Source organism: Leclercia sp. LSNIH8, assembly GCF_002920195.1.
Taxonomy (GTDB): Bacteria; Pseudomonadota; Gammaproteobacteria; order Enterobacterales; family Enterobacteriaceae; genus Enterobacter.
Map to the genome: position 1 here is coordinate 57,672 of NZ_PQJY01000008.1, position 115,343 is coordinate 173,014.

Consider the following 115,343-nt stretch of genomic DNA (forward strand, 5'->3'; position numbering starts at 1 on the left):
TCCGTCGGACCGAACAGATCCTGGCCCTCACCGGCTGCGACCGCCTGACCATCTCCCCTAACCTGCTGAAAGAGTTGCAGGAGAAAGATGAGCCGGTTATCCGCCGTCTGGTACCTTCCTCTACGGTGCTGCCAAAACCCAAACCCATGACCGAAGCCGAATTCCGCTGGGAGCATAATCAGGACGCCATGGCGGTCGAGAAGCTGTCAGAAGGGATCCGTCTTTTCGCGGTCGATCAGCGCAAACTCGAAGATCTGCTTGCCGCCAAACTGTAACCTTGCCATGGAGTGAACTATGTCCCGTAAAGAGTTAGCCAATGCCATTCGCGCCCTCAGCATGGATGCCGTGCAAAAAGCCAATTCCGGTCACCCAGGCGCGCCGATGGGCATGGCCGATATCGCCGAAGTGTTGTGGAACGATTTCCTGAAGCATAACCCTAACGATCCGACGTGGTATGACCGCGACCGCTTTATTCTCTCTAACGGTCACGCCTCGATGCTGCTTTATAGCCTGCTGCACCTCTCCGGCTATAACCTGCCGCTGGAGGAGTTGAAAAACTTCCGTCAGCTGCACTCAAAAACACCGGGGCACCCGGAGCTGGGTTATACGCCAGGGGTCGAAACCACCACCGGGCCGCTCGGTCAGGGGCTGGCGAATGCGGTCGGGCTGGCGATTGCCGAGCGCACGCTGGCGGCGCAGTTTAACCAGCCGGGACATGAAATTGTCGATCACCACACCTATGTCTTTATGGGCGATGGCTGCCTGATGGAGGGGATCTCGCACGAGGTCTGTTCCCTGGCGGGCACGCTGGGTCTGGGCAAGCTGATCGGCTTCTACGATCACAACGGCATCTCCATCGACGGCGAAACCGAGGGTTGGTTCACCGACGACACGGCCAAACGCTTTGAGGCCTATAACTGGCACGTGGTGCATGAGATTGACGGCCACGACCCAGAGGCGCTGAAAGCGGCCATTCAGGAAGCGCAAAGCGTAACTGATAAACCGTCGCTGATAATCTGTCGTACGGTTATCGGATTCGGTTCCCCGAACAAAGCCGGTAAGGAAGAGTCCCACGGCGCGGCGCTGGGCGAAGAGGAAGTGGCGCTGACCCGCCAGAAGCTGGGCTGGAAATACCCGGCCTTTGAGATCCCGAAAGAGATCTACAAAGCCTGGGATGCCCGTGAAGAGGGTGAAAAAGCGCAGGCGGCCTGGAACGACAAATTTGCTGCCTATCAGAAAGCCCATCCGGAGCTGGCAGCAGAGTTCAGCCGTCGCATGGGCGGTGGCCTGCCTGAAAACTGGGAAGAGACAACCCAGGCGCTGATTGAAAATTTACAGGCTAATCCGGCGAAAATCGCCACCCGTAAGGCCTCGCAAAACGTCCTTAACGCCATTGGCCCGATCCTGCCGGAACTGCTCGGCGGCTCGGCGGACCTGGCACCGAGTAACCTGACTATCTGGTCGGGCTCGACCTCGCTCAAGGAAGATATCGCCGGGAACTACATCCACTACGGGGTGCGCGAGTTCGGCATGACCGCTATTGCCAACGGTATCGCCCACCACGGCGGGTTCGTGCCTTATACCGCCACCTTCCTGATGTTTGTGGAGTATGCGCGTAACGCCGCGCGTATGGCGGCACTGATGAAGGCCCGGCAGATCATGGTTTATACCCACGACTCCATCGGTCTGGGGGAGGATGGCCCAACTCACCAGGCGGTGGAACAGCTGGCCAGCCTGCGTCTGACGCCGAACTTCAGCACCTGGCGACCGTGCGATCAGGTTGAAGCCGCTGTCGGCTGGAAACTGGCGATAGAGCGCCACAACGGCCCGACGGCGCTTATCCTCTCCCGCCAGAACCTGGCGCAGATCGAGCGTACCCCGGAGCAAGTGAAAAATATTGCCCGCGGGGGGTATATCCTGAAAGACAGCGGCGGCAAGCCGGATCTGATTCTGATTGCGACCGGTTCGGAGATGGAGATCACCGTCAAGGCGGCGGAGAAGCTCACCGCCGAAGGTCACGCCGTACGGGTGGTGTCGCTGCCTTCAACGGATATCTTTGATGCTCAGGATGAGGAGTACCGCGAGTCGGTGCTGCCATCAGACGTGACGGCCCGTGTAGCGGTCGAAGCGGGTATCGCGGACTACTGGTACAAATATGTCGGGCTGAAAGGGAAGATTGTCGGCATGACCGGCTACGGTGAATCCGCTCCGGCCGAGAAGCTGTTCCCGTTCTTCGGCTTTACGGTGGAGAATGTGGTCGAGAAGGCGCAGGCCTTGCTGTAAGTGGTTTGCCCGGCGGCGCTGCGCTTGCCGGGCCTGGAAGGTTAACGTCATTCGTAGGCCGGGTAAGCGCAGCGCCACCCGGCATTTTAACGCGTTATCCACAAGGTCGGCCATGCATCTGGCCCATGCCAGTTATCACAGCTTGGCTCTTCCGCATACCGCACCAGACGGAAACGCTGGCCGGTAAAACGCCAGCGCGTCTGGATACCGCAGTCGGCAATCCCGCGCCCCAGCGCCAGGGTCGTCAGCTCGCGGCTCTTCTCATCAAAACTGGCGTTCATTAACTCCATCTCGCTGCTGTCGCTGGCGGGAACAAACGGCAGGCGCAGACGTACCGCATGGGAAGCAAACGGCTTTTTGCGTGAGACCAGCCAGGCCAGATCGACGGTGTTGTATGCCCCCGCCTCGCAGCCAACCATCAGCAGCGCTTTGTCATCCGTTAGGGCGGTGACCCGCACTTCACGACGGGCCGGGTCGAGCGAACATTGGCTGTTGTTGATACGCCAGGTGCCATAGTCGAGCAGATCGCTACGCTCCTCCCGGGTGAGCGGCGTCGGCGTCGGGTTCACCACGGCTACCTCTTTCAACGCCGGTGCGGGCGGTACGCTCAGCGGGGGTTGCGCCCCTTTATTGATCCACGCGGTTTCGCTCCCGCCACGCTTTTGCTGGGCATCAATAAACTGTAGCGCCTCTTTCATCCCATCCAGGGAGATAACCTGCTTGCCACCGGCGAGCGTGATGACCCTTTTTTGCTGAAGTGTGGTCAGCAGGGCGGTAATGGTGGCGGCATGGTCGGTCGTCAGACGCCACGGGGTAATTTGCCAGTGCGGGGGGCTAAGCTGCAACGGCTCGCCGTCGAGCAGCAAGCGGGGGGCAATGGCGGGCTGTTTGGGATCGGGTGTTGCCAGCCCACCGAGATCGATGCGCAGCAACGCGTCAGTTTTTGCACCCGCGCTGCGGCTTAAGGTCATCACCAGCCCGTGATGCTCGCCAGCATTACGGGCGATGCAAAAGTTCTGGTTGTTGCAGGTCACCTGCCAGTCAATAAACGACCGCTGTGCAGGTGCCGCCCGGGCTAACACCGCGGGCAGCACGCTGAGCATGAAAACAAATAAAAGGCAGTGACGCATGAATAGCAGGATCCCGAAAGCAATAGCTGAACAGACAGAGCGTATCTTCCTGCTCAGAACGGGGTTGCTCAATCAGATTTATCGGATAGATTTATTTTGAATACATCTTATTAACGGCAATAAGATCAAGCCATTAACCCGGAACTTTGCAAATACTGTAATAATATCACCGTTTTGCCGTCCCGTATTTCACCCGATTGCATCATCGATAATGCCTGAGCAAAGGGCAGTTCCAGCACCTCGATCTCCTCATCTTCGATGCCACCACCCGCTCCGGCACGTCGGGTGTCGCTATATTCCGCCACGAAGAAATGGACGATTTCCGTTACGCCGCCCGGAGACATATAGAGCTCAAACACTTTGCGTGCCTCACCGACGACAAAGCCGGTCTCTTCAATCGCCTCTTTGCGAATGCACACTTCCGGCTCATCGTTATCCAGCAGCCCGGCACAGGTTTCAATCAGGCGCCCGTCGGGGTTGCCATTCACCCAGGTGGCAATGCGGAACTGGCGGATCAACACCACGCTCTGCTTCTCACGGTTGTAAAGCAGGACCGTGGCGCCGTTGCCCCGATCGTACACTTCGCGTTTGTGGCGCACCACCTCACCATTACGCCGCGTCAGATCGTAGGTCAGGTTGCGCAGGATGAAATAGTTATCCGAAAGGCACTTGTCTTTAATTAATTCAATTTTCACGGTAATACGGGCTCCGTTGCGCTCAATACCGGTCATACTACGCTGCGAAGCCCGTGTTGTCGCCCGTCGGGTTAATGTTCGGTAGGAGAAGCGACCCCAAGCCAGTCGGCGATCCCCTGGGCGGCGTGTCGCCCTTCCGCCATCGCCGTTACCACCAGATCGGCTCCCCGCACCGCGTCGCCACCGGCAAAGATCTGCGGGTTGCTGGTCTGGTAGCGATAGCGCGATTCCACGCTTGCCGCAATCCTGCCCCAGTCATCCACCTCAACCCCCTGCGCCTGTAGCCAGGGCATCGCATGCGGGTTAAAACCAAAGGCCATAATCACCGCCTCGGCAGGCATCACAAACTCGCTGCCCTCGATGGGCTCCGGACGACGGCGTCCCTGGGCATCCGGCTCACCCAGCCGGGTGCGCAGCAGGCGGATGCCATTGACCCGCCCGGTGTCATCGAGGGTGAGCTCCACCGGCTGGACGTTAAACTCAAAGGTCGCTCCCTCTTCTCTGGCGTTTTTAACCTCTTTTTTCGAGCCCGGCATATTGGCCTCATCCCGGCGATAGGCGCAGGTGACATTCGCCGCCCCGTGGCGCAGGGCAGTGCGCACACAGTCCATCGCCGTATCGCCACCGCCCAGCACCACGACGTTGAGTCCGGCGGTATCGACAAAGGGCTCTTCCACCGACGGCGGCAGCCCCATCAGCTGACGGGTATTGCCCACCAGGAACGGCAGGGCATCGTAAACGCCCGGCGCATCTTCATTGGGAATACCCGCTTTCATTGAACGATAGGTCCCCACCCCAACAAAGAGGGCATCGTACTCGCTGAGCAGCTGCGCCAGCGGGATATCTTTTCCCACCTCGCAGTTCAGTTCGAAGCGGATGCCCATGGCGGTGAAGATCTCCCGACGGCGGGCCAGCAGGGATTTATCCAGCTTAAAGGCCGGAATACCGAAGGTGAGCAGGCCGCCGATTTCCGGATGGCGGTCAAAGACCGTGACGCTGACGCCGCGACGGATCAACGCGTCAGCGCACGCCAGCCCGGCGGGCCCAGCGCCGATGATGGCCACCTGCTTATTGACCGGCGTAACGTGGCTCAGGTCCGGTCGCCAGCCTTTCGCCAGCGCCTGATCGGAGATATAGCGTTCGATGTTGCCAATGGTCACCGACCCGGCCACGTCGCGCACCGTGCAGGCGCCTTCGCACAGTTTGTCCTGCGGGCAGACCCGGCCTGTTATCTCCGGCAGGCAGTTGGTCTGGTGAGAGAGCTCGACCGCCCCAGCGATATCCCCCGCTTTCACCCGTTCGATCCACTGGGGGATGTGGTTATGCAGCGGACAGGTCCATTCGCACACCGAGTGCTCGCCACAGGTAAGGCAGCGGTCGGCCTCCCGCTTCGCCTGCGCCGGACGGAACGGCAGATAGATTTCGTTGAAATTACCCGCCCGCGCCTCAGGGGTGAGTTTATCCGGCTCGCCGCGCGCGGGCGTAGCTTCCAGCTGCTCGCGTTTGCTACCTGTTCTGGTCACGCTCGCCGCCCGGGTCTGCCACGGCTGGGCCTCATGGCGCGCCGTGCGCATTTGCCGGGCGCGGGCCAGCTGGTTCAGGTTATCGGGGGTCACCAGTGACAGGGCATCCGCCGGGCAGTTCGCCACACAGGCAGGCCCCTGCGGGCGCTCAAGGCAGAGATCGCACTTCTGGGCGGTAGCCGCCAGCGGTGTGGTGACAATCTCGATGGTGCCAAACGGGCAGGCAACCACACAGGCTTTACAGCCGATACATTTGCGCTGATCCACCTGTACACTGTCATGCATGCGGCTGATGGCCCCGTTCGGGCAGCTCTGGGCGCAGGGGGCGTTTTCACAGTGGTGGCAGGTTACGGCGCTCTGTTTAGTGCCCTCTTTGACCACGGTGATACGCGGGGTAAAATGGCGCTGGCTGAGGGCATGTTGCTCATTATTATGTGCCATGACGCAAGCGACCTCGCAGGCATAGCATCCAATACATTGCTGGCTATTTGCCATAATAAAACGGTTCATAACGGTTCCCTTGCTGGCCCTGATAACCTTATTCTTTTAACGGAATAGTGTATTTACCCACCGCAACGGTAACAGGCAATGTTCATTTGCCCAGGAACGGAAAATATTTCGCCTGAACCTGTATCAGATCAATTTATTTCAGCGCGGGTGAAATTACGTTTCATTCCCCAGCACAAACGCTTATCAGGACGCGAACGGTGAGAGTTAAACAACCTGTTTCACGCAGCCTTGCCCGGGCCTTTTTCTCCATCATTGCCCTGTCGCTGCTGACCAGCGCGATTGCGCTGTTTACTCTCGCCAGCGGCCAGCGTGATGCTGAAGCCATCAACCTGGCCGGATCGTTACGGATGCAGAGTTATCGCCTGGGTTACGACATCCAGCGGGGCAGCGTCGACCTGGTGCCCCATCGCCGGATCTGGCAACAAACCCTGGATGCCCCTGCCCTGCAAACCCTGAATAGCTGGTATGTCCCGAACGAGGTTAAGCAGCGCTATCGCCAGCTGCAGATCCGGTGGCAGGCGGTGGATCAGAAACTCGCTCAGGGTGATTACGCCTGGTATCAGGCGCAGATGGACGAGTATGTGGCCCGTATCGACGCCTTTGTCCTCTCCCTGCAGCACTATGCCGAACGTAAGATCACTCTGGTCTTCGCCATCTCTTTTGCCGGTGGGGCCAGTATTTTTCTGCTGGTGTTTGTCACCCTCCGCCGCATCCGCCAGCAGGTTGTCGCCCCGCTCAATCACCTGGTCACCTCCAGCCTGCGCATTGAATAAGGTCATTTTGATACCCCGGTGCCGAATACCGATCTCTCCAATGAGCTTGGCCTGCTCTCCCGTACCTTTAACCATATGTCGGCGGAGCTACACACACTGTACCGCTCGCTGGAGATTTCGGTTGAAGAGAAGACGCATCACCTGCACGAAGCCCACCAGCAGCTGGAGATGCTGTTTACCTGCTCCCAGGCGTTGAATACCGGCAAGATTGACAGTCACTGCTTCCGCCACATCCTGCACATTGTTTGCGAATACACCGGGATCACTTACTTGGCCCTGCACACCAGCGACGGCTGGCAGATGCAGGAGGGTGAAGCCGCACTGCATCTCGACACCCAGGTGCTGCCGGTAGTGATGATGGAGACCCGCTTCGGTGAGCTGCGCTGGCAAAGCGCGCAGCGCCCCGTCCCGATGCCGCTGATGAAAAGCGTGGCGACGATGCTTGGCCGCGGCCTCTTTTCCAACCAGGCGCAGAAGCACTATCACCAGCTGCTGTTGATGGAGGAGCGCGCCACCATCGCCCGCGAACTGCACGACTCGCTGGCGCAGGTGCTCTCTTATCTGCGCATCCAGTTAACGCTACTCAAACATGCGGTGCCGGAAGAAAACGAAACGGCGCAGAGGATCATTACCGATTTTTCCCAGGCGCTGAATGCCGCCTACCGCCAGCTGCGCGAGCTGCTTACCACCTTCCGCCTGACGCTGAACCAGGCCAATCTGCCGGCGGCGTTACAGGAGATGCTGGATGACTTACAAAAACAGACCGCTGCCCGGCTGACTCTCGACTGCCAGCTTTCGTCTCTGGCGCTGGATGCACAGATGCAGGTCCACCTGTTGCAGATTGTCCGGGAGGCGGTACTGAACGCTATCAAGCATGCGCAGGCCAGCGACATCACGGTCTGCTGCGTCACCGCCCCGGATGGCAGGCACACGGTGACAATTTGCGACAACGGCATCGGCATTGGTGATGCCAGCGAACCTCCGGGTCACTACGGTCTGAACATTATGCGTGAACGCGCCGACCGGCTGGGGGGAACCCTGAGCTTCTCACAGCCGCCAGAGGGCGGTACCCAGGTGAGCGTGCGCTTTTGCTCTTCGAGCGCAACCGAGGGTAAATAACGGTAAAAACAGGCGGGGGATCGCCTGGCAGCCACGCAGATGAACAATACTCACCGCTGCACCAGGGCGATGGCGCGGAAAAAGCGCATGATAATTTACATTATCTCCTTTATTTCTCCACGTTTGACATCTCCCTTGCCGCTAGAGTGAAGCGGGCTATCTACAATTACGACGCGCAGCAAAACGAGGTCCTATTTTAATGGCGAATTTTTTCATTGATCGCCCCATTTTTGCCTGGGTGCTGGCAATTTTATTGTGCCTGACCGGCACGCTGGCTATTTTTTCTCTCCCTGTTGAGCAGTACCCGGATCTGGCCCCGCCTAACGTGCGGATCACGGCTAACTATCCGGGGGCATCCGCACAAACCCTGGAGAACACCGTTACCCAGGTGATTGAACAGAACATGACGGGCCTCGACAACCTGATGTACATGTCGTCCCAGAGCAGCGCCACCGGCCAGGCATCGATAACGCTCAGCTTTACCGCGGGCGCCGACCCGGATGAAGCGGTGCAGCAGGTGCAGAACCAGCTCCAGTCAGCCTTACGTAAGCTGCCGCAGGCGGTGCAAAACCAGGGCGTGACGGTGCGCAAAACCGGCGATACCAACATCCTGACCATCGCCTTTGTCTCCACTGACGGTTCAATGGATAAGCAGGATATCGCCGACTATGTCGCCAGTAATATTCAGGATCCGCTGAGCCGTATCAACGGCGTGGGGGATATCGACGCCTACGGGTCGCAGTACTCCATGCGCATCTGGCTCGACCCGGCGAAGCTCAACAGCTTCCAGATGACCGCGAAAGATGTCACCGACGCCATTGAATCGCAGAACGCCCAGATTGCGGTGGGTCAGTTGGGGGGCACGCCATCTGTAGATAAGCAGGCCCTGAATGCCACCATTAACTCCCAGTCGCTGTTGCAGACCCCGCAGCAGTTCCGCGATATTACCCTGCGTGTCAATCAGGATGGCTCCGAGGTGCGCCTGGGGGATGTGGCTACCGTGGAGATGGGAGCCGAGAAGTATGATTACCTGAGCCGCTTTAACGGTAAGGCGGCCTCCGGGTTGGGGGTCAAGCTGGCTTCCGGCGCCAACGAGATGGCCACCGCAGAACGGGTTATCGACCGTCTCGACGAGCTGTCGCACTACTTCCCTCACGGGCTGGAGTACAAAATCGCCTACGAGACCACCTCGTTCGTGAAGGCTTCTATTGAGGATGTGGTGAAAACCCTGCTCGAAGCCATCGCGCTGGTGTTCCTGGTCATGTACCTGTTCCTGCAAAACTTCCGCGCAACATTAATCCCCACCATCGCCGTCCCGGTGGTGTTGATGGGCACCTTCACGGTGCTTTACGCCTTTGGCTACAGCATCAACACCCTCACCATGTTTGCGATGGTGCTGGCGATAGGCCTGCTGGTGGATGATGCCATCGTGGTGGTGGAGAACGTCGAACGTATCATGAGCGAAGAGGAGCTCTCGCCCCGGGAAGCGACGCGTAAATCGATGAAGCAGATCCAGGGCGCGCTGGTGGGTATTGCCATGGTGTTGTCGGCAGTATTTGTGCCGATGGCCTTCTTTGGCGGTACCACCGGGGCGATCTACCGTCAGTTCTCGATCACCATCGTGGCGGCGATGGTGCTGTCGGTGCTGGTGGCGATGATCCTCACTCCGGCGCTGTGCGCCACCCTGCTTAAACCCCTGCATAAAGGTGAACACCACGGTCAGAAAGGCTTCTTCGGCTGGTTCAACCGCATGTTTAACCGCAACGCAGCACGCTATGAGGCGGGCGTGGGGCGGGTTCTGCATCGCAGCCTGCGCTGGATGCTGATCTACCTTCTGCTGCTGGGGGGCATGGTTTTCATGTTCCTGCGCCTGCCCACCTCGTTCCTGCCGCTGGAAGACCGGGGTATGTTTATCACCTCCGTGCAGTTACCGAGCGGCTCGACCCAGCAGCAGACCCTGAAGGTGGTGCAGCAGGTGGAGTCGTACTTCTTTAACCAGGAGAAAGACAACGTGCTGTCGGTCTTTGCCACCGTCGGCTCCGGCCCGGGCGGGAACGGACAGAACGTGGCGCGTATGTTTGTCCGTCTGAAAGACTGGGATGAGCGCGATGCCACAACCGGCAGCTCGTTTGCCATTATCGAGCGCGCCACCAAAGCCTTCAGCCGCATTAAAGAGGCGCGGGTCTTTGCCAGCAGCCCACCGGCCATCAGCGGGCTCGGCAGTTCGGCGGGCTTTGATATGGAGCTGCAGGATCACGCCGGGGCCGGACATGATGCATTGATGGCTGCCCGCGACCGTCTGCTGGAGCTGGCCGGAGAAGAACCTTCCCTGACCCGCGTGCGTCACAACGGTCTGGACGACAGTCCGCAGCTGCAGATCGATATCGATCAGCGTAAAGCTCAGGCGCTGGGCGTCTCCATCGATGATATCAATGACACCCTGCAAACCGCGTGGGGTTCGAGCTACGTGAACGACTTTATGGATCGTGGCCGCGTGAAAAAGGTCTACGTGCAGGCGGCGGCCAAATACCGCATGCTGCCGGACGATATCAATCTGTGGTACGTGCGCAATAAAGAGGGCGGCATGGTCCCCTTCTCGGCCTTTGCCACCTCGCGCTGGGAGACAGGCTCACCGCGCCTGGAGCGCTACAACGGCTACGCCGCGGTGGAAATTGTCGGTGAAGCCGCACCGGGCGTCAGTACCGGTACCGCGATGGATGTGATGGAAAATCTGGTGCGGCAGCTGCCTGCCGGATTTGGTCTCGAGTGGACCGCCATGTCCTATCAGGAGCGCCTCTCGGGTGCTCAGGCTCCGGCACTGTATGCCCTGTCGCTGCTGGTGGTATTCCTCTGTCTGGCCGCGCTGTATGAGAGCTGGTCGGTGCCGTTCTCGGTGATGCTGGTAGTGCCGCTGGGGGTTATCGGCGCCCTGCTCGCCACCTGGATGCGCGGCCTGGAAAATGATGTCTATTTCCAGGTAGGGCTGTTAACGGTCATCGGTCTGTCGGCGAAGAACGCCATTTTGATTGTCGAGTTCGCCAACGAGATGAATGAAAAAGGTCAGGAGCTGATGGCCGCCACCCTGGAAGCCTGTCGCCAGCGCCTGCGCCCCATCCTAATGACCTCACTGGCGTTTGTGTTTGGCGTTCTGCCGATGGCAACCAGCTCTGGTGCGGGCTCAAGTAGCCAGCATGCGGTGGGTACCGGGGTAATGGGCGGGATGATTTCGGCCACTGTTCTTGCCATTTACTTTGTTCCGCTGTTCTTTGTTCTGGTACGGCGACGTTTCCCGTTAAAGGAAAAACAAAAATAAGATACTGAAAATAAAAAAGGCGTCCTTACCGGCCGCCTTTTTTGTGTGTTAATTTTCACACTTTTATTATTTAGAAAATTAAGTGCTCTTGCGTTTCTTGCTGAATGTCATTTACGAAGCATGCCTTCGATAAAATCTTTCCAGTTCCCCAGTTCACGTTCAATCATAACTACCTCTCTTATTATTATCGGCCATTCTACGAGAATATATCATCATTGTGAAGAGTTTTTAATCAGTGATACTGCTCTACCCCCGTTGGTACGACTGGCTTGTAGATACTATGGGCCCTTCGCATTAAATTTTATGTGACCAACTGCAATATTTTGAAATAACCTTAATCAGAGCCGGGAAAATAACTTTGTAGTTGTTCTTAAATGCATTTTTGGCCGTCAGCGCTCTATGCAATAAAGGTGAAATAATATTCACGACTTAAGTACAATTTGTCCCGCTGCTGAATATTCAATAAGGTAATAAAACAAATGTGTTATATTTCCACAAACGTCTAACCATCGAAATTACTGAGCAACTGACCATTTTTAAGACAAATGGATTCACCATGATCACCCTGTATGGCATTAAAAATTGCGACACTATCAAAAAAGCCCGCCGCTGGCTGGAGCAAAACAACCTTGAGTACCGTTTTCACGACTATCGCGCCGACGGTATTGATGCTGATTTGATGCAGAAATTTATTGCTGAGCTCGGCTGGGAAGCGCTGCTCAACACGCGCGGCACCACCTGGCGCAAACTGGATGAAAGCCTGCGGGCCAGCATCAACAGTGCCGATAGCGCAGCCGCATTAATGGTGGAAATGCCCGCAATCATCAAACGCCCATTGCTCTGGGCGCCCGGTAAGCCTATGCTGCTGGGTTTCAACGAAAATCAATACCAAACCTATTTTATTGAGGTGTAGTCTATGTCATGCCCGGTCATTGAGCTGACTCAGCAGCTTATTCGCCGCCCCTCCCTGAGCCCTGATGATGCGGGTTGTCAGGCTTTGATGATCGAACGCCTGCGGGCGATTGGTTTTACCGTCGAACCGATGGATTTTGGCGATACGCAAAATTTCTGGGCCTGGCGCGGCCAGGGTGAAACGCTGGCATTTGCCGGACATACCGATGTGGTGCCAGCCGGTGATGCCGATCGCTGGATTAATCCTCCTTTCGAACCGACCATCCGCGACGGCATGCTCTTTGGTCGTGGCGCGGCAGATATGAAAGGATCGCTGGCAGCGATGGTGGTTGCCGCCGAACGTTTCGTGGCGCAGTACCCGAACCATAAAGGCCGCCTGGCGTTTTTGATCACCTCTGATGAAGAGGCCAGCGCTAAAAACGGCACCGTGAAGGTGGTTGAAACGCTGATGGCCCGTAATGAACGTCTGGATTACTGCCTGGTGGGCGAGCCGTCCAGCACCGAAATGGTGGGCGACGTGGTGAAAAATGGCCGTCGTGGGTCTATCACCTGCAACCTGACCATTCACGGCGTCCAGGGTCACGTGGCTTATCCGCATCTGGCCGATAACCCGGTGCACCGCGCCGCGCCGATGCTCGACGAACTGGTTGGTATTGAGTGGGATAAAGGCAATGAATATTTCCCGCCGACCAGCATGCAGATCGCCAACATTCAGGCCGGTACCGGCAGCAACAACGTGATCCCTGGCGATCTCTTTGTGCAGTTCAACTTCCGCTTCAGCACCGAGCTGACGGACGAGATGATCAAAGCCCGCGTCGTGGCCCTGCTGGAGAAACACCAGCTGCGCTACAGCATCGACTGGTGGCTTTCCGGGCAGCCGTTCCTGACCGGGCGCGGCAAACTGGTGGATGCGGTGGTTAACGCCATCGCGCACTATAATGAAATTAAACCGCAACTGCTGACCACAGGCGGTACCTCTGATGGACGTTTTATTGCCCGCATGGGTGCACAGGTGGTCGAACTTGGGCCGGTGAATGCCACGATTCATAAAATCAATGAATGCGTGAATGCCGCTGATTTGCAACTGCTGGCCCGTATGTATCAACGTATCATGGAGCAACTCGTCGCCTGACGATTGCCCCAAAGAAGGATAAGCGAATGGACTGGCTGGCTAAATACTGGTGGATCCTGGTACTGGTTTTTCTGGTAGGCGTACTGCTGAATGTGATCAAGGATCTCAAGCGCGTTGACCACAAGAAATTCCTCGCCAACAAACCCGAACTCCCCCCACATCGTGACTTTAACGACAAGTGGGATGATGAAGACGACTGGCCGAAGAAAGACCAGAAGAAGTAATGCCTTTCCCTCTCCCCAGGCGGGGAGAGGGTTATCCGCTAAAAGAACTCCACGATGTCGTCATCATTGGGCTTGCCGCCGCTGAGCGCTTCATCGAAGTAACGTTTCGGCACGGTAAAACGCAGATGATCCAGCGCAAATTGCATGCTGCGATCGTCAATGGCGTGTCCCAGATCGTCAACAATATCCAGCGTCACATCGCCGCCCGCGCGGATCAGCGCCTCCTGAGCAGCAACCGCATGGGACAGCTCAATCACGCGATCTTCCCCGCCGTGGATCAGATGAATAGTGGTTCTGGTGGTCGCCTGTCCGGGCAAGGTCGCATAGCGGCCATTGAAAGCAATTACCCGCGAGACCAGGCCTGGCTCCGCTTTTATGCTCTCCAGCGCCATAATCGCCCCCTGAGAAAAACCGATCAACGCTGTGGCATCCGCCTTCACACCGCTTTGCTGCTGCCAGTAACGCACCGTTTCGACAAAGGTGGGCATGATGGCATCCACGCGCCCCTGACGGCTCTCTTCGGTCACATCCTGCACGGAAAACCACTGGCGGCCGTTCGGGCCGCAAGGCTCCGGAGCGCCCACGCTCACCACAAGCGCGTCAGGAAACAGTGGCGCAAACCAGCGGCCAATCTCCCCCATATTGACCGGGTTGTCGCCAACGCCATGAAACAGCAGCAGAAGCTGTTTGGCTGGCATAGCGGGGCTCTGGACAACAAAATGGTCATGTTTCATGGCAGTCTCCTTAATGGGTAAGCGGGATTCTACGCCTGACAGGCAGAATGAACATGCCAGTTTACTGATGAAGTTATTGAAAAAATTGCCATTGCAAAACCGTCTGCTTCAGCTCCTGACAGCGCTGACTGTCCAGCTGCGCCAGCGCCTGGCCCGCCTCGCTGCGTAGACGACTCAGTAACGCCTTGCGCCCGTTCAACCCCAGGCTCTGGCTCAGAGCGCCGTCGTCCCGGCCCTGCTCGATTTTGCCCCGCAAGCCAGCCAGGGGCAGAACCGTTGACCGCAGCAGGCGCGTCAGACTGGCAAACGACGCCGTGAGGGGGCGATGCGCAAAAGCAAATCCGGCCAGCTCCAGCCAGTCATCATCATTAAGGGTAGACTCACCCGCGGGCTCTACCGGGATCTTTTCTCCGTTCATGCGTTCAATTACCACGGCATCACGACAGAGCCGCTGATGCTCGCGCTGACACAGCGCCTGCCCCGCCGGGCTAAGCGGCAGGAGTGCCATCGCCGTGAAGCAGCCGCTGCTGGCCTCCCGGTGGCTCCCCATGCGCACCAGCACAAAACCGCAGCGCTGCCAGAAACGCCAGAGCGCGTCGGTGTAACCAAAGCTCACAGAAAGGTAGTCGAGACTCGTCTGCTGGCGGGCCGCGGCCACCAGCGCCCGGCCAATGCCTTCGCGCTGGCGGGCAGGATGGACGGCTACGCGGGTCACCCGTCTCGCGCTCAGCGTTGCCGCCAGGGGCGAGCCCCCGTGTGCCGCCAAAGATTGCGCCACCAGATTGCCGCGCGGACGCCGGAAGCCCGCCCATACCGCCTGGCTGAGCGCCGGGCTTAAGCCTCCCTCCTCCACCAGCCACAGCGCGCCGCAGACGCTCTCCCCTGCCCGGGCGACGGCAAAATGCTGTCCGGGGGCATCCATCATGCGTCGCAGATCGAGGGGGGATGTCCGGTAGTGGGCGGCGCAAAGCAGTTTATAGACCGCCGCCGGGAGCGCAGGAGCGCGGTTCCAGGCCTCCAGCACCAGGGTGGCGTAGCTGATCTCCCCCTGCGGGATGCTGTCGTCGGGCTCATCATCAAACAGCAGCACCTGCGCGATAATGCGCTCCAGCGGGCACCCTGCCGCCCAGCGCACCGGAGTGGAGAGGGTGAAGTAACGCAGCCCGGCAAAACGGGCGCAGAATTTCAGCAGGAACCCCCTGCCGGTGCCCTCATAGCCCTGCACCGTGGTGGTAAGCAGGACCCGGGGAAAGCGCGTCACCAGCCGCTCCAGCAGCGGGCCGGGAATGGCCGCCGCCTCATCAACGATCAACCAGTCGGCATGCTCGTCCGAAGCCAGCAGCGCGTCAGGGGCCATAAAGCGATAGCGCTCACCGCCGAAACGGGCAATGACGTCGGTCGCCGCCCTGGCGGGAGCGGTGACTATGGCGTTGCCCATAATGCGATGCAACAGCATGCCCGCCAGCGCCGACTTGCCGCGCCCGCGTGGAGCGGTGACGGCGGCGACGCCTTCAGGCATGGTAATGAGCTGGTCGAGTATCGCGGCCTGCTCGCTCTGGGGCTCGCCGCTGGCCGGATGCCAGTCGGATGCGGGTGGCGTTGGCGTAAGCATAAAAGGCTCGCCCTGCTGCCAGCGTAACACCTGCGGATCGCCCAGGATGTGGTGGCAGAAGCGGTCAATAAAGCGCGGCGTAGGGATGGGCTCTGGCCTGTCGCTCCAGCGCAGGGAATCCTGGTCGGGAATTTTTGGCCACTGCGTCAGGGCGGGGGTGAGTAAAACCAATAGACTGCCGGCGCGCAGGGTGCCCGCCACGGCAGCAAAGGCTGAGACGTCGAAGCCGTGCCGGGCGTCGAAGATAGCGTGAAGAAACTCGCGGCCCAGCAGCTGATGCAGCGCCTGAGGCGCGCAGGATGGCGGCTGCGGGGCATCAGCGCCAATCCACAGCCACTCCCCGGGATAGTCCTCTTTCATTAGCAGCGCCTGCTGCTGCGTCCATGTTTCATCCCCGCTCAGCACCAGCAGTCGCCGGTGCCCTTCCCGCGCCAGTTGTTCAGGCAGGCCTGATAAATTCATCCCTGACATTGAAGATTACAGCGCCTTGCCGAAGGTATTGCATTGTGCCGGATCGCCGCCGTCAAAGCCCTTTTTGAACCAGTTATAGCGCTGTTCTGACGTGCCGTGCGTAAAGCTGTCTGGCACGACATGGCCCTGACTTTGCTGTTGCAGGCGGTCATCGCCAATGGCATGGGCGGCGTTGAGGGCCTCTTCCAGATCGCCCGCCTCCAGCACGCCCTCCTGCTGCATCTTGTGACCCCATACACCGGCGAAGCAGTCGGCCTGCAGCTCCATGCGTACCGACAGGGCATTCACCTCTCTCTCGCTGGCATTCTGCTGGAGCTGACGCACTTTAGGTTCAATCCCGAGTAGTTTTTGCACGTGATGGCCGACTTCATGGGCGATAACATAGCCCTGGGCAAAGTCGCCGTCGGCGCCCAGCTTATGTTTCATGTCATCGTAGAAGGAGAGATCGATATAGACGGTAGAGTCAGCAGGACAGTAGAACGGCCCCATGACCGATTGTCCGGTGCCGCAGCCGGTGCGGGTGGCGCCGCGATACATCACCAGCTTCGGTTGCTGGTAAGTACGCCCCATTTTTTCGAACAGCTGGCCCCAGGTATCTTCCGTGGTGGCGAGAATGACCGACGTAAATTTCGCCGCCTCGTCTTCGCTCGGGCTGATGGAGCGCGTTGCCTGCTGCTGTTGCTGCATCGGTTGCCCGGTTAACAGCCCGCTCAAGTCGACCCCGTAGTAGCCCGCCACCACGACCACCAGCAAAATAATAATGCCGCCCTTGCCTCCCGGCAGGCGAAATCCCGGGCCGCCCATTGACGGGCCCCCACTGCTGCGTCTGTCATCCACATTGTCACTTTCACGACGCCCTTGCCAGCGCATAATCCCACCTCGAAAAATATCATCTTGATAATAAGTATGATCGTAGGCGCTTCGAAGCAAGATTACCACAGGAAACAGGAGTGAGATGCCAGAGGAGGCTGTGCTCCTCTGGCAGGTAAGGCAGGATTAATCGAGTTTAACACCCAGACGGTGAGCAACGGCTTCGTACGCTTCAATCAGGCCACCCAGGCTTTGGCGGAAGCGGTCTTTGTCCATTTTATCCAGGGTCTCTTTGTCCCACAGGCGGCTGCCGTCCGGGGAGAATTCATCACCCAGAACCACCTCACCTTTATACAATCCGAATTCCAGTTTGAAGTCGACCAGGATGAGGCCCGCGTCGTCAAACAGCTTCTTCAGCACGTCGTTGGCTTTGAAGGTCAGCTCCTGCATACGCGCCAGATTCTCTTTGCTCACCCAGCCAAAGGTTTCGCAGTAAGATTCGTTGACCATCGGGTCGTGCATGGCGTCGTTTTTCAGGAACAGGTCGAACAGCGGTGGGTTCAGCTCCATGCCCTCTTCGATGCCCAGACGCTTCACCAGGGAGCCCGCGGCGCGGTTACGGACGACACATTCAACCGGCACCATGTCCAGCTTCTTCACCAGACACTCTGTATCGGACAGTAACGCTTCCATCTGCGTCGGGATACCCGCCTCTTCGAGCTTGCTCATAATGAAATGGTTGAACTTGTTGTTCACCATGCCTTTACGGTCAAACTGCTCAATGCGCGCGCCATCTCCTGCTGACGTATCATTGCGGAACTCGAGCACCAACAGATCCGGGTTTTCGGTGCTGTATACGGTTTTCGCTTTGCCACGATACAACTCAGCTTGCTTCTGCATCTTCATTACTCCTGGTGTGATGATTTGTGTTCAAAACTGGAGATATTATGCCACGCACACGTTTGCGTAGCACGAAAATTAAAAGGGCTGGATTAACCAGCCCTTTTTTTACTTGTTGAATGCCGCCTGAAGGACAGCGACCAGCGCATCATTCTGCGACTGGGTCAGGGTATGGCCTTTCGGATCGATAAACTGCAGGCTGCTACGGTTATCCAGATCGCCGACCTGAAGTTTGTAATCGCCCGAAGCCAGACCCGGATCGCGTACGCCCAGCTCTTCCCAGTTGCTGTCAGAGAGCGGTTTGTAGGTGAGCGTCATGCTGCCGGTTGAGCGGGTGCTGTCGGTGACTTTCATGCCGACACGCTCAAGGGTAGAAGGCAGACGCTGCCAGACCTGGTTGAACGGACCACGCACCACCAGCATTGGCAGACCGGTATCGTCGGCAGCGCTCTGCACGTCGAAGGTGGCACCATTACGGTTCTGAGCAGCATTCGCCGCGTCGGTGGCGCTCTTATCAAGACCCGCAGCAATCACGTTAAGCAGCTCGGTACTGTAACGCTGCATGGATGCCGCGTCGGCAACCGGTTTGCCCGCCTGCTCCAGGTTGATGAGTTTAACCACCACCGCCTGCTGATAACCCTGAGGTTTAACAGAGACTTGATAGCGCCCACGGTACTGTTGATCTTCATCCAGACGGCTCCATTCGATCCAGTCTGTCGTCAGCGTCTGGCTGGCATCGTCGCGCTGAGTGATCGCATAGTTCTTCGACTGAAGTACGCTCACCACCTGCGGCCACAGCCCGGCATTGCGCGCGCTCTCAACCTGCAGCGTCGCGGTATCGCCGGTGAACTGAGTACGCGCCCCGCTTACCAGCGCCAGAGGCTGTGCTGGCGGACGAATATCAAGCGCTTTGCCTACCGCGCCGCTACCGTTGGCAACCGGAATGTTGTAGTCGCCATTCTGAATGGGCAGGATCATGCCAGCAGGTGCATGAAGTTCAGCAAGCGGCGCAGCATCCAGATAGGATTCATCACCGCTCACCTGGCGCTTGTAGCGTGAATCTGAGCTACAGGCCGCGAGCAGCATAACAAGCGAAACACCCGCAACCTTCGCCAGGCGCGACTTCTGTACTGAGTAAGCCATCAAATCTCCCTAAACTTTACAGCAGACCGGCATGCTTCAGCGCCGCAGTGACCGTTTCACGACCGTGGTCGGTAATCGGGGTCATTGGCAGACGCAGCGTATCGGTCGCTACAAGTCCCAACTCCTTACATGCCCATTTCACTGGGATTGGATTGGGTTCGACAAATAATTTGTTGTGCAGCGGCATCAGACGCTGGTTAATCACACGCGCTTCCTGGAAATGACCAGCCGCAGCCAGTTTACACATTTCAGCCATATCGCGGGCTGCAACGTTAGAGGTCACGGAAATCACGCCGTGGCCGCCAAGCTGCATAAAGTCCAGCGAGGTCGCATCATCGCCACTCAGCAGAATAAAGTCGTCTGAAACCAGCTCTTTGATCTGATGAACGCGGCTTAAGTTCCCGGTCGCCTCTTTAATACCGATAATATTTTTTACTTTCGCGAGGCGGCCTACCGTTTCTGGCAGCATATCGCAGCCAGTGCGCGACGGCACATTATACAGAATTTGTGGCAAGTCAGTATGTTCAGCGATGGCTTTGAAATGCTGGAACAGACCTTCCTGGGTTGGGCGGTTGTAGTATGGGGTTACCGTCAGGCAACCTACTACGCCGCTATCGTTGAAGCGCTGGGTCAGGCTGATGGCTTCAGCCGTGGCGTTGGCGCCCGTACCGGCGATAACCGGGATACGCCCGTCAGCCAGTTCAAGGGTCATCAACACCACTTCGCCATGCTCTTCGTGGCTCAACGTAGCAGACTCACCGGTAGTCCCTACCGAAACAATCGCCGAGGTTCCGCTGGCGACATGATAATCAATCAGTTTCTTCAGGCTTGACCGGCAGACATTACCTTTCTCATCCATCGGTGTTACAAGCGCGACAATACTTCCCGTGAACATGGGCCATCCTCTGTGCGTACAAGAGCCTCAATGGTACGTTTGGTGCTGTAATAAAAGCAAGCGACGTGAGACCTCCAGGTTATTGTATGCCGGTTTTTTTTATGCTTTCCTTAGAAAGACTAAACCACGCAAAGGAAGAACAGGTTTGACAACCTCATCACAACATTACCTGGTTATTACTGCGCTGGGTGCCGACAGGCCGGGGATCGTGAACACCATTACCCGCCACGTCAGTAGCTGCGGATGCAACATCGAAGACAGCCGCCTGGCGATGCTGGGTGAAGAGTTCACTTTCATCATGCTGCTTTCCGGGTCGTGGAATGCGATCACCCTGATTGAATCGACCCTGCCGTTAAAAGGCGCAGAGCTGGATCTGCTGATCGTGATGAAGCGCACCACCGCGCGCCCGCAGCCTGCCCTGCCGGCTACCGTCTGGGTCCAGGTGGAAGTGACTGACTCCCCGCATTTAATCGAACGCTTTACCGCCCTGTTTGACAGCCACCAGATGAATATCGCCGAGCTGGTCTCGCGGACGCAACCGGGCAAAGATGACACCGTGCCGAAACTGTTTATTCAGATCACCGCCCACAGCCCGGCGTCGCGGGATGCCTCAAATATCGAGCAAGCGTTCAAAGCCCTCTGTACAGAACTGAATGCGCAAGGCAGTATTAACGTCGTCAATTATTCCCAGCATGAACAGGATGGAGTTGAGTAATGAATCCACTGAAAGCCGGTGACATCGCACCGAAATTTAGCTTGCCCGATCAAGACGGTGAGCAAGTAAATTTGACCGACTTCCAGGGACAGCGTGTACTGGTCTATTTCTACCCGAAAGCCATGACCCCAGGCTGTACCGTACAAGCCTGCGGCTTACGCGATAACATGGACGAGTTGAAAACCGCCGGCGTCGAAGTGCTGGGTATCAGCACCGACAAGCCGGAAAAACTGTCTCGTTTCGCCGAAAAAGAGCTGCTTAACTTCACGCTGCTTTCTGACGAAGATCACCAGGTTTGCAACGCGTTTGGCGTCTGGGGTGAGAAAACCTTTATGGGTAAAACCTATGACGGTATCCACCGCATCAGCTTCCTGATCGACGCTGACGGCAAAGTTGAACACGTGTTTGATGACTTCAAAACCAGCAATCACCACGATGTGGTGCTGGAGTGGGTGAAAGCGAACGCCTGATTCGGCTCTTCGCTTGTTTCGCCGGGTGACGCTACGCTTACCCGGCCTACAAAACCCGTAGGCCCGTGCAAGCGTTAGCGCCGCCGGGCAACAGCCTACTCCTCCATTGCCGGCACATCCGGCCAGGCATGCACCACCGCTTTGACTAGCGTTGCCAGCGGGATCGCGAAGAAGACTCCCCAGAATCCCCATAATCCGCCAAAAATCACCACCGACAGAATAATGACGAGCGGATGCAGGTTTACCGCTTCCGAGAACAGCACCGGCACCAGCAGGTTTCCGTCCAGCCCCTGAATGATCAGATAGACGACGAAACAGCTCCAGAACTCGGTGCCCAGACCAAACTGGAAGAGCGCCACGCCCACCACCGGAATGGTGACCACAAACGCCCCGATATAGGGAATCAGAACCGAGAAGCCCACCAGCACCGCCAGCAGCAGCGAGTAGTTCAGGCCGAAGATTAAGAAGCCAATCCAGGTGGCAACCCCAACGACAATCATCTCCAGCACTTTACCGCGAATGTAGTTGGTGATCTGCTGGTTCATCTCCTTCCACACCTGCCCTGCCAGCCCACGGTTACGCGGCAGGACGCGGCGCACCGCGTTAAGCATCTGATCTTTGTCCTTGACCAGGAAGAAGACCATCAGCGGCACCAGCACCAGATAGACCGCCAGCGTCAGCAGCCCCACCAGCGACGCGAGGGAGAATTTCACCACCGTATCCCCCATCGTCATGATGCGGGTGCGCATGTTCTCGGCCATGGCATCGATAATGCCCGCATCCATCAGGGCCGGATAGCGGCGCGGCAGGGTGGCGGCAAAATCAGAGAGTTTGCTGAGCATCCCCGGCATATCGCGGATGAGATTGATCCCCTGCTGCCAGGCGATCGGCAATACTACAAAGGACATCACCATCAGGATGCCAACAAAAAAGACCAGCACGATGATGCTGGCCCAGCGGCGGGAACAGCCAATATTTTCCAGCCGGACGGTAGGCCACTCCAGTAAATAGGCGAGCACGATCGCCACCAGTAGCGGCGCCAGCAGCCCGCTAAAGAAGAAGAGGATGCCAAAACCGGCAACCAGAATAACCAGCAAAGCAATGGCCTCGGGGTCGCTAAAACGACGGCGGTACCACTGCATTAATAACTCGAGCATTCAACCCTTCCCTGAAGATATTGGCGGAACGTAAAGGGTGAATTGTATCGAAGAGTTAATGAAAAAACTTTCGCTTTTTCTTGCTCCGTCACAAAACGCAAAAGCCTGAAAAGAGGGATTTTCTTATCGCCCTGAGGCGCATACACTTGCAGAGCAGCCGCAGATGAACGATATGCGGGTTCTTCGGTCAAATTAGCACACCCACCAGACAGGACAGAGGTTATGTTCAGGCAGTTGAAAAAAACGTTGGTTGCGACGCTCATCGCTGCGCTGACCGCTGGCCAGATGATGCCAGCCTTCGCTGACTCTGCAGACGCATTGCCGGATATGGGCACCTCGGCAGGAAGCACGCTCTCCATTGGTCAGGAGATGCAAATGGGCGATTTCTACGTGCGCCAACTGCGCGGCAGTGCGCCGCTGATCAACGATCCATTGCTGGTGCAGTACATTAATTCGCTGGGGATGCGCCTTGTCTCCCACGCGAATTCGGTAAAGACCCCTTTCCACTTCTATTTGATCAATAACGACGAGATCAACGCCTTCGCCTTCTTCGGCGGCAACGTGGTGCTGCACTCGGCGTTATTCCGCTATGCCGACAACGAAAGCCAGCTGGCCTCGGTGATGGCGCACGAAATTTCTCACGTCACCCAGCGTCACCTGGCGCGCGCGATGGAAGATCAGAAGCGCAGCGCCCCGCTCACCTGGGTGGGCGCACTGGGCTCTATTCTGCTGGCGATGGCGAGCCCGCAAGCAGGTATGGCCGCGCTGACCGGTACCCTGGCGGGAACCCGTCAGGGGATGATCAGCTTTACCCAGCAGAATGAACAGGAAGCGGACCGCATCGGTATTCAGGTACTGCAACGCTCCGGCTTCGACCCGCAGGCGATGCCGAACTTCCTCGAAAAGTTACTCGACCGGGCGCGCTACTCCTCGCGTCCGCCGGAAATTCTGCTGACTCACCCCCTGCCGGAAAGCCGTCTCTCGGATGCCCGCAACCGCGCCAACCAGATGCGTCCGGTGGTGGTACAGTCCTCAGAAGATTTCTATATGGCGAAGGTCAGAACCCTCGGCATGTACAACTCGGGGCGCAACCAGCTGACCAACGATCTGCTGGATGCCCTGAACAAAGGCAACGTGCGTGAACAGCGTGCCGCCCGGTATGGCCGTGCCTTACAGGCAATGGAGGCCAGCAATTATGACGAGGCGCGCAAAAACCTGCAGCCGCTGCTGGCCGCAGAGGCCAACAATGCCTGGTATCTTGATCTGGCAACTGACATCGACTTAGGGCAGAAAAAAGCCCAGGATGCGATCAACCGTCTGAAAGGCGCCCGTGATCTGCGCAATAACCCGGTCCTGCAACTCAACCTGGCGAATGCTTACTTACAGGGTGGACAGCCGCAGGAAGCCGCGCCCATTCTCAACCGCTACACCTTCAATAATAAAGATGATCCTAACGGCTGGGATCTGCTGGCCCAGGCGGAAGCCGCGCTCGGCCATCGCGATCAGGAGCTGGCTGCCCGTGCCGAAGGTTATGCCCTGGCCGGACGTCTGGATCAGGCCATCTCCCTGCTGAGCAGCGCCAGCTCGCAGGTGAAACTCGGCAGCCTGCAACAGGCTCGTTACGATGCCCGTATCGATCAGTTGCGCCAGCTGCAGCAGCGCTATCGCGCGTATGAAAAGATGTAAAAGGAGAAAAGATGTCAGACGCGGTTACGATCTACCATAACCCTCGCTGCTCAAAGAGCCGCGAAACCCTGAACCTGCTGAAAGCCAACGGCGTTGAGCCGCAGGTGGTGCTCTATCTGGATACGCCGCCGGATGCCGACACCCTCCGCACGCTGCTTGCCCAACTGGGAATGACCAGCGCCAGAGCGTTAATGCGCCAGAAAGAGGAGCTTTACAGAGAGTTGGGTCTGGCAGACAGCGCGCTTAGTGAAGAGGCGTTAATTCAGGCGATGGTGGAGCATCCCAAGCTGATTGAGCGCCCGATTGTGGTGGCCAACGGCCAGGCCCGGATTGGACGCCCGCCTGAGCAGGTGCTTGAGATTGTGAAGTAAGCAGGATTGGCCCGGTAGCGCGTGCGCCGGGCCTAAAGATTGAGAATGTCTTTCACAAAAGGAATGGTGAGTTTCCGCTGGGCAGTGATGGATGCCTTATCCAGCTGATCGAGGGTCATAAACAGCGTACGCATCTCGCGATCTAAACGTTTTAGCAGAAAACGCCCCACATCTTCCGGCAGTTCAAATCCCCGTAACCGCGCCCGCAGCTGCAAAGCCTGCAGTTTATCCTCATCGGAAAGCGGCTGTAATTTGTAGATTTGTCCCCAGTCGAGACGCGAAGCCAGATCGGCCAGCCCGAGATTCAGCTGACGCGGCGGTCGATCGCCAGTGATCAGCAGCCGGGTCTTTCCGGACTCCAGAATGCGGTTATAGAGATTGAAAATCGCCATTTCCCACAGCTCATCCCCCGCCACGCATTCGATATTGTCGATGCAAACCAGCGACAGCTGTTCCATTCCATCGAGCACCTCCGGCACAAACCAGGTGCGTTTATCCAGCGGCACATAGCCGACCGCATCCCCGCGCTGAGAAAGTTCAGCGCAGGCGGCGTGCAGCAGATGGCTGCGCCCTGCACCTTCGCGTGACCAGATATAGATGTAACCGCTGTGCTCCTGGCGCAACACGTTTTGCAGTGCAGCCAGTAAAGAGGGGTTATCACCCGGCCAGAAACTCGCGAAAGTCTCGTCGTCGGGAAGATAGAGTGGCAAAGAGAGCTGTGCCGGTGCGTTCAGAAATACCTCAACCAGGTCTTACTCGGAATCGGCCCAGAGTTTAACACGGAACAAGCGGGGAGAGAACCGGGCGGATCGGCCGCCCGGTTGCAGGATCAATGGGAGATTTTTTCGCTCTCTTCGGCGTCCAGCACTACCTCTTCCGGGCGCAGAACGGAGATCAGCTTGAAGATGAGGGCCAGACCGATACCGACGATGGTCGCCAGCGCCATGCCTTTCAGCTCGGCGGCGCCAATGTGCACCTTGGCACCGCTGACGCCGATAATCAGGATCACCGAGGTCAGGATCAGGTTTTGCGCTTTGCTGTAGTCAACTTTTGAGTCGATCAGAACGCGAATACCGGAGGCGCCGATTACCCCGTACAGCAGCAGTGAAACACCGCCCATGACCGGAACCGGGATAATCTGGATAGCCGCCGCCAGTTTGCCCACGCAGGAGAGCAGGATAGCGAAAATCGCCGCACCGCCGATAACCCAGGTGCTGTACACACGAGTAATGGCCATCACGCCGATATTCTCACCGTAGGTGGTGTTTGGCGTGGAGCCGAAGAAACCGGAGATAATGGTCGAGAAGCCGTTGGCAAACATCGAGCGGTGCAGACCCGGGTCGCGAATCAGGTCGCGCTTGACGATATTGGCCGTCACCACCAGGTGACCGACGTGCTCGGCAATCACCACCAGCGCAGCAGGCAGAATGGTGAAGATGGCAAACCACTCAAAGCGCGGGGTGTAGAAAGTTGGCAGCGCGAACCAGTGGGCCTGCGCAATCGGGGTGGTATCCACAACGCCCATCGCGAAGGAGAGCGCATAGCCTGCCAGTACGCCGATCAGGATCGGGATAATTGCCATAAAACCGCGGAACAATACGGAGCCAAAGACCGTCACGCCCAGCGTTACCAGCGAGATAGTAATGGTTTTAGTATCCGGGGATTGCCCGTCTGCAGGCAGCAGACCCGCCATGTTCGCCGCCACACCGGCCAGCTCAAGACCGATGACGGCAACGATTGCGCCCATCGCCGCAGGGGGGAACATCACATCCAGCCAGCCAGTCCCCGCTTTCTTCACAATGAAAGCCACCAGACAGAACAGCACGCCGCACATAATGAAACCACCCAGCGCCACTTCATAGCCTAACGGCAGCAACAGCAAGACCGGGGAGATAAAGGCAAAGCTGGAGCCCAGGTAGGCCGGGATCTTACCTTTACAAATAAAGAGATAAAGCAGCGTACCGATGCCGTTAAACAGCAGCACGGTGGCCGGGTTAATGTGGAACAGAATGGGCACCAGCACGGTTGCACCAAACATCGCAAACAGGTGCTGCAAACTAAGCGGGATTGTCTGTAAAAGTGGCGGTCTTTCACTCACCCCGATAGCACGGCGCGTCATAGAATCTTCCTCAAGTGTTGTTTGTTTTAAGCGGTTGGGTTTTTTATTCAAAAAAAAGCCGACTATCAAAGTCGGCTTCTTTTTCGTTATTCACTTATTTAGTACCAAAAATCTTATCGCCGGCATCGCCGAGTCCCGGGATGATGTACCCGTGCTCGTTCAGGCCCTGATCGACAGAGGCGGTGTACAGTTCAACGTCCGGGTGCGCTTTTTCCAGCGCGGCAATGCCTTCCGGCGCGGCAACCAGTACCAATACTTTGATGCTGCTACAGCCCGCATTTTTCAGCAGATCGATGGTGGCGATCATGGAGCCACCGGTGGCCAGCATCGGGTCAACGACCAGCGCCATACGCTCGTCGATATTGGAGACCAGCTTCTGGAAATAAGGCACCGGTTCCAGCGTCTCTTCGTTACGGTAGATGCCAACCACGCTGATACGCGCGCTCGGAACGTGCTCCAGCACGCCTTCCATCATGCCCAGACCTGCGCGCAGGATTGGCACAACGGTAATTTTTTTGCCTTTGATCTGCTCAACCTGTACCGGGCCGTTCCAGCCTTCAATAGTGACAGTTTCGGTTTCCAGATCGGAGGTTGCTTCATAGGTCAGTAAGCTGCCAACTTCAGAGGCCAGTTCACGAAAGCGCTTAGTGCTGATGTCATGCTCACGCATCAGGCCCAGCTTGTGTTTAACGAGTGGGTGTTTCACTTCCACAATCTTCATTCTCTTTCTCCTTCGGGTGGCAGCCACAAAAAAAATCGCCGGATTATACCGCTTTTTTCGGATAGCGCCATACCCATCTTGCTTGACCGGGATCAACCAAAGTGAATTAGAGGCTGTCAGAAAGTATAAAAGAGACAAAAAAAACCGGCGGGGGATCGCCGGCTTTTGTGCGGGGTTTCGCCCGGCGGCGCTGCGCCTGCACGGGCCTACGGTTTTGTAGGCCGGGTAAGACGAAGCCGCCACCCGGCAGTGGTGTTTAAAGCGATTCGCCGTTGCTGGCGATCACCTTTTGATACCAGGCGAACGACTTTTTCTTGCTGCGATTCAGCGTGCCGTTGCCTTCGTTGTCTTTATCGACATAGATAAAGCCATAGCGTTTTTTCATCTCGCCCGTTCCGGCAGAGACCAGATCGATACAGCCCCACGGGGTGTAACCCATCAGATCCACGCCATCTTCCACCACCGCTTTTTTCATCTCACGGATATGGGCGCTGAGATAGTCAATGCGGTACTGGTCATTGACCGTGCCGTCACTCTCCAGCACGTCGATGGCGCCAAACCCGTTCTCGACAATAAACAGCGGCAGCTGGTAGTGATCCCAGAACCAGTTCAGGGAGTAACGCAGCCCCACCGGATCAATCTGCCAGCCCCAGTCCGATTTCTGCACATAGGGGTTGGAGACCAGGCTTTTGCTTTCGTCGTAGTCGAGCTGCGGGTTATCTTCCGTGGCTTTGGTGGCAAACGACATGTAGTAGCTGAAGCCGATGTAATCCACGCAGCCCTGCTTCAGTGCCGCTTTATCCTCTTCGGTGATATCCAGCGCAAAACCGCGACGGGCAAAGTAGTTCAGCAGATGCTGCGGATAGGCGCCGCGCACGTGCACATCGGTGAACCAGTAGCGGCGGTGCATGGCGTTCATCGCCATCATCATGTCGTTCGGGGCGCAGGTCAGGGGATAGATCGGACACATGGCGATCATGCAGCCAATTTTCAGCGTCGGGTTGATGTCGCGTCCGGCTTTTACCGCCAGGGCGCTGGCCACCAGCTCATAGTGCGCCGCCTGGAACATCACCGGCTCACGATCCTCACCCGGCTGGTACTTCAGCCCGGAGTTGGTAAACGGGGCGAAATCTTCGTGGAAGTTGGCCTGGTTGTTGATCTCGTTAAAGGTCATCCAGTACTTCACTTTGTGCTGATAGCGCTCGAACACCACGCTGGCAAAGCGCACAAAGAAGTCGATCAGTTTGCGGTTACGCCAGCCGCCGTACTCTTTCACCAGGTGATAAGGCATTTCGAAGTGCGAGAGGGTAATCACCGGCTCGATGCCATGCTTCAGGCACTCATCAAACAGATCGTCGTAAAACTGGAGCCCTGCCTCATTGGGTTGCTGTTCATCGCCTTTCGGGAAAATACGCGTCCAGGCAATGGAGGTGCGGAAACATTTAAAGCCCATTTCCGCGAACAGCTGGATGTCGTCTTTGTACCGGTGATAGAAATCGATGGCTTCATGGTTGGGGTAGTTTTTGCCCGGCAGTACGCCGTCGGTAATTTCGCGGGGGACGCCGTGGGCGCCAGCGGTCATCACGTCTGCCACGCTCGTGCCCTTCCCGCCCTCCTGCCAGCCGCCTTCAAGTTGATGCGCCGCCACCGCGCCGCCCCACAGAAAACCCTCTTTGAATCCTGACATGCGATATCCCTCATTCAGCGTTAATTATCGGCAAAAAAGAGTACAGAAACCGGTTTCAGTGAAATGATGTGCATTCACTGGCAGGGTTGCAAGAATAAGAATGTACCCGGTTTCATTTTCGTGAACAGGTTCAAGTTTGTCCGCTAAGAGGCGATTTTTACTCGATTTTCAGGCGCACGATTTTCTGTTGCAGAATGGGCTCGCAAACGTTTGCCTGGACTGTTAGAATTGCGCCGATTTTTCTTATATCGCAATGCAATCGCGTGGGGACTTGAGCCGTGACCAACAAAACTTCTCTCAGCTACAAAGATGCCGGTGTAGATATTGACGCAGGTAATGCGCTGGTTGACCGTATCAAAGGGGTAGTTAAAAAAACCCGCCGCCCGGAAGTGATGGGAGGTCTGGGAGGATTCGGCGCACTGTGCGCGCTGCCGCAAAAATACCGTGAACCGGTTCTGGTCTCAGGCACCGACGGCGTGGGCACCAAGCTGCGTCTGGCGATGGATCTGAAACGCCACGACACCATCGGTGTTGACCTGGTCGCGATGTGCGTGAACGACCTGGTGGTTCAGGGCGCTGAGCCGCTGTTCTTCCTCGACTACTACGCGACCGGCAAGCTGGACGTCGACACCGCAGCCAGCGTCATCAGCGGTATCGCAGAAGGCTGTCTGCAGTCTGGCTGTGCGCTGGTAGGCGGTGAAACCGCTGAAATGCCGGGCATGTACCACGGCGACGATTACGACGTTGCTGGCTTCTGCGTGGGCGTTGTCGAAAAATCAGAGATCATTGACGGCAGCAAAGTGACCGACGGCGACGTGCTGATTGCGCTGGGCTCCAGTGGCCCGCACTCTAACGGCTACTCCCTGGTGCGTAAAATTGTTGAAGTGAGCGGCTGCGACCCGCTGACCACCGAGCTGGAAGGCAAACCGCTGGCGGATCACCTGCTCGAACCGACCCGCATCTATGTGAAATCCATTCTGGAGCTGATTGAGAACGTGGACGTTCACGCGATTGCCCACCTGACCGGCGGCGGCTTCTGGGAAAACATTCCGCGCGTGCTGCCGGACAACACCCAGGCGGTGATCGACGAATCTTCCTGGCAGTGGCCGGCAGTATTCAACTGGCTGCAGGATGCCGGTAACGTCAGCGATCACGAGATGTATCGCACCTTCAACTGCGGCGTGGGGATGGTTATCGCCCTGCCGGCAAGCGAAGTGGACAATGCCCTGGCGCTGCTGCAGGCGAAAGGTGAAAACGCGTGGAAAATCGGTATCATCAAAGCGTCTGATTCCGAACAGCGTGTGGTCATTGAATGAAAAATATAGTGGTGCTCATTTCCGGTAACGGAAGTAATTTGCAGGCTATCATCGATGCCTGCAAACAGAAGAAGATCAACGGCACCCTCCGCGCAGTATTCAGTAACAAGGCCGATGCATACGGCCTTGAGCGTGCCCGCGACGCGGGCATTGCCGCGCATGCGCTCAGCGCCGCCCAGTTTGCCAGCCGCGAGGCGTTTGACCGCGAGCTGATGCAGGAGATCGACGCCTACGCCCCGGACGTGGTGGTGCTGGCTGGCTACATGCGGATCTTAAGCCCGGCGTTTGTCGCGCACTATGCCGGACGTCTGCTGAATATCCACCCTTCCCTGCTGCCAAAATATCCCGGCCTGAATACCCACCGTCAGGTGCTGGATAACGGCGACCTGGAGCACGGCACCTCGGTCCATTTCGTTACCGACGAACTGGACGGTGGCCCGGTGATCCTGCAGGCGAAAGTGCCGGTGTTTGAAGGCGACAGCGAAGAGGATGTGACCGCCCGGGTGCAGACCCAGGAGCATGCCATCTACCCGCTGGTGGTAAGCTGGTTTGTTGACGGTCGCCTGGAAATGCGCGACGGCGCCGCCTGGCTGGACGGCGCGCCGTTATCCCCGCAAGTTCACGCGGCGGAAGAGTAAACTTTTGCCGGGTGGCGTTATCGCTTACCCGGCCTACAGCACCTTTTGCCCCGCCAACTCTCTATTATCCCTCAAGAAAAAATTTAACTGTCATACTTTTCTGACACAGTTGGACATATTGTGGAAATGCTCGCCATAATAAAGGCGAGACGGATTTACCACGTCCTGTGATTGAACTGGAGTGTGAGTAGTAATGGGTCAGGAAAAGTTATACATCGAGAAAGAGCTAAGCTGGTTAGCATTCAACGAGCGCGTGCTTCAGGAAGCGGCCGACAAAAGTAACCCGCTGATTGAGCGCATGCGTTTTCTGGGGATTTACTCCAATAACCTGGACGAGTTCTATAAAGTTCGCTTTGCTGAACTGAAGCGTCGAATCATCATTAGCGAAGAGCAGGGTTTAAACTCGAATTCGCGTCATCTGCTGGGCAAGATCCAGTCCAGGGTCCTGAAAGCCGACCAGGAATTTGACAGCCTGTATAACGAATTGCTGCTGGAGATGGCACGCAATCAAATCTTCCTGATTAACGAGCGACAGCTCTCGGTTAACCAGCAGAGCTGGCTGCGCCACTATTTCAAACAGTATCTGCGCCAGCACATCACCCCGATTCTGATTAACCGCGAAACCGATCTGGTGCAGTTCCTGAAAGATGACTACACCTACCTGGCGGTAGAGATTATCCGCGGCGACAGCATCCGCTATGCGCTGCTGGAGATCCCGTCAGACAAAGTGCCGCGCTTCGTCAACCTGCCGCCGGAGACGCCACGCCGCCGCAAACCGATGATCCTGCTGGATAACATCCTGCGCTACTGCCTTGACGATATCTTCAAGGGCTTCTTCGATTATGATGCCCTGAACGCCTATTCGATGAAGATGACCCGTGACGCCGAGTACGACCTGGTGCACGAGATGGAGGCCAGCCTGATGGAGCTGATGTCCTCCAGCCTCAAGCAGCGTCTGACGGCGGAGCCGGTGCGCTTTGTTTATCAGCGCGATATGCCCGATGCCATGGTCGATATGCTGCGCGAAAAGCTGACCATCTCCCGCTACGACTCCATCGTGCCGGGCGGTCGCTATCACAACTTCAAAGACTTTATCGGCTTCCCGAACGTCGGCAAAGCCAACCTGGTGAACAAGCCGCTGCCCCGCCTGCGCCACATCTGGTTTGATAAGTTCCGTAACGGCTTCGACGCCATTCGCGAGCGCGACGTCCTGCTCTACTATCCGTACCATACCTTTGAGCATGTGCTGGAGCTGATGCGTCAGGCGTCGTTCGACCCCAACGTGCTGGCGATTAAAATCAATATCTACCGCGTGGCGAAAGATTCCCGCATTATCGATGCGATGATCCACGCTGCCCACAACGGCAAAAAAGTGACCGTGGTGGTGGAGCTGCAGGCACGTTTCGATGAAGAGGCCAATATCCACTGGGCCCGTCGTCTGACCGAAGCGGGCGTGCACGTGATCTTCTCGGCTCCTGGGCTGAAGATCCACGCCAAGCTGTTCCTCATCTCCCGTAAAGAGGGCGATGACGTGGTGCGTTATGCTCATATCGGCACCGGTAACTTCAACGAAAAGACCGCGCGCATCTATACCGACTACTCGCTGCTCACTGCCGATGCGCGGATCACCAACGAGGTGCGTCGGGTATTTAACTTTATCGAAAACCCGTATCGCCCGGTCAGCTTCGACTATCTGCTGGTCTCCCCGCAGAACTCCCGTCGTCTGCTGTATGACATGATCGACCGCGAGATCGCCAATGCACAAAACGGCCAGCCAGCCGGCATTACGCTGAAGCTGAACAACCTGGTCGATAAAGGGCTGGTGGATCGCCTGTATGCCGCCTCCAGTTCGGGAGTTCAGGTTAATCTGCTGATCCGCGGCATGTGCTCGCTGATCCCCGATCTTGAGGGCATCAGTGAAAATATTCGCGTCGTCAGCATCGTCGATCGCTATCTTGAGCACGATCGGATCTATATTTTTGAGAACGGCGGCGATAAACGCGTCTACCTCTCTTCCGCCGACTGGATGACGCGAAACATCGATTACCGAATTGAAGTAGCGGCCCCGCTGCTCGATCCGCGGCTGAAGCAACAAATTCTTGATATTATCGACCTGTTGTTAAGTGATACTGTAAAAGCACGTTATGTCGATAAAGAACTGAGTAACCGCTATGTGCCGCGCGGCAATCGCCGTAAAGTACGGGCACAGCTGGCGATTTACGACTATATCAAATCACTCGAGCAACCCGATTAACCTATGCCGATAAACGATAAGACCCCACGACCGCAGGAGTTTGCTGCGGTCGACCTTGGTTCTAACAGCTTCCACATGGTCATCGCCCGTGAGGTGGATGGCGCAATGCAGATCATCGGTCGTCTGAAGCAGCGCGTCCACCTGGCTGACGGCCTGGGTGCGGACAATATGCTCAGCGAAGAGGCGATGGAGCGCGGGCTGAACTGCCTGTCGCTGTTTGCCGAACGCCTGCAGGGTTTCACCCCGTCGAGCGTCTGCATTGTCGGAACGCATACCCTGCGCCAGGCCGCGAACGCGACGGAATTTTTAAAGCGCGCGGAAAAGGTGATCCCCTACCCTATCGAAATCATTTCGGGTAACGAAGAAGCCCGTCTGATTTTTATGGGTGTGGAGCATACGCAACCCGAAAAAGGCCGCAAGCTGGTGATTGATATTGGCGGCGGCTCGACGGAGCTGGTGATCGGCGAAAACTTTGAACCGCACCTGGTTGAAAGCCGCCGGATGGGCTGTGTCAGCTTTGCCCAACTCTATTTCCCGGGCGGGACAATCAGCCGGGAGAACTTCCAGCGCGCGCGCATGGCCGCAGTACAGAAGCTGGAGTCCCTCGCCTGGCAATACCGTCTGCAGGGCTGGAACGTGGCGCTTGGCGCCTCGGGTACGATCAAAGCGGCACACGAAGTGCTGGTGGAGATGGGCGAAAAAGATGGCTTTATTACCCCTGAGCGCCTGACCCGGCTGATGGAAGAGGTGCTCAAGCATAAAAGCTTTACCGCCCTGAGCCTGCCGGGTCTCTCCGAAGAGCGCAAAGCGGTATTTGTGCCGGGTCTGGCGATCCTGTGCGGCGTGTTCGATGCGCTGGCCATTCGTGAGCTGCGTCTTTCCGACGGCGCGCTGCGCGAAGGCGTGCTGTATGAGATGGAAGGCCGTTTCCGTCATCAGGATATTCGCAGCCGCACCGCGCAAAGCCTGGCCAACCAGTACAATATTGACCGCGAACAGGCCAGACGCGTGCTGGAAACCACGACCCAAATGTATGATCAGTGGGAAGCCCAGAACCCGAAACTGGCGCATCCGCAGCTGGCGGCTCTGCTCAAATGGGCGGCGATGCTGCATGAAGTGGGGCTCAATATCAACCACAGCGGGATGCACCGTCATTCGGCCTACATTCTGCAACACAGCGACCTGCCAGGCTTCAACCAGGAGCAGCAGACCATGATGGCCTCGCTGGTGCGCTATCATCGTAAAGCCGTTAAGCTGGACGAGTTGCCGCGCTTTACGCTGTTCAAGAAAAAACAGTTCCTGCCGCTGATCCAGCTGTTACGTCTGGGCGTGTTGCTCAACAACCAGCGCCAGGCGACCACGACGCCACCAACGCTGACGCTCACCACGGACGATAACCACTGGACGCTAAGTTTCCCGCATGACTGGTTTAGCCAGAACGCGCTGGTACTGCTGGATCTGGAAAAAGAGCAACAGTACTGGAGCGCCGTCACCGGTTGGTGCCTGAAAATTGAAGAAGAGCACTCCCCGCACGTCGCCGCGTAATCCTCCCGTCAGGCGCTCATACCGAGCGCCTCAACCCTAAGCAGACTCTCCAGCGGCACGGGTTTGCCAATCAAATAGCCCTGAAAATAGTCAATGCCCAGTTCTTCAGCGGCGTGGCGGATCTCTTCGCTTTCGACATACTCCGCCACCACCAGCATCTTTTTCATCCGCGCAAGATGACAAATTGAGGCGACAATTTGGTAATCCAGGCTATTGCTGACGATGTTACGAATAAAGCTGCCGTCGATTTTCAGGATATCGGCATTCACGTTTTTCAGCCGCGCATAGCTGGCGTAGCCGGTACCAAAATCATCAATGGCAATCCGGCACCCCATCTGCTGCAGATGATTCACGGTCTGCATCGCCAGCCCGGCGTTGCCAAAACTGCTGCTTTCGGTGATCTCGAAGATCAGTTGCCAGCTCTCAATAGCATATTTTTGCAACATCCGGCTGACCTCAAGCGGCAGCTGGGCCCGGCAGATAGAGGTTGGCGAAAGGTTGATGGCAAACCGCTGCCCCGGAAACGCTTCGCGGTTCTCCGCCATAAACTTGAGCGTCTTCTCCAGCACCAGCAGATCAATTCGCGACGAAAGGCCAAACTCCTGGGCAACAGGCAGAAAAATATCGGGCGAGATCAGCCCGGCATCACCATTTTGCAGACGGAGCAGTATTTCGTGATAGCTATCGCCGCGGATGCCCTGTACGGGCTGCGCCAGCAGGGTAAACTCATCTTTTTCCAGCGCCCGCTGCACGCGATTCATCATCGCGACTTTGTCTTTCAAACCGCGTTGCAGATTGATTGCGCCCCGCTGCTGCAGGTTTTCCGGGTGGTTGGTCGCCAGAGAGAGATCGGCAATGGTACCCAGTTCACCCAACAGCAGATAGAGGTGTACCACCGGGGAGCGCACATAACAGTAGCTAACCCCTACCTGCGGCTGAAGCGGCATGCCGTCCCAGAGGAAGCGGAAACGTTTGATCTGCAGATCCAGCTCTTCAATGCGGGACTGATGTGACTCGGTATCCAGCCGCAACACCAGGTCGTGACCCGACATCTGATATACGCACTCGTCCGGCTGCAGAGAGTCGCTCAGCCAGGCGGCCAGCTTCTGTTTGTACTGAATACGCAGCAATACCCCATAGTTACGCCCCAGCACTTCCAGCTCAGGGATGCGCAAGAAACAGAGCACCGACCAGGGCTTTTTGCCCAGCGCGCGGTTAAGCGCCCGCAGGTTCGGCATATGTACGACCGGGTCGAGAAACGCCAGCCGTCTGGCGCGGATATTGATGGCCCGCTGTCGGGTCGCCAATACCGCCATATAGACCACCACGAAGGTAAAGACCAGATAACTGGAGGAGGTAATGGTGAGCTGGATATCGTATCCCTGTGACCAGGGGATATAGCGGTAAAAATAGTGAATAGAGACGATCAGCACTGGCGTCCAGATCAGGGACATCAGCTTATAACCGAAGCGCATCGAACCCCACAGCATGACCGGCATCAGCAGCGACAGCGTGTAGTTGGTACTGAAGATGCTGCTGTTTTCGTTGATCGGCCATAACAGCAAGGCCAGTAATGCGCTGTTGATCAGCACCCAGATGACGACTTCTGTCAGCGACACTTTGCGGTCTATCTGGCCCCTCATCTGCGATATCAGGCTGCGCAGATAGCGGGGATGACGGAGGATACGGATGATCACATAGCAGAACGGCACCCCCGTCAGGCAGCCAACCATTAACCCCTGATAGTTAATCAGCGAGCGGATTCCGGGGGTACTGATACCGGCCAGGTCAAACCGCGTCTGGTAAACGCCGAGGTAAACCGCGAACTGGAACAGCAGCAGGAAAATCGAGGCCGGGCAGAACATCTGCCAGAACATCCGCTGCGCGATAAGCCGTGGGTCGCCATAGGCGGTCATATTACGTCGGGGTGTAAAGACCCGATATCCCCCCCAACTGAGGGAGATTGGGATCAGGAAATGCGCAATGGCAATGGCCGTTTCGTAGCCGCCAATCGAGGGATAATAGTGCAGGAAGAGCGCAACCATAATGCCAGGCACTGCCGCCATCCCATAAAACAGCATGAAGGCAAGTAATAACGCCAGCGGCATATAATAGAGCACCACCAGACTCCCCTGAACCTGGGTGTAGGTAGTGGCTAAGCGCGCAATGGGCAGCAGCACGATCGGCAGAAGCAACGGCAGCGCCCACCAGTGATCTTTGTATTTTTTGTATAAAGAGAAAATAGTCATAGATGCCATAGTAAACCCGCTCGTCCAGGGGTAGTTCAGACAGGCATCCAACCTGACGCTGTTGCCGTGAAGACGAAATAACGATTACACGAAAAGGAATAAAGATTTTAGTTACCAACGGCGAGTGACATTTGACTTAAATCAAAAATAGTAATTTCGATAAATAAGATTCACATTTTTTAACCCTACTTTTGTGCTAATTATCAATGGCGTAAATAAACTAATTATTATACATAACATTAAGTAAGTGAGTTGTTGACGGAATTTTACATTACAATTAATTGACCCCTGCCCCCCCGTATGCCTTAATGGCGTACCGCCCGCAGGGTATTATCAGGAAAACAACAGTGAGTCAGGCCACACGTATGCGAAGACGACATCGGTTTAACACTCGGATGACGCGTATCATACTGCTAATCAGCTTCTTCTTTTTCCTTGGCCGTTTCGTCTATTCCTCTATAGGTGCCTGGTATCACCATCAGGAGAAAAAACAGGCCCAGCAATCCAGCCTCTCTGTCGATTACGCCGGGCGTTCCACATCGACAATTAATTAATCGTTTGGTTTTTATTGGTTAATTTAATTATTCTGCGGTTTGTAATAAACGAATAATTTCGCTCATTCCTCTGCTCAGTATTTTGTCCTGACGCATAACGATAGCCAGCTGGCGCTGTAATACCGGCGTAAGCGACTGTACGCATAATCCCTGCCTGTCCTGCGCGCAGGCGACCGCCATTCGGGGAATAATGCTGTACCCCAGCCCGACACGAACCATACGCTTGATCGCTTCGATGCTGCCGGACTGCATCACCGGCTGCACCTCCACGCCGCTTGCCTGGAACCAGGCGTCGATAACCGTACGCGTGCTGCTTCCCGCACTAAACGCGATAAAGGGCTTATCCTGCAGATGCTCTGCGGTCAGCATGCCGAACTCTTCCTGCTCTTCCCCGGCGGCGATAAAGACAAATTCCTCATCCATTACCGGCGCGATCGCCAGCGCAGAACCGGCAGCCGGGAGTGTCACCAGCCCCAGATCGAGACGGTTCTCCTCGATAGCGCGAACAATCTCAAGGGTATTGCCGGTGGTGACGCCAACCCGCAGCAGCGGATGCTCCTGACGCAGCTGCTGCAACAGAGGCGGCAGCAGGTGGATGCAGGCTGTCGCCCCCATTCCGAGAGTAATGGTTCCGCTCACATCATGGCTGAAGGCCGCTACCGCTCGTATCGCCTCATCCACCGCCTGCTCGATGCGCTCGCCGTGCGTGAGTAACGCCAGCCCGGCCGCCGTGGCTTTAATCCCCCGCCCGGTACGCTCGATTAATCGCGCCTGCAGAAACTGCTCCAGCTGGCGGATCTGCAGACTAACGGCCGGTTGTGAAAGTCCCAGCAGATCCGCCGCGGCAGAAAAACTGCCCCGCTGCACCACCAGGCGAAAGGTCGCCAGCTGTCCCAGATTCAGCGTCGTCATCACAAAGTTTCCCTTATAGGAGCCATAAACGCACCGGCCTGCCAGGGTCCTGATGCAACCGATATGCTCAGCATAACGCCCTGATGGAATGAAAGATAATGAAAAACCCTGCCCTACCCCGCGCCCTCTCCCTCACTGCCGGCTGTAACCAGCTAATCAACTGGGGGATCTCTTTTTATATGCCGGGCACCTTTGCCCGGGCGATGACGGCGGATACCGGCTGGTCGTCAGCGCAAATCTACTCGGGCCTGACGCTCGCCATGCTGGTGATGGCTGCCCTCTCGCCGTTTGTCGCCCGCTTACTGGCGCGGATCGGCGGCCAGCGCGTGGTGATGACCGGCTCCCTGCTGATCGCCTTGGGTTGTCTGCTCATGGCTTACACGCACTCGCTTATTACCTGGTACAGCGCCTGGCTGTTAACTGGCATCGGTATGCGCCTGTCGCTGTACGACGCGCTGTTTGCGGCGCTGGTTAATCTTTACGGTCAGCAGGCGCGGCGAACAATCTCCCGCGTGACGCTGGCGGGCGGGCTGGCCTCGGTGGTGTTCTGGCCGCTGGGAGAGGCACTGCTCATGGTCATGAACTGGCGTGAAGCGCTGCTGATCTATGCTCTGTTCGGCCTGCTGAGCGCCGCGTTAACCCTGTCGCTACCCAATCAAACTCACCCTCCAGCCAACAAACCCGCCGCCCGTGCCGGGGGAGAGGATCGGCGCAACAGCTGGCTGTACGCCGCGTTCATCGCGCTCATCACCTTTGTCTCTAACGGCACCTCGACCCATCTGCCGGAATTTATCGCCAGCGTCGGCCTGCCGGTGACCATCGGCATGTTATGGGGAATTGGGCAGACCGGGGCGCGGTTCCTGGAGGTGGTGACCGGAGCGGGGCTCACTCCGCTGCGCCTGACGCTGCTCACCGCCCTTGCCATGCCGGTCTGCTTTATGCTCGGCCTGAGCAGTACGCTTTTCCTCTGGTCAGCCGTCGGTTTTGTGCTGGGCTATGGGGCGATTAACGGGCTGGTGACCATCGTCAAAGCCACGCTGCCGTTGCAGTTGTTTGCCCCTGAAGAGTACGCCAGACGCACCGGGGTGCTGCTGATCCCGGCCCAGCTGATGGCGGCGGCTTCTCCACTGGCCTATGCGTGGCTGAACAAGGCTTTAGGAACGATTGGGGCGATGTGGCTGTCGTGGGGGCTGACGCTGGTGATTGCCGGGCTGGCGGTGGCTATCGTCAAGGGTCAGGCATCGCGCCATGCTGAGGGCATCCCTGCCCTGAGTGACTAAAGAACAAATCCGCCGTCAATGGTCAGGCTTGCCCCGGTCATGTAGCCGGATGATGTCCCGGCAAGCCAGGCCGCCAGCGAGGCGATTTCGTCCGGCTCGCCCATTCTTTGCAACGGGATGCTACCAACGATCTGCTCCGCCATCCCGGCGGTCATATCGGTAGCGATGGGCCCTGGCTGGATGTTGTTAATAGTGATGCGCCGTGGCGCCAGATCCAGGGCGAGGTTCTGCACCATCGAGGCGACTGCCGCTTTACTCATGGCATACACGCTGCTGCCCGCATGGCCGGTACGCACCGCCGTATTACTGCCGATGGTGATAACCCTCCCCCCTTCTGCCATCGGCTTCACCGCTGCCTGAATGGCAAGAAAGACACCGCGCACGTTGACCGCCAGAGTGGTATCCAGATCCGCCAGGGAATACTCCTCAATCGTACCGAGGCGAAGCACGCCCGCGTTCACCACCGCGACATCCAGCCTGCCGTACTGTCGTAATGTCTTATCCACCGCGGCCTGGATAGCCTTCGCGTCTGCGCTGTCGGCTTCAATGGCTATCGCCTGACCGCCCTGTTACTCAATCGTTGAGACCAGCGCCTGCGCCCGGTCCGGGCGTGATACCCAGGTAATGGCAACCCGATAACCCTCGTGCGCCAGTCGCGCCGCAATGGCCGCTCCGATCCCGCGCGCCCCGCCGAAAACCAACGCTACTTTTTCGTGATTCATGATGGTCGTTCTCCTGTTTGCTTTAGCACCCACCTGGGTGCCTCTGCAGACACCATGCCAGCAGAAACAGCCCTGCGCATGCGCGGAATGTATCGCACTGTATCCACGCCGCCCTGCTTACGCAGCCATACAAAAAAGCCGCCCACAGCAAACAGACCCGATACATAAAAATGGTTTTCTGTACCTGTCGTCACTGATTACCTGAAGAGGAGATACCCGGATGATGCATCGAAATATCCTGCTCACGCTGTTCGCCTTGTCATCAGGCTGTACCTGGGCCGCGCCGTTAAGCGGGCTCAGTGCCGCGGATGTGAATGGCCCTGCTGCCGTCGCACCGCTCGAACAGCCCCAGCCTCCGGCAAAGCTGATTGTGGATCCGCCGCTGGCGGGTCCGCTGAGTAAAGGCGCGGTCTTTATTCAATACCGCGCAGAGAACATGCGCATTGAACCGGTGTTCGGACCCGAGGCGTTGAAAGTGACGCCGCGCATCGGCCATATCCACGTCATCGTGGATGACAACCCCTGGCACTGGGCCGACGCCAGCGGCGAGCCGGTCATTCTGGTGGGTCTGCCCGCAGGGCATCACAAGGTGACCCTTATTCTCGCCGACCCAACCCATAAACCTGTTGATCGCAAGACCGTCGAATTCACCGTGCCGCCGCATGCCGCGGTTATGCACTGAACGCAACCCCTGACTTATTTTTGAGGATTTAAACCATGAAAACATTACTGATTGCTGTTCTGACCTTCACCGCCGCAATGGCCTCTTCCGCTTTCGCCGCCCAGGAGATTGATCATCCTCAGGGAGAGCAAAAGATTGGCACCGTTTCCGACAGCAGCGGCGCAACGTCGCTGGCGGATTTGGAGGCGAAACTGCAGGCCAAAGCCGATAAAGCGGGCGCCAGCGCATTTCATATTACCTCCGCCGGGGGGAACAATACCCTGTCCGGCACCGCCGATATTTATCGCTGAGGCGTAACCATGAAAAAACTGTTTATCCATACCGTTGCGGTGGGCCTGCTGCTGGCCGCCGCCAGTGGCTCCGCGCTGGCGAATAATAAAACCGTGGTGCTGGTGCACGGCGCTTTTGCCGACGGCAGCAGCTGGAACCGCGTGATCGACAAGCTGCAACGCCAACATACCGAGGTCATCGCCGTTCAGTTGCCCCTCACCTCGCTGAAAGAGGATATCGCCGCAACCCAGCGCGCTATCGCCCGGGCCCACGGGGATGTGGTGCTGGTGGGGCACTCCTGGGGCGGGACGGTGATAAGCGAGGCGGGTAACGATGCGCGGGTCAAAGCGCTGGTTTACGTGGCGGCGTTTGCCCCTGACTCGGGCAAGTCGACGGCGGATCTGGTGGGGAGCTACCCCGCCCCGCCGGGGAGCGCTGGCATCGCCAAAACCGCGGACGGTTTTCTCTATTTGCCGGGCAAATCGGTACGTCAGGACTTTGCGCCGGACATTAAGGCTGCTGAGCAAAACAGGCTGACCGTCACTCAGGGCCCGATTCGTGGGGACGCCTTTGTAGAAAAGGTCACGCATGCAGCCTGGCACGATAAGCCGAGCTGGTATGTGGTCAGCAAGAATGACCGGATGATCAACCCGGATCTGGAGCGTTCAATGGCGAAAGCGATTGATGCAAAAACCAGCGAGGTGGCGGCAAGCCATGTGTCGATGGTGAGTCACCCGGAGGAGATTGCCCGGGTGATTGAGCAAGCGGTAAAATGAGACAGGCAATAAAAAGCCCGCAGGATGCGGGCTTGATTTATCAGCGCTTAACAGGCGGGAATTATTCCCACTCAATCGTCGCCGGTGGCTTACCGCTGATGTCATACACCACGCGGGAAATACCGTTCACTTCGTTGATGATACGGTTAGATACGCGACCCAGGAAGTCATACGGCAGGTGCGCCCAGTGGGCTGTCATAAAGTCGATGGTCTCTACCGCACGCAGGGAGACAACCCAGTCGTACTTACGGCCATCGCCCATTACGCCTACAGAGCGAACCGGCAGGAAGACGGTGAACGCCTGGCTTACCTTGTTGTACAGGTCGGCTTTGTGCAGCTCTTCGATGAAGATCGCATCGGCACGACGCAGCAGGTCGCAGTACTCTTTCTTCACTTCGCCCAGCACGCGCACGCCCAGACCTGGCCCCGGGAACGGGTGACGGTAGAGCATGTCATACGGCAGACCCAGCTCCAGGCCGATCTTACGCACTTCGTCTTTGAACAGCTCGCGCAGCGGCTCAACCAGACCCATCTTCATCTCTTTCGGCAGGCCGCCCACGTTGTGGTGAGATTTGATGACGTGTGCTTTACCGGTGGCAGATGCCGCGGATTCGATCACGTCAGGGTAGATGGTGCCCTGCGCCAGCCACTTCACATCTTCCAGCTTCAGCGCTTCTTCGTCGAATACTTCAACGAAGACGCGGCCAATGATTTTACGTTTGGCTTCCGGATCGTTTTCACCCGCCAGCGCGTCGAGGAAGCGCTGCTCACCTTCCACGTGAACGATATTCAGGCCGAAGTGGTCGCCGAACATGTCCATCACCTGCTGGGCTTCGTTCAGGCGCAGCAGACCGTTGTCGACGAAGACGCAGGTCAGGTTTTTGCCGATGGCGCGGTGCAGCAGCATCGCGGTCACGGAGGAGTCAACGCCACCGGACAGGCCGAGGATCACTTTGTCGTCACCCACCTGCTGGCGGATACGCTCCACGGCGTCGTCGATGATTTTTGCTGGCGTCCACAGCGCTTCACACTGGCAGATATCGCGAACAAAGCGCTCCAGCATGCGCATACCCTGACGGGTGTGGGTCACTTCCGGGTGGAACTGCACGCCGTAGAAGCGCTTCTCTTCGTTCGCCATGATGGCAAACGGACAGCTCTCGGTGCTGGCAACGGTCACGAAGCCGGACGGGATAGCGGTGACTTTGTCGCCGTGGCTCATCCAGACGTCGAGCAGCGCTTTGCCGTCGGCGGTCAGGGAGTCTTCGATACCGCGGATCAGGGCGCTGTCGGTCTGGACTTCAACCTGTGCATAGCCGAACTCACGTTCGTTGGAACCTTCAACATGACCACCCAGCTGCATCGCCATGGTCTGCATGCCGTAGCAGACGCCGAACACCGGCACACCGGCTTCGAACACATACTGCGGCGCGCGCGGACTGTTATCTTCGGTGGTGCTTTCCGGGCCGCCAGAGAGAATGATACCGCTTGGGTTGAATTCGCGAATCTGTGCTTCCGTGACATCCCACGCCCACAGTTCACAGTAAACGCCCAGCTCACGTACGCGACGTGCCACCAGCTGAGTGTACTGCGAACCGAAATCCAGAATGAGAATGCGATGTTTATGAATATTTTCCGTCATTGACGCTAATTCCGAGGCAAGTGAAACAAAATCGCCCGGCTTATAGCCGGGCGTGGAAATTTATCAGGAGCCCATGCGGTAGTTCGGGGACTCTTTGGTGATGGTCACGTCGTGAACGTGACTTTCCTGGATACCCGCACCGCTGATACGCACAAATTCCGCTTTGGTACGTAACAGGTCGATAGTACCACAGCCGGTCAGGCCCATACAGGAGCGCAGGCCGCCCATCTGCTGGTGGATAATCTCTTTCAGGTAGCCTTTATAGGCCACGCGACCTTCGATACCTTCCGGCACCAGTTTGTCGGCAGCGTTGTCGGTCTGGAAGTAGCGGTCGGAGGAGCCTTTGGACATCGCGCCCAGAGAACCCATCCCACGGTAAGATTTGTAAGAACGGCCCTGGAACAGTTCGATTTCGCCCGGGGACTCTTCGGTACCGGCCAGCATGGAGCCCACCATTACCGCTGCCGCACCGGCCGCGATCGCTTTCGCGATATCGCCAGAGAAACGGATACCGCCGTCAGCGATAACCGGAATACCGGTACCTTCCAGCGCTTCAACCGCGTCGGATACGGCGGTGATCTGCGGAACGCCCACGCCGGTCACGATACGGGTGGTACAGATGGAGCCTGGGCCGATACCCACTTTCACTGCGCTACAGCCAGCTTCAGCCAGGGCACGCGCGCCCGCGCCGGTTGCCACGTTACCGCCGATGATCTGCAGGTCAGGGTATTTTGCACGGGTCTCACGAATACGCTGGAGAACGCCTTCGGAGTGGCCATGAGAGGAGTCGATCAGCAGCACGTCAACGCCCGCCGCAACCAGTGCGTCAACACGCTCTTCGTTGCCCGCACCCGCGCCAACCGCCGCGCCAACGCGCAGACGGCCATGCTCATCTTTACAGGCGTTCGGTTTACGTTCTGCTTTCTGGAAGTCTTTAACGGTGATCATGCCGCGCAGGTGGAAGCTCTCGTCCACAACCAGCGCTTTTTCAACGCGTTTTTCGTGCATTTTTGCGAAGACCACGTCGCGGGATTCGCCTTCACGTACGGTGATCAGACGCTCTTTAGGGGTCATATAGACGCTGACTGGCTGGTTCAGGTCGGTGACGAAACGCACGTCACGGCCAGTGATGATGCCCACCAGTTCGTTATCGGAGGTGACAACCGGATAGCCTGCAAAACCGTTACGCTCGGTCAGCTCTTTCACTTCGCGCAGGGTGGTGGTTGGCAGAACGGTTTGTGGGTCGGTAACGATGCCAGATTCATGTTTCTTCACGCGGCGAACTTCTTCCGCCTGACGCTCGATAGACATGTTTTTATGAATAAAGCCAATGCCGCCTTCCTGAGCCAGGGCGATAGCCAGGCGCGCTTCCGTCACGGTGTCCATTGCCGCGGAGAGCATAGGAATGTTCAGGCGAATGGTTTTGGTTAACTGCGTGCTGAGGTCGGCAGTATTCGGCAGAACGGTGGAATGAGCGGGAACGAGGAGGACGTCGTCAAACGTCAGTGCTTCTTTAGCGATACGTAGCATGGGCAATATCTCTGACCTGGGTGGTTAAATATTGCCGTGGCATTATACAGAGCGTAACCGATTGCATCCACACTTTTTTATAAATAATGCTTGCGATTGCCTCTTATCAGGTTACTATCGACTGAATAACCTGCTGATTTAGAATTTGATCCCGCTCACATGTTATCCTCCCAATCCCCCTCAATTTATACTGTCAGCCGCCTGAATCAGACGGTCCGCTTGCTGCTTGAGCAGGAAATAGGCCAGGTGTGGATCAGCGGAGAGATCTCCAATTTCACCCAGCCGGCGTCCGGTCACTGGTACTTCACCCTGAAGGACAACACCGCCCAGGTGCGCTGCGCGATGTTCCGCAACAGCAACCGCCGGGTGACCTTCCGTCCGCAGCACGGGCAGCAGGTGCTGGTTCGCGCCAGTATCACGCTGTACGAGCCGCGCGGTGATTATCAGATTATCGTTGAGAGCATGCAGCCTGCGGGGGAAGGGCTTCTTCAGCAAAAATATGAGCAGCTGAAAGCCGCGCTTTCCGCTGAGGGCCTGTTCGATCAGCAGTACAAACAACCGCTCCCCTCCCCCGCCCACTGCGTGGGGGTGATCACCTCGAAAACCGGCGCCGCGCTGCATGACATTCTGCACGTCCTGAAACGCCGCGACCCTTCCCTGCCAGTCGTTATCTATCCGACCGCGGTGCAGGGCGATGATGCGCCGGGGCAGATTGTCCGCGCCATTGAGCTTGCTAACGCCCGTCAGGAGTGTGATGTGCTGATTGTCGGGCGCGGCGGTGGCTCTCTGGAAGATCTCTGGAGCTTTAACGACGAACGCGTGGCGCGGGCAATTTTTGCCAGCCGGATCCCGGTAGTGAGCGCCGTCGGACACGAAACCGACGTCACTATCGCCGATTTTGTCGCCGACCTGCGCGCGCCGACGCCGTCCGCTGCGGCAGAAGTGGTCAGCCGTAACCAGCTTGAGCTGCTGCGCCAGCTGCAAAACGGCCAGCAACGGCTGGAGATGGCGATGGACTATTTCCTCGCCAACCGCACCCGTCGCTTTACCCAGCTTCATCATCGTCTGCAGCAGCAGCACCCGCAGCTGCGCCTGGCGCGTCAGCAAACCGTGCTGGAATGTCTGCGCCAGCGGATGAACGTGGCGGTGGAGAGTCAGCTTAAACGGGCGGTGCAGCGCCAGCAGCGCGTTACCCAGCGCCTGAACCAGCACAACCCGCAGCCGCGTATTTATCGCGCACAAACCCGCATTCAGCAGCTGGAATATCGCCTTGCGGAGAATCTGCGTGCCCGCCTGAGCAGCACCCGCGAGCGTTTTGGTAACGCGGTCACCCACCTGGAAGCCGTCAGCCCGCTCTCAACCCTGGCGCGCGGCTACAGCGTGACCACGGCAACCGACGGCAAAGTGCTGAAGCAGACGAAACAGGTTAAAGCCGGGGATGTGCTTACTACCCGCCTGTCAGACGGCTGGGTGGAAAGCGAAGTCAAAGGCGTGACGCCAGCCAGGAAAACCCGCGCCCGCAAAAAGGCCTGACGCGATTAATTCCGGGCGTCGGGCATCACCGCCAGCATCGCCAGCGATAGCGCGGAGAAGGCCAGCAGCGCCCACGCCGCGCCGACAAATCCATACAGCTGGCCAAAGAGCACCGAGCCGATTATCTGCCCGACCGCCAGCATCAGGAAGGCAACGCTGACCCCGGCCGCAGGCGAAGGCTCCGCGACCCGCGCCCCCTGCACCAGCAGCACGCCCGATAAAATCACATACCCCGCCCCGCTCATCGCCACCACCGGCACCAGCCACCAGGCAAAGCCCTTGCTGAAGGCCAGGGCAATCAGCGACCCCGCCATAAAGATCTGCGATCCGCGGTAAACCCCGCGCATGCCGATGCGTTTCGCCAGGCTGCCGGTAAACACGGCGGCCACCCCAGCCCCGCCGCTCACCAGCCACAGGATGTTGGTGGCGGCGTCATCCAGCCCGGTATGACGCTGCAAAAGCTCGGGGCCAAAGCTCCACCAGGCGGCGCTGGCGATACCGCTGACCAGCGCAATAGCGGAGAGCCGAATCATCCCCGGTTTATGTATCAGGCTGCGCCAGCCCGGTGCCGCTTCGCCCGCCCTTCCCGCGTGGGGCAGATAGCGCCAGACGGGAAGAAGAGAGGCTAACGCCAGCAGAGCAAAGATCGCGCAGGCAACCCGCCAGCCTCCCGGTACAAAAAACAGCACCGGCACCGACAGAATGATGCTGCCGCTGGTTCCGGCATTGATAATGGTGTTCACCTGGGTCTGTCGCTCGGGGTTAACCCCGAGGCTCACGGCCCCTGCCAGGGCGGGAGACGCCAGCCCCGAACTGAGGCCAGCAATGAACAGTCCCGCGGCCAGCACCAACGGCGAAGGGGCGAAAGCCAGAATCAGCAGCCCGGCCGCCGCCGTTAAGGCCGCCAGAACGGCCGGCAAGCGCGGCCCGAAGCGCTCAGTCAGAGATGAGGCGAAAAAAACCGACAGGCAATAGGCCCCGTAGCTGCAGGCGGCAATCAGGCCCGCGGTCTGCGGCGAGAAAGGGATAGCCTGCCGGATATCCGGCAGCATGATGCCCCATGAAAAGCGCGCCATCCCATAGGTGATAGCGATTAAGGTGAATCCTGTGATGGCCAGAGCCAGGTTTTTCTTCATGCCGTTCCTCGCGTTGGGTCGTTAAAACCTAAACCCTGTGCGCCGGGTGCGCCACTTTTTCGCCCCGCGATTTGTCCGACTTGCCTGCCGTTTTGCTGCGATGGCATACACTTAAGCTGTTGCTTTTTTCGGCATTGCCATAACAGGAGAGACGCATGACCCGAACCTATAGCGTGATCCCGCCCTATATCCTTCGCCGTATTATCGAGAGCGGCTCTGAGCCGCAGCAGCGCTGCGCTCGCCAGACCCTGACCCATGTCCAGACGCTGATGGCCCACATGCCGGGCAAACCCGTCGCGCCGCACGTGAACAGACCCGGGCAGCTGGAGCGGGACATTTACGACGCCAGGCAGACCCAGGAGCTGCCGGGCACCCAGGTGCGCTATGAGGGGCAGCGCTCTAACGGCGACGTGGCGGTGGACGAGGCTTACGATTATCTGGGCATCACCCATGATTTTTTCTGGAAAAACTATCAGCGTGACTCCCTCGATAACAAAGGGCTAATCCTCACCGGTACCGTGCATTATGGCCGGGAGTATCAGAACGCCTTCTGGAACGGGCAGCAGATGGTGTTTGGCGACGGGGACGGCGAGATTTTTAACCGCTTTACCATCGCCATCGACGTGGTCGCCCACGAGCTGAGCCACGGCGTCACCGAGACCGAAGCCGGGCTTATCTACTTTGAACAGTCCGGGGCGCTGAACGAGTCGTTATCAGACGTGTTTGGTGCGCTGGTGAAGCAATATCACCTTAAGCAAACCGCCGATAAGGCCGACTGGCTGATTGGCGAAGGCCTGCTGGCAGAGGGCGTTAACGGCAAGGCTCTGCGTTCCATGTCCGAGCCGGGCAGCGCCTACGACGATCCGTTGCTGGGCAAAGATCCGCAGCCGGGGCATATGGATGATTTCATTAAAACCCGTGAGGACAACGGCGGCGTTCATCTGAACTCCGGCATCCCTAACCGCGCCTTTTACCTGGCGGCCACCGCCATCGGGGGCTATGCCTGGGAAAAGGCTGGCTACGCCTGGTACGATACGGTGTGCGATCGCAAACTGGCGCAGGACGCGGATTTTGCCGCCTTTGCACGGCTGACCATCTATCATGGAGAGAAACGCGCTGGCGGCGACGTGGCGGCAGCCATTGAACAGGCCTGGAAGAGCACAGGAGTACTGTAAATGCAGATCCCGGAACTGACGGATGACGCCGTGGTGGAGCTGGCCCGCGAAGGCGGCGTCGCTTTTATTCCTAAGCTGAGCGGCCTGCGGCGTATTGCCCTCTCGGAACTGAACGAGCAGCAGCGCCAGCGGGTGGTAGCGATCCTCGACCAGGCGCTGAACCTTGGCCAGCCGCCCGGCCAGGCGTCATCACCGGGGCGCGGCGATCAGCGCTATTTTCGCATCCAGATCATCTGGACCCGGCACAACCAGGCGCAGTATACCGACGTGATCCTGCTGGTGCCGGAACAGGAAGCCCCGCCCTCGCTGGTGGATTTGTGGCGTAAGGGCGAAGACTGCGTGTGTGATTAAGCGCCGGGCAGGACGAACTCAACGCGCTTTTTCGAGATCAGACCGTGGCCGTTCTGACAGAAATAGTCCACCGCACCGCAGGCTTTTAATACCTCAAGCGGCTTATGGCACTCGGGACAGCGCGCTTCCAGGGCAATATCCTGGTTGCAGTGTTCACAATGCGCCACGCCGTTTTGCGGTTCAATCTCCGCATGGCAATCCGGGCAGGTAATCGACATGATGACTCCTTGAAAGGATATTCAGTACTGCACCAATTTTAACACGATGCGCTCAGTGGGGGCCACGTAACTGTTGCTGTAATGTCAGCAGGATTTCCACCTCTTCCAGCCTGCGCTGCGTCGTGCGGCTCACCTCCTGCGGGTCACGCTCAAACAGGCTCTGCACTCCCAGGATATGCTCCGTCAGACAGCGCGCATAAATCGTGCCGCCAAAACGCCAGGACTGAACAACCTGCCCCTTATCAATGAGCTCCAGCACATCTTCCGCCCCGCGCCGGTCGTGGCTGAGAATGCGTCCATCCCGCAGATAGAGCCGCAGCCCTTTCTGCCCGCCGCTCGGCCCCGCATACTTGTTGAGCCAGATATCCACCGGCACGCCGCCCATCGTTCCCTGAAGATGCGCCTCGCCTTCCGCGGTGGTCAGGTCGCCTTTAGCGATATCGCGCCCCAGCCGATCTCGGGCGGTCACCACCTGCAAGGCGAGATCGCCACTGCCGCCCAGATAGCGCACCGTCTCGCGCATCATCGCCAGCACGTGCGTGCCGATATCGAGGATCACCCCATCCGGGTGGCGAAGCGTCCGGGTATCCGGCTCGCCGGTGGCAAAGTTAAGCGCGACAGGTTCCCCCGCCGCGTTAAACCCGCTCGGCTCCTGTAAAAAGCCCTCGATGCTGACGATGTCAGAAAAGGAGCCGATCAGCCCCAGACGTACCAGATGAATGCGCGCCATCCAGTGATCGAGCGCCAGCACGCGGGAGGCCGCCTCCGGCCTCGCCAGCAGCGATGTCAGTTTTTCGGCCTGGGCAAGCGTGGCGACAATCGGTTTTTCGACCACAATCCTCGATATGGAGGAGGCCAGCGCCTGCTCAAGCACGTCCAGATGGTGTAGTGATGAGGTCGTGATAAAAAGTGTATCGAGGGGGCGGGCAAGGAGGTCGTCGAGCGCAGGAGATCGCGTGATACCAGCAAGGGTCTTTGCGGGCTGGATATCAAACCCCAGAGAGTGGAGTGAATCACCAAAGGTATTTTGTAGTGCGGGCAGGTAGGCGGTTTCAACCACCGCGCCAAGCCCAACAAATCCAATCTGCATCTGCTACCTCTTTCGTTGCATTGCCGGGGCGTAACCCCGCCCCGGCCAGGAAAGGTCAGATTCAGGCGCTGGTTACGGGTTTCGGCTCACTTTTCGTTTGCGCATTTTCCAGCATACGACGCACCGGAACAATGAGCACCGTCAGAACAGCGGCACAAATCAGCAGGGCGATGGAGCAGCGCGCGAAGAGGTCCGGCAGCATATCCAGCTGATCGGCTTTCACATGACCGCCAATCAGGCCCGCCGCCAGGTTGCCCAGCGCACTGGCGCAGAACCACAGCCCCATCATCTGACCGCGCATTCTTTCCGGGGCCAGCAGGGTCATGGTTGCCAGACCAATCGGGCTCAGGCACAGTTCACCGAGGGTCAGCATCAGAATACTGCCCACCAGCCAGAACGGGGAGACACCCGCTCCACCGTTACTGAGGACGTTCTGCGCCGCCAGCATCATCAGGCCAAAGCCCCCTGCCGCGCACAGAATACCGATCACGAACTTGGTGATGCTGCTCGGGCGAATGTTGTTTTTCGCCAGTTTAGGCCACGCCCAGCTAAAGACCGGCGCCAGCAGAATAATAAACAGGGCGTTAATCGACTGGAACCACACCGCCGGGATTTCAAAATCGCCGATCATGCGATTGGTGTAGTCATTGGCAAACAGGTTGAACGAGGTCGGCTTTTGCTCGAACGCAGACCAGAAGAAGGCCGCAGAGACCAGCAGGATGAAGCAGACCAGCAGTCTGGCGCGCTCTTTCCGGTTCAGGCCGGCAAAGGCAAACAGCCAGATGAAATAGAGCGCCACGGAGGCGGCAATCACATACACCAGTACGCTGGCCACGGCGACCGGGTTGATGACAATCACGCCCTGGGCAATCAGGGTGACAATAATCGCAATACCTACTGCCAGTGCCAGCAGCCAGCCGCCGACACCGTTTTTCTTCGCTACCGGGCTGTTCCAGGTGGAGTCCAGCCCCACTTCGCTGTCGTAGCGCTTCATCGACGGCACGGCAAAGAGGCGGAAGATGACCAGCGCCACCAGCATCCCGATGCCGCCGATACCAAAGCCCCAGTGCCAGCCGTGGGATTTAATCAACCAGCCGGAGATCAGCGGCGCGATAAACGACCCCATGTTGATGCCCATATAGAACAGCGAGAAGCCGCCGTCACGACGCGCATCGCCTTTCTTATACAGGGTGCCGACCATTACCGAGATACAGGTTTTGAACAGGCCAGAGCCAAGGACAATAAACATCAGACCGATAAAGAACAGGTTGTTACCCATCACCGCCGACAGCGCAATCGACAGGTGGCCGAGCGCAATCAGAATCGAGCCGTACCAGACCGCTCTCTGCTGGCCGAGCCAGTTATCCGCCAGCCAGCCGCCCGGCAGCGCGGCCAGGTACATGGTTCCGGCGAAGATACCGACGATAGCGGAGGCATTCTCACGCGCCAGCCCCATGCCGCCGTCATAGACGGTGGCCGCCATAAACAGAATTAGCAGCGGACGAATACCGTAAAACGAGAAGCGCTCCCACATCTCCGTGAAGAAGAGCGCGCCGAGCGGATAAGGATGGCCGAAGAAAGTTCGGCTTTCTTTTTTATTAACAGAGGATTGCATAATTCTCCCGAGAAGATGTGTCGTCGTACTTGTTAGCACCGGAAGTCAGCCGCCCCGTTAGCATTCGGGTGGCTTTTTTACATCCGGCGAAATGTTATTTAACCATTTGATAACCTGAAGCAACTTTTGTCCAGCCCCCACCCCACCCTCAAAAGATGAAAGTTCGACAATCGTCTTATTTCTTAGATTTTATGTTGGATAAACATGAATAGTGATTGACATCACATCAATATTTATTCGCCCCAGTCAGGCATAAAAAAACCCGCGACAGGCGCGGGTTTTTTGGCAGAGCAGCAAGGATTATTTGCTTTTCTTGATGTGTTTAATCAATCGCTTACGTTTACGCATCTGGTTCGGCGTCAGGGTGTTGCGTTTGTTAGCAAACGGGTTATCCCCTTCCTTGAACTGGATACGGATCGGCGTACCCATTACGTCCAGCGATTTGCGGAAGTAGTTCATCAGGTAACGTTTGTAGGAGTCCGGCAGATCCTTCACCTGGTTACCGTGGATAACCACGATCGGTGGGTTATAACCACCGGCGTGCGCATACTTCAGCTTCACGCGACGACCGCGCACCAGCGGTGGCTGATGGTCTTCTGCCGCCATGGTCATGATGCGGGTCAGCATCGCGGTACCGACACGGCGGGTGGAGCTGTCGTAGGCTTCGCGTACGGATTCAAACAGGTTGCCGACGCCGCTACCGTGCAGGGCAGAGATGAAATGCACACGAGCAAAGTCGATAAAGCCCAGACGGAAGTCGAGGGTCTCTTTCACCTGCTCACGCACTTCATTGCTCAGGCCATCCCACTTGTTGACGACGATAACCAGTGAGCGCCCACTGTTGAGGATAAAGCCGAGCAGGGAGAGATCCTGATCGGAGATACCTTCACGGGCATCGATAACCAGCATCACCACGTTGGCGTCTTCAATCGCCTGCAGGGTTTTGATTACCGAGAATTTTTCCACCACATCGGTAATTTTGCCGCGCTTACGCACGCCCGCGGTGTCGATCAGCACATATTCACGCTCGTCGCGCTGCATCGGGATGTAGATGCTGTCACGGGTCGTGCCCGGCATGTCGTACACCACCACGCGGTCTTCACCGAGAATACGGTTAGTAAGCGTTGACTTACCAACGTTTGGACGGCCCACAATCGCCAGCTTGATCGGCAGATCCTGCGGGTTGAAGTCGTCTTCAGGCTCTTCTTCTTCGCCCTCTTCGCCTTCTTCGAACTGCGCCCAGTATTCGGCGTCTTCGTCGACCTCTTCCGGCGGGTTGATCTCGTCAACGAACGGCAGCAGCGCGGTTTCCAGCAGGCTGGTCACGCCACGACCGTGAGAGGCAGCAATCGGGTAGATATCGCCCAGGCCTAATGACCAGAAATCGGCCATCGCCTGATCGGGATCGATACCGTCAGTTTTGTTCGCCACCAGGAAGGTGGCTTTTTCACGCGAGCGCAGGTGCTTGGCGATGGCAGAGTCGGCAGGCATCAGGCCCGCGCGCGCATCAACCATAAACAGCACGATGTCGGCCTCTTCGATCGCCAGCAGGGATTGCTCCGCCATGCGGGTTTCAACGCCGTCCTCTGTCCCGTCGATACCACCGGTATCGATACAGATAAACTCACGACCTTCCACTTCTGCACGACCGTACTTACGGTCACGCGTGAGCCCCGGGAAATCCGCAACCAGCGCATCACGGGTGCGTGTTAAACGGTTAAAAAGAGTGGATTTTCCAACGTTCGGGCGCCCGACAAGCGCGACCACAGGTACCATGTTTAAAGCCTCATAAAATTCGATATCACGTCGCATTTGCGGCGTTTTTTAAAAAATCAAAACGGCCCCTGAAGCAACAGGAGCCGTTGAGTATACTACAACCGCGGTGATTAACGCGTGATCGCGTACAGCGTGCCGTCTTTTGCCTGGATCAGCAGTTTACCGTCAACCGATACCGGCTCGGTCAGGAAGCCGGAACTGTCGACCTTCGCCTGCGCGACAAAACGACCGTTGCTTGGGTCAATCCAGTGCATATAGCCTTCGCTATCACCCACCACCAGGCTGCCGTTATAGAGTGCCGGCGCGGTCAGCAGACGGTGCAGCAGATCGCTTTGCGTCCACAGCGTCACGCCGCCTTCGGTGCTCAGGGCCAGCACGCGATCGTTCTGATCGACCAGATAGATGCGGTTGCCGTCAACGATGAAATCGTTCACCGAGCCCAGCTCACGTTTCCACATGATCTGACCACTACGCAGATCCATCGCGGTCAGGTTGCCGTTATAGGCCAGCGCATACACAACGCCATTCACGATAACCGGCGTGGTATCGACGTCGCTCAGACGGTCGATTTCGGTCGGACCGGTAGCCTGAGAGATACGCTGCTGCCAGATCAGCTGACCTTGCTGCATCAGTACGGCGCTAACGCGACCGTTATCACCGCCGACAATGGCGGCACCAAACGCGGTAGCCGGAGCCGATTCGCCGCGCAGGGAGAGCGCAGGCATATCCAGGTTCACGGTCCATTTCACCGCGCCGTCAGTTTCATTCAGCGCCTGAAGCTGACCGTTTGCGGTATGCACCAGCACCATGCCGTCGCTGACGACCGGACGAGAGAGCGTTTCGCCCGCCACGCGCGTCTGCCAGGCAATGGAACCATCGCTGGCGTTAAGAGCATAGACCTGTGCCTTCTCGCTGCCGATATAGACATGGCCACCGGCAACCGTTACACCACCGGAGAGCAGCGCAGGCGTGCGTGACAGCCAGCCGCTTTTTTCTGCGAGGTTGACCGACCACACTTCTTTGCCGTCGTCGGCATTCAGGGCTTTTACCGTGCCCTTGCGGTCAGCCGCATAGACAATGCCGTCCGCAGAAGCCGGATGCAGGTTAGAGTAGAAATCACCAATCCCGTCGCCCACGGAGGTGCTCCAGGCGGTAGAAGGTTCAAACTGGTTTTCAACCGTCGGCAGTGGCGACATGGTCACGACATCTTCTTCACCGCTGAACAGTGAACAGCCGCTCAATAACGTAACGGAAAGCAGTCCTGGCAGAAGTAATTTACGCAATTGCATCGGGTCCCTCTCAGACGGACAAATTATTTATTTTCATCTGCAGCATTTCGCTCAGCGCTGGCGAGGCGTTGCTTTTCACACCCGCTTCCCACGCGCTGCGCGCGCCCTGTTTGTCACCTTTGCTCAGCAATGCTTCGCCACGCAGGTCGGCAACAATGGCGGCGTAACCTTCACCTTTAACGCTGTCCAGCGTTTTCAGCGCGTCGTCAGTTTTCTTCTGCTGAACCTGAATACGGGCGAGACGCAGGTTGATAACCGCTTTCAGATTATCGTCGCTTGCTGATGCCAGACCCTGCTGCAGCTGGGCTGCCGCTTTGTCCAGTTCATTTTTATCAACAAACTGCTGAGCCACTTCCAGAGAAGCCAGCGCACCGTAGGTGTTTTTGTTGTCCGCGGCAAATTTCTCTGCCGCCGCCAGCGTTTGTGGCTGATCGGCGCGGATTGCGCTCACGGTATTTTCATACTGTAAGGAAGAACCACGGGCTGAGTCGACCTGATGATTGTTCCAGTAACGCCAGCCCACCAGCGCGCCTATACCTAAAATGACCCCAACAGCCAGGGCTTTGCCGTTTTCAGCAAAGAAGCGTTTAAGTGCATCAACCTGGTCGTTTTCGTTCTCGTAAATTTCCACGCAGTCCTTCTCCTTAGCCCAGTAGAGTGCGCAAGTGCGCCGCAACGCCGTCCTGCGTTACCGTTGTTTGCTCACCAGAGCGCAGATCTTTCACTACCACTTCGCCGTTAGCCACTTCTGACTCGCCAAGTACCAGTGCGATACGCGCGCCCCACTTATCGGCACGGGCGAACTGTTTTTTAAAGTTGCCGCCGCCGTGGTTGGTCATCAGCTTAGCCTCCGGGAGCGCATCGCGCACGCGTTCGGCAAGCTGCATTGCCGCAGGCTGCGTTTCCGCGCCTGAGGCTACCAGGTATATATCGACAACAGGATCGGCTTTAAATTCCGGATTAACTGCCTGAACTAACAAAACAAGTCGCTCAAGGCCCATGGCGAAGCCAACGGCAGGTGCAGGGCGACCGCCTAACTGCTCAACCAGACCGTCATAACGACCGCCGGCACAGACAGTTCCCTGGGAACCCAGGCTGGTGGTGACCCACTCAAAGACGGTGCGGTTATAGTAGTCCAGACCGCGTACCAGGCGCTGGTTGACCGTATAGGTAATACCGGCAGCTTCCAGCAGTTTGCACAGACCGGCAAAGTGTTCGCGGGAGTCGTCATCCAGATAATCACCCAGCGCAGGCGCATCGTTCAGCAGCGCCTGTACGTCCGGGTTCTTGGAGTCCAGCACGCGCAGCGGGTTGCTGTACATACGACGCTTGCAGTCTTCGTCCAGCTTCTCTTTGTGCAGTTCCAGGAACGCCACCAGCGCATCGCGGTAGTTAGCGCGCGCTTCAAGAGAACCGATAGAGTTCAGCTCCAGCGTAACGTGTTCAGCGATGCCCAGCGCACGCCACCAGCGCGCGGTAAGCATGATCAGCTCAGCGTCGATATCCGGCCCCTGCAGGCCAAAGGCTTCGACACCCAGCTGGTTAAACTGGCGGTAGCGGCCCTTCTGCGGACGTTCGTGGCGGAACATTGGGCCGATATACCACAGGCGTTGCTCCTGATTGTACAGGAGACCATGCTCGATGCCGGCGCGAACACAGCCCGCCGTACCTTCCGGACGTAAAGTCAGGCTGTCGCCGTTACGATCCTCAAAGGTGTACATCTCTTTTTCAACCACATCGGTCACTTCGCCGATAGCGCGTTTGAATAACGGGGTCTGCTCTACAATCGGCAAACGGATTTCGCTGTAACCGTAGCTGCCGAGCACCTGCTTCAGGGTGCCTTCAATGCGCTGCCAGATGGCGGTCTCGGCAGGCAGATAATCGTTCATGCCGCGAATGGCTTGAATATTCTTTGCCACGTTTGTTCTCTTTCTATAGACAAAAATGAACCCTGGGGTTCATAACCGAAGGGTTCAATCATACACAGGAAGCATACCGCTTCCCATCACGTTATTTTTCGACCTGGTGCACGCTGATGCGCTGCGCTTCATCAAGCATGGTCGCTTTGGCGCGGATTCGGGCTTCAAGCTGATCGATCATGTCGCTATTATCCAGACGATCTTTGCGAACGCCATCTTCATAGAGACCACTTTTCTTGTTGCCGCCCGTTACGCCAAGCGTTGATACCAGCGCTTCACCCGGACCGTTTACCACACAGCCGATAATCGAGACGTCCATTGGGGTGATGATATCTTCCAGACGCTGCTCAAGGGCATTCACGGTACCGATGACATCGAACTCCTGACGCGAACAGGTCGGGCAGGCGATAAAGTTGATGCCACGGGAACGGATACGCAGGGATTTCAGAATATCGAAACCGACTTTGATCTCTTCGACCGGATCGGCGGCCAGCGAGACGCGCAGGGTGTCGCCAATGCCTTCGTTCAGCAGCAGGCCGAGGCCAATGGCTGACTTCACCGCCCCACTGCGCGCACCACCGGCCTCGGTGATCCCCAGGTGCAGCGGCTGATCGATCTGCTTCGCCAGCAGACGATAGGATTCAACGGCAAGGAAAACGTCAGAGGCTTTCACGCTGACTTTGAACTGATCGAAGTTCAGGCGATCGAGATGATCCACATGACGCATGGCCGATTCCAGCAGCGCCTGCGGCGTCGGTTCGCCATACTTTTCCTGCAGATCCTTTTCCAGAGAACCGGCGTTCACGCCGATACGGATGGGGATGTTTTTATCGCGGGCGCAGTCCACCACCGCACGAATACGCTCTTCGCTGCCGATATTGCCGGGGTTGATACGCAGACAATCGACACCGTATTCCGCCACTTTCAGCGCGATGCGGTAATCGAAGTGAATATCGGCAACCAGCGGAACAGAGACCTGCTGCTTGATGAGTTTGAATGCTTCTGCCGCATCCATCGTTGGCACGGAAACGCGAACAATGTCCGCGCCTACGCGTTCTAACGCTTTGATCTGATTGACCGTCGCTTCCACATCCGTGGTGCGGGTGTTGGTCATCGACTGAACGGCGATGGGCGCACCATCACCGATTGGCACATTCCCGACGTAAATACGTTTCGATTTTCTACGTGGAATAGGAGCCTGGTTATGCATGAAAAATCTCCCGCGTTGCCTGTCCGTTACTTACTGTGCTGCTGATTGTTCGGCATTTACGGTCAGACGTGCAACCTGGTTAGTTCTGATAAAACGGCTCAGATCGACAGGTTTACCCTGGAACTGGATCTGGACCGCAGCCGGAGCACCAATCTTGAGTTTGTACGGCGCCTGGCCTGTCAGGTTTAAATTACCGTCTTTACGCTGCAGACCGCTGAACAGCTTTTTGCCCGTCGCATCGGTCACTTCCAGCCAGCAGTCGGCGGTGAAGTTCATCACCAGCGCGTTCGGGTCAACAGGTGCTGCCGACACGCCTGCCGGATCGGCAGGTAAGGTCTGAGTGGTATCCGCCGTTGCTGCAGGCGCGGTTGCAGGTGCAGTCTCGACGTTAGCCTGAGAAGGCGACACCACCGCATTGTCTGCCGGTGCCTGCGCCGTCTGATCCGCGGCTGGCGCAGCAGTTTGCGCCGTTGCCATATCCTGAGTGCCGGTCGCTGGCGTCTGTGAATCGCTGGCGCTTGCAGAGGCATCGGTATTCAGAGGAATGCTCTGGGCACCGTCGCCCGCTGAGTTATTGAGTTCGGCGGAAGTTTGATCGGCCATAGTGGTGATCTCTTCCTGCTGCGCTTTGTGGTTCTGCCACCACCACGCGCCTGTCAGGCCGATGACCACAAACAGCACCAGCCAGGTGAAACTCATCAGCCAGCCATCACGTTTTTTACGGCGTTTGCCCAGCGAAAAACTCTGCATCGGCGCGACTTTCGCCGCTCTGACCGGTGCCTGTTTTTCCATCATTGGCAGCAGTTCGTTTTCAGGGATATGAACCAGTTTCGCATAGGAGCGGATATAACCACGCAGAAACGTTGAAGCAAGATCGGCAGGAGCCTTATCTTCTTCAATATCGCGGACCGTGGAAACCTTCAGACATAAGCGCTCCGCAACAGCTTGCTGGCTTAGTCCGAGTTGTTCACGGGCGTTACGAAGACGTACGCCAGTGGAAAGTGCTGCATTTTGGTCGTGAGTGGCTTCAGTATTCATTCGCTACAACTACTGGTACGTGAAAAGTGAGGATCCTGGCGCCGGTGAGTCACAATGCCACCCGCACCGCGAAACTTCTGGTCAGTTAACCTAATGACCCCGCCCAACGCTGTCAGGTTATCTTTGACAGAAGCGGCCTGGCAGTGAGGCTAAACTGTTGTTGCGTCGTTACATACTGCCTCAAAGTCATATAAAACGCACCGTAATTATTACCCATATGCCGGCGCAATGACTGTTTATTCGCATCCGTAGCCGCCACGGCGCAATTCCTGCGCCGTGACTGCATAATAATTACACGGACTTGATCGCGATGGCGTCGCCCTGCATGCGTTTACGCAGCGTACGCTTGGTGCGGTCGATAACGTCACCAGCCAGCTGACCACAGGCGGCATCGATATCATCACCGCGGGTTTTACGCACAATAGTAGTAAAGCCATACTCCATCAGAACCTTGGAGAAGCGGTCGATACGGCTGTTTGAGCTACGGCCATACGGCGCGCCCGGGAACGGGTTCCATGGGATCAGGTTGATCTTACACGGCGTGTCTTTCAACAGTGCCGCCAGCTCGTGGGCGTGTTCGGTACCGTCGTTGACATGATCCAGCATGACGTACTCAATGGTGACGCGACCCTGGTTGGCGTTGGACTTCGAAATGTAGCCACGAACCGAGTTCAGGAAGGTCTCAATGTTGTACTTCTTGTTGATGGGCACGATCTCATCGCGGATGGTATCGTTTGGCGCGTGCAGCGAAATCGCCAGCGCCACGTCAATCATATCGCCGAGCTTATCCAGCGCAGGAACAACGCCTGAGGTAGAGAGCGTAACGCGACGTTTGGACAGGCCAAAACCGAAGTCGTCGAGCATGATTTCCATCGCCGGAACCACGTTGGTCAGGTTCAGCAGCGGCTCGCCCATCCCCATCATCACCACGTTGGTGATTGGACGGGTGCCGGTGATTTTTGCCGCACCGACGATTTTCGCCGCACGCCACACCTGGCCGATGATCTCTGACACGCGCAGGTTACGGTTAAAGCCCTGCTGCGCCGTGGAGCAGAATTTACACTCCAGCGCACAACCCACCTGGGAGGAGACGCAGAGGGTAGCGCGATCGTCTTCCGGGATGTAAACCGTTTCAACACGCTGATCGCCAACCGCAATGGCCCATTTGATGGTGCCGTCAGCGGAACGCTGCTCTTCCACCACTTCCGGCGCGCGGATTTCGGCCACTTCTTTCAGCTTGTTGCGCAGCACTTTGTTGATGTCGGTCATCTCATCAAAGTTGTCGCTGCAATAGTGGTACATCCATTTCATGACCTGGTCGGCACGAAACGGCTTCTCGCCCATCTCTTTGAAGAACTCGCGCATCTGCTGACGGTTCAAATCCAGCAGGTTGATTTTTCCATTTTTATTCGGAACCGCAGGAATGGCGACTTCGGAGGTGTTAACTAATTCAGACATAATATATTCCGGCCTCGTTGTTACACGTTATGGCCCGTGGAGGGTTGAAAAGAAACGCCCCGGAAAGCGATCGGCTCATCCGGGGCGTTACATTGTACAAAGTCTGGTGCAGGGATGCCACGTTTGCACGCGGCATTTACGAAAATAATGTGTAAACGAAACCGTTATATTAACGGGTACGCGGACACACTTCGCCTTCAGCGAAGAAGTAGGCGATTTCGCGTTTAGCAGATTCTACGGAGTCGGAACCGTGGGTGCCGTTCTCGGTGAAGCTGTCAGCGTAGTCTGCACGCAGTGTACCTGCCAGCGCGTTGTCCGGGTTAGTGGCACCCAGCAGATCGCGGTGACGCTGAACGGCATTTTCGCCTTCCAGAACGGAAACCACGATTGGGCCAGAGGTCATGAACTCAACCAGGCCGTCGAAGAATGGGCGACCTTCGTGCTCAGCATAGAAACCGCGAGCCTGCTCAACGGTCAGATGCAGCATTTTGGTACCAACAATTTTGAACCCTGCCGCTTCAAAGCGCGCAAAGATGCTGCCAATAACGTTTTTTGCCACCGCGTTTGGCTTGATGATGGAAAAAGTACGTTCAATAGCCATGATTACCTCTGTGATTTGTTCTGTTGTTATGCATTCATGCGTAATATGTGGCGCGGATTATAATGAGCATTAGCGCCATTGCCTATGGATGCATGTAACATTTTTTTAAAATAAGACGAGTATTAACAACAGATCCTCTTCAAAATGCCTTTTATCTATTGCAGCGTAAAATCCACGGTCGCCACCTGCCCCGCCTCATCCAATACCAGTAGCTGATAATCTCCTGCATTTTCAAGCTGCAACGTATACATTCGCCCCTGGACGTTCAGCGGTTCGCCATTAAGAAACCACCAGCGCGGTCCCTCGCTGCCGCTGACCTGCAGAGGTAACGAGACGCGCGACTCGCCCGGCAGACGCTTAATCACAGCCCCCTGACGAATACCGGAGAGCAGCAGCGGCGCCGGGAAGGTCTGACCGAGCGGTGGACAGGTTGCAGACGCGGGCGGGATGCGGGCAGATCGTCGCTCTGCCTGAGGCAGCCACGGCTCCAGCGGCAGCGGCCAGACGTCGACGCTTTTTTCCTGCGCCTGCGGGCAGTCTGCCGCCACCCGCTTACCGCTGTTATCCAGCCAGATCGGAAAATGAATGCCGCGGATGCCCTCCTGCTCCGGCAGTAACAGCGTCGGCGGCTGGCTCCCTTCGAGCAGCCACGTCGCGAGTCGACGGCGGCAGTTGCTGTCCCCGTCTGGCAGCGACTGCCCGCCCGGCCAGCAAATCACCCCGCGGCTAACGGAGGCCGGGCGCGGATCGAGCGGCAGACGCGCCTCATCCAGCGCCGATCGCGACTGCAGCAGGTTATTAACCTGATTCAACACCGGCACGGCGCTGGCAAAACCAAACTGCCCGGCGACCGGGGTGCCGTCCGGCCTGCCGGTCCAGACCCCGATAACGTAGCGCGCATTCAGCCCTATCGCCCACGCATCGCGATAGCCATAGCTGGTGCCGGTTTTTATTGCCAGCGGTACCACCTGAGCAAGCGCGCTGTCGGGTAACGGCTGCGCCTCGTTGGCAAGAATGCGTCGGATGATCCACGCGGACCCAGGCGAGAGTAAAGGCCGTTCCAGCAGCGGGTCGTCGGGTTTCAGGCGCAGCTTCCCTGCCCGACCCTGACGGGCAAACGCGCTGTATGCCGCGGCGATATCCGCCAGACGCGCCCCGGCGCCCCCGAGAATCAGGGACAGGTTCGGCTGAGCCCCTGCGGGCAGGAGAAGCGGTAAACCGGCGTTACGCAGCATTCCGGCAAACTTCTTCGGCCCGTAGGCCTCCAGCACCTGGACGGCGGGCAGGTTCAGGGATCTCACCAGCGCCTCGCTCATGCTCACTGGGCCGTGAAAGCCGCTGTCAAAGTTACCCGGACGGTAATCGCCGGTGCGTCGCGGAACATCCTGCAACAGCGAGGCGGGATGGATCAGCCCGTCATCCATCGCCAGGCCATAGACAAAGGGCTTCAGCACCGATCCCGGGGATCGGATCGCGCTGATCATGTCCACATGGCTAAAGCGGCTGTCGTCGTTGATGTCGACCGACCCCACCCAGCCGCGCACCTTCATATCGGTATGATCCAGGACGATCATCGCCAGTGAGCTGCGGGGCGGCAGGCGGGACTTCCAGTTCAGGGCCAACTCCTCCAGCTGACGCTGCAGCGTGGCATCCAGCGTCGTCACCACTTTGCTGTCGCGGCTTTTGCCCAGCATCATGCGCGAGAACAGCGGCGCCAGCTGCGGCATCTGGCGGGGCGCCAGCCAGACGGGTTCCTCCTGCGACTCTTTGACCTGGCGGGCGGACCAGACGCCCTGGGATGCCATCCGGTTGAGGACTTTATTACGTGCCGCCTCTGCCCGCTGCGGCCAGCGATCCGGTCGCAAACGGCTCGGCGCCTGCGGCAGAACGGCAAGCAGGGCGGCTTCGGAGTAGCTTAGTTGCGCAGGGGATTTTCCCAGATAGGCCCAGCTGGCGGCCCCCACGCCCTGTAGCGTGCCGCCAAACGGGGCGCGGTTCAGATAGAGCGTCAGGATCTCAGCTTTGGAGAGGTGCCACTCCAGCTGGAGCGCCCGCCAGAGCTGGCGCACTTTACCCCCCAGCGTACGGGAGTGCGGATCCAGCAGGCGCGCTACCTGCATGGTCAGCGTACTTCCGCCCGAGATCACCTTTCCGGCAGTGAGATCCTGCCAGGCGGCGCGCAGCACAGAGAACGGGTTAACGCCGGGATGATCCCAGAACCAGCGATCTTCATACTGGATCAGCGCCTCGAGATAGCGGGGTGAAACCTCTTCGATGGTGACCGGATAGCGCCAGATCCCGTCGCGATCGGCAAATCGCCACAACGGAATGCCCTTTTCATCTACCACCACGCGGGCAGGATTGACCTCGTGTAACGGTAGCGGCCACAGGCGATCGGCGGCCACGACGGCGCCCCATAGCAGAAGAAGCGCTCCCGCCAGCCACAGCCAGCGGGAGCGTAACAGAGAGCGGCGCTGCACGTTACGGAACGACAGTTAGCGGGCCGCTGGCCGCACCCGTTGCCCGCCACTGCGGTACGTACATGGACTCCACCATCGGCACCGGCACCGCGTAGGTTCCCGGGGTGACGGCACGGGCCAGATAGACCAGCGTCACTGGCTCATAATTTTTCACCGACACGGCGGCGACAAAGCGATCGTCACGGAACTCCATATGCTGGATATCCGCCTGCTGCATCTGGTTGAGCAGGTTTTGTACCTCGCTGCCGCTCTCCTGCAGGCTGGCGCTGCTGCTGGCGAGGTTCTGGTTTTCCAACTCCAGCCCCGCAGGCAGCAGATCCACCACCAGCGCATCCGGCACGTTCTTACTGGCGCGCACGGTCAGCCAGACCAGCACCAGCTCCCCGCTTTTCAGGGAGGAGAGCGACTTGCTGCTGCCGTCGGTGGCCAGAATCTGTCGTTCAATTTTCAGCACGTTCGAGGCGGGCTGCGGCGCATATTGCGGATAACCGCTGCTGTCCAGACGCACCCACAGCGGTGCAGTGCCGGTATTGGTCACCTGCAGGGCGGCCAGTTGATCGGCATTAAGATTTTGCACCTGCGGTTTGTCTCCCCGCATATTGTCTTCTTTAAACGACGTGGTGGCCTGCCACTCTCCGGTGAGTTTCTGTACGGAACGCCCCGCCAGGAACAGAGCGTTACTCTCCTGCGTTGAGAGCCAGCGCTGGCTGTACGCCTGCTCAGAAAGCACATTCAGCAGCGTATTCTGAGCGTTCGGCAGCAGTTTGTACTCTTCCAGCAGGCTGAGCATCATGGCGTTATCGCGAAGCGGGCTGCCGTAATCGGCCAGCCAGCTTTGCGTTTCGCTACGCGGCGTTTTGATGGCCAGATCCAGCGCCTGCTGGCTGCGCGGCGCATCCCCCATCAGCTTCAGCGCCAGGCCAAGCTGCATCAGCGGCAGGCCCGATTTGGCCTGACCATGACGATCCCAGATTTCACGCAGCGCCCCCAGCGGCGCTTTTTGCTGACGAGCCAGCACCAGCGCGGCATAGGCCTGGATGGCAAATTTGCTGGCGGTGGTGTTCTCGCTGTAGCGGACAGACATCATGCCCGGATCCTGCAGATAGCGCAGCAGGCGGTTGTTGGCGTTGGTAATGGCCTCAGCCGGGACGCTGTAACCCTGCTCGCCTGCCCGCACCAGGAAATCAGTGACGTAGGCGGTAAGCCAGTACTCTTCCTCACCGTTCTTATCCCACAGGGCAAAGCCACCGTTGTCACGCTGCATCTGCAGCAGGCGGGAGATACCGATCTCAATAGCCGCGCGACGTTTCTCGTCGCTGTCACCCTTGATCCCTAACGCGCTCAGTTGGGCGGCATTGGTATACAGAGACGGGAAAAGACCGCTGGTGGTCTGTTCCAGACAGCCGTACGGATAGGCCTGCAGCTCACGAATGTAGCGGGCCAGATTGAGCGGCGGCTTGCCGCTGAGCAGAAGCTGCCCCTGTAAGGTCACCGGCGAGAAATTCGCCAGATGCTGTTCCGGCGCATGCCAGCTTTCGCCCGGATTGAGCATGGTACCGGTGTTCACCGTCTGCGCCGGGAACGCCGGACGCACGCCGATTTTCCAGCTCTTCTGCTGCGGGGCAAAGGTTTCGCCGGGCAGCGTCAGGCCGTTTACCTGCGCGACGATTTCGCCCTCGCCGTAACCTTCCAGCGCCCGCACCGGAATAAACAGCGTCGAGCGTTCACCCGCGGCCAGTGTAACCGACTGCGGCTGGGCCCCTTCCAGCGCCAGATTACCGCCAGCGGTCAGGGCGACGTTCAGGGTCTGCGGACGATCGGTGAGGTTAGTCAGATCCAGCGTCAGCCTGGCGCTATCGCCGCTGGCCAGGAAGCGCGGCGTGTTCAGCTCGGTGATCACCGGTGCGGCAACGATGATTTTGCTCTCGCTGCTGCCAAAATCATCGTCGGTCCAGGCCTGGGCCATCAGACGCAGTTCGCCGTTAAAATCGCCAATCGGCAACGAAACAGTGCCCTCCCCGTTGGCGTCCAGCTCTACCGGCTGCGCCTGCTGGGCGATAATGGTGACGTGGTTAACCGGCGGTTTGCCGCCACGCTTGAGCTCATCGCCGTCGCCGCCAAAGCGCAGCGACGCCAGACGCCCCTGGCCTTCAATGACCTGTCCGTAGATGTCGTAGATGTCCGCGCCATAGCGCTTCTGACCAAAGAACGCCTGCCACGGATCCGGGGTGACATAATCGGTAATGTTGAGTACGCCGCTGTCCACCGCCGAAACCAGCACGTTAACTTTCTGCGGGGTCGTCCCCTCTTTCACGCTGGCTTTCACTTTCACCGTCAGCGTCTGGTCAGGGCGCATTTTGGGCGGGTTCTCCAGGGCAATACTCAGACGACGGTTCTCATCGCCCATCGGCAGATGCAGCAAGCCTACAGCCCGTTTTGGCGTGGCCGATTTGGATTTATCGCCAGGGCGAACCACCAGCGTGGAGAGGTAAAGATCGTGGCGTTTCCAGGCTTTATCTACCGGGATCGTCATATCCAGCCCTTCAGCCGGGACGTCGATCTCTTTCCACCACAGCGGCCCTTCGCTGGATTCAATCATCGCATAGCCTTTACCTGCCGCCGGGGCGGCAATGTGCAGCTTGATGGTATCCCCTGGCTGATAGGCCGGTTTGTCCAGCTTCAGGGTGACGCGATCCGGTCGCGCCGCGCCGGAGCCGTCGCTGTTATCCTGCCAGCTGTAGCCCGCCCAGAAGCGCACGCTGCTCACCGCCTCATCCGGGGCTTTCACCTCCAGACGGTAGGAGCCCCACTCCACCGGGAAGCTCACTTTCCCCGTTTCGTCCGCGGCCAGATCCAGCGCCTGCTCGCCTTCGATCAGATCTTTTTGATCAAACTGCGACTGCCAGCCGTCACTTTCCGACCAGGTCCAGGCGTAGTCCCGACGTTCGCGGATCAGGCGAACCTGCAGACCAGAAACGGCTTTTTTCGCTCCGCTGGCATCAGCGTAGACAATATCGAACCCGGCCTGGCTGTTCTCCTCCACAATCGGCTGGTTGACGGTGGTATCGGTGCGGTAGTCATAGACCGCTTTGCTGGCGAACTGCGGACGAATGCCCGGCAGGGTGGCCGCTGGCCAGACGGCCTGTTCCGCCCGGCGGGTCACCGGACGTCCGCCGGATTCCAGCAGGCTGGCCTGTAAAATAACCTGCAGCGGGGAGTGCGTCTCTTTCCACTGGCTTTCGCTGGTCACCTGACCCTGCCCTTGTTCGTCCAGGGTCAGCTGCACTTCGTCGAGGCTGCGGCTCAGGTTCTCTTCGGCGATATCGCCAAACTGGAAGCCCGGCAGTGCGGCCACGGCGTCACGCAGCGGGCGTAAAAAGAGCTGTCCTTGCAGGCTGTTGCCGTTGGCGGGGGCGCCGTACAGGTAATACCCCGTCACGTCGAACGCGACATCATCCTGCGGCGCAACCGGCGCTTTTTGCCCGGCAATATTGAGCGCCATGCGCTCTGGCATAAAATCTTCGACGTGGAAATCCCACATCCGCTGCTGGTTATCGCCGGTACTGGCGCGCACATGCCACATGCCGGTCTGCGCCCCGCTATCAAGGGGATAGTCAAAGCGATAGAGACCGTTTTCCGGCTGGCTGACCACGGTACGAGCTACCTGGCCGTCCGGGCGTAGCACCTCCAGCTTCACCGGCTGGTCGGGCAGCGGTTTGCCGTCGCTGTCGCGCAGCAGGCCGTTGAGGATCAGCGTTTCGCCCGGGCGGTAGAGATCGCGCGGACCAAACATAAAGAATTGCTTGTTCAGGCCTGGCGCGCCGGAGATGGCAAACTCCGCCAGATCCAGTGCCGGAAGGGTGAGATCCAAAAGCGTGGTCTGCCCATCTTTACGGGCGAGAAGCAGCGCGGCCGCTTTATCTGTTTGCAACGTCGCGTGACCGTCGGCATCGCTCGACGCCTGGGCCAGCGTCTGCCCTTTATCGTTAAGCAACAGCACTTCAATGCCCGACTGCGCCGCGCCGTTCTCCAGGCTCTGGGTAAAGATATCCAGTCGGTTATGGTAGCGGTGGGCGGAGAGACCAATATCGCTGAGGGTAAAGAGCGTGGCGGCGTTGCTGTAGTTATAGTGCCCGGCCTGATTCATCACCGCGATGTAGACCCCCGCCTGCTGTAGCGGCTTGATCTCAGCCAGCGGCAGCAGCAGTTTCTCGCGGGTATTGCGCGCCGGGTTAAGGTCGAAGCGGCCGGTATAGACCAGATCGGCCATCTTCAGCAGATTGTCGGATTCCCAGTTGGTAAGCGAACTGCGGTACTCCCACTGGCTGACGAACGCGGCCAGGGACTCGGGTTTGACCCGGTAGAAATTCACATCGACGTTGTTTACGTTCAGCGCCATTACCGGCAACCCTTCTACCACCTTGCCCGGCAGCAGCGAGCCGCGGCTGGCGAAGCCCACGGTCGGCTCAATATCGCGGGTGGTGATGGTTTTTTCGATATCTCTGCCCAGCGTGGCTTTATTCAGCCCAAGCAGCGCGCGCTCGACGGTGACCACCAGATTCCGGTTTGACTCCAGATGGCGCAGGCGCAGCTCCTTCAGATTAGGCGCCAGCTCCCATGCCCCATCAACCTTGCCGCTTTTTTTGTCCACCACGTGCACGGTGCGGGCAAAATCCTGGGCGGGATCGAGGGGAACCGAGAAGGTCAGCACCAGGGCTGCCGCACCGTCAAGCTGGAGCTCTGAAGCATCCAGCAGGGTCAGCGCCTTGCCCTGGCTCTGCGCTGCCAGTTTTTCCAGCGTGGCGCCGTCAGGCTTCGCCGGGACAGTCGGCTGTGTGGTGGATGCAGCCGCCGCAGCGGGCGCCTGGGGTTTGGGCTTATCGTCACTGTTGTCACAGCCGATAAGCGCCAGTGAAGTGAGCAGCGCTAATGAAAGTGCGGCGAAGCGAAACGGTTTCATCCTTTATCCCTGGCCTCTCGGGCCTGTTGGTCGTCGTCGGGGTAAGTATTATCCGCAAGTTTCATTAATACAAAAGCACTCAATCCAATTACGGACAGCGCCTCGCAAAATAATTATCAGCATTAAAAATTCCGCTGCTACGGCGATCACAGCGCATAAGGTTACATGTAACCTTTAACGTCATTTGTTTTTAAAACAAGAAGATATATGGATAAACAGGCGTTCCCACTGCTAGTTTTACTCTCAGACGCACCTTGAGTGCGCGGTTCAATAAGAGAGAACATGATGAAACGAGCCGTGAACGCCCTACAAAATTTCGGAAAATCATTATACGGACCGGTACTTATCCTGCCGATTGTCGGTCTGTTTATTGCCTTTGGAAACGTGCTGGGTAACGGTGGTCTTGCTGGCTACCTGCCGTTCCTAGGCCATCCACTGATCCAGAGCATCGGCCAGCTGATTTCAAAATCCGCCGTCTCGGTGCTGGTTAACCTCGCGCTGGTGTTCGCCGTGGGGATCCCCATCGGCCTTGCGACGCGTGACAAAGGTTACGCGGCGCTGATTGGTCTGGTCACCTTTGTGGTGTTTATCAACGCCATGAACGTCACGCTGCAGCTGCAGGGCGCGCTGGCGCCAGCGGAGCAGATGAAAGCCGCCGGACAGAGCATGGTGCTGGGCGTACAGGTGCTGGAGATGGGGGTGTTCGCCGGGATCCTCACCGGTGCGCTGTCGGGATACCTGTATAACAAATACTCCGGGGTGCAGTTTAACGGCGCCATGGCGATCTACTCCGGCCACTGCTTTGTCGCCATCATTATGCTGCCGGTCTCGATGTTACTGGGGGTGGTGATGAGCGAGCTGTGGCCGTTTGCCCAGCACGGGATCAGCACGATGGCCTTAGCCATTAAAGGTTCCGGACCGTTTGGGGTGGCGATTTACGGCTTCCTTGAGCGCATCCTGGTGCCGACCGGCCTGCACCATCTGGTCTATACCCCCTTCCTCTATACCGAACTGGGCGGTACCCAGGAGGTCTGCGGCGCTACCTACCAGGGCGCGCGTAATATCTACTTCGCCGAGATGGCCTGCCCGGACGTGAAACAGCTCAGCAGCACCGTGGTCTGGGATGCTCGCGGTATCAGCAAGATGTTTGGCCTGCCTGCCGCCGCGCTGGCGATGTATGTCACCGCGAAACCGGAGCGTAAAGCCGCAGCGAAAGCGATTCTGATCCCGGCGGCGCTCACTTCGTTGCTGGTAGGCGTTACCGAACCCATCGAGTTCTCCTTCCTGTTTGTCGCCCCGCTGCTGTTTGTAGTGCATGCGGTGCTGACCGGGATCGGCATGATGCTCTTCTCCCTGTTCGGCGTTCACGCCATCGGCGCCAACGGCATCATCGATTTCATTCTCTATAACCTGCCGCTGGGCACTGAGAAATCCAACTGGCCGATGTACATCGTGGTCGGGCTGATCATGTTCACCGTCTACTTCCTTGTCTTCCGCTTCCTGATCCTGCATTTCCGCATGAAAACGCCGGGACGCGAAGAAGAGGATCAGGAGACCCGTCTGTACAGCAAGCAGGAGTATCAGGCGAAAGGCAGCAATGATGGTCTGGGCGAGGCGATTGTGGTCGGCCTCGGCGGACGTGAAAACATCGAGGTGGTGGACAACTGCTACACCCGCCTGCGCGTCACGGTGAAAGATGTCGCCGTCATCGACGAGCCGCGGCTCAAGGCGACGGGCGCGAAAGGCATTATCAAACAAGGTAACAACGTTCAGGTGGTCTACGGGCTGCATGTCAAAAAAATGCGAGAAGCGGTCGAGACGGTTCTCTGAAGGAGATAAACATGATTACACCCCCATTCATTCTCTCTATCGCCGGTGGCGGCAGCACCTATACGCCCGGGATTGTGAAAAGCCTGATGGTGCAGCTGGACAAATTCCCGCTGGCGGAAATTCGCCTCTACGACATCGATGAAGCGCGGCAGAATACCATCGCGCCGGTGGTGGAGAAGGTGATTCGCGATCACAGTCAGAGCATCAAATTTACCGTCACCAGCGACCCAGAAGTGGCCTTCAGCGGCGCCCATTTTGTCTTCGCCCAGATGCGCGTGGGTCAGTACAAAATGCGCGAGCAGGATGAGAAGATCCCGCTGCGTCACGGCGTGGTCGGCCAGGAGACCTGCGGCCCGGGCGGGCTGGCGTATGGCTTACGCACGATCCTGCCGATGGTTGAACTGATCGACATGGTCGAGCGCTATGCGCATGAAAAAGCGTGGATCGTTAACTACTCCAACCCGGCGGCCATCGTTGCGGAAGGGGTGCGCCGCCTGCGACCTGACGCCCGGGTGCTGAACATCTGCGATATGCCGGTCGCGGCGATGCGCAATATGGGGGCCATTCTGGGCGTGGACCGCCACAAGCTGGAGGTGGATTACTTCGGTCTGAACCACTTCGGCTGGTTTACCCGTGTGCTGGTGGATGGCGAGGACAAACTGCCGGAGCTGCGTCGCCATGTCGCCAGATTTGGCCTGCTGACGGAAGATGCGGCTAAAACCGACCCGCAGCACTCCGATCCGTCCTGGGTGAAAACCTGGCGCAACATCAAGCCGATCATGGATAACTTCCCGGAGTATCTGCCGAACCCCTATCTGCAGTACTACCTGATGCCAAACCAGATCGTGGAGCACCAGAACCCGGACTATACCCGCGCCAACGAAGTGATAAACGGTCGCGAGAAAAAGCTGTTTGCGGCTGCGGAAGAGTATAAACAGACCGGGATCCTGCCGGATGCGTTCCACGTGGGGGTACACGGCGAGTTTATCGTCGATGTGGCCCGCTCGCTGGCGTTTAACCTGCGTCAGCGCCATCTGGTGATGGTGGAAAACCGCGGAGCGATTACTAACCTGCCGTATGACGCCATGGTTGAAGTACCGGCCTATATCACAAGTGAAGGGCCAGAGCCGATCCGCATCGGCCAGGTACCGCTGTTCCACCAGACCCTGCTGCAACAACAGCTGGCCTCGGAGCAGCTGCTGGTAGAGGCCACCATCGAAGGCAGCTACGAGAAAGCGTTGCAGGCGTTCACCCTGAACCGCACCGTGCCGACCATGGAGCATGCCAAAGCCATTCTGGACGAGATGATCGAAGTTAACCGTGAATACTGGCCTGCATTGCAGAAAGCGTGGCAGGACGGAGAAGCGGTGAAAAAATAAGGGCTTGCTCGCGAGTTGAACGTGGTTCCCTTGTCGGTGTCAGAAAAAACACCGACAATCCATTATTGGATTCATTTATGGAGGCAACCATGTCCACCTCATATTTTGTCGCAGCCGACTGGCTGATTGAGCACAGTGACGATCCTGAAGTCCAGATCCTCGACGCGCGCATGGCGCCGCCAGGGCAGGAGCATCGTGACATTCCCGCGGAATACCGCGCCGGGCATCTGCCGGGGGCGGTATTTTTTGATATCGAAGCCCTCTCCGATCACACCTCTCCCCTGCCGCACATGATGCCGCGTCCGGAAGCCTTTGCGGTAGCCATGCGCGAGCTGGGCGTCAGCCACGACAAGCATCTGGTGATTTATGATGAAGGGAATCTCTTCTCCGCCCCACGGGCGTGGTGGATGCTGAAAACCTTCGGCGTGGAAAAGGTGTCGATCCTGGCGGGCGGTCTTGCGGGCTGGCAGCGGGCGGATCTCCCGCTCCAGCAGGGCGATGTCTCCCTGCCGGACAGCGACTTTGAAGCCACCTTCGACGCCGGGGCGATCAAGCGCGTCACCGACGTGCTGCTGGCCAGCCACGAACAGACCTCGCAGATTGTCGATGCCCGCCCTGCCCCACGCTTTAACGCCGAGGCCGACGAGCCGCGCCCTGGCCTTAAGCGCGGCCATATCCCTGGCGCACGTAACGTGCCGTGGGGCGATCTGGTGTTTGAAGGCGAGCTGAAAACCACCGATGAGCTACGTGAGATTTTTGCCCGTCAGGGTGTGGATCTGCATCAGCCAGTCGTCGCCAGCTGCGGCTCGGGCGTCACCGCCTGTGTGGTGATCCTGGCGCTGGCGACCCTCGGCAAAACCGACGTGACGCTCTACGACGGGGCGTGGAGTGAATGGGGTGCCCGGGACGATCTGCCGGTTGAGCCGGCGCAATAATGGATAATCGCCTGGCGACATTGTTATCGCGCGGGGAGACCCTGACCCGCGCGGAATATCGCGTGCTGGCCCATCTGACCGAGCATCCACTGCTGGTGGGCCAGATCACGGTGCGGGAGCTGGCGCAGGCGACCTTTGTCTCGACCGCCACCATTATGCGCCTCTGCCGCAAGCTGGGGTTTAGCGGCTTTAGTGAGTTCATCTGGCATTGCAAGCAGCTGTTGAGCGACACGCCGCACATTGCCGCCGAAAGCCGTCAGCCTGCGGAGCTGCCCGCGCTTTTCAATCAGTTTATCGCCAACTATCAGCAGACCTTTCAGTGGGCGACGGCGCAAAAGCGCCGCCATTTTGCCGAACTGCTGCGGGAAAAAGAGAGCTTCTTTCTCTACGGGGCGGGCTTTTCCTATCTTTTTGCCGAGTACCTGACCAAAAAATTGCAGGTGCTGGGCAAGACGGCCTTTATCTCCGGGCCGGGCGACAGCCGTAATATCTTTCTCAGCAACGCCTCGCGCTATCAGGTCTTCATCGCGGTCTCGCGCAGTGGGGAAACGGAACAGGTGCTGGATAAAGCGCGCATTGCGCAGAACGTGGGGATGACGGTGGTGGCTTTTACCCGCGCGTCGGCGAATAGCCTGGCGGGGATGGCGGATCTGCATTTTGCTTTGTACGACGAAGCGGTGCATTTCGCCGCCGAAACCGCAGGGGTAACGTCGTTTGAGTCGAACCTGGTGCTGCTGATGGATTTGCTGCTGCTGGAAGCAACGGGGTGAGAACCCACCCCGTACGGGCTCAGATAATACGGTTGTTTTTGAAATCGCGCAGGAAGCCACCCCAGCGGCGCTCATAGAATGGCGTGATGTGCTCGGTGATAAAGTGGCTGATGCCCTTCTCCCCCGCCACTACCCGGCAAATATCGATCGGCTCGTCGCCCGGCAGGGTGTCGGTCGCCACGCTGCCCGCGGCCTGAATGATGTCGTCGATCTCGCCATCCGCCTCGATACCAATCAGCAGTACCGGCTGTTCGTCAGCCTGCTCTTTGATGGAGCAGAGAAACGCGCGCTTGACCGGCTTGATGGTCTGGAAAAGGGTGGTCAGGGAGTCGATCATCTGCGCCGGTGGCTCGGCCACTTCCGACAGCAGCAGCGACTCGCCGCCCTCCAGCACCTCCTGGGTGCTAAGCGGGTTGCCCTCTTCGCCAATCAGATGGCTGATTTCACGCGGGGTGAACTCTTTTCCGGTCGGCAGTTTGGCGTTCAGAAACAGGGTTTCGCCCAGCGTCATCTCAAACAGGGTGCGCACCGGCATCACCACGAACGCCTGCTCATCTTCAACGGCTTGCTGTAAGGCCTCAAGGGAGGAGAAGAACGGGATCACCGAGGTGCCGTCGTCTTTTTCCCAGTGCAGCAGATCCAGGGCGCTGTCCTCAACAACCTGCTCGCCTTCCGCCGCCGTACCGGGCACCCAGACGGTGGATTCCAGCAGCGTGCGGAAGAATGCCGGACGATGGGCAGGCTCGGTGGCCGCTTTCTCCAGCAGGGTTTCTAATTCGTTTTTGGTTTCTGACATAATTTGGCTACTTCACAATTGCCCGGCGGCGCTACGCTTGCACGGGCCTACGGGTTTCCCAGGCCGGGTAAGCGTAGTGCCACCCGGCGAAAAAGATTACTCAGCCGTCAGCAGGTTGGCGATGGTACGCACGCCCAGACCGGTCGCGCCCGCGGACCACTGTTCAACCGCCGCTTTACGGTAGGTCGCGGAGCAGTCGATGTGCAGCCAGCCTTCGCGATAGTTCTCGACAAAGTGCGACAGGAAACCGGCGGCGGTGCTTGCCCCTGCCGGATAGGCCGCGCTGGCGGTGTTGTTCAGCTCGGCAAAGTTCGACGGCAGCTGGCTGCGGTGGAACTCGGCCAGCGGCAGACGCCAGAACGGCTCGTTCTCGGCGGCGGCGCTCGCCAGCAGGCGGTTGGCCAGCTTGTCGTCGAAGCTGAACAGCGCGTGGTAGTCGTTGCCCAGCGCGGTTTTCGCCGCCCCGGTCAGGGTCGCCATGTCGATAATCAGCTCTGGTTTTTGCGCCGAGGCATCGATCAGCCCATCCGCCAGCACCAGACGGCCTTCGGCGTCGGTGTTCATCACTTCGACGTTTTTGCCGTTGCGGTAGCGAATGATATCGCCGAGCTTGAAGGCGTTACCGCTGACCATGTTGTCGGCGCAGCAAAGGTAGAGCTTCACGCGTTTGTTCAGGCCGCGGGTGATGGCGAACGCCAGCGCACCGGTGATGGTCGCCGCGCCGCCCATGTCCGACTTCATAGAGTCCATGAACGCGCTCTGCTTCAGGCTGTAGCCGCCGGTATCAAAGGTAATGCCCTTCCCGACCAGGCAGGCGAATACCGGGGCCGCTTTATCGCCGGTTGGGTTGTAGTCCAGCGCCAGCAGCACCGGCGGGCGCTCAGAGCCGCGACCCACGGTGTGGATGCCCATATAGTTCTGCTCGCGCAGATCTTCGCCTTTGGTGATGCGGTAAGAGACGTTGTCGCCCGCCACCTTGCTCAGCAGATCAACGGCGCGCTGCGCCAGCTGCTCCGGACCCAGCTCTTCCGCCGGGGCGTTGATGGTGTCGCGCACCCAGTCGATAATGGTCAGACGGCTTTCCAGCTCGCTCTTGCCAGCTTCATCCAGGTTAGCCCACTCAATTTTACGGCTGCCTTTTGGCCCTTTATAGCCTGCCCAGAAGGCCCAGCTACGATCGGTGTCCCAGCCTTCGCCGTCGAGTAACACATGTTTAATGCCCAGGCCGTCAATTTTACGCGCCGCGCGCTGGATCAGGCCTAAATCGTCGCTGCCGTTCAGGTGCAGGGTAATACCGTCGTTGTTGATGCTGTAAGTGGCTTTTTCACCCCAGCGCGCATCGGCAGGCTGAGTAGAGAGCGTAATCTTCATCGCTTCGGTCATTTTATTTTTCCTTATGAGCAACAAGCAAACGGGCCGCCTGAAGGCAGCCCGTTACGTTTTTATTCTGCTTCGTCCAGCCAGACTAACAGAATCGCCTCCAGAATTTTTTCATTGGATGCGTTGGGATCGTCGTCAAACTCTTCCAGATCGCAAATCCACTGATGCATATCGGTGAAGCGTACGGTCTTCGGATCAAGATCCGGGTTGGCGTCGTACAGCGCCTCGCCGATTTCACGGCTGTCTGTCCACTTCAGTCCCATATTAATGCTCGCGTGCGTGGTTAAGCGTATAACGCGGAAGTTCGACCACCAGATCTTCATCGGTGACGCGCGCCTGACAGCTCAGGCGGCTTTCCGGCTCCAGACCCCATGCTTTATCGAGCATGTCGTCTTCATCTTCTGTGCTCTCCGCCAGGGAGTCAAACCCCTCGCGGACGATGCAGTGGCAGGTTGTGCAGGCACAGGATTTTTCACAGGCGTGTTCCACTTCAATACCGTTACGCAGGGCAACGTTAAGGATGGTTTCGCCGGTCTCAGCTTCCAGAACTGCGCCATCCGGACAGAGGTCCGCATGTGGCAGAAAAACAATCTTTGGCATATTAAACCTCGTCCACGGAGTGGCCTTTCAGCGCGGTACGGACAGACTGGTCCATACGACGAGCGGCAAACTCCTGGGTTTGTTTATCAACGTTTTTAATCGCTTGTTCTATGGCGCCAGCGTCATTGCCTTCGGCCACCGCAATCAACTGTGCGACGGCATCGTCAATGGCCTGACGTTCAGCGGCGCTTAGCAGCGCGGCATCAGCAGTGAGTGCGCTGTTCAGGCTTTCCAGCACGCGTGCGGCTTCGACTTTCTGTTCGGCCAGCATACGCGCCTTCACATCCTGCTCAGCAAAACTCATTGAGTCCTGAATCATGGTGGCGATCTCATTATCGGTCAGACCGTAGGACGGTTTCACCTGAATGGAGGATTCGACACCGGTCGATTTTTCCATCGCCGTGACGCTCAGCAGGCCATCCGCATCCACCTGGAAGGTGACGCGGATATGCGCCCCGCCTGCAGGCAGCGCCGGAATGCCGCGCAGGGCGAAACGCGCCAGCGAACGGCAGTCCTGAACCAGCTCGCGCTCGCCCTGCAGCACGTGGATCGACATTGCAGTCTGGCCATCTTTAAAGGTGGTGAACTCCTGCGCGCGGGCTACCGGAATGGTGGTGTTACGCGGGATCACTTTCTCCACCAGGCCGCCCATGGTTTCTAACCCGAGGGAGAGCGGGATGACGTCCAGCAGCAGCATTTCGCTGTCCGGCTTGTTGCCGACCAGAATATCGGCCTGGATAGCGGCGCCGATGGCGACCACTTTATCCGGATCGATAGAGGTTAATGGCGTGCGGCCAAAGAACTCGCCCACGCGCTCACGCACCAGCGGCACACGGGTTGAACCGCCAACCATCACCACTTCCAGCACCTCTTCGGCTTCCACGCCCGCATCTTTCAGCGCACGGCGGCAGGCCAGCAGGGTGCGTTTCACCAGCGGGGCAATCAGTTCATTGAACTGCTCGCGGCTGACGTCGCCTTTCCAGCCCGCCACCTCAACGGTCACGGAGGAGGCATCGCTGAGGGCGATTTTAGCGGCAATGGCCGCATCCAGCAGCTCGCGCTGGACGCGCAGGTCGCTGCGGTCGGCAATCCCCGCCTGCTCGCGGATGTGATCCGCCAGCAGATGGTCGAAGTCGTCACCGCCGAGGGCAGAGTCGCCGCCGGTCGCCAGCACTTCAAACACCCCGCGGCTCAGGCGCAGAATGGAGATATCAAAAGTCCCGCCGCCGAGATCGAATACCGCGATCACCCCTTCCTGGCCGGAGTCCAGACCATAGGCAATGGCGGCTGCGGTCGGCTCGTTGAGCAGGCGCAGCACATGCAGGCCCGCCAGACGCGCGGCATCTTTGGTGCCCTGACGCTGGGCGTCATCGAAATAGGCCGGAACGGTGATCACCACGCCATCCAGCTCGCCTGAAAGGGTCGCGGTGGCGCGGGCGGCCAGCGCCTTGAGGATATCGGCAGAGACACGGATCGGGTTCAGTAACCCTGCGGCAGTGGCGATCATCGGCAGGCCATTTTCACTTGCCTGCAGCTGATACGGCAGATGGGGATAACGGTTCTGGATATCCGCCAGCGAGCGGCCCATCATGCGTTTTACCGAGCTGATAGTATTGGCAGGATCCTGCGCGGCATTGGCGCGGGCATCGAAGCCCACGCTGTGGCCCTGAGGCTGATAGTGGACCACAGAAGGCAACAGATGTTGACCCTGCGCATCCGCCAGCGTCTCAGCCTGGCCGCTGCGCACGGTCGCCACCAGCGAGTTTGTGGTGCCTAAGTCGATGCCCACCGCCAGACGACGCTGGTGCGGTGCGGCACTTAAACCTGGCTCACTAATTTGTAATAAGGCCATAATCGCTTCCGAAATTAAAAATCGAGCAGCTTTTCTTCGAGTTGTTCAGCACTGCTTCGCAGTTTATCGAGAAAACGCAGCTTGCGAACGCTGTCCGCTGCCACGTCCCACGTCTCGTTATTCAATTGGTCAACCATCTGCTGATGGCGGGTATCGAACATCCCTTTTACGCGCTTGATAAAGCGCTCCAGACGGGCTTCATCTTTGGCCTGTTCAATCTCATCCAGCTCTTCACGCAGCTCCAGCTGTTCCATCAGGAACGCGGTATCGCGGACGGTGTGTTGCTCACTGGAGAGATCAAACCCGTGACGCGAAAGCAGATATTCTGCCCGGCTCAGCGGATTGCGCAGGGTTTGCCACGCCTGATTGATGGTCGCAGAGTGCTGCACCGCCGCCAGTTGTTCCGCCTGCGTGCCGCTGGCGAATTTATCCGGGTGATACTGACGTTGCAGATCCTGGAAACGGGCCGCCAGCGCCTGAGTATCAATTTCATACCCGGCTGGTAACCCAAAGAGGGTAAAGTAATCCATAACAATCTCAGGGTTAGCTGATTAAAGCAAACCCCACACACAGCCTGGCTGCGGTGGGGTTAACAGGTGATGCGCAATTATACGTGGAAGCTTTCGCCGCAGCCGCACTCGTCTTTCACGTTCGGGTTGGTGAATTTAAACCCTTCGTTAAGACCTTCTTTAACAAAGTCCAGCTGAGTGCCGTTCAGGAACTGCAGGCTTTTACCATCGACCACCACCTTCACGCCTTTGTCTTCGAACACGGTATCTTCCGCCGCAGGTTCGTCAACAAATTCCAGTACATACGCCATACCGGAACAACCGGAGGTGCGCACACCCAGTCGCAGGCCAAAGCCTTTGCCACGGTTTGCCAGGAAGGCGCTTACTCGCGCGGCAGCGCTGTCGCTAAGGGTAATCGACATAACAACCTCAACTAATTATTTTGCTTCACGTTTGCTTTTGTAATCCGCAATTGCGGCTTTGATCGCATCTTCCGCCAGGATAGAGCAGTGAATTTTCACCGGCGGCAGTTCGAGTTCGTCAGCAATATCGGTATTTTTAATCGCCTGCGCTTCGTCCAGAGACTTGCCCTTCACCCACTCGGTGACCAGGGAGCTGGACGCGATCGCGGAACCGCAACCGTAGGTCTTGAAGCGCGCGTCTTCAATGATACCTTCATTGTTGACTTTAATCTGCAACTTCATCACGTCGCCACACGCTGGTGCACCCACCATGCCGCTGCCCACGCTATCGTCGCTGTTGTCGAAGGAGCCCACGTTACGTGGATTCTCGTAATGATCGATAACTTTTTCGCTGTATGCCATGCTGAATTCTCCTTACAAACCGATTAGTGATGTGACCATTCAATGCTGTTCAGATCCACGCCTTCTTTGTACATTTCCCACAGTGGAGAAAGGTCACGCAGACGGCCAATGGAGTTGCGAACCAGTTGGATGGTGTAGTCAATCTCTTCATCGGTAGTAAAACGACCTAAAGAGAAGCGGATAGAGCTGTGTGCCAGTTCATCGGTCATGCCCAGCGCACGCAGTACGTAGGACGGCTCCAGGCTTGCGGAAGTACACGCAGAACCGGAAGAGACGGCCAGGTCTTTCAGGGCCATGATCAGCGACTCGCCTTCAACATAGTTGAAGCTGACGTTGAGGATGTTCGGTGCGCCCTGCTCGAGATCGCCGTTCAGGTAGACCTCTTCCATATCCTTCACGCCTTCCCACAGACGGTTACGCAGCGTACGCAGGCGCGCCATCTCGGTTTCCATCTCTTCTTTGGCGATACGGTAAGCTTCACCCATGCCCACGATCTGGTGAACAGGCAGCGTACCGGAACGCATGCCGCGCTCGTGACCACCGCCGTGCATCTGGGATTCGATGCGGATACGTGGCTTACGACGCACGTACAGCGCGCCGATACCTTTCGGGCCATAGATTTTGTGGCCGGAGAAGGACATCAGATCCACTTTCAGCTGGCTCAGATCGATAGGCAGTTTGCCCACGCTCTGGGTCGCATCCACGTGATAGATAATGCCGCGCGCACGGCACAGCTCGCCGATTGTCGCGATATCCTGCACCACGCCGATTTCGTTGTTAACGTGCATGATGGAGACCAGAATGGTGTCGTCACGCATTGCCGCTTCGAGCTCTTTCAGGTCGATGATACCGTTGCGCTGCGGAGCGAGGTAGGTTACTTCAAACCCTTCACGCTCCAGCTGACGGCAGGTATCCAGCACGGCTTTGTGTTCAGTTTTGCTGGTGATGATGTGCTTGCCTTTTTTCTGGTAGAAATTAGCCGCACCTTTAATCGCCAGGTTATCGGATTCGGTTGCGCCAGAGGTGAAAACAATTTCACGCGGGTCGGCACCAACCAGCTCGGCAATCTGATTACGGGCGATATCTACCGCCTCTTCAGCATGCCAGCCAAAACGGTGTGAACGGGAAGCTGGGTTACCAAAGTTTCCGTCCAGGGTCAGACACTGCATCATTTTCTCGGCAACACGCGGGTCCACCGGCGTGGTTGCGGAGTAGTCGAGATAAATCGGTAATTTCATTGCTCTATAAACTCCGTACATCGCTTCAATGCAAGGAATCAGGCAACCGGCTGGATGTACGACCGAGTACGCGGGGCGTTACGCCCCGGCCTGATTCTGAAATACTTATCTTTTTATTACGCGCGTAATTTGACGTCGATAGCGTCCTGCGCGCGGGTATTACGATGGGAATCGTGGCTGTGTTGACGGCCTGATACGTCCAGAACTTCCTGGTTATTGACCAGCTCACCGAGGGTGATATTGTTCAGGAAACCGGTCAGACGGTCGCTCAGATCGCGCCACAGCGCGTGCGTCAGGCATTTGTCGCCGCCCTGACAGCCGCCTTTACCCTGGCAACGGGTCGCGTCGACGGATTCGTCAACTGCGCTAATCACTTCACCAACCGCAATACTGCCCGCGTCTTTACCTAACAGATAACCACCGCCAGGACCGCGAACGCTGGAAACCAGGCCATTTTTACGCAGTCGGGAAAAAAGCTGTTCCAGATAAGAGAGGGAGATTCCCTGACGTTCAGAAATATCAGCCAATGGAACCGGGCCCGCTTCGGAGTTGAGCGCAACGTCCAGCATCGCGGTCACGGCATAACGCCCTTTAGATGTCAGTCTCATGTCTTACTTAACCTCAAACTCGCCCCTGCCCGGGGTTTTTTATTGTAAAGTGGGGGTATTGCATAGCAGGGCCAAGTCTGACATTCCTGACTAAAATGGTCAACTATTTACTTGACTGATTTAGTCAGGTATTTAACCTTCTGTGCGTTCATCTGTTTTTGCCGGGTGGCGCTTCGCTTACCCGGCCTACAGGTCCGTAGGCCCGTGCAAGCGCAGCGCCGCCGGGCATGAGCCCTACTCTTTATTCTTCTGCTCAATCGACGCCAGAATACCGCGCAGGATGTTCAGCTCCTGGCTCTCCGGACGGGCGCGAGTAAAGAGGCGGCGCAGACGGTTCATCACCTGACCCGGATGACCGGCGCGGATAAAGCCGGTAGCGAGCAGGGTCTGCTCCAGATGGCCGTAGAAGCGCTCCAGATCGTCCACCAGCGGATAAGGCGTCTCTTCCTGCGCGGCCGGAACACCTTTTTCCTGGGTTGCCAGCCAGGCCATACGCACCTCATAGGCGATAACCTGCACAGCCATCGCCAGGTTCAGCGAGCTGTACTCCGGGTTGGCGGCAATGGCGACGTGATAGTGGCACTTCTGCAGCTCATCGTTGGTCAGCCCCACGCGCTCGCGACCAAACACCAGCGCCACCGGCGCATGCTGGCCTTCGCTGATGCTTTTCAGCCCGCATTCACGCGGGTCGAGCATCGGCCACGGCAGGGTTCGGGAACGCGCGCTGGTGCCCACCACAAGGCTACAACCCGCTAAGGCTTCATCCAGGGTGTCGACGATCTGGGCATTGCCAATCACGTCGCTGGCGCCTGCCGCGAGGGCAATGGCCTGAGAGTCGGGTTTGACCAGCGGGTTAACCAGCCAGAGATTGGTTAAGCCCATGGTTTTCATAGCGCGGGCCACGGAGCCCATGTTGCCGGTATGCGATGTTTCGACCAGCACGATTCGGATATTTTGCAGCATAATTTTTCTGAGTATGGAGAATATTCGATGATGTTATCATAAACGGAAGACATATGCCGATCCCGCTGCTATACTCTGCGCCGTTTTCGTTTCCCCGTTCTTTAACATCCAGTGAGAGTAACCGATGCAACATCCAATGTTGACCATCGCCGTGCGCGCAGCGCGCAAGGCGGGTAATGTAATTGCCAAACACTACGAAACACCTGATTCCGTAGAAACCAGCCAGAAAGGCAGCAATGACTTTGTGACCAACGTTGATAAAGCAGCAGAAGCTGTAATTATCGACACCATTCGCAAATCTTACCCGCAGCACACCATCATCACCGAAGAAAGCGGTGAGCATGCAGGCGAGGATCAGGATGTTCAATGGGTTATCGATCCACTGGATGGCACCACCAACTTCGTTAAACGTCTCCCACACTTCGCTGTTTCTATCGCCGTACGCATCAAAGGCCGTACCGAAGTGGCCGTGGTTTACGATCCAATGCGTAACGAACTCTTCACCGCTACCCGCGGTCAGGGCGCACAGCTGAACGGCTACCGTCTGCGCGGCACCAACGCTCGCGACCTCGACGGCACCATCCTGGCGACCGGCTTCCCGTTCAAAGCCAAACAGCACGCCCCTGCCTACATGAAAATTCTGGGCAAACTGTTCACCGAGTGCGCCGACTTCCGCCGCACCGGCTCCGCTGCGCTGGATCTGGCCTACGTTGCCGCTGGCCGCGTTGATGGTTACTTCGAGATTGGCCTCAAGCCGTGGGACTTCGCCGCTGGCGAACTGATCGCGCGTGAAGCGGGCGCGCTGGTGTGCGATTTCACCGGTGGCCACAACTACATGCTGTCCGGCAACATCGTTGCGGGTAACCCACGCGTTGTGAAAGCGATGCTGGCGAACATGCGTGACGAACTGAGCGAAGCGCTGAAGCGTTAATCTCAGCGGGCGGGTGAAGATCCTTCCCCCGCCTCTTTTCCTGCCCTGCCCCGCCCTCAGGCCATTAACGATTACTTCAGCAGTGACAGCAGAATATGAATGAAGGTATTGGTGACCATCACCAGCACCACCATGCCGTTAAACAGCGCAAAATACCGCCACCCTTTTTGACACCGCACCTCCCCCAGCCACTGATGCAGCAAACAGGCGATACCGTCCGTCGCCAGTCTGGCTAACAGCACGCCAATCATGACGGGCACAAACAATAGCCATCCTGTCAGGATCAAATCATACTCCCGCGCGCCCAGCAGTAGCCATACGATCTGTGACGGCATATAGAAGCTCAGCGCGAAAATAAGCGGCAGGCGAATATTGCTGCGGGGACTTGCAGCGCTTTTCCGCCAGCACAGGGCATCGCGCACCAGTAACACGCCCAGTACCAGCGTGGCGAAATAGCAGACGTAGTTGAACGCTGCGCCAAAGCGCAGCAATGCCTCGTGGGAGAGATTCTGCGTAAATCCGATGCGCCAGAAAACAATGACAAAAAACCCGCACTGCAGGATCCAGCTGCGCACTATCCAGTCAAAAAATTGCCTGGCCGAAGGCTGGTTATGCAGCATCCAGGCGACGAGTGGTTTTTTGCTGTAGCCGGGATGCAGAAACGCCAGCACAAAACCGGCCACCAGCAGCTTGCCGTACATCGCGAGCGGAAGCGTGTCGATGCTGGTTTGCCCCATACCGATAAGAAAATAGAAAATGGAATAGATGCGGGGAAGATCTTCAGGCCACCAGCTTGCCAGTTCGGGCCAGAAGAAGACGATAACCAGGCCGAGCAGCAGGCCGGACCCGGCGGCGAACCAGAGATAGCGCGTTGAAACAGTAACATTATGATCGGTCATCGTGACTCCTTGTCATGACCCCAAAGCAAAGCTGCAAACTAAAACATCCCTGTCGAAGCGACAATCATGTCCCGCCATTTTGGGATTTTTGCCCGGCAGGGACGACTAAAACGGCCTTAGCCCCCTTCCCACCGGCACCGCGCTCAGCCACATGATGACCGCCGCCACCAGCAACACCACACCGCCCGCTAATGCCAGCGTCGTCCATCCGACCTGTCGCCACAGCACCGGCGTTTTATTGCCGCTGAGCCTGACCGCCAGATGACGAAAGCCGTGCACCAGCAGTGCCAGTGAAGAGATGGTTAACCCCGTTCCTGCCGCCATCGCCAGCGCCGAGGCCACACCCCAGCTGAATACGCCGATCACCTTACTGAACAGCAGCACCATAATGGCTCCGGAACAGGGCCGCATCCCCATCGACAGGATAATCATCAGCCGCGCCCGCCAGTCATCCGCGCCCTGCATCTGCCCCGGCGTAGGCAAATGTTGATGGCCGCAGCCGCAGTTTGCGTCATGAACGTGGTGCGGGGTAAAGGCTTTGAAGGTCGGTTTGCGCAGCAAGGCGCGTAGTTTTTTCAGCGCCCGCCAGCAGAGCATAATCCCCAGCACGCCCACCAGGGCGTAGCTGCCTTTCTCCAGCCAGAAGCTGCTCATATGCAGATCCCGCGCCGGGAGCCGCAGCAGCATTAATACCCCCACCACCAGGGCGATCGCCACGCCCCCCTGTAATAAGGAGGAGGCCAGGGTTAAGCCGATGCTCGATTTCAGTTTTGAAGGATGAGTGGCAAGCCAGGTGGTGATCACAATTTTGCCATGCCCCGGCCCCAGCGCGTGCAGCACGCCATAGAGGAAGCTGAAGATCAGCAGTGTTCCGCCTGCTGCCGTCGGGTTGTCGGCCACCGCTTTCAGCAAACCGCTCATCTGCTGGTTGACCTCCCGCTGCCAGAGAATGCTCTGACGCATCACCTGCGGCCACGCCTGCCATAACCACACGGCCCCCGCCGCCGCCACAACGAGGAACAGCGCCAGCGGCCAGAGATCCCACCCACGTCGCGCGCGCATTACTGACATTGTAAGGTCACCGTCTGGGCAAACTGTTTGCCGAGATTCATATCTTCCGGCGGGGCATCGTCTTTATCCAGCGAGCTGGCAAAGTTGAGCGTCTCATCGCTGGGCTCCGGGGTATCAATAGTAAGGGCGCATTGACTTTTCAGGCCGTCAGGCAGCGTCACGTCATTATCCTCGGCATAGCTCATGTCGACATAATAAGAGGGATCGAAGGTCGAGAAGGTGTACTTTTGTCTGGCCAGCGGCTGGGGCTCCGCCAGCGGCAGAATAAAGGTCAGCACCGCCTGGTGATCCACGCGGCTCATACCGTACTGAGTGGGGCGATTAAGAAATTTCACCTTTTCCCCGTTATGCCAGAACTCGGTAAAGTAGTGCTGGCCGAGCACGTTAGCCATGACCTCCGCCGCCAGTTTTTTCCAGATTTCATCCCCGGGCTTTGCGTTCCCGGCATCATAAAGCAGATCGGCGGATGTTAGCTCGTCCATCACCCAGCGCATTTTCAGGCCGGTTACCTGCTCATCCTTCACCATGATTTGCGTTTTCAGGGTGATAAAGCTGTGAGGGTGCGCGACGGCGGAAAAAGACAAAACCGCCAAAAAAAGCGCAGTTGCGCTGCGTTTAACTATTTGCATCTCATCCTCACGTCAAAAATTCTGTGATGTTCACCCGCATTCCTGAAGGAAAGCCCGGCATCCCGTGCTATGGCGTACATCCTTTAGCTATTCTTATCAAACACCCTAACTGGAACCCGACAGATGATGACGACTCTCGAAATGCCATCTGCACTTTCCAGTTCGCAGCGCCGTTGCCAGGTTCTGTTGATGCTCTATGTGCCAGGCTTTCGCGCCACTCTGCAAAGCATCGGTGAAATCAATGGCGTCGATGATGCCCTCTGCCGGCAGGATATCGACGAGATGCGCATGGAGATCCAGCGCTATCACCAGCTCGACATTGCGACACAGCATGATGGCTGCTACCTGCTGGAAGGTAGCCACCTTAATCAACGCTTATGCCTGCTGCACTGGTTGCGCCGGGCGTTACGCCTCTGCCCCCACTTCATCGCGCAGCAGTTTACCCCATCTCTGAAGATCGCGCTAAAGCAGCTCGGCATCGCCCGCACGTTATATGACGACACTAACCTGCAGGCGCTGGTCAATTTCTGTTCCCGCCGCCTGCAACGGCAGTTTGAATGCCGTGACGCGCAGTTTTTACAGCTCTACCTGCAATACTGCCTGCTCCAGCACCATCTGGGCCAGACGCCGCAGTTTACTGTGGTTCAGCGTAACTGGACCCAGTCGCGTAACGAATATCTGATGGCGCAGGAGATTGTACGCCACTGGCAGCGCCGCGTGGTGCAGGTTCCCCACGCGGATGAACAGCTGTTTCTGGCTCTGCTGTTTATGATGTTGCGTACCCCCGATCCGCTGCGCGATGCGCACCAGGAAGATGAGCGCCTGCGCCGCGCCATTACCCGGATGATCGACCGCTTCCGCGGGCAAACGGGAATGCATTTCAGTGACGAGCAGGGACTGACCGCTCAGCTCTATATCCACCTTGCCCAGGCGCTGGACCGCTCACTGTTTGGCATTGGCATCGACAACAGCCTGCCGGAGGAGATCCACCGCCTCTATCCGCGCCTGATGCGTACCACCCGGGAGGTGCTGTTTGAGCTGGAGTCCGAATTCGGCCTGCGTTTCTCCGAGGAGGAGGCGAGCCTGGTGGCGGTGATCTTTGGCGCCTGGCTGATGCAGGAGACCGATCTGCATGAAAAGCAGGTGGTGTTACTGACCGGTGAGGATAAAGCGTGCGAGGAGCTGATTGAACAGCAGCTCCGGGAACTGACCCTGCTGCCGCTGAACATTCGCTATGTGACGCTACAGTCTTTTCAGAAGGATGGGGCCCCGCGCGAAGCGGCCCTGGTGGTCACACCTTACACCACCGCCCTGCCGCTGTTCTCGCCGCCGCTCATCCATGCCGTCGAGGCGTTGAATGCGCAGCAGCAGGAACATATTCGCGCCATGCTGGAAACTTAGTGCGCTGCCACGCGCGGACGCAGGAGAACCGCGGGCAGCGCCACCAGCGCCATCACCCAGAAGACCCCGTGACCCAGATGCTGGTAAAGGAAACCGGCAAACACGGTCATGATGGCAATACTGCCCCCCATCGCCACGGCGGAGTAGACCGCCTGCAGGCGGATCACGTCGCTGCCTTCGCGCGCCGCGATATAGCGCATCGCCGCCAGGTGGCACACCGTAAAGGTGCCGCAGTGCAGGATCTGCGCCACAATCAGCCACGGCAGCGCCGTGGTCCAGCCCATCAGACCCCAGCGTACAATCCCGCAGAGAGCCGATAACAGCAGCAGGTCCCGGGCGCTAAAGCGGCGAAACAGTCTGTTGCTGAGGGCGAAGATAATCACTTCCGCCACCACCCCCAGCGACCAGAGATAGCCGACAGCGGAGGCTGAATACCCGGCTCCCTGCCAGTAGATAGCGCTGAAGCCATAGTAGGCGGCATGCGCCCCCTGCAGCAGACAGACGCAGGCCAGAAAACGCCAGCTCTGGGCGACAAGCGATCGCCAGGCGGGCCAGCCTGCGCTCTCCTGCTGACGGCTCTCCCCCTGCGGCATCACCGACGGGCGTAACAGCATACCGAGCAGCATCGACAGGATCCCCACGCTCAGCAGCGCCAGAATCGCGCGGTAGTCGTAGAGGCTCACCAGTTTGCCCACCAGCGCCGAGCCAATCACAAAGGCAATCGAGCCCCACAGCCGCACCCTGCCATAGTCCATGGTGATCTGCTTTTGCCAGGTATTGGCGAGAGCGTCGGTCAGCGGAACCAGCGGCGAGAAGAAGAGGTTAAAGCCCACCATCACCACCATCAGCCAGGCAAACTGCTGGCTTACCCAGAAGCCGGCCATAAACACCAGGGTGAGCAGCGCCAGCACGCGTACGGCTTTGATTAACAGGGAGGGATCGCTGACGCGCGGCGCAATAAGCAGGCTACCGAGAAAACGGGCCACCAGGCCCGAGCCCAGCAGAAGGCCAATCATCTCCGGCGTAAGGCCAATCCCCTTGAGCCAGACGCTCCAGAAAGGCAGAAAAATACCGTAGCTAAAAAAGTAGGTGAAGTAGCTGAGCGCCAGCCAGCGTGTGGAATGCAAAACCATGAATCCCTCCCGTTTTGGAGGCGATAGTCTGGCGGCAAAAACGGGCTGGCGCAAGGGAGTATTAACCGCGGTTTAACAGTTTCAGAGCGCCTTTTCGACGGCGATTTCCATCGCAAAATGGCTGCTTTCTCCCCGGCCTAACGCCACCAGGCCAGGCTGCCCGGCCATATGGTGGGCATTGACCGGATGGCTCTGGGGCTCAAGGCATAAGAACGATTGCCCCGACATTCTGAACAGCATCAGCCACGGAGTTTGCGCTGTAATTGTGATATTCATCACATCATGTTCCAGCGTCGCCACCCCGTTCCAGCCGGAATAGCCGACGTTCAGCCAGCGATCGCCGCCATGGCGTGGCGTGCTGAAATCGATATCCGCCGGGATATCGCTCTGCCAGACTTGCGGTAAATGGTGTTCACCTTCTGGCCAGTAGCCGCTGGCGGAGAAGCGCAGGCGGCTTTGCGCATCAAAACAGAACCACGGGTGAAAGCCCAGGCCGTACAGCATTGGCGCCTGACCAAGATGGGTGAGCGTCAGCTCCGCCCGCATAACGTTCCCGCGCAGCTGGTAGCACAACCCGGCCTGATAATCAAAACCGCACTGATGCTGGCTGCGCAAGGTGAGGACGCACGCCGTGTCGGAATGCGAAGCTATCTGCCAGCGCGACTGCCAGCCGTCACCGTGCAGGAAGAAGCGCTCATCAACCGGACTTTGCGGCAGCACCACCTCCCGCCCCTGAAACCGGAAGCGATTCCCCGCCACCCGGTTTGCCAGCGGCACCATCGGAAACAGCGCACTGTCGCCGCCGTCCCATAACACCGGCTGCCCGCAGGTCAGGGAAAAGAGTTCCTGTAACCCGCCGCCCTGCGGGTTGACGCGCATCCGTAGATGCGCGTTTTCAATCAACAACGTTTCCATTAGTGCACGCGCTCAGCATGATTTGCGGAGGCAACCTTGCCGTGCTGTTTTTCCAGCTGTGCCTCAAGCGCCTCCAGCGTCACGCCTTTGGTCTCCGGCACTTTACGCAGAATGTAGAGATAGCCCGCCGCGCAAATCACACCGTAGAGCAGGAAGCTCCCCGCCGCACCCAGCCCGGCATTGAGCAGTGGGAAGGTGTAGGTTAACAGGAAGCAGGCGATCCACAGCGCCAGCGTGCCCACGGACATCGCCAGGCCGCGCACGCGGTTGGGGAAGATCTCCGACAGCAGCACCCAGGTGACCGGTGCCAGCGTCACGGCGTAGATGGCAATCGCCGCCAGCACCAGCAGCAGCACCGGCCAGCCCATGATGTTCATGGCGTAGGCGCTGGCAATCAGCACGTAGATAATGGTTAAGCCTGAGGCGCCGAGCAGCATCAGCTTGCGGCGGCCAATCTTATCCACCAGCGGCAGCGCGGCGAGGGTAAAGACCAGATTAATGATGCCGGTCGCCACGATCGATTTCAGGGTGTCGTTGATATCAAACCCGGCGGAGGCGAAGATCTCCTGGGCATAGTTGAAGATCACGTTGATCCCGCACCACTGCTGGAACATCGCCAGCACGATGCCGATGATAACAATCGGTTTGACCTGCGGTTGCAGGAGCGTGGAGAACGCCACCTTCTGGGTGTCTTTCTCCAGGGTGTGGGCGATCTCTTTTAAGGTCTGACTGGCGTACGCCGGGGTGCCAATACGCTCTAACATGGCGCGCGCACGTTCCGGCTTGCCCGCCTTCATTAGCCAGCGCGGCGATTCTGGGACAAAGAACATCAGGATCAGGAACGCCAGGGCCGGCACCAGCTCAGCGCCAAACATCCAGCGCCAGCCGGTCTGCCCGTTCCAGGTCTGAACGATGGCCTCCTGGGTGGCGCCTGGCGCTACCGGCTCGGCAATCATCAGGTTGATCAGCTGCGCCGCCAGCACCCCCACCACAATGGTCAGCTGGTTAATGGCCACGAAGCGACCGCGCTTTTCCGCCGGGCTGACTTCAGCGATATAGAGCGGGCTAAGGGCGGAGGCCAGGCCAATCCCGACCCCGCCGACGATGCGATAGACTACGAACATGTCAAAGCTGCTCGCCACCGCCGTGCCCCACGCCGAGGCGCTGAACAGCACCGCCGAGAGGATAAGCGGACGCTTGCGGCCAAATTTATCGGCACACCAGCCGGAGATCAACGCCCCGAAGATACAGCCCACCAGGGCGGAACTCATCGCCCAGCCGGACTGCGCCGGGTCGGTAATCGAGAACCAGGCTTCATAGAAGGGCTTGGCCCCGCCAATCACCACCCAGTCGTAGCCAAACAGGAGGCCGCCGCAGGCGGCGACCAGACAGATAGTCCAGACGTAGCCCATTTTCAGTTGTGTCTGCGCACTATTATTCATGTTGATTCCTCTTTAAGGGAAACGCAGGGTACAGAGGGTTAACAGGTGGGTTTCCCCACCTGCGAGGTCAGTTAATGGAAAATGCCCGTGGCCTGCGCATGCTGAATCAGATGCGCTTTGTCATGGGCCGGGTTCAGCGCCAGTAAGTTCCCCAACAGGCGTTTGCAGGCCGCGAGGTCGCCCAGCCCTGCATAGCCCAGCGCCTCAATGAACAGGCAATGCTGCTGGTGCTGATGACCCGCTGGCGTATCCAGTACCACCAGATCCGGGAGCGAAACTGCAAAGAAATCCGCTTCGGGCAGGTCGTCGCGATGGGCCTGCACCCACGCCAGAAATCCCTGGAAGTGGCGCTCCGCCGCGGCGGGATCGCCCAACTGGCGCAGCGCTATCCCCTGCCAGAACAGATAGTCCGCCGGCTGATCGTTGTAGTAGCGTCCGGCATCGAGAGTGGAGCCGCCTTGTGCCGCCCGGGCAAAACAGCGTTGCGCGTCGGCATGTGCGCCACTTTGCGCATGGCAGTACCCCAGCAGATACCAGATATCGTTATCGGTTTGCCCCGGCAGACGCCCCTCCCCCAGATTGTGCGGATAGTGCAATGCCGCCTGCAGCAGAGCCATCGCCTCCTGGAATTCCCCGCGGCTTATGTGCTGCAGGGCACGATGCTGCTGGTTCAGCAGATACTGCCCGGTCACTTTGCCTTCACCCCCTTCCCACGGATGGAATTGCCGCTCCTGAAGTACCTGCGCCGCAGCATCGTAGCGCCCGGAACCGTTCCACAGACTCAGGAGCTCTGCGGTGAGGTCATCGCGCTTCAGCGCCACGCGCTCCCGCTCGGTGAGCATGGCGAGGCGTTTCGCCACCGGCTGCCCGGTGAGCTTATTGAGATAATCAAGCTCAAACAGGAAACGCGGATTTTCCGGCTCCAGGGCCACGGCGCGCTGCAGACACTGCTCCGCCAGCGCCAGGTTGTGCTGTTTATTCCAGGCGTAAATCCCAAGCAGGCGGTGGGTAGGGGCAAACTCCGGCTCTTGTGCCAGCGTGGTCTGCCAGCATTTCACCGCATCGTCATAGCGGCGTTTGCTGTACCAAAAGCACCCCAGCAGATAGCAGGCATACGGGTCGTCGTGCAGGGTTTGCAGCATCTGCACTTCATCAAGAGCATTCGGGAAACGCACCCGGTTGGCCTCGCAGCGCCGCGCCGCGGCAATATAGCGGGCACGGGTAGCAGGATCGTCGCTTAAGGCGGCCCGCCACAGCTGGGGCAACGTCTCCTGGCTATCGAGCAGATCCAGCATCTCCCGGGCGGCGTCACGCATGCCCATCGAGATTAACCATCCCGCCAGCAGGCAGGCATTGGCCCCGCGACGACCGGTTACCTGCAGCAGCTGGTCACGGGCAGCATCGTCCCGGCTGATTGCCCAGCGGGCATAGTGCAGGGCATAGCTCAGAGGATGGGTTTGCAGACAGCGCTGAATGTAGTCCAGCGCTGCACCTTCGCCCTGAACCTCTTCCAGCGCGAGGGCTTTCAGCCCCATCGCCAGGTTGTTGCTGGCGTTGACGCTAAGGCTGATATCAACTTTTTCCAGCGCGTCGGCACAGTTGCCGCGTTTCATCGCCAGCCGCGCCAGGGATAAGAAAGCCGCATCACGGCAGTTTCCGCTCCACGAGGCTTTGTAGTAGTGATCCCATGCGGCGTCGTCCTGCCCCTGCCGCTCCAGCGCCGTCGCCAGCAGTTGGCTGGCTTCGCCGTCGCGGGGGTTTTTATTCAGACGATGGGCGCGAACCAGCGCGGCTTCGGCGCAGCGTTGCGCCAGCGTCCAGTCGGCACGGTTGAGCGCCAGCGTGCCCAGCGCGACGTTATTACGATAGTCGTTAGCATCCAGCGCCAGCGCCCGGCGATAGTAATCTTCCGCATAGCGGCTGGCATGGTTGTACTGCTCCAGATGCTGCCCGATAAAATAGAGCTCGTCGCTGTTGCTGATCTCTTCCGGCATGGCGGGCGCGGTGGCCGGATCCGGCAGCGGCGTCTCCTGCGGGATATGCTCCTGGTAGTGGAGCAGCGTGCGGCCCGAGGCCTCTTTCACCCTCAACGTTAAGCGCTGCGGCCAGGTATCCGGCAGCGCCTGCTGCCAGCTTTCGCCCGGCATCAGGGTCAGCTGCGTCTCCCAGACCGGTTTTTCGTCGGCGGTCAGCTCGAGCCGCACATCATGCAGCGGTGCGATGGCGTAGAGGCCGAGGTGAAGCTGCTGCTCACACCGTTCCAGCTTAAGCGCCAGCTGCGTGTTGGCGTTCTGCACCTGTCCCAGTTCGCTATAGGGCAGGAAGTTCTGCACGAAGATTTTCTCTTCATAGGGTGCAAGCCAGGTGAAATCGGGCTGGTTATCGGTAAACACCCCGGTCATCAGCTCGATATAGGGGCCGTTTTCATCGGTCAGATTGCGATCCCAGGCACGGCCAAAATCGTCATGACCCCAGGTCCACTGCTTTTTCCCCGGCGACACGTGGTGGTCGGCCACGTGCAGCAAGCCGCCGCGCTCGCCGTGATGGTATGCCCCGACGAAATCGTAGTCCGATTTTTCCGCCATGTAGGAGGTTGGCACCGGCACGTTTTTGTAGCGGGAGATATCCACGCCCGCCGAGTAATCGACTTTATAGTAGGTGCCGGTGGCAATCGGGAAGGCAGAGACGGCGCGCTTGCCATGGTCAAATACCGCCGTGACGTCCGGCGGGAAGACGCTCTGGTGATCGTCCCCGCCCTTCACCGCCGGATTTGCCCACCACAGGAAGTGGCGCGGCGTGGCGTTGCCGTTGAAGACTTTACCGGTGATCTCAATCAATGCCCGGTCAGGGTAAAGGGTAAACCCGGTCATCACCTGCAGGCCGCGCATCGGCTCGGCCTCGCCCAGCCAGACGGTTTGCGCCCCGTTATCCTGCTCCTGAATGGTGACGTCGACAGGCATAAAGGTGGTTGGGCGATGGTGCTGCGGCCAGTTAAACTCGATGCCGCCAGAGATCCACGGCCCCAGCAGCCCCACCAGCGCCGGTTTCACCACTTCGTTGTAGTAGACGAAATCACGCTGCTGGACTTTGTCATACGCGCGATGAATACGTCCCCCCAGCTCCGGCAGCAGCATAATGCGGATGAAGTCGTTTTCCATCCAGACGGCCTGGTAATCGCGGGTTTCGCGAACGCCGGTCAGGGTATCGGTCACGCCTTAGGGATAGACCGCGCCAGAGGAGCCCTGATAGACGCGCTTTTCCAGGAACATCGGGTTGGTATCTTCTGCGCCGGTGGTCCACGTCGGTAATGCTACGGTCTCCCGCCAGACCTTGACTGCTCCAGACATATTCACTCTCCAGTAAACAAATAACAGTAAAAAGCGATAAGATGGCAGTGTAGAGAGGAATTCAGCGCGCTGATTGCGTAATGCTCACGCAATATAATTAACGGAGTTTAGTGAATGCAGCTATCCGGTCTGAACAATCACAGGGTACGGCAGCATAACCGCCGCACGATCATGTCCCTGGTCTGGCGCTACAAGCGCCTGAGCAAATCCCAGCTGGCCCAGCACACCGGGCTCTCTATTCCGGCGGTAAGCAAGATCCTGGATGAGCTGGTGGCGGACAAAAAGCTGGGGCATTCCAGTGAAAACCTCAGCACCCGGGGAATGAACAGCGGCCATTATCAGATCCCCGATGAGGGGCCATTAATACTCTGCATGAATGTCAGCCCCACCAGCATTGAGAGCCAGCTGATCGACGCCCGCATGTCGCCGTTAGGCGAGTTTCGCTGGACTGACGTGAACGCACAGACGCCCGAAGCGTTGTTACAGGCCATTGAGAACCTGTGGCAGCAGCAGCGCAAACAGTGGCCGGGGCAGCGCATCAATCTGGCGCTGGGGATCCACGGCCAGGTCGATACGGCCACTGGGGTGTCGCAGATGATGCCCCAGGCGCCGTGGAAAAAACCGGTTGAGATTAAGTATCTGCTGGAAGAAAAACTGGGCATTACGGTGAAGGTGGATAACGACTGCGTGATGCTGGCGCTGGCGGAGAAGTGGCAAAACCCGGCCAACCGCGACGATTTTTGCGTGATTAATGTCGATTACGGTATCGGCTCCTCGTTCGTGATTAACGGCCAGGTCTATCGCGGGACGCTTAACGGCAGCGGGCAGATCGGCCACACCATTTTCGATCGCGACGGCGTGGCCTGCGCCTGCGGACGTTACGGCTGCCTGGAGACGGTCGCCTCCCTGTCGGCCCTTAAAAAACAGGCGCGTTTATGGCTGAAATCCCAGCCCGGCACCCTCGGGCTTGACCCGGATAGCCTCACCAGCCTGCAGCTGATTGAGGCCTGGCGTCAGGGGAACGCGCCAATTCAGCGCTGGGCTGACGAGGCCGCCAACGCCATCGGGCTGACGCTCTACAACCTGCTCAACATCCTTAATATCAACCAAATCTGGTTCTATGGCCGCAGCTGCGCCTTTGGCGAACGCTGGCTGCAGACCATCAATCGCCAGATTGGATTTACCCCCTTCGATCATGGCGATGCGGTGCGTAACCGGCAAACGGAAATCGCCTTTGGCGGCTTAACCCGGCAGCAGCAGATTATCGGCATTGGCTTTCTGTTCGTTGAGGACGCGCTGGCGGAAGGCTAGCGGAGAACATGCTGAAATGGGGGGAATTTAAATCATCCTGATGGCTGATTTATGGCGAAAAGCGGAATGGCGGGGCGGCAATTTGTGTATTAGCTTTAAGATAAATCCCACCCCAAACGAGCCTGCCATGAACACACTACGGTATTTCGATTTTGGTCAGTCCCGGGCGCTGATCCTGTTGATTGCCCGTCTCGCCCTTATCCTTCTGTTCATTATTTTCGGCGTGCCTAAAATGTTCGGTTTTGACGGCACGGTGCAGTATATGGTGAAGCTGGGCGCCCCGATGCCGATGCTGGCGGCCATTGTCGCGGTGATTATGGAAGTGCCCGCCGCCATTCTTATCGTGCTCGGCTTTTTTACCCGTCCACTGGCGGTGCTGTTTGTCTTTTATACGCTGGGAACGGCGTTGATTGGGCACCACTACTGGGATATGAGTGGCGATGCGGTGATGCCTAACATGATTAACTTCTTCAAGAACATCAGCATCGCTGGCGGATTCCTGCTGCTGGCGGTGGCCGGGCCGGGCGCTATCTCCATCGACCGGCGTTAGCCATAAAAAAAGGCCGCTTGCGCGGCCTTTTTGTTCTGCGAGGCAGACTTATGCGTAAACCGGGAAGCGGGCGCAGATTTCCAGCACTTTCGCTTTCACGCGTTCGATAACCGCTTCGTCGTTGATGTTGTCCAGCACGTCGCACATCCAGCCCGCCAGCTCTTTCACTTCCGCTTCTTTAAAGCCGCGGCGAGTGACAGCCGGAGAACCGATACGGATACCGGAGGTCACAAACGGGCTCTTCGGATCGTTTGGCACGCTGTTTTTGTTGACGGTGATGTTGGCACGGCCCAGGGCAGCGTCAGCTTCTTTACCGGTCAGGTTTTTATCAACCAGATCCAGCAGGAACAGGTGGTTTTCAGTCCCGCCGGAGACCACTTTGTAGCCACGGTTCAGGAAGACTTCCACCATCGCTTTGGCGTTCTTAGCAACCTGCTGCTGGTAAACCTTGAATTCAGGCTCCATCGCCTCTTTCAGCGCCACGGCTTTTGCCGCGATAACGTGCATCAGCGGGCCGCCCTGCGCGCTTGGGAAGACGGCAGAGTTCAGTTTTTTATACAGCTCTTCGTCGCCACCTTTCGCCAGGATCAGGCCGCCACGTGGACCCGCCAGGGTTTTGTGGGTGGTGGTGGTGACAACGTGGGCGTGTGGAACCGGGTTCGGGTAGACGCCTGCGGCGATCAGACCGGCAACGTGTGCCATATCGACAAACAGGTATGCGCCGATGCTGTCTGCGATTTCACGCATTTTTGCCCAGTCAACGACACCGGAGTAGGCAGAGAAGCCACCGATGATCATCTTCGGTTTGTGCTCTTTGGCCTGCTTCTCCATGTCGGCGTAGTCAATTTTACCGGACTCATCGATACCGTAAGGGATGATGTTGTACAGTTTGCCGGAGAAGTTAACCGGGGAGCCGTGAGTCAGGTGGCCGCCCTGCGCCAGGTTCATACCCAGAACGGTATCGCCCGGCTGCAGCAGTGCGGTATAGACCGCGAAGTTAGCCTGAGAGCCAGAGTGCGGCTGCACGTTAGCGTAATCAGCGCCAAACAGCTCTTTTGCGCGATCGATTGCCAGCTGTTCAACCACATCGACATACTCACAACCGCCGTAGTAGCGCTTGCCCGGGTAACCTTCAGCGTATTTGTTGGTCAGCTGAGAGCCCTGCGCCTGCATCACGCGCGGGCTGGTGTAGTTTTCGGAGGCGATCAGTTCGATGTGCTCTTCCTGACGTACTTTTTCCTGCTCCATAGCCTGCCACAGTTCGGCATCATAATCGGCAATGTTCATTTCACGCTTTAACATCCGCATCTCCTGACTCAGCTAACAAGTAAATTTTGGCCTGAAAAGGCAGTCCTGATGGACGACGGGCAACAGTATAACTGATTAGCAGAGTGATAACAGGTCTTGACAAAGGATTTTACGCAAACGTTTACCTACCCGCCACGCAAGGGTTTGAGGAATAGCGTCCTCGCCCTGCAAAAGGGAATTCTTTTCAGGTTTGTGATGCAGTTAATTCATGTTGCAAAGAACCATTTACAAAGCAGGGTTATTTTTTATAAGATGCATTCAAAATACACTATTAAAGTAACATTTGAAGGAAGCTGCTATGTTAGATGCCCAAACCATCGCTACCGTAAAAGCCACGATTCCCCTGCTGGTCGAAACGGGTCCTAAACTTACCGCCCATTTTTACGATCGTATGTTCACGCACAACCCGGAGCTCAAAGAGATTTTTAACATGAGCAACCAGCGTAACGGCGATCAGCGCGAAGCGTTATTCAACGCCATTGCCGCCTACGCCAGTAACATCGAGAACCTGCCGGCCCTGCTGCCAGCAGTGGAAAAAATCGCTCAGAAACATACCAGCTTCCAGATCAAACCTGAGCAGTACAACATTGTTGGCACCCACCTGCTGGCGACCCTGGACGAAATGTTCAGCCCGGGCCAGGAAGTGCTGGACGCCTGGGGCAAAGCCTACGGCGTGCTGGCGAACGTCTTTATCAACCGTGAAGCGCAGATCTACAGCGAAAACGCCAGTAAGACCGGCGGCTGGGAAGGTACCCGCGCCTTCCGTATCGTGGAAAAAACCCCGCGCAGCCAGCTTATCACCAGCTTTGAATTTGAACCCGTCGACGGCCAGCCGGTTGCCGATTACCAGCCGGGCCAGTACCTGGGCGTGTGGCTGAAGCCTGAAGGCTTCCCGCATCAGGAGATCCGCCAGTACTCCCTGACCCGTAAGCCAAACGGCAAAAGCTATCGCATTGCGGTAAAACGCGAGGAAGGCGGCCAGGTTTCAACATGGCTGCATAACGAAGCCCGCGTGGGTGATGTGGTGCATCTGGCCGCGCCTGCAGGCGATTTCTTTATGGCCGTTGAGAGCAATACCCCGGTGACGCTGATCTCCGCCGGTGTCGGCCAGACTCCGATGCTGGCGATGCTGGATACCCTGGCGAAAGCGCAGCATAAGGCACAGGTGAACTGGTTCCACGCCGCAGAGAATGGCGAAGTGCATGCGTTTTCTGATGAAGTGAAAAGCCTGGCTGCCGGCCTGCCGCACTTCACTGCCCATACCTGGTATCGCCTGCCGTCAGATGACGACCGTGCCGCTGCCCGCTTCGACAGCGAAGGCCTGATGGCGTTGAGCGAGCATAAAGAGCAGTTCCACGCCCCGGAGATGCAGTTCTACGTCTGTGGCCCGGTGGCCTTTATGCAGTATGCCGCCGCGCAGCTCCTGGAGCTGGGGGTGAATAAAGAGAACATTCACTACGAATGCTTCGGCCCGCATAAGGTGCTGTAATGCAAAAAGCCCCTCAGTAGAGGGGCTTTTTTTTGCCCGGCGGCGCTGCGCTTGCACGGGCCTACGGGTTTCCCAGGCCGGGTAAGCGCAGCGCCACCCGGCAAGGGTTTAAATCGCTGCGTCGTCTTCTTCGCCGGTACGGATACGGATCACGCGCGCCACGTCAAAGACGAAGATTTTGCCATCACCAATTTTGCCGGTCTGCGCGGTGCGGATAATGGTATCGACGCAGGTATCCACGATGTCATCCGACACCACGATTTCAATCTTCACCTTTGGCAGGAAATCGACCATGTATTCCGCGCCACGGTAGAGTTCGGTGTGGCCCTTCTGACGACCAAAGCCTTTCACCTCTGTCACCGTCATGCCGGTGATGCCTACTTCTGCCAGCGCTTCGCGTACATCATCCAGTTTGAAAGGTTTAATAATCGCATCAATCTTTTTCATGGTGGTCCTTAAACTTATGCCTGTCAGCTGCCTCGTAATCGGTTGCTCACAGTATCATATTCAGGCGGAATTTAGGGTATCACTCTTTAAAATCGTTTGCTTCCAGCTCATGGCGCGACAGCAGCTTATAAAACTCGGTGCGGTTGCGCCCGGCCATGCGCGCGGCATGGGTCACGTTGCCTTTGGTGATCTGCAGTAGCTTACGCAGATAGTTAAGCTCAAACTGGTTGCGTGCTTCAACGAAGGTCGGCAGGGCGGTGTTTTCGCCCTCCAGCGCCTGCTCCACCAGCGCATCGCTGATCACCGGCGAGGAGGTGAGCGCCACACACTGCTCAATCACGTTCACCAGCTGACGCACGTTACCGGGCCAGCTGGCGGTCATCAGCCGCTTCATGGCGTCGGTGGAGAAGGCCCGGACAAACGGCTTGTGCCGCTCGGCGGCCTGGCGCAGCAGTTGGGTGGCGAGCAGCGGAATATCTTCTGCCCGCTCCGCCAGCGCCGGGATCTTCAGGTTAACGACGTTGAGGCGATAGAAGAGATCTTCACGGAACTCGTTGCGCGCCATCGCCTTGGGCAGATCCCGGTGGGTGGCGGAGATGATGCGCACGTTGATGTCGATATCGCGGTTACTGCCGAGCGGTCTCACTTTGCGCTCCTGCAACACGCGCAGCAGTTTGACCTGCAAAGGCGCAGGCATATCGCCAATTTCATCGAGGAATAGCGTGCCGCCTTCCGCCGCCTGGAAGAGCCCTTCCCGGCTGCTGACCGCGCCGGTAAAGGCGCCGCGCGCATGTCCAAAGAGCTCGGACTCCAGCAGCTGTTCGGGCAGCGCCCCGCAGTTGATGGCGATAAAAGCGTTGTTGCCGCGCGGGCTGGCGTTGTGAATGGCCTGGGCGAGGATCTCTTTCCCGGTGCCGCTCTGGCCGTTAATCAGCACGCTGACATCGGACTGCGCTACCATCCGCGCCTGCTCCAGCAGACGCAGCATAATTGGGCTGCGGGTGACAATCGCCTCCCGCCAGGTGTCGTCGCCCGAAGGGGCGGCGTGCTCAAGCGCGTCATCGATGGCTTTGTAGAGCGCGTCTTTGTCCACCGGCTTGGTGAGGAAGCTAAAGACCCCTTGCTGGGTGGCGGCCACCGCATCCGGGATGGAGCCGTGGGCGGTAAGAATAATCACCGGCATGCCGGGCTGGAGCTTCTGGATCTCGGTGAAGAGCTGCATGCCGTCCATTTCGTCCATGCGTAGATCGCTTATCACCAGATCGATCTTCTCGCGACCCAACACTTTTAGCCCCTCCTGACCACTTTCGGCGGTCACGATGCTGTAACCCTCGCTCACCAGACGCATCCCCAGCAGCTTCAGCAAACCGGGATCGTCATCCACCAGCAAAAGATGCGCAGGTTTTCGGCTTGTCATGGCTTTACCTCCTCCTGTTTCGGGGCATCGCTTTTCGGCTCGGTCGCATCACCCTCGGTGCCGGCGGGCGACGCGGCACTCTTCGGCGCGTCCGGCAGATAGTTACTGACCGGCTTACGGGTGGAGAGCTGCCGTTCAATATCGGTCAGGTTTTCCAGCTTGCGGGTTGTGGTGTCCAGCTGCGCGCGCAGGTATTGCTGCTGCTGGCGCAGGGTATCCAGTTCACCGTCGGTCGTCTGCTGCAGCTTACCGTAGCGGAAACGCTCCTCCGCCAGCTGCAGTTGCAGCACCTGACCGTGTCGCCACAGCTGATAGAGCGGGCGTACCTGGGCCGGGATTTGCGGGCTCAGCGCATCCAGACGGGTAGTCAACTGGCGCCGCTCTACCGGGTTAATTTTGGCATTGGCCAGCAGGATCCCGCGTTTAAAACTCTCCTGCCAGGTATCATCGTCCCATCCCCTCGCCTCTGCACGCGCGGCGGCGGGTGAGAGGCGATCTGCGCAGTCCATGCCGCGCAGCCAGTAAAGCGGGTTGCTGTCGGTCTCCTGACCGTGCAGCTGCCAGATATTATTGCAGTCGGTAGACAGGAAGTCCGCCAGCTGATGCTCAGGCAATTTTTCACCCTGCTTGTCGCTGATGGCACTGGTCGGCGTACTGGTAACGCACCCGGCCAGCAGCAGGCAGGGAAGGCTCAGAAAGAGAGAGTGACCGGAAAATACCGCGTTAATGGCGCGGGAAAAGACATGTGACATACTCACCAGATTTAGATTCATTTTAGTAGTTTTTCCGACTCAAGCGGCAGTTCGATGCGAAAGCACACATCGATATGGTCGTCAGTGACAAGGTTAAGCTCTCCATGCATACGACGAATACAGTCGCGGGCGATACTCAGCCCCAGGCCGCTTCCCTTCACCGCCCCTTTTCGTTGATGACTCCCCTGATAAAAGGGTTCAAAGATCATCGTTTTTTCATCGTCGGGGATCGGGCTTCCGGTGTTGGCGACATCGATACAGACTCGCGAGCCGCGCGTAAAACTGCGAACATAAATGGTACCGGATTCAATACCATAGTGCACCGCATTGGAATAAAGATTATCCAGCACGCTCATCAGCAGCATCGGCTCGGCTAAACAGGCGGGTGTCGCCAGCGCCAGTTCAGTATGCATCATTTTAGCGCGTGCAGGCAGGCTGTGAGCAGACAGCACCATATCCACCAGCGGCGCGAGCTCTACGCGCTCAAGCTCCGGGATGCCGTCGGCCAGTTTACGGTTGTAGTCGAGCAGCTGTTCAATCAGCTTTTGCAGGTTACGGCTGCTGGCATCGAGGATCTCAACAATCTCTCTTTGCTCCGGGGTCAGCGGCCCGGCAACCTCATCGGCCAGCAGTTCGGTACCTTCACGCATGCTGGCGAGGGGCGTTTTCAGTTCATGGGAAATATGGCGTAAAAACTGGTGGCGTTGGGATTCGAGCCACGACAGCCGCTCCGACAGCCAGATGATACGTTGCCCGACCGAACGCAGCTCGCGCGGGCCGGTAAAGGCCACGGTATTGCCCAGCGAGCGCCCCTCCCCCAGCCGGTTGATCATCCGCTCAATGCCCTTAACCGGGCCGATGATCATCCGGGTGAAGAGCAGCACTAACAGCAGGCTGAGCAGAAAAAGGACCAGCGCCTGCCAGCCAAAGAACTGGCCGCGCTCGGCAATCTCCTGCTGGAGCTGTTGCCCGCGGGAGAAGATCACCGACCGGGTCGCCTGAACCATCTCGGTATTGGCATTCGCAAAGGCCTCCAGCCGCATAGCGGCCTGGGCATCAGGCCCGCTGTTAATGCACTGCAGCTGGGACAGAGCGTTAAGATCCTGGCGCAACGTCTGATAGAGCTTATCGTCGGGCAGTACACCGGCATGGGCGTCGAGCATATCGCTGTAGCGCTTACGCTGATCCTGGTAGACCCGCGCCAGCGTTCTGTCGTCGAGGACGCAATACTGCCGGTAGCTGCGCTCCATCTCCAGGGCAGCATTGGTCATCGCCTCGCTGCGGCGGGCATCAATCAGGGTGGTTCTGTTGGTGAGCGCCGCCTGCGCGCTAAGCGCGTTCAGGCTCTGCCACGCCTGCCAAGCCAGCACCAGCAAAGGCAGCAGGATCAGCAGGAAGGCCATCATGACTAACTGTCGTAAGGAGCGAGGGAAAACTGGCCAGCGTTTCAACGCATTACTCTCTGTCGCGAGGGGGTAAGGGGATGCTAGCCGGACATGCGTTCAGATACAACAAAGCCGGGTTAAAAACCCGGCTTTGTTGTGGAATGAGGCGGTGCCTAACTCGACGTTTCGCCCTGGGTCTGATAAAGCAACGCTATGATCAGTAGTTGGACGGCAGGCACCTTTTTGTGCGTCATTCGAAGTTTATGTAGCACGTCCCGAAGGGGCTGACATAAGAAGGTGAATGAGCCACTGGTTACTATTATGCAACAGATGTGCCAAAATGCAAATAAAAATATTAATATGTTGAAAAGTATGAACTTATAGGGTCTTCGAGATTCATTCAGCCCGTGATGATTTTCAGGCTATCTGTCGCTAATCGGCAACACCCTGACAGGATTCTTGTTACCCCTATAAAAATCAAAAACTTAAGTGTCGCTTTTTGGCGACACCGCAGAATGTGAGTTGTCGCACATTTGCGACACTGGGGAATTGCCGGGCGGCACTGCGTTTGCCCGGCCTACAAAATTTATCCGGCCTTTGGAGGCCCGGTAAGCGAAGCGCCACCGGGCACAACAACGATCTCTTAACCTAACTGCTTACGCGCGTTGCGGAAGATACGCATCCACGGGCTGTCCTCGCCCCAGTTTTCCGGGTGCCAGGAGTTGCTGACGGTGCGGAACACGCGCTCAGGGTGCGGCATCATCACCGTGACGCGACCGCTTTCGCTGGTCACCGCGGTGATCCCGTTGGCAGAGCCGTTCGGGTTTGCCGGATAGTTTTGCGTTACCTTGCCGAAGTTATCGACAAAGCGCAGCGCCACCAGACCTTTGCTCTCCAGCTCCGCCAGATGCGCGGCATCACGCAGTTCAACCTGCCCTTCACCGTGGGAGACAGCGATCGGCATCTGCGACCCCACCATTCCCTGCAGCAGCAGAGACGGGCTCTGGGTCACTTCCACCAGGCTGAAACGCGCTTCGAAGCGATCGGACTGGTTACGCACAAAGCGCGGCCAGGCTTCGCTGCCCGGGATCAGCTCACGCAGGTTCGACATCATCTGGCAGCCGTTACAGACGCCCAGCGCCAGGGTCTGTGGACGATGGAAGAAGGTTTCGAACTCATCGCGGACGCGTTCGTTGAAGAGGATGGATTTTGCCCAGCCCTCGCCCGCGCCCAGCACGTCACCGTAGGAGAAGCCGCCGCAAGCCACCAGCGCCTGGAAATCAGCCAGACCGGTGCGCCCTGCCAGCAGGTCGCTCATGTGAACGTCGATGGCATCGAAGCCTGCACGGTGGAAGGCGGCCGCCATCTCAACGTGGGAGTTGACACCCTGCTCGCGCAGGACAGCCACTTTTGGACGCGCACCCTTCGCAATGTACGGCGCGGCAATATCTTCATTGATGTCGAACGACAGCTTCACGTTCAGGCCCGGATCGTTGTCGTTGGCTTTCGCCTCGTGCTCCTGATCGGCGCACGCCGGGTTATCGCGCAGACGCTGCATCTGCCAGGTGGTTTCCGCCCACCACATACGCAGCGTGGAGCGGCTTTCGGCAAAGACCGTCTGGCCATTCGCGTCGATAACAAAACGATCGCCGCTCACCGCTTTACCCAGATAATGTACGCAGTCGCCGAGACCGTACTGCGCCAGCAGCGCTTCCACTGCCTCGCGATCGGCCGCACGCACCTGAATCACGGCGCCCAGCTCTTCGTTGAACAGCGCAGCCAGATTATCGTTACCCAGAGAGGCAATATTCACTTCCACGCCGCAGTGGCCGGTGAAGGCCATTTCCGCCAGGGTGACCAGCAGGCCGCCGTCGGAACGGTCGTGATAGGCCAGCAGTTTACGCTGCGCCACCAGCGCCTGAATGGCGTCGTAGAAGCCTTTTAGCTGCGCCACATCGCGCACGTCTGCCGCTTTGTCGCCCAGCTGGCGATAAACCTGCGCCAGTGCGGTGGCCCCCAGTGCGTTGTGACCTTTACCCAGGTCAATCAGCAGCAGGGCGTTGTCTTCGGTAGAGAGCTGTGGCGTGATGGTGTGACGCACGTCTTCCACGCGGGCAAACGCAGTGATCACCAACGACAGCGGCGAAGTCATCTCGCGCTGTTCGTTGCCTTCCTGCCAGCGGGTTTTCATCGACATGGAGTCTTTACCCACCGGAATGGTCAGGCCCAGCGCCGGGCAGAGCTCTTCACCCACCGCTTTCACCGCTTCGTACAGCCCGGCGTCTTCACCCGGGTGACCGGCTGCGGCCATCCAGTTGGCGGAGAGCTTGATGCGTTTGATGTCGCCAATCTGGGTGGCGGCAATGTTAGTCAGCGCTTCACCCACGGCCAGACGGGCAGAGGCGGCAAAGTCCAGCAGCGCCACCGGAGAGCGTTCGCCCAGCGCCATCGCTTCACCGTAGTAGCTGTCGAGGCTGGCGGTGGTGACCGCGCAGTTCGCCACCGGCACCTGCCACGGGCCCACCATCTGATCGCGGGCGACCATGCCGGTCACGGTACGGTCACCGATGGTGACAAGGAAGGTTTTCTCCGCCACCGCCGGCAGATGCAGAACGCGGTTAACCGCCTCGGCAACGGTCACACCCTGCAGGTCGAGGGCTTTACCGCTCGCTTTGCGGGATTCAACGTCGCGGGTCATCTTCGGCGTTTTACCCAGCAGCACGTCCAGCGGCAGATCGATCGGCTGGTTGTCGAAGTGAGTATCGCTTAAGGAGAGGTGCATCTCTTCGGTGGCCTCACCGATCACCGCATACGGGGCGCGCTCGCGGCGGCAGAGCTCGTCAAACAGCGGCAGCTGATCCGGGGCAACGGCCAGCACGTAGCGCTCCTGGGATTCGTTACACCAGATCTCCAGCGGGCTCATGCCGGGTTCATCACTCAGGATGTCGCGCAGGTTGAAGCGGCCCCCGCGGTTACCGTCGCTCACCAGCTCCGGCATGGCGTTGGAGAGACCACCCGCGCCCACGTCATGAATAAAGAGGATCGGGTTGGCGTCGCCCAGCTGCCAGCAGCGGTCGATCACCTCCTGGCAACGGCGCTCCATCTCCGGGTTGTCGCGCTGTACGGAAGCGAAGTCGAGATCCGCATCAGACTGGCCGGATGCCATAGAGGAGGCTGCCCCGCCGCCCAGACCGATATTCATCGCCGGGCCGCCCAGCACGATCAGCTTGGCACCCACGACGATCTCGCCCTTCTGCACGTGATCGGCGCGAATGTTGCCGATCCCGCCTGCCAGCATGATCGGCTTATGGTAGCCGCGCAGCTCTTCGCCGTTGTGGCTGTCCACTTTTTCTTCGTAGGTACGGAAGTAACCGTTCAGTGCCGGACGACCAAATTCGTTGTTAAACGCTGCGCCGCCCAGTGGGCCGTCGGTCATGATATCCAGCGCGGTAACAATACGCTCTGGTTTGCCAAAATCTTCTTCCCACGGCTGTTCAAAGCCCGGGATACGCAGGTTGGAGACGGAGAAACCCACCAGACCCGCTTTTGGTTTTGCCCCACGGCCGGTTGCGCCTTCGTCGCGGATTTCACCGCCGGAGCCGGTTGCAGCACCCGGCCACGGCGAGATCGCCGTCGGGTGGTTGTGGGTTTCGACCTTCATCAGGATATGCGCCGGCTCCTGATGGAAGTCATAGCGCCCCGCTTCGCGATCGGCGAAGAAGCGGCCCACCTCGGAACCTTCCATGACTGCGGCGTTGTCTTTATAGGCCGACAGCACATGATCAGGGGTTTGTTCGAAGGTGTTTTTGATCATTTTGAACAGCGACTTTGGCTGTTGCTCGCCGTCGATAACCCAGTCGGCGTTGAAAATCTTGTGGCGGCAGTGCTCTGAGTTGGCTTGCGCGAACATATAGAGTTCGATGTCGTTCGGGTTGCGGTTCAGCTTAATGAACGCGTCCTGCAGATAATCAATCTCATCTTCTGCCAGCGCCAGGCCTAAACGCAGGTTGGCGTCGATCAGCGCCTGACGGCCCTCACCCAGCAGGTCCACGCTCTGCACGGGCGCAGGCTGATGGTGAGAGAAAAGCTGCTGCGCGTCGTCGAGAGAAGCGAACACGCTCTCCATCATGCGATCGTGCAGCTCGGCTGCCACAACGGCCCACTGGGCGTCGGTCAGGGTGGAGGCTTCAACGTAATAGGCCACGCCGCGCTCCAGACGGTTAATCTGGCTCAGACCACAGTTGCGGGCGATGTCGGTTGCTTTAGAAGACCAGGGGGAGATGGTGCCAGGGCGAGGCGTAACCAGCAGAAGTTTACCGTTCGGGGTATGGCTGCTCAGGCTTGGGCCGTACTTCAGCAGGCGCTCAAGCCGGACTAAATCCTCTGACGTTAAGGGAGCATTCAGGTCAGCAAAATGGACATACTCAGCGTAAATATTGCTTACCGGAAGGTCGGCCGCCTGAAAACGTGCCAGCAGTTTGTTGATACGGAAGGCAGACAGTGCAGGCGAACCACGCAGAATTTCCATCATAAGTCTCTCGTCTTCGAAGCGCCGGAGGCGCTTACAGTGTGCGCAAGGGGGGAAAACGGGCGCCATTATAGTGGATCCTGTGCGCCGACGAAACCGTTTGCGTCGTAATAAAATCGTCGTCGTCATTTAACCATTGGTGTTGCCTTTCCCGCTAATAAGTTGCCAAGTGGCGTAACTTTACGCAAAATGCCGCGAAATCTTTGGTAATACTTGTTTTTACTGTGACGACTACAAACCAAAATAATACACAGCTCATAGAATCAACTTATTGAAAAAATTAAAGATTAATTATCTGTTCATCGGCATCGTGACCCTGCTGCTGGCAGCGGCCCTTTGGCCTTCAATCCCCTGGTTCGGTAAAGCCGAAAATCGCATCGCCGCCATTCAGGCGCGGGGGGAGCTGCGCGTCAGTACTGTGGCCTCTCCCCTCACCTACAGTGCGATCAACGATAAAGTCATTGGGCTGGATTACGAGCTGGCGCAGCATTTTGCTGACTATCTGGGCGTAAAGCTCAAGATTACGGTACGCCAGAACATCAGCCAGCTGTTTGACGACCTGGACAATGACAAGGCTGACATGCTGGCTGCTGGCCTGGTCTATAACAGCGAGCGCAGCAAAAACTATCAGCCAGGCCCAACCTACTACTCTGTCTCGCAGCAGCTGGTCTATCGCGTGGGCAGCCTGCGACCACGCACGCTTGCCGGGCTCACCGCCGAGCAGCTCACCGTTGCCCCGGGCCATGTCGTCATTGACGACCTTCGGGCGCTGAAAGAAAAAAAGTACCCTGAACTTAGCTGGAAGGTTGATAAGAAGCTCGGCACCACGGCACTGCTGGAGCAGGTGACGGACGGGAAATTGCCCTACACCATCGCCGACTCGGTTGCCATCAGCCTGTTCCAGCGCGTTCACCCGGAGCTGGCCGTGGCGCTGGACGTCACTGACGAGCAGCCTGTCACCTGGTTCAGCCCTCTCGACGCCGACCAGACGCTCTCCGCCGCCATGCTCGATTTCTTTAACAGAATGAATGAAGACGGTACGCTGGCGCGTCTGGAGGAGAAGTACCTCGGTCACGGGGATGGCTTCGACTATGTCGATACCCGCAGCTTCCTGCGGGCGGTGGATAATGTCCTGCCGACGCTGAAGCCGCTGTTTGTGAAGTATGCCCAGGAGATTGACTGGCGACTGCTGGCCGCCATCTCGTACCAGGAGTCTCACTGGGACGCGCTGGCCACCTCGCCAACGGGGGTACGCGGCCTGATGATGCTGACCAAAAACACTGCCCAGAGCCTGGGCCTGACCGATCGTACCGATGCTGAGCAGAGCATCAGCGGCGGCGCGCGCTACCTGCAGGCGATGATGGACAGAGTGCCGGAGAGCGTCCCGGAAGAGGAGCGGATCTGGTTTGCGCTGGCGGCCTATAACATGGGCTATGCCCATATGATCGATGCCCGCGCCCTGACCGCGAAAACCAAAGGCAACCCCGACAGCTGGTCTGATGTAAAACAGCGTCTGCCGCTACTGAGCCAGAAGCCGTATTACAGCAAGTTGACCTATGGCTACGCGCGCGGCCACGAGGCGTACGCCTACGTGGAAAATATCCGCAAATACCAGATAAGCCTGGTGGGGTATCTGATGGAGAAAGAGAAAGAGGCGCAGGCAGCCCAGCAGCTGGCCCAGGCCTATCCGGTGGTGGCACCGGATGAGCTTACTCACCCGATAACTTCAATTCTGCCTTTTGCTGCTTTTTCTGCTGACGCCGCATTCGAAAGAAGTCACTTAGCATCGCCGAACACGCTGGTGCCAGCACCTCTCCAATAACCTTGACCTGATGGTTCATGCCGGGGTGACTGAGCACGTCCAGCAGCGAACCTGCCGCACCGGTTTTTTCATCCCGCGCGCCATACACCACCGTACCGATCCGGCTGTGGATCATGGCGCCGGAGCACATGACGCAAGGTTCAAGAGTGACATACAGGGTGGTGTCCAGCAGGCGGTAGTTTTGCAGCACCAGCCCGCCCTGGCGCAGGGCCATAATTTCGGCATGGGCGGTGGGGTCGTGGCGACCAATCGGGCGATTCCAGCCTTCGCCGATCACCTGATTATTGTGTACCAGCACGGCACCGACCGGGACTTCGCCTTCATCCCAGGCACGTTGGGCAAGCTGGAGCGCATGGCGCATCCAGTATTCATGATTAAGTTCAGGGTCGGACAACGCAGCATACTCCAGTCTGAAAAGCGGGCGCATTATACACACCCGCTATGCATAATCACAAAATCATTCCAGTTGCTGAAGTTCGCCCAGCGGCGTGACGCGCCAGCGGTGCTGGCAGAAGTAGAGCAGCGGGTTATCCTGTTTGCTGTCGCTGTAGCCGCTGTAGAGCCGCAGCGGGGTGCCAATTTTCTTCTCCAGCTGTGCCACCTTCTCATGCCCAAGACAGCGCATGGTCAGCACCCAGCCGCCGTAGGCGCGGCCAATCTGGGTGGCGATCAGGTTAACGCGCGGCAACCAGGGGGTATCAAAATAGACCTGTTCCACCAGCGGCTGCGGCGAGCCGGTAATGAGCCAGATGTCGGCATCGTTGGCGTCCAGGTAGTTTGTCAGCCGATCCTGCACCACCGGAAAGGCGGTGACATGCTCGCGAAACCAGGTGACAAACTCTTTCTCCAGCTGTTTAAGCCGGGCTTCGCTGTGGCCGAAGGTACACCCCCACAGCAGCAGGCTCATCGGCCAGCGAGCGGCGCGCCCCTTCACCAGCAACACGCCGCCAATGATCGGCAGCAGAGGCAATACGAGCAGGGCATTCAGGGGCTGTCGGCGCAGTAAATAGCGCATAAACGTGCCGAACATATCCTGCTGATGCAGCGTTCCGTCCAGATCAAAAAAGACTACGCGACGCTCGTTATTTGCCAAACCTTACTCCTCTGGATCGTTAAACCCTAACAGCCAGGTAAACAGGAACCCGGCGATCACCGCTACCAAATAGCCTAACAGATAGAGCATGACTTTTCCGGTCACGATGGTTAATGCCAGCGGTAATCCGGAAATACCAAAGGTGATGACGGTCGCCACTTTCCAGTAACCGATCAGCGCCCCACCGACCGCGCCGCCCAGACAGGCCCCGATAAACGGCTTGCCGAGCGGGAGAGTGACACCAAAAATCAGCGGCTCGCCGATGCCCAGCAGCCCGACCGGCAGCGCCCCTTTGATCACCTTTTTCAGGCGTGCATTGCGGGTTTTCATCAGCACCGCGATGGCCGCGCCGATCTGTCCGACCCCGGCCATTGCCAGGATAGGCAGCAGGGCGTTGTAGCCGTGCGCCTGCACCAGCTCAACGTGGATCGGGACCAGCCCCTGATGTAAACCGGTCAGCACCAGCGGCAGGAAGGTGCCCGACAGCACTGCCCCTACCAGGAATCCACCGCGATCGATAGCCCAGGAGGCACCGTGGGCGATGGACTCCGAGATCCAGCCTCCCAGCGGCTGCAGGGCGATGATGGCGATACTGCCGGTGATAAGCGTGGTCAGCAGCGGGTTGAGGATCAGCTCCAGGGAGCCTGGCAGGATATTACGCAGCTTTTTCTCAAGCCAGCACATCAGCACCACCACCAGCAGCACGGCGATAACCCCGCCGCGTCCCGGCTGCAGCGCTTCGCCGAACAGGGTGATCTGCGCCAGCTGCGGGCTGGAGAGAATGCCGGCCATCACCCCGCCTAATGCCTGCGAGCCGCCAAACACTTTGGCGGTATTCACCCCCACCAGAATGTGCATGATGGCAAAGACCGCACTGCCGAAAATGCCGAGGATCCCGAGCAGGTTTGGATATTGGGTCGCAAAATCCCCGACCATGTCCGGGCGTTTCAGGATATTGATAATGCCGGTGATAAGCCCTGAAGCAATAAAGGCTGGAATGAGCGGAATAAAGACATTTGCCAGCATGCGTAGCGCATCGCTCATCGGGGCTTTATATTTGGCTTTTGCCTGCGCTTTGGTGCGCTCGGCATCATCAATCACCGCCCCGCCCATCAGGGAGCGCATGGCATCCACCACCTGCGCGGCCTTACCGGGCCCGACGATAAGCTGGTGCTGCTCCCCCTGCTTTACGTATCCGCTGACGCCAGGCAGTTTTTTCAGGGTGGCTGGATCGAGCTTGTCGTCATCCTGAACTTCCACCCTCACCCGCGTCATACAGTTTTCCAGACGCCGTATATTTTTTTCCCCGCCGATCCCCGCAAGAATACCGCTGGCGAGCGCTACTGTTTTTTCCATGTACGCCTCTTTAGTTTTCTAATGCCGCACGTAAGAATCCCTGATGCGCGTCAAGCCTGGCGCGCGCCGCAGCGGCATCCAGCCCGCTTAAAATCATCAGAATGGCCGGTTTGACGTCATACTCGGTCTGCTGCAGTACCTTTTCCGCCTCTTCGCGGGAGGCGCCGGTGGCTTCGACCACCATGCGGCACGCCCGATCAATAAGCTTCACGTTGGTCGCTTTCATGTCCACCATCAGGTTCTGGTAGACCTTACCGAACTTCACCATTGCCCCGGTGGAGATCATATTCAGCACCAGCTTTTGCGCCGTGCCGGATTTCAGGCGGGTGGAGCCGGTCAGCGCTTCCGGGCCGACAACCGGCGAGATGGCGATCGTCGCCACCTGGGCAATGGGTGAGCCTGGATTGCAGGAGATGGCCACGGTAGTGCAGCCGGTCTGGTTCGCATACTCCAGCCCGCCAATCACGTACGGCGTGCGCCCGGAGGCCGCCAGCCCGACCACCAGATCCTGCGCGGTCAGATTAAGTGCTTTGAGATCGTCTTCACCGAGCTGCTTGCTGTCCTCTGCCCCTTCCACCGCTTTCAGCAGTGCCCCCGGCCCACCGGCGATGAGGCCGATGACCAGGCCATGTGGTACGCCGAAGGTGGGTGGGCACTCTGAAGCATCCAGCACCCCCAGCCGTCCGCTGGTGCCTGCCCCCATATAGATAATGCGTCCCCCCGCTTTCAGCGCGTCTGCCGCGGCATCCACCGCTTTAGCTACCTCGGGCAATGTTTCTTTCACTGCCTGCGCGACCAGCGTATCCTGTTGGTTGAAGCGATGAACAAGGTCAAGCGTGGAGAGTGCATCCAGGTCGAGGGTTTGTGGGTTGCGTGATTCTGATACCAGTGAGCCGAGATTCATTTTTTTGTGCCTCAAGAATTTTTAATTCATAATAAGCGCATTATCATGGAATATAAAATTCATTCAGGCGAGCAGAATTCGCAATTGCTGCAGTCATCACATTTCGCCAGGAGTCCCTATGAACTGTCTAATTCGCATCCGCCAGCGATACGCGGGTTTTGCCCAGAGCGATAAAAAGCTGGCGGATTTTTTACTCTCGCAGCCCGATCGTGCCCGCCATTTAAGCTCCCAGCAGCTTGCCAGCGAGGCGGGCGTGAGCCAGTCAAGCGTGGTAAAATTCGCGCAAAAGATTGGTTTCAAAGGTTTTCCCGCCCTGAAACTGGCGCTCAGCGAGGCGCTGGCCAGCAACCCGAATCCGCAATCCATGCCGGTTCATAACCAGATCCGCGGCGACGATCCGATGCGCCTGGTCGGGGAAAAGCTCATCAAAGAGAACGTGGCGGCGATGCACGCCACGCTGGACGTCAATAGCGAAGAGAAGCTGCTGGAGAGCGTGGCCATGCTGCGGGCGGCAAGACGGGTGATCCTTACCGGCATCGGCGCCTCGGGGCTGGTGGCGCGTAACTTCGGCTGGAAACTGAATAAAATCGGCGTGATTGCCATTGTCGAACAGGACATGCATGCCCTGCTGGCTACCGTACAGGCGATGGAGCCTGACGATCTGCTGTTGGCCCTCTCCTATTCCGGCGAACGCCGCGAGATTAATCTGGCCGCCGATGAAGTGCTGCGCGTGGGGGGCAAAATTCTGGCGATCACCGGCTTTACTCCCAATGCCCTGCAGCAGCGGGCCACGCGCTGTCTGTATACCATTGCTGAAGAGCAGGCCACCCGCAGCGCGGCGATCTCGTCCACCAGCGCGCAGATGATGCTGACCGATCTGCTGTTTATGGCGCTGGTTCAGCAAGATCTGGAGCATGCCCCGGAACGTATTCGCCATAGCGAGGCATTGGTAAAAAAACTGGTTTGAACAGACAATGAGCGTATAATGCCCGCCCTGTTTGTGTTGTTTCTGAGAATTTCCTGATGGCGCTGTTAATCACCAAAAAATGCATCAATTGCGATATGTGCGAACCCGAATGCCCTAACCAGGCAATTTCAATGGGAGAGAGCATTTACGAGATTAACAGCGACCGCTGCACCGAGTGCGTGGGTCATTATGAGACGCCAACCTGCCAGAAGGTGTGCCCGATCCCCAATACTATCCTGAAAGATCCGGCACATCCTGAATCGGAAGAGCAGCTGTGGGACAAGTTCGTTCTGATGCACCACGCCGATAAGATTTAACTTTCGATAATCACCGTGGCGCAGGCGTAATGGCGCTCATCCGCCAGCGTCACGTGCATGTGCGCCACGCCCAGCTTTTCGGCCAGATTTAGCGCCTCGCCCCACAGCCTGAGGCGCGGTTTGCCCAGCTCATCGTTAAAGACTTCGAACTGATTGAACGCCAGACCGTTGCGGATCCCCGTCCCGAAGGCTTTTGCCGCCGCCTCCTTCACTGCAAAACGTTTGGCAAGAAAACGCACCGGTTGCTGGTGCGCTTCCCAGATGGCCCACTCGTTATCGCTGAGCACCCGGCGGGCAAGGCGATCGCCGCTGCGGGCAATCACCGCCTCGATACGGGCGATCTCAACGATATCCGTGCCTAAGCCGAGGATAGCCATTACTTGCGGGCTTCCAGCATCAGGCGCTTCATCTCTGACACCGCTTCTTTCAGACCGCTCATCACCGCGCGCCCGATAATCGCATGGCCGATGTTCAGCTCGTGCATCTCCGGGATCGCCGCAATGGCCTTAACGTTATGATAGGTCAGACCGTGACCGGCATTGACCTTCAGGCCCAGACCCGCCGCGTAGGTTGCCGCTTTGGCGATGCGATCGAGCTCTTTCGCCTGGGTCGCTTCGTCTTCGGCATCGGCGTAGCAGCCGGTGTGGATCTCAATAAACGGCGCGCCAACGTCGGCGGCGGCTTTGATCTGCGCTTCATCGGCATCGATAAACAGGGATACTAAAATCCCGGCATCGGCCAGACGTTTGCAGGCGTCACGCATCTTATCCAGCTGACCGGCCACATCCAGGCCGCCTTCGGTGGTCACTTCCTGGCGCTTCTCCGGCACCAGGCAGCAGAAGTGCGGTTTGGTCTCAACGGCAATTGCCAGCATCTCTTCGGTGACGGCCATCTCCAGATTCATGCGGGTGTCCAGGGTCTGGC

96 protein-coding genes and 3 pseudogenes (2 of these 99 cut by a window edge) are annotated in these 115,343 nt (G+C 58.1%); 35 read left to right on the forward strand and 64 right to left on the reverse strand.

Annotated elements, in window-relative coordinates:
* Nucleotides 1-275, forward strand: partial view of a transaldolase gene (tal, locus tag C3406_RS19840; RefSeq protein WP_103180666.1) — the 3' portion only. Its footprint begins 676 nt before the window's first position; the window shows 275 of its 951 coding nt (coding positions 677-951); its start codon lies off the left edge, out of view; it ends in the stop codon at nt 273-275.
* A gap of 19 nt (nt 276-294) precedes the next feature.
* Nucleotides 295-2,283 carry a transketolase gene (gene tkt / locus C3406_RS19845; RefSeq protein ID WP_103180667.1) on the forward strand — a complete coding sequence of 663 codons (1,989 nt, stop codon included), beginning with the start codon at nt 295-297 and terminating at the stop codon, nt 2,281-2,283.
* 86 nt (nt 2,284-2,369) lie between these two features.
* On the opposite strand, the gene C3406_RS19850 is transcribed toward tkt, so the two are convergent.
* The 3 genes from C3406_RS19850 to aegA form a co-directional block, all read right to left on the reverse strand.
* Nucleotides 2,370-3,413, reverse strand: coding sequence for a DUF1176 domain-containing protein (locus C3406_RS19850; protein WP_103824665.1), 1,044 nt, complete (start codon nt 3,411-3,413; stop codon nt 2,370-2,372).
* 125 nt (nt 3,414-3,538) lie between these two features.
* Nucleotides 3,539-4,114: a GDP-mannose pyrophosphatase NudK gene (gene nudK, locus C3406_RS19855; protein WP_103824708.1), complete on the reverse strand. Its 576-nt coding sequence runs from the start codon at nt 4,112-4,114 to the stop codon at nt 3,539-3,541.
* A 65-nt stretch (nt 4,115-4,179) separates the two neighbouring features.
* Nucleotides 4,180-6,141 (reverse strand): formate-dependent uric acid utilization protein AegA, encoded by a 1,962-nt coding sequence (aegA, locus tag C3406_RS19860; protein ID WP_103824664.1) that lies wholly within the window; start codon nt 6,139-6,141, stop codon nt 4,180-4,182.
* A gap of 197 nt (nt 6,142-6,338) precedes the next feature.
* On the opposite strand from aegA, the pseudogene narQ reads away from it, so the two are divergent.
* Both narQ and acrD read left to right on the forward strand, forming a co-directional pair.
* Nucleotides 6,339-8,033 (forward strand): annotated as a pseudogene (gene narQ / locus C3406_RS19865) (nitrate/nitrite two-component system sensor histidine kinase NarQ).
* A gap of 199 nt (nt 8,034-8,232) precedes the next feature.
* The gene (acrD, locus tag C3406_RS19870) at nt 8,233-11,346 is read left to right on the forward strand and encodes a multidrug efflux RND transporter permease AcrD (protein WP_103824663.1); all 3,114 of its coding nucleotides are present in this window, start codon (nt 8,233-8,235) and stop codon (nt 11,344-11,346) included.
* Between the two features lie 107 nt (nt 11,347-11,453).
* On the opposite strand, the gene ypfM is transcribed toward acrD, so the two are convergent.
* Nucleotides 11,454-11,513 carry a protein YpfM gene (ypfM, locus tag C3406_RS19875; RefSeq protein ID WP_015572204.1) on the reverse strand — a complete coding sequence of 20 codons (60 nt, stop codon included), beginning with the start codon at nt 11,511-11,513 and terminating at the stop codon, nt 11,454-11,456.
* A 389-nt stretch (nt 11,514-11,902) separates the two neighbouring features.
* Between ypfM and C3406_RS19880 the strand changes: the two genes are divergently transcribed.
* Genes C3406_RS19880 through C3406_RS19890 form a run of 3 tightly spaced genes read left to right on the forward strand, consistent with a single transcriptional unit; the run spans nt 11,903 to nt 13,614 of the window.
* Complete coding sequence (locus tag C3406_RS19880) at nt 11,903-12,259, forward strand: ArsC family reductase (protein WP_103824662.1); 357 nt, start codon at nt 11,903-11,905, stop codon at nt 12,257-12,259.
* Between the two features lie 3 nt (nt 12,260-12,262).
* Nucleotides 12,263-13,390, forward strand: a complete 1,128-nt coding sequence (dapE, locus tag C3406_RS19885; protein WP_103824661.1) for a succinyl-diaminopimelate desuccinylase — start codon at nt 12,263-12,265, stop codon at nt 13,388-13,390.
* Between the two features lie 26 nt (nt 13,391-13,416).
* Entirely contained in the window at nt 13,417-13,614 is a 198-nt protein-coding gene (locus C3406_RS19890) for a YpfN family protein (protein ID WP_039029679.1), read from the forward strand.
* A gap of 38 nt (nt 13,615-13,652) precedes the next feature.
* Here C3406_RS19890 and ypfH read toward each other — a convergent pair whose 3' ends face one another.
* From ypfH to dapA, 6 genes are all read right to left on the reverse strand, one after another.
* Nucleotides 13,653-14,348 (reverse strand): esterase, encoded by a 696-nt coding sequence (ypfH, locus tag C3406_RS19895; RefSeq protein ID WP_103824660.1) that lies wholly within the window; start codon nt 14,346-14,348, stop codon nt 13,653-13,655.
* Between the two features lie 73 nt (nt 14,349-14,421).
* Entirely contained in the window at nt 14,422-16,422 is a 2,001-nt protein-coding gene (locus tag C3406_RS19900; protein WP_476629945.1) for a tRNA(Met) cytidine acetyltransferase TmcA, read from the reverse strand.
* 15 nt (nt 16,423-16,437) lie between these two features.
* Nucleotides 16,438-17,301 carry a KPN_02809 family neutral zinc metallopeptidase gene (gene ypfJ / locus C3406_RS19905; protein WP_103824658.1) on the reverse strand — a complete coding sequence of 288 codons (864 nt, stop codon included), beginning with the start codon at nt 17,299-17,301 and terminating at the stop codon, nt 16,438-16,440.
* Nucleotides 17,302-17,427: 126 nt separating this feature from the next.
* Nucleotides 17,428-18,141 carry a phosphoribosylaminoimidazolesuccinocarboxamide synthase gene (purC, locus tag C3406_RS19910; RefSeq protein ID WP_103180677.1) on the reverse strand — a complete coding sequence of 238 codons (714 nt, stop codon included), beginning with the start codon at nt 18,139-18,141 and terminating at the stop codon, nt 17,428-17,430.
* A 108-nt stretch (nt 18,142-18,249) separates the two neighbouring features.
* A complete protein-coding gene (gene bamC, locus C3406_RS19915; protein WP_103824657.1) occupies nt 18,250-19,284 on the reverse strand; it encodes an outer membrane protein assembly factor BamC in 1,035 nt (344 codons plus the stop codon).
* 16 nt (nt 19,285-19,300) lie between these two features.
* Nucleotides 19,301-20,179: a 4-hydroxy-tetrahydrodipicolinate synthase gene (gene dapA / locus C3406_RS19920; RefSeq protein WP_103180679.1), complete on the reverse strand. Its 879-nt coding sequence runs from the start codon at nt 20,177-20,179 to the stop codon at nt 19,301-19,303.
* A 145-nt stretch (nt 20,180-20,324) separates the two neighbouring features.
* Between dapA and C3406_RS19925 the strand changes: the two genes are divergently transcribed.
* Nucleotides 20,325-20,894, forward strand: coding sequence for a glycine cleavage system transcriptional repressor (locus tag C3406_RS19925; protein WP_197080105.1), 570 nt, complete (start codon nt 20,325-20,327; stop codon nt 20,892-20,894).
* Nucleotides 20,894-21,364 (forward strand): thioredoxin-dependent thiol peroxidase, encoded by a 471-nt coding sequence (gene bcp, locus C3406_RS19930; RefSeq protein ID WP_039029687.1) that lies wholly within the window; start codon nt 20,894-20,896, stop codon nt 21,362-21,364. Before C3406_RS19925 ends, bcp begins: the two co-directional genes overlap by 1 nt.
* Nucleotides 21,365-21,459: 95 nt before the next feature.
* On the opposite strand, the gene C3406_RS19935 is transcribed toward bcp, so the two are convergent.
* Complete coding sequence (locus C3406_RS19935; protein WP_103824655.1) at nt 21,460-22,521, reverse strand: AI-2E family transporter; 1,062 nt, start codon at nt 22,519-22,521, stop codon at nt 21,460-21,462.
* 222 nt (nt 22,522-22,743) lie between these two features.
* Here C3406_RS19935 and bepA point away from each other — a divergent pair, with 222 nt between their 5' ends.
* Together bepA and arsC are read left to right on the forward strand one after the other, a co-directional pair.
* Complete coding sequence (gene bepA, locus C3406_RS19940) at nt 22,744-24,207, forward strand: beta-barrel assembly-enhancing protease (RefSeq protein WP_103824654.1); 1,464 nt, start codon at nt 22,744-22,746, stop codon at nt 24,205-24,207.
* Nucleotides 24,208-24,218: 11 nt separating this feature from the next.
* Nucleotides 24,219-24,578, forward strand: coding sequence for an arsenate reductase (glutaredoxin) (gene arsC / locus C3406_RS19945; RefSeq protein ID WP_103824653.1), 360 nt, complete (start codon nt 24,219-24,221; stop codon nt 24,576-24,578).
* A gap of 32 nt (nt 24,579-24,610) precedes the next feature.
* Here arsC and C3406_RS19950 read toward each other — a convergent pair whose 3' ends face one another.
* From C3406_RS19950 to C3406_RS19965, 4 genes are all read right to left on the reverse strand, one after another.
* Complete coding sequence (locus tag C3406_RS19950) at nt 24,611-25,312, reverse strand: DnaA inactivator Hda (RefSeq protein ID WP_214422612.1); 702 nt, start codon at nt 25,310-25,312, stop codon at nt 24,611-24,613.
* Nucleotides 25,313-25,407: 95 nt separating this feature from the next.
* Nucleotides 25,408-26,697: a uracil permease gene (uraA, locus tag C3406_RS19955; RefSeq protein ID WP_103824652.1), complete on the reverse strand. Its 1,290-nt coding sequence runs from the start codon at nt 26,695-26,697 to the stop codon at nt 25,408-25,410.
* Between the two features lie 94 nt (nt 26,698-26,791).
* Nucleotides 26,792-27,418 carry a uracil phosphoribosyltransferase gene (gene upp, locus C3406_RS19960; RefSeq protein WP_032613066.1) on the reverse strand — a complete coding sequence of 209 codons (627 nt, stop codon included), beginning with the start codon at nt 27,416-27,418 and terminating at the stop codon, nt 26,792-26,794.
* 256 nt (nt 27,419-27,674) lie between these two features.
* On the reverse strand, nt 27,675-29,105 hold the full coding sequence (locus C3406_RS19965) for a 6-phospho-beta-glucosidase (RefSeq protein WP_103824651.1): 1,431 nt from the start codon (nt 29,103-29,105) through the stop codon (nt 27,675-27,677).
* Nucleotides 29,106-29,383: 278 nt separating this feature from the next.
* On the opposite strand from C3406_RS19965, the gene purM reads away from it, so the two are divergent.
* The 4 genes from purM (at nt 29,384) to ppx (ending at nt 34,858) form a co-directional block, all read left to right on the forward strand.
* The gene (gene purM, locus C3406_RS19970) at nt 29,384-30,421 is read left to right on the forward strand and encodes a phosphoribosylformylglycinamidine cyclo-ligase (RefSeq protein WP_103824650.1); all 1,038 of its coding nucleotides are present in this window, start codon (nt 29,384-29,386) and stop codon (nt 30,419-30,421) included.
* Nucleotides 30,418-31,059 carry a phosphoribosylglycinamide formyltransferase gene (gene purN / locus C3406_RS19975; protein WP_103824649.1) on the forward strand — a complete coding sequence of 214 codons (642 nt, stop codon included), beginning with the start codon at nt 30,418-30,420 and terminating at the stop codon, nt 31,057-31,059. Before purM ends, purN begins: the two co-directional genes overlap by 4 nt.
* A 193-nt stretch (nt 31,060-31,252) precedes the next feature.
* Nucleotides 31,253-33,313, forward strand: a complete 2,061-nt coding sequence (ppk1, locus tag C3406_RS19980; RefSeq protein WP_103824648.1) for a polyphosphate kinase 1 — start codon at nt 31,253-31,255, stop codon at nt 33,311-33,313.
* A gap of 3 nt (nt 33,314-33,316) precedes the next feature.
* Nucleotides 33,317-34,858, forward strand: a complete 1,542-nt coding sequence (gene ppx / locus C3406_RS19985) for an exopolyphosphatase (RefSeq protein ID WP_103824647.1) — start codon at nt 33,317-33,319, stop codon at nt 34,856-34,858.
* An 8-nt stretch (nt 34,859-34,866) separates the two neighbouring features.
* On the opposite strand, the gene C3406_RS19990 is transcribed toward ppx, so the two are convergent.
* On the reverse strand, nt 34,867-37,107 hold the full coding sequence (locus tag C3406_RS19990) for an EAL domain-containing protein (protein ID WP_103824646.1): 2,241 nt from the start codon (nt 37,105-37,107) through the stop codon (nt 34,867-34,869).
* A gap of 347 nt (nt 37,108-37,454) precedes the next feature.
* Between C3406_RS19990 and C3406_RS19995 the strand changes: the two genes are divergently transcribed.
* Entirely contained in the window at nt 37,455-37,661 is a 207-nt protein-coding gene (locus C3406_RS19995) for a YfgG family protein (RefSeq protein ID WP_103180692.1), read from the forward strand.
* A 27-nt stretch (nt 37,662-37,688) separates the two neighbouring features.
* Here C3406_RS19995 and C3406_RS20000 read toward each other — a convergent pair whose 3' ends face one another.
* Complete coding sequence (locus C3406_RS20000; RefSeq protein WP_103824645.1) at nt 37,689-38,573, reverse strand: LysR family transcriptional regulator; 885 nt, start codon at nt 38,571-38,573, stop codon at nt 37,689-37,691.
* 98 nt (nt 38,574-38,671) lie between these two features.
* Between C3406_RS20000 and C3406_RS20005 the strand changes: the two genes are divergently transcribed.
* Nucleotides 38,672-39,853: an MFS transporter gene (locus C3406_RS20005; protein WP_103824644.1), complete on the forward strand. Its 1,182-nt coding sequence runs from the start codon at nt 38,672-38,674 to the stop codon at nt 39,851-39,853.
* Here the strand turns inward: C3406_RS20005 and C3406_RS20010 are convergent.
* Nucleotides 39,850-40,575, reverse strand: a pseudogene (locus C3406_RS20010) (SDR family oxidoreductase). The gene C3406_RS20005 and the pseudogene C3406_RS20010 overlap by 4 nt on opposite strands.
* Nucleotides 40,576-40,795: 220 nt before the next feature.
* Here C3406_RS20010 and C3406_RS20015 point away from each other — a divergent pair.
* From C3406_RS20015 to C3406_RS20025, 3 genes are read left to right on the forward strand one after another with little or no spacing between them, the layout of a single operon-like run.
* The gene (locus tag C3406_RS20015; RefSeq protein ID WP_103824643.1) at nt 40,796-41,257 is read left to right on the forward strand and encodes a DUF6130 family protein; all 462 of its coding nucleotides are present in this window, start codon (nt 40,796-40,798) and stop codon (nt 41,255-41,257) included.
* Nucleotides 41,258-41,292: 35 nt separating this feature from the next.
* Nucleotides 41,293-41,547 carry a YdgH/BhsA/McbA family protein gene (locus C3406_RS20020; protein WP_103824642.1) on the forward strand — a complete coding sequence of 85 codons (255 nt, stop codon included), beginning with the start codon at nt 41,293-41,295 and terminating at the stop codon, nt 41,545-41,547.
* A gap of 9 nt (nt 41,548-41,556) precedes the next feature.
* Nucleotides 41,557-42,303, forward strand: a complete 747-nt coding sequence (locus tag C3406_RS20025) for an alpha/beta fold hydrolase (RefSeq protein WP_103824641.1) — start codon at nt 41,557-41,559, stop codon at nt 42,301-42,303.
* Nucleotides 42,304-42,364: 61 nt separating this feature from the next.
* Here C3406_RS20025 and guaA read toward each other — a convergent pair whose 3' ends face one another.
* Nucleotides 42,365-43,942 (reverse strand): glutamine-hydrolyzing GMP synthase, encoded by a 1,578-nt coding sequence (guaA, locus tag C3406_RS20030; RefSeq protein WP_103824640.1) that lies wholly within the window; start codon nt 43,940-43,942, stop codon nt 42,365-42,367.
* A 63-nt stretch (nt 43,943-44,005) separates the two neighbouring features.
* Entirely contained in the window at nt 44,006-45,472 is a 1,467-nt protein-coding gene (gene guaB, locus C3406_RS20035) for an IMP dehydrogenase (protein ID WP_103824639.1), read from the reverse strand.
* A 159-nt stretch (nt 45,473-45,631) separates the two neighbouring features.
* Between guaB and xseA the strand changes: the two genes are divergently transcribed.
* Complete coding sequence (xseA, locus tag C3406_RS20040) at nt 45,632-47,005, forward strand: exodeoxyribonuclease VII large subunit (protein ID WP_103824638.1); 1,374 nt, start codon at nt 45,632-45,634, stop codon at nt 47,003-47,005.
* Between the two features lie 5 nt (nt 47,006-47,010).
* Here xseA and C3406_RS20045 read toward each other — a convergent pair whose 3' ends face one another.
* Nucleotides 47,011-48,141: an MFS transporter gene (locus C3406_RS20045; protein ID WP_103824637.1), complete on the reverse strand. Its 1,131-nt coding sequence runs from the start codon at nt 48,139-48,141 to the stop codon at nt 47,011-47,013.
* 155 nt (nt 48,142-48,296) lie between these two features.
* Between C3406_RS20045 and C3406_RS20050 the strand changes: the two genes are divergently transcribed.
* Together C3406_RS20050 and C3406_RS20055 are read left to right on the forward strand one after the other, a co-directional pair.
* On the forward strand, nt 48,297-49,316 hold the full coding sequence (locus C3406_RS20050) for a M4 family metallopeptidase (RefSeq protein ID WP_103824636.1): 1,020 nt from the start codon (nt 48,297-48,299) through the stop codon (nt 49,314-49,316).
* Nucleotides 49,317-49,667, forward strand: coding sequence for a protealysin inhibitor emfourin (locus tag C3406_RS20055; protein WP_103824635.1), 351 nt, complete (start codon nt 49,317-49,319; stop codon nt 49,665-49,667).
* Here C3406_RS20055 and C3406_RS20060 read toward each other — a convergent pair.
* The 13 genes from C3406_RS20060 to C3406_RS20120 all read right to left on the reverse strand — a co-directional run bounded on the left by C3406_RS20060 (nt 49,664) and on the right by C3406_RS20120 (nt 69,321).
* Nucleotides 49,664-49,885 carry a zinc ribbon domain-containing protein gene (locus tag C3406_RS20060; protein WP_103824634.1) on the reverse strand — a complete coding sequence of 74 codons (222 nt, stop codon included), beginning with the start codon at nt 49,883-49,885 and terminating at the stop codon, nt 49,664-49,666. The genes C3406_RS20055 and C3406_RS20060 overlap by 4 nt on opposite strands.
* Nucleotides 49,886-49,937: 52 nt before the next feature.
* Nucleotides 49,938-50,975: a Gfo/Idh/MocA family oxidoreductase gene (locus C3406_RS20065; protein ID WP_103824633.1), complete on the reverse strand. Its 1,038-nt coding sequence runs from the start codon at nt 50,973-50,975 to the stop codon at nt 49,938-49,940.
* A gap of 61 nt (nt 50,976-51,036) precedes the next feature.
* Nucleotides 51,037-52,590 carry a peptide MFS transporter gene (locus tag C3406_RS20070; RefSeq protein WP_103824632.1) on the reverse strand — a complete coding sequence of 518 codons (1,554 nt, stop codon included), beginning with the start codon at nt 52,588-52,590 and terminating at the stop codon, nt 51,037-51,039.
* 300 nt (nt 52,591-52,890) lie between these two features.
* The gene (gene der, locus C3406_RS20075; RefSeq protein WP_103824707.1) at nt 52,891-54,366 is read right to left on the reverse strand and encodes a ribosome biogenesis GTPase Der; all 1,476 of its coding nucleotides are present in this window, start codon (nt 54,364-54,366) and stop codon (nt 52,891-52,893) included.
* Between the two features lie 110 nt (nt 54,367-54,476).
* Nucleotides 54,477-55,655: an outer membrane protein assembly factor BamB gene (gene bamB, locus C3406_RS20080; RefSeq protein WP_103824631.1), complete on the reverse strand. Its 1,179-nt coding sequence runs from the start codon at nt 55,653-55,655 to the stop codon at nt 54,477-54,479.
* 10 nt (nt 55,656-55,665) lie between these two features.
* A complete protein-coding gene (locus tag C3406_RS20085) occupies nt 55,666-56,286 on the reverse strand; it encodes a YfgM family protein (RefSeq protein ID WP_103824630.1) in 621 nt (206 codons plus the stop codon).
* Nucleotides 56,287-56,299: 13 nt separating this feature from the next.
* Nucleotides 56,300-57,574, reverse strand: a complete 1,275-nt coding sequence (hisS, locus tag C3406_RS20090) for a histidine--tRNA ligase (RefSeq protein WP_103824629.1) — start codon at nt 57,572-57,574, stop codon at nt 56,300-56,302.
* A gap of 91 nt (nt 57,575-57,665) precedes the next feature.
* On the reverse strand, nt 57,666-58,784 hold the full coding sequence (gene ispG / locus C3406_RS20095; protein WP_103824628.1) for a flavodoxin-dependent (E)-4-hydroxy-3-methylbut-2-enyl-diphosphate synthase: 1,119 nt from the start codon (nt 58,782-58,784) through the stop codon (nt 57,666-57,668).
* 30 nt (nt 58,785-58,814) lie between these two features.
* A complete protein-coding gene (gene rodZ, locus C3406_RS20100) occupies nt 58,815-59,822 on the reverse strand; it encodes a cytoskeleton protein RodZ (RefSeq protein WP_103824627.1) in 1,008 nt (335 codons plus the stop codon).
* A gap of 291 nt (nt 59,823-60,113) precedes the next feature.
* Complete coding sequence (gene rlmN, locus C3406_RS20105; RefSeq protein WP_103180711.1) at nt 60,114-61,280, reverse strand: dual-specificity RNA methyltransferase RlmN; 1,167 nt, start codon at nt 61,278-61,280, stop codon at nt 60,114-60,116.
* A gap of 169 nt (nt 61,281-61,449) precedes the next feature.
* Entirely contained in the window at nt 61,450-61,881 is a 432-nt protein-coding gene (gene ndk / locus C3406_RS20110; protein WP_039029721.1) for a nucleoside-diphosphate kinase, read from the reverse strand.
* A gap of 155 nt (nt 61,882-62,036) precedes the next feature.
* Nucleotides 62,037-64,361, reverse strand: coding sequence for a peptidoglycan glycosyltransferase PbpC (gene pbpC / locus C3406_RS20115; protein ID WP_103824626.1), 2,325 nt, complete (start codon nt 64,359-64,361; stop codon nt 62,037-62,039).
* Nucleotide 64,362: 1 nt separating this feature from the next.
* Complete coding sequence (locus C3406_RS20120) at nt 64,363-69,321, reverse strand: alpha-2-macroglobulin family protein (protein ID WP_103824625.1); 4,959 nt, start codon at nt 69,319-69,321, stop codon at nt 64,363-64,365.
* Between the two features lie 285 nt (nt 69,322-69,606).
* Here C3406_RS20120 and C3406_RS20125 point away from each other — a divergent pair, with 285 nt between their 5' ends.
* The 4 genes from C3406_RS20125 to C3406_RS20140 all read left to right on the forward strand — a co-directional run bounded on the left by C3406_RS20125 (nt 69,607) and on the right by C3406_RS20140 (nt 74,235).
* Nucleotides 69,607-71,151 (forward strand): PTS transporter subunit EIIC, encoded by a 1,545-nt coding sequence (locus C3406_RS20125; RefSeq protein WP_103824624.1) that lies wholly within the window; start codon nt 69,607-69,609, stop codon nt 71,149-71,151.
* Nucleotides 71,152-71,162: 11 nt separating this feature from the next.
* On the forward strand, nt 71,163-72,530 hold the full coding sequence (locus C3406_RS20130; RefSeq protein WP_103824623.1) for a 6-phospho-alpha-glucosidase: 1,368 nt from the start codon (nt 71,163-71,165) through the stop codon (nt 72,528-72,530).
* Nucleotides 72,531-72,619: 89 nt separating this feature from the next.
* Complete coding sequence (gene sseA, locus C3406_RS20135) at nt 72,620-73,465, forward strand: 3-mercaptopyruvate sulfurtransferase (RefSeq protein WP_103824622.1); 846 nt, start codon at nt 72,620-72,622, stop codon at nt 73,463-73,465.
* Nucleotides 73,465-74,235 (forward strand): MurR/RpiR family transcriptional regulator, encoded by a 771-nt coding sequence (locus C3406_RS20140; protein ID WP_103824621.1) that lies wholly within the window; start codon nt 73,465-73,467, stop codon nt 74,233-74,235. Before sseA ends, C3406_RS20140 begins: the two co-directional genes overlap by 1 nt.
* 19 nt (nt 74,236-74,254) lie before the next feature.
* Here the strand turns inward: C3406_RS20140 and sseB are convergent, their stop codons facing one another.
* The 11 genes from sseB to trmJ all read right to left on the reverse strand — a co-directional run bounded on the left by sseB (nt 74,255) and on the right by trmJ (nt 83,005).
* The gene (sseB, locus tag C3406_RS20145; protein WP_103824620.1) at nt 74,255-75,031 is read right to left on the reverse strand and encodes an enhanced serine sensitivity protein SseB; all 777 of its coding nucleotides are present in this window, start codon (nt 75,029-75,031) and stop codon (nt 74,255-74,257) included.
* A 96-nt stretch (nt 75,032-75,127) separates the two neighbouring features.
* Nucleotides 75,128-76,414, reverse strand: a complete 1,287-nt coding sequence (pepB, locus tag C3406_RS20150) for an aminopeptidase PepB (protein ID WP_103824619.1) — start codon at nt 76,412-76,414, stop codon at nt 75,128-75,130.
* A gap of 59 nt (nt 76,415-76,473) precedes the next feature.
* A complete protein-coding gene (iscX, locus tag C3406_RS20155) occupies nt 76,474-76,674 on the reverse strand; it encodes a Fe-S cluster assembly protein IscX (RefSeq protein ID WP_032613119.1) in 201 nt (66 codons plus the stop codon).
* Between the two features lies 1 nt (nt 76,675).
* Entirely contained in the window at nt 76,676-77,011 is a 336-nt protein-coding gene (gene fdx / locus C3406_RS20160) for an ISC system 2Fe-2S type ferredoxin (RefSeq protein WP_039029728.1), read from the reverse strand.
* Between the two features lies 1 nt (nt 77,012).
* The gene (gene hscA / locus C3406_RS20165; RefSeq protein ID WP_103824618.1) at nt 77,013-78,863 is read right to left on the reverse strand and encodes a Fe-S protein assembly chaperone HscA; all 1,851 of its coding nucleotides are present in this window, start codon (nt 78,861-78,863) and stop codon (nt 77,013-77,015) included.
* Between the two features lie 14 nt (nt 78,864-78,877).
* Nucleotides 78,878-79,393 carry a co-chaperone HscB gene (gene hscB, locus C3406_RS20170; protein ID WP_039029730.1) on the reverse strand — a complete coding sequence of 172 codons (516 nt, stop codon included), beginning with the start codon at nt 79,391-79,393 and terminating at the stop codon, nt 78,878-78,880.
* Between the two features lie 77 nt (nt 79,394-79,470).
* Nucleotides 79,471-79,794 carry an iron-sulfur cluster assembly protein IscA gene (gene iscA, locus C3406_RS20175; RefSeq protein ID WP_103180721.1) on the reverse strand — a complete coding sequence of 108 codons (324 nt, stop codon included), beginning with the start codon at nt 79,792-79,794 and terminating at the stop codon, nt 79,471-79,473.
* 15 nt (nt 79,795-79,809) lie between these two features.
* Nucleotides 79,810-80,196, reverse strand: coding sequence for a Fe-S cluster assembly scaffold IscU (gene iscU / locus C3406_RS20180; RefSeq protein WP_004866383.1), 387 nt, complete (start codon nt 80,194-80,196; stop codon nt 79,810-79,812).
* 23 nt (nt 80,197-80,219) lie between these two features.
* Nucleotides 80,220-81,434 carry a cysteine desulfurase gene (gene iscS / locus C3406_RS20185; RefSeq protein ID WP_103180722.1) on the reverse strand — a complete coding sequence of 405 codons (1,215 nt, stop codon included), beginning with the start codon at nt 81,432-81,434 and terminating at the stop codon, nt 80,220-80,222.
* Between the two features lie 116 nt (nt 81,435-81,550).
* Nucleotides 81,551-82,042, reverse strand: coding sequence for a Fe-S cluster assembly transcriptional regulator IscR (gene iscR, locus C3406_RS20190; RefSeq protein ID WP_103180723.1), 492 nt, complete (start codon nt 82,040-82,042; stop codon nt 81,551-81,553).
* Between the two features lie 234 nt (nt 82,043-82,276).
* A complete protein-coding gene (trmJ, locus tag C3406_RS20195) occupies nt 82,277-83,005 on the reverse strand; it encodes a tRNA (cytosine(32)/uridine(32)-2'-O)-methyltransferase TrmJ (RefSeq protein WP_103824617.1) in 729 nt (242 codons plus the stop codon).
* Nucleotides 83,006-83,129: 124 nt separating this feature from the next.
* Between trmJ and suhB the strand changes: the two genes are divergently transcribed.
* Nucleotides 83,130-83,936, forward strand: coding sequence for an inositol-1-monophosphatase (gene suhB / locus C3406_RS20205; RefSeq protein WP_103824616.1), 807 nt, complete (start codon nt 83,130-83,132; stop codon nt 83,934-83,936).
* Between the two features lie 71 nt (nt 83,937-84,007).
* On the opposite strand, the gene C3406_RS20210 is transcribed toward suhB, so the two are convergent.
* The 3 genes from C3406_RS20210 to C3406_RS20220 form a co-directional block, all read right to left on the reverse strand.
* Nucleotides 84,008-84,835, reverse strand: coding sequence for a hypothetical protein (locus C3406_RS20210; protein ID WP_103824615.1), 828 nt, complete (start codon nt 84,833-84,835; stop codon nt 84,008-84,010).
* A 105-nt stretch (nt 84,836-84,940) separates the two neighbouring features.
* On the reverse strand, nt 84,941-85,906 hold the full coding sequence (locus C3406_RS20215; protein WP_103824614.1) for a nickel/cobalt transporter: 966 nt from the start codon (nt 85,904-85,906) through the stop codon (nt 84,941-84,943).
* Nucleotides 85,897-86,535, reverse strand: a complete 639-nt coding sequence (locus C3406_RS20220) for a DUF1007 family protein (RefSeq protein WP_103824613.1) — start codon at nt 86,533-86,535, stop codon at nt 85,897-85,899. The genes C3406_RS20215 and C3406_RS20220 overlap by 10 nt, the downstream gene beginning before the upstream one ends.
* 123 nt (nt 86,536-86,658) lie before the next feature.
* On the opposite strand from C3406_RS20220, the gene csiE reads away from it, so the two are divergent.
* A complete protein-coding gene (gene csiE / locus C3406_RS20225) occupies nt 86,659-87,936 on the forward strand; it encodes a stationary phase inducible protein CsiE (RefSeq protein ID WP_103824612.1) in 1,278 nt (425 codons plus the stop codon).
* Here csiE and C3406_RS20230 read toward each other — a convergent pair.
* The 4 genes and pseudogenes from C3406_RS20230 to C3406_RS20245 all read right to left on the reverse strand — a co-directional run bounded on the left by C3406_RS20230 (nt 87,933) and on the right by C3406_RS20245 (nt 94,773).
* Nucleotides 87,933-89,069, reverse strand: a complete 1,137-nt coding sequence (locus tag C3406_RS20230) for a 3-phenylpropionate MFS transporter (RefSeq protein ID WP_103824611.1) — start codon at nt 89,067-89,069, stop codon at nt 87,933-87,935. The two genes, csiE and C3406_RS20230, sit on opposite strands and share 4 nt — an antisense overlap.
* A gap of 81 nt (nt 89,070-89,150) precedes the next feature.
* A complete protein-coding gene (locus tag C3406_RS20235) occupies nt 89,151-89,984 on the reverse strand; it encodes an aldose 1-epimerase (protein ID WP_103824610.1) in 834 nt (277 codons plus the stop codon).
* Complete coding sequence (locus C3406_RS20240; RefSeq protein WP_103824609.1) at nt 89,984-91,426, reverse strand: sugar porter family MFS transporter; 1,443 nt, start codon at nt 91,424-91,426, stop codon at nt 89,984-89,986. The genes C3406_RS20235 and C3406_RS20240 overlap by 1 nt, the downstream gene beginning before the upstream one ends.
* A gap of 71 nt (nt 91,427-91,497) precedes the next feature.
* Nucleotides 91,498-94,773 (reverse strand): annotated as a pseudogene (locus C3406_RS20245) (DUF5107 domain-containing protein).
* A 114-nt stretch (nt 94,774-94,887) separates the two neighbouring features.
* On the opposite strand from C3406_RS20245, the gene C3406_RS20250 reads away from it, so the two are divergent.
* Nucleotides 94,888-96,084, forward strand: coding sequence for an ROK family protein (locus C3406_RS20250; protein WP_103824608.1), 1,197 nt, complete (start codon nt 94,888-94,890; stop codon nt 96,082-96,084).
* 127 nt (nt 96,085-96,211) lie between these two features.
* Nucleotides 96,212-96,634, forward strand: coding sequence for a DoxX family protein (locus C3406_RS20255; protein ID WP_103180736.1), 423 nt, complete (start codon nt 96,212-96,214; stop codon nt 96,632-96,634).
* 48 nt (nt 96,635-96,682) lie between these two features.
* Here C3406_RS20255 and glyA read toward each other — a convergent pair whose 3' ends face one another.
* Nucleotides 96,683-97,936 carry a serine hydroxymethyltransferase gene (glyA, locus tag C3406_RS20260; RefSeq protein WP_103180737.1) on the reverse strand — a complete coding sequence of 418 codons (1,254 nt, stop codon included), beginning with the start codon at nt 97,934-97,936 and terminating at the stop codon, nt 96,683-96,685.
* Nucleotides 97,937-98,240: 304 nt separating this feature from the next.
* On the opposite strand from glyA, the gene hmpA reads away from it, so the two are divergent.
* Nucleotides 98,241-99,431 (forward strand): NO-inducible flavohemoprotein, encoded by a 1,191-nt coding sequence (gene hmpA / locus C3406_RS20270; RefSeq protein ID WP_103824607.1) that lies wholly within the window; start codon nt 98,241-98,243, stop codon nt 99,429-99,431.
* A gap of 108 nt (nt 99,432-99,539) precedes the next feature.
* On the opposite strand, the gene glnB is transcribed toward hmpA, so the two are convergent.
* From glnB to purL, 5 genes are all read right to left on the reverse strand, one after another.
* Nucleotides 99,540-99,878 carry a nitrogen regulatory protein P-II gene (gene glnB / locus C3406_RS20275; RefSeq protein ID WP_003860685.1) on the reverse strand — a complete coding sequence of 113 codons (339 nt, stop codon included), beginning with the start codon at nt 99,876-99,878 and terminating at the stop codon, nt 99,540-99,542.
* 79 nt (nt 99,879-99,957) lie between these two features.
* Nucleotides 99,958-101,295, reverse strand: coding sequence for a two-component system response regulator GlrR (glrR, locus tag C3406_RS20280; protein WP_103824606.1), 1,338 nt, complete (start codon nt 101,293-101,295; stop codon nt 99,958-99,960).
* The gene (gene qseG, locus C3406_RS20285; protein WP_103824605.1) at nt 101,292-102,068 is read right to left on the reverse strand and encodes a two-component system QseEF-associated lipoprotein QseG; all 777 of its coding nucleotides are present in this window, start codon (nt 102,066-102,068) and stop codon (nt 101,292-101,294) included. The genes glrR and qseG overlap by 4 nt, the downstream gene beginning before the upstream one ends.
* Nucleotides 102,065-103,498 carry a two component system sensor histidine kinase QseE/GlrK gene (gene qseE, locus C3406_RS20290; RefSeq protein ID WP_103824604.1) on the reverse strand — a complete coding sequence of 478 codons (1,434 nt, stop codon included), beginning with the start codon at nt 103,496-103,498 and terminating at the stop codon, nt 102,065-102,067. The genes qseG and qseE overlap by 4 nt, the downstream gene beginning before the upstream one ends.
* Nucleotides 103,499-104,075: 577 nt before the next feature.
* Nucleotides 104,076-107,963, reverse strand: coding sequence for a phosphoribosylformylglycinamidine synthase (purL, locus tag C3406_RS20295; protein ID WP_103824603.1), 3,888 nt, complete (start codon nt 107,961-107,963; stop codon nt 104,076-104,078).
* Nucleotides 107,964-108,231: 268 nt separating this feature from the next.
* On the opposite strand from purL, the gene mltF reads away from it, so the two are divergent.
* Nucleotides 108,232-109,782, forward strand: coding sequence for a membrane-bound lytic murein transglycosylase MltF (gene mltF, locus C3406_RS20305; RefSeq protein WP_103824602.1), 1,551 nt, complete (start codon nt 108,232-108,234; stop codon nt 109,780-109,782).
* Here the strand turns inward: mltF and tadA are convergent.
* The 4 genes from tadA to murQ are packed head-to-tail and all read right to left on the reverse strand — an operon-like array spanning nt 109,670 to nt 113,135.
* Complete coding sequence (gene tadA, locus C3406_RS20310; protein WP_103824601.1) at nt 109,670-110,209, reverse strand: tRNA adenosine(34) deaminase TadA; 540 nt, start codon at nt 110,207-110,209, stop codon at nt 109,670-109,672. The two genes, mltF and tadA, sit on opposite strands and share 113 nt — an antisense overlap.
* Before the next feature lie 30 nt (nt 110,210-110,239).
* On the reverse strand, nt 110,240-110,875 hold the full coding sequence (gene yfhb / locus C3406_RS20315) for a phosphatidylglycerophosphatase C (protein WP_103824600.1): 636 nt from the start codon (nt 110,873-110,875) through the stop codon (nt 110,240-110,242).
* Nucleotides 110,876-110,878: 3 nt separating this feature from the next.
* Nucleotides 110,879-112,231: a PTS transporter subunit EIIC gene (locus C3406_RS20320; protein WP_103824599.1), complete on the reverse strand. Its 1,353-nt coding sequence runs from the start codon at nt 112,229-112,231 to the stop codon at nt 110,879-110,881.
* A gap of 10 nt (nt 112,232-112,241) precedes the next feature.
* Entirely contained in the window at nt 112,242-113,135 is an 894-nt protein-coding gene (gene murQ, locus C3406_RS20325; protein WP_103824598.1) for an N-acetylmuramic acid 6-phosphate etherase, read from the reverse strand.
* A gap of 118 nt (nt 113,136-113,253) precedes the next feature.
* Here murQ and C3406_RS20330 point away from each other — a divergent pair, with 118 nt between their 5' ends.
* Nucleotides 113,254-114,102 carry a MurR/RpiR family transcriptional regulator gene (locus C3406_RS20330; RefSeq protein WP_103824597.1) on the forward strand — a complete coding sequence of 283 codons (849 nt, stop codon included), beginning with the start codon at nt 113,254-113,256 and terminating at the stop codon, nt 114,100-114,102.
* A gap of 56 nt (nt 114,103-114,158) precedes the next feature.
* On the forward strand, nt 114,159-114,419 hold the full coding sequence (locus tag C3406_RS20335) for a YfhL family 4Fe-4S dicluster ferredoxin (RefSeq protein ID WP_103824596.1): 261 nt from the start codon (nt 114,159-114,161) through the stop codon (nt 114,417-114,419).
* Here the strand turns inward: C3406_RS20335 and acpS are convergent.
* Together acpS and pdxJ are read right to left on the reverse strand one after the other, a co-directional pair.
* Nucleotides 114,416-114,796: a holo-ACP synthase gene (acpS, locus tag C3406_RS20340; protein WP_103824595.1), complete on the reverse strand. Its 381-nt coding sequence runs from the start codon at nt 114,794-114,796 to the stop codon at nt 114,416-114,418. The two genes, C3406_RS20335 and acpS, sit on opposite strands and share 4 nt — an antisense overlap.
* Nucleotides 114,796-115,343: the 3' portion of a pyridoxine 5'-phosphate synthase gene (gene pdxJ, locus C3406_RS20345; protein ID WP_103181123.1), read on the reverse strand. 184 nt of this gene lie beyond the right edge of the window; only the last 548 of its 732 coding nucleotides appear in the window; the start codon falls outside the window, past its right edge; its stop codon occupies nt 114,796-114,798. Before pdxJ ends, acpS begins: the two co-directional genes overlap by 1 nt.

Excerpts from the sequence above, each read along its gene's own strand:
- glnB (WP_003860685.1), bottom strand. The coding sequence starts at position 99,878 with ATGAAAAAGATTGATGCGATTATTAAACCTTTCAAACTGGATGATGTA.
- suhB (WP_103824616.1), top strand. The coding sequence starts at position 83,130 with ATGCAACATCCAATGTTGACCATCGCCGTGCGCGCAGCGCGCAAGGCG.
- dapA (WP_103180679.1), bottom strand. The coding sequence starts at position 20,179 with ATGTTCACGGGAAGTATTGTCGCGCTTGTAACACCGATGGATGAGAAA.
- iscU (WP_004866383.1), bottom strand. The coding sequence starts at position 80,196 with ATGGCATACAGCGAAAAAGTTATCGATCATTACGAGAATCCACGTAAC.
- fdx (WP_039029728.1), bottom strand. The coding sequence starts at position 77,011 with ATGCCAAAGATTGTTTTTCTGCCACATGCGGACCTCTGTCCGGATGGC.
- guaB (WP_103824639.1), bottom strand. The coding sequence starts at position 45,472 with ATGCTACGTATCGCTAAAGAAGCACTGACGTTTGACGACGTCCTCCTC.
- C3406_RS19900 (WP_476629945.1), bottom strand. The coding sequence starts at position 16,422 with ATGAATTTATCAGGCCTGCCTGAACAACTGGCGCGGGAAGGGCACCGG.
- xseA (WP_103824638.1), top strand. The coding sequence starts at position 45,632 with ATGTTATCCTCCCAATCCCCCTCAATTTATACTGTCAGCCGCCTGAAT.
- C3406_RS20015 (WP_103824643.1), top strand. The coding sequence starts at position 40,796 with ATGATGCATCGAAATATCCTGCTCACGCTGTTCGCCTTGTCATCAGGC.
- hscB (WP_039029730.1), bottom strand. The coding sequence starts at position 79,393 with ATGGATTACTTTACCCTCTTTGGGTTACCAGCCGGGTATGAAATTGAT.
- tadA (WP_103824601.1), bottom strand. The coding sequence starts at position 110,209 with ATGCGCCCGCTTTTCAGACTGGAGTATGCTGCGTTGTCCGACCCTGAA.
- sseB (WP_103824620.1), bottom strand. The coding sequence starts at position 75,031 with ATGTCAGAAACCAAAAACGAATTAGAAACCCTGCTGGAGAAAGCGGCC.
- purC (WP_103180677.1), bottom strand. The coding sequence starts at position 18,141 with ATGCAGAAGCAAGCTGAGTTGTATCGTGGCAAAGCGAAAACCGTATAC.
- C3406_RS19850 (WP_103824665.1), bottom strand. The coding sequence starts at position 3,413 with ATGCGTCACTGCCTTTTATTTGTTTTCATGCTCAGCGTGCTGCCCGCG.
- qseG (WP_103824605.1), bottom strand. The coding sequence starts at position 102,068 with ATGAATCTAAATCTGGTGAGTATGTCACATGTCTTTTCCCGCGCCATT.
- acrD (WP_103824663.1), top strand. The coding sequence starts at position 8,233 with ATGGCGAATTTTTTCATTGATCGCCCCATTTTTGCCTGGGTGCTGGCA.
- C3406_RS20335 (WP_103824596.1), top strand. The coding sequence starts at position 114,159 with ATGGCGCTGTTAATCACCAAAAAATGCATCAATTGCGATATGTGCGAA.
- pepB (WP_103824619.1), bottom strand. The coding sequence starts at position 76,414 with ATGACCGAAGCGATGAAGATTACGCTCTCTACTCAGCCTGCCGATGCG.
- C3406_RS20020 (WP_103824642.1), top strand. The coding sequence starts at position 41,293 with ATGAAAACATTACTGATTGCTGTTCTGACCTTCACCGCCGCAATGGCC.
- C3406_RS20025 (WP_103824641.1), top strand. The coding sequence starts at position 41,557 with ATGAAAAAACTGTTTATCCATACCGTTGCGGTGGGCCTGCTGCTGGCC.
- C3406_RS20060 (WP_103824634.1), bottom strand. The coding sequence starts at position 49,885 with ATGTCGATTACCTGCCCGGATTGCCATGCGGAGATTGAACCGCAAAAC.
- sseA (WP_103824622.1), top strand. The coding sequence starts at position 72,620 with ATGTCCACCTCATATTTTGTCGCAGCCGACTGGCTGATTGAGCACAGT.
- acpS (WP_103824595.1), bottom strand. The coding sequence starts at position 114,796 with ATGGCTATCCTCGGCTTAGGCACGGATATCGTTGAGATCGCCCGTATC.
- C3406_RS20055 (WP_103824635.1), top strand. The coding sequence starts at position 49,317 with ATGCAGATCCCGGAACTGACGGATGACGCCGTGGTGGAGCTGGCCCGC.
- C3406_RS20050 (WP_103824636.1), top strand. The coding sequence starts at position 48,297 with ATGACCCGAACCTATAGCGTGATCCCGCCCTATATCCTTCGCCGTATT.
- ndk (WP_039029721.1), bottom strand. The coding sequence starts at position 61,881 with ATGGCTATTGAACGTACTTTTTCCATCATCAAGCCAAACGCGGTGGCA.
- C3406_RS20320 (WP_103824599.1), bottom strand. The coding sequence starts at position 112,231 with ATGGAAAAAACAGTAGCGCTCGCCAGCGGTATTCTTGCGGGGATCGGC.
- bcp (WP_039029687.1), top strand. The coding sequence starts at position 20,894 with ATGAATCCACTGAAAGCCGGTGACATCGCACCGAAATTTAGCTTGCCC.
- hscA (WP_103824618.1), bottom strand. The coding sequence starts at position 78,863 with ATGGCCTTATTACAAATTAGTGAGCCAGGTTTAAGTGCCGCACCGCAC.
- C3406_RS20210 (WP_103824615.1), bottom strand. The coding sequence starts at position 84,835 with ATGACCGATCATAATGTTACTGTTTCAACGCGCTATCTCTGGTTCGCC.
- glyA (WP_103180737.1), bottom strand. The coding sequence starts at position 97,936 with ATGTTAAAGCGTGAAATGAACATTGCCGATTATGATGCCGAACTGTGG.
- C3406_RS20140 (WP_103824621.1), top strand. The coding sequence starts at position 73,465 with ATGGATAATCGCCTGGCGACATTGTTATCGCGCGGGGAGACCCTGACC.
- trmJ (WP_103824617.1), bottom strand. The coding sequence starts at position 83,005 with ATGCTGCAAAATATCCGAATCGTGCTGGTCGAAACATCGCATACCGGC.
- C3406_RS20045 (WP_103824637.1), bottom strand. The coding sequence starts at position 48,141 with ATGAAGAAAAACCTGGCTCTGGCCATCACAGGATTCACCTTAATCGCT.
- C3406_RS20120 (WP_103824625.1), bottom strand. The coding sequence starts at position 69,321 with ATGAAACCGTTTCGCTTCGCCGCACTTTCATTAGCGCTGCTCACTTCA.
- ypfJ (WP_103824658.1), bottom strand. The coding sequence starts at position 17,301 with ATGCGCTGGCAAGGGCGTCGTGAAAGTGACAATGTGGATGACAGACGC.
- aegA (WP_103824664.1), bottom strand. The coding sequence starts at position 6,141 with ATGAACCGTTTTATTATGGCAAATAGCCAGCAATGTATTGGATGCTAT.
- C3406_RS20235 (WP_103824610.1), bottom strand. The coding sequence starts at position 89,984 with ATGGAAACGTTGTTGATTGAAAACGCGCATCTACGGATGCGCGTCAAC.
- arsC (WP_103824653.1), top strand. The coding sequence starts at position 24,219 with ATGTCAGACGCGGTTACGATCTACCATAACCCTCGCTGCTCAAAGAGC.
- C3406_RS20065 (WP_103824633.1), bottom strand. The coding sequence starts at position 50,975 with ATGCAGATTGGATTTGTTGGGCTTGGCGCGGTGGTTGAAACCGCCTAC.
- C3406_RS19880 (WP_103824662.1), top strand. The coding sequence starts at position 11,903 with ATGATCACCCTGTATGGCATTAAAAATTGCGACACTATCAAAAAAGCC.
- csiE (WP_103824612.1), top strand. The coding sequence starts at position 86,659 with ATGATGACGACTCTCGAAATGCCATCTGCACTTTCCAGTTCGCAGCGC.
- ypfH (WP_103824660.1), bottom strand. The coding sequence starts at position 14,348 with ATGAAACATGACCATTTTGTTGTCCAGAGCCCCGCTATGCCAGCCAAA.
- iscX (WP_032613119.1), bottom strand. The coding sequence starts at position 76,674 with ATGGGACTGAAGTGGACAGACAGCCGTGAAATCGGCGAGGCGCTGTAC.
- glrR (WP_103824606.1), bottom strand. The coding sequence starts at position 101,295 with ATGACAAGCCGAAAACCTGCGCATCTTTTGCTGGTGGATGACGATCCC.
- iscR (WP_103180723.1), bottom strand. The coding sequence starts at position 82,042 with ATGAGACTGACATCTAAAGGGCGTTATGCCGTGACCGCGATGCTGGAC.
- C3406_RS20330 (WP_103824597.1), top strand. The coding sequence starts at position 113,254 with ATGAACTGTCTAATTCGCATCCGCCAGCGATACGCGGGTTTTGCCCAG.
- C3406_RS19935 (WP_103824655.1), bottom strand. The coding sequence starts at position 22,521 with ATGCTCGAGTTATTAATGCAGTGGTACCGCCGTCGTTTTAGCGACCCC.
- ispG (WP_103824628.1), bottom strand. The coding sequence starts at position 58,784 with ATGCATAACCAGGCTCCTATTCCACGTAGAAAATCGAAACGTATTTAC.
- iscA (WP_103180721.1), bottom strand. The coding sequence starts at position 79,794 with ATGTCGATTACCCTTAGCGACAGCGCTGCCGCGCGAGTAAGCGCCTTC.
- murQ (WP_103824598.1), bottom strand. The coding sequence starts at position 113,135 with ATGAATCTCGGCTCACTGGTATCAGAATCACGCAACCCACAAACCCTC.
- ppk1 (WP_103824648.1), top strand. The coding sequence starts at position 31,253 with ATGGGTCAGGAAAAGTTATACATCGAGAAAGAGCTAAGCTGGTTAGCA.
- upp (WP_032613066.1), bottom strand. The coding sequence starts at position 27,418 with ATGAAGATTGTGGAAGTGAAACACCCACTCGTTAAACACAAGCTGGGC.
- C3406_RS20125 (WP_103824624.1), top strand. The coding sequence starts at position 69,607 with ATGAAACGAGCCGTGAACGCCCTACAAAATTTCGGAAAATCATTATAC.
- C3406_RS19890 (WP_039029679.1), top strand. The coding sequence starts at position 13,417 with ATGGACTGGCTGGCTAAATACTGGTGGATCCTGGTACTGGTTTTTCTG.
- tkt (WP_103180667.1), top strand. The coding sequence starts at position 295 with ATGTCCCGTAAAGAGTTAGCCAATGCCATTCGCGCCCTCAGCATGGAT.
- C3406_RS19965 (WP_103824651.1), bottom strand. The coding sequence starts at position 29,105 with ATGTCAGGATTCAAAGAGGGTTTTCTGTGGGGCGGCGCGGTGGCGGCG.
- C3406_RS20220 (WP_103824613.1), bottom strand. The coding sequence starts at position 86,535 with ATGCAAATAGTTAAACGCAGCGCAACTGCGCTTTTTTTGGCGGTTTTG.
- bepA (WP_103824654.1), top strand. The coding sequence starts at position 22,744 with ATGTTCAGGCAGTTGAAAAAAACGTTGGTTGCGACGCTCATCGCTGCG.
- purL (WP_103824603.1), bottom strand. The coding sequence starts at position 107,963 with ATGATGGAAATTCTGCGTGGTTCGCCTGCACTGTCTGCCTTCCGTATC.
- C3406_RS20070 (WP_103824632.1), bottom strand. The coding sequence starts at position 52,590 with ATGCAATCCTCTGTTAATAAAAAAGAAAGCCGAACTTTCTTCGGCCAT.
- dapE (WP_103824661.1), top strand. The coding sequence starts at position 12,263 with ATGTCATGCCCGGTCATTGAGCTGACTCAGCAGCTTATTCGCCGCCCC.
- C3406_RS20230 (WP_103824611.1), bottom strand. The coding sequence starts at position 89,069 with ATGGTTTTGCATTCCACACGCTGGCTGGCGCTCAGCTACTTCACCTAC.
- C3406_RS20130 (WP_103824623.1), top strand. The coding sequence starts at position 71,163 with ATGATTACACCCCCATTCATTCTCTCTATCGCCGGTGGCGGCAGCACC.
- bamB (WP_103824631.1), bottom strand. The coding sequence starts at position 55,655 with ATGCAATTGCGTAAATTACTTCTGCCAGGACTGCTTTCCGTTACGTTA.
- guaA (WP_103824640.1), bottom strand. The coding sequence starts at position 43,942 with ATGACGGAAAATATTCATAAACATCGCATTCTCATTCTGGATTTCGGT.
- uraA (WP_103824652.1), bottom strand. The coding sequence starts at position 26,697 with ATGACGCGCCGTGCTATCGGGGTGAGTGAAAGACCGCCACTTTTACAG.
- C3406_RS19990 (WP_103824646.1), bottom strand. The coding sequence starts at position 37,107 with ATGACTATTTTCTCTTTATACAAAAAATACAAAGATCACTGGTGGGCG.
- C3406_RS20240 (WP_103824609.1), bottom strand. The coding sequence starts at position 91,426 with ATGAATAATAGTGCGCAGACACAACTGAAAATGGGCTACGTCTGGACT.
- iscS (WP_103180722.1), bottom strand. The coding sequence starts at position 81,434 with ATGAAATTACCGATTTATCTCGACTACTCCGCAACCACGCCGGTGGAC.
- rodZ (WP_103824627.1), bottom strand. The coding sequence starts at position 59,822 with ATGAATACTGAAGCCACTCACGACCAAAATGCAGCACTTTCCACTGGC.
- purN (WP_103824649.1), top strand. The coding sequence starts at position 30,418 with ATGAAAAATATAGTGGTGCTCATTTCCGGTAACGGAAGTAATTTGCAG.
- der (WP_103824707.1), bottom strand. The coding sequence starts at position 54,366 with ATGGTACCTGTGGTCGCGCTTGTCGGGCGCCCGAACGTTGGAAAATCC.
- C3406_RS20005 (WP_103824644.1), top strand. The coding sequence starts at position 38,672 with ATGAAAAACCCTGCCCTACCCCGCGCCCTCTCCCTCACTGCCGGCTGT.
- rlmN (WP_103180711.1), bottom strand. The coding sequence starts at position 61,280 with ATGTCTGAATTAGTTAACACCTCCGAAGTCGCCATTCCTGCGGTTCCG.
- C3406_RS20255 (WP_103180736.1), top strand. The coding sequence starts at position 96,212 with ATGAACACACTACGGTATTTCGATTTTGGTCAGTCCCGGGCGCTGATC.
- bamC (WP_103824657.1), bottom strand. The coding sequence starts at position 19,284 with ATGGCTTACTCAGTACAGAAGTCGCGCCTGGCGAAGGTTGCGGGTGTT.
- ppx (WP_103824647.1), top strand. The coding sequence starts at position 33,317 with ATGCCGATAAACGATAAGACCCCACGACCGCAGGAGTTTGCTGCGGTC.
- C3406_RS20215 (WP_103824614.1), bottom strand. The coding sequence starts at position 85,906 with ATGTCAGTAATGCGCGCGCGACGTGGGTGGGATCTCTGGCCGCTGGCG.
- C3406_RS20000 (WP_103824645.1), bottom strand. The coding sequence starts at position 38,573 with ATGACGACGCTGAATCTGGGACAGCTGGCGACCTTTCGCCTGGTGGTG.
- hmpA (WP_103824607.1), top strand. The coding sequence starts at position 98,241 with ATGTTAGATGCCCAAACCATCGCTACCGTAAAAGCCACGATTCCCCTG.
- C3406_RS20250 (WP_103824608.1), top strand. The coding sequence starts at position 94,888 with ATGCAGCTATCCGGTCTGAACAATCACAGGGTACGGCAGCATAACCGC.